Below are 86308 nucleotides of genomic sequence, written 5' to 3'. Positions count from 1 at the left end.
GCGATGAAGCCCTGGATCCCCGCCTTCGCGGGGATGACGGTAGGTAGGGGCGCGCATCTCGGGAGGTTTCATTCCCACATCGATGCCGACGCTTGGTTGTCGTCGCGTCGAGACTGGCGCTTGCGGTTTCAGCGGCTGGGGGCTGTGTCGCGATGAGGCCCTGGATCCCCGCGTTCGCGGGGATGACGGTGGGCTGTGGCGTGCATCTCGGGCGGTTTCTATTCCCACGCCGATTCGCCGCCGCGCGGCGCCAGCCGGGCGGCGACGAAATCCAGGAAGCAGGCGATGCGCGAGGCCAGCTGGGTGTTGCGGTAGTAGACCGCGTTGATCGGCTGGCGTACGTCCAGGGTGCGCTCGGCGAACAACTGCACCAGCGCGCCGTCGCGGCGGTCGCGGCGGGTCATGAAGTCGGACAGGCAGACGATGCCTTCGCCGGCCAGGGCGAGTTGGCGCAGGGTTTCGCCGCTGGAGGCGTGCAGGTCGGCGGTAATGTCGAGTTCGTTGCCGTGGGCGTCGCGCAGCGGCCAGCGGTTGAGGGTCTGGGTCGGGGCGAAGCCGAGCAGGGTGTGGCCGGCCAGTTCGGCGACCTCGCGCGGGGTGCCGCGCGCGGCCAGGTAGGCGGGGCTGGCGAGCACGCGCAGGCGGCTGCCCGGCAGCGGCCGCGCATGCAGGGTCGAATCGGTGAGCTGGCCGATGCGGATCGCCACGTCGGTGCGCTGTTCGAGCAGGTCGATGATCTGGTCGTTGGTGTTGAGTTCGAGTTCGACCTGCGGATAGGCGCGGCGGAAGTCGCCGACCAGGGGCACGATCGCATGCAGCATGAAAGGGGACGCGGCATTGACCCGCAGCCGCCCGGCGGGCTGCTGGCGGCGCAGCGCCAGCGATTCCTCGGCGTCCTCGACGCTGGCCAGGATCGCCCGCGCCCGCGCCAGCATCGCCTCGCCTTCCTCGGTCAGCTCCAGCCGGCGCGTGGTTCGGCGCAGCAGGGTGGTATCGAGTTTTTCTTCCAGCCGGCTCAGCGCGCGGCTCACGCCGGAGACGGTCTGGTCCAGCGCCTGCGCGGCGGCGGTGATCGAGCCGGTGTCGACCACGCTGACGAAGGCGAGCAGTTCGTCGAGGGTGAGTTTCATCGCCGCATTCTAGGCCCGCCGCGCGCGGGTTTCGGAATCCCGCTGCGCGTGGCGCATCGAGCCGCAATCTCCCACGCCGCCGCGCCCCCACCTATCGTCATCCCCGCGAACGCGGGGATCCAGGGCTTCATCGCGACGAGCCGCAATCTCCCACGCGGCCGCACCCCCTCCTACCGTCATCCCCGCGAAGGCGGGGATCCAGGGCTCCATCGCGACGAAGCTCCAACGTTTGTGGCCCCACGCACACGCCGGCCGCCCGCACATGCGCGACGCCAATCGCATTGCGACTGCGACCGCCACGTTACCGCCGCGACAACATCCCCCACGCGCCCCTTCTCGCGTGCTTAATCGCCGCACCGGCATTCTCCCGAAGCCCTATCGACGAGCCCCCGACATGAGCGCTGCGTCCCGTTCCGAACGTCTGCGCTGGATCGCCCTGGCGCCGCTGGCCTTAGCCTTGGCTGCTTGCGGCGAGCGCGCCAAGCTGCAGGTCGCCGACGGCACCGGCCCGGCGCCGCAGCTGCCGGCGCCCAATCCGACGATGATCCCCACCGTCGACATCGCCACCGCAGTCGGCTGGCCCGCCGGCGCCAAGCCCACGCCCGCGCCGGGCCTGGCGGTCAACGCCTTCGCCCAGGGCCTGGACCATCCGCGCTGGCTGTACGTGCTGCCCAACGGCGATGTGCTGGTGGCCGAGAGCAACGCGCCGCAAAGCGAGCACAAGCCGTCCGGGATCAAGGCCTGGTTCGCCGCGCGCTTCATGAAAAAGGCCGGCGCCGCGGTGCCCAGCGCCGACCGCATCAGCCTGCTGCGCGACGCCGACGGCGACGGCGTCGCCGAGACCCGCACGATCTTCCTGCAAGGCCTGCATTCGCCGTTCGGCATGGCGCTGATCGGTGACCGCCTCTACGTCGCCAACGCCGACGCGGTGTGGCGCTTTGCGTATCGCCCCGGCGAAACCGCGATCGCCGGTGCGGGCGAGAAGGTGACCGACCTGCCGGCCGGCATCAATCATCACTGGACCAAGAACCTCATCGCCGACGCGAGCGGCAGCAAGCTCTACGTCACCGTCGGCTCCAACAGCAACGTCGGCGAAAACGGCATGGCCGCCGAGGAAGGCCGCGCGGCGATCTGGCAGCTCGACCCGGCCAGCGGCGAGAAGCGCCTGTTCGCCACCGGCCTGCGCAATCCCAACGGCCTGGCCTGGGAGCCGGCGACCGGCAAGCTGTGGACCGCGGTCAACGAGCGCGACGAGATCGGCAGCGACCTGGTGCCGGACTACATCACCTCGGTCGAGGACGGCGCGTTCTACGGTTGGCCGTACAGCTATTACGGCCAGCACGTGGACGAGCGCGTGCAGCCGCCGCGGCCGGATCTGGTGGCCAAGGCGCGCGCGCCGGACTACGCGCTCGGCCCGCACACCGCCTCGCTCGGCATCGCCTTCGCCCAGGGCGCGAAATTGCCGGCGCAGTACGCGCAAGGCCTGTTCGTCGGCCAGCACGGCTCGTGGAACCGCAAGCCCAAGAGCGGCTACAAGGTGATCTTCGTGCCGTTCGCCGACGGCAAGCCGGCGGGGGCGCCGCAGGACGTGCTGAGCGGCTTCCTGGATGCGCGCGAGCAGGCGCAGGGCCGTCCGGTCGATGTGCGCATCGATGCGCGCGGCGCGCTGTTGGTCAGCGACGATGTCGGCAATACGGTGTGGCGGGTGACGGCGGCGGGCGGGTGAGTGCGGCGCGTGCGGCCGGACCGCCTGCGTTGTGGGAGGTCCGTCAGGGCGCTGCGGTTCGAGGGCGTTCGTTCGGTCGTATGCGGTGGGTCGCAACCGGTCGGGCCCGTTGATCGCATTCGCGCGATCGGGCTCTCCCGATCGCGCGCGCTCAACGACGCTCTCTCAATCACGCTTGCACAGCCGCCCGGTTCAATGGTTCTGGTTCAATCGCGTCGCTTCAATCGCACCCGTCGCGGCGGCCGTCGAACAGGGTCAGGTCGCGCGCTTGGCCGCTGCCCGCGAGCAGGGTCAGCGTCAGCCGCTCCGGCGAGGCCTGCACGCGCAGCCGGCGGGTGCCGCTGGTCGCGGCGCCGGCGACGTAGTCGGCGTTGAACGCATCGGCCGGCCAATCCGCGGTTAACGCAGTCACCGTCGGCACGCGCACGAATTCGATCCGCGGCTGCGGCATCAGCACCAGCGATTGCGACGAGCCCGGCGCGCGGCCGGGCGGATAGGTTTTCGCCAAGGGGCGGATCTGCGTCTCGGGCTTGCCGCCGGCCGGCGCTCGGGCCGGGTCGGCGAGCAGCTGGCTGGCGAGCACCGCGGTGCGGCCGTCGCGCGCGAACCACAGTTGCAGGCGCCGGTCCGGGTCGTCGCCTTCGGGGCGCGAAATCTGGCCGTTGAGCCAGCCGGGATGCTCGGGCGGCGGCAGCAACCGCAGCAGCGCAGTGGCGCGGCCGTCGCGTTCTTCGCGGCGGATCCAGCAGCCGCGGATGTGATCGAAGGCGACGTCCTGCGCCTGTGTCGGGCTTGCGGACGGCGGTTGCGGGGCGGACGAAGCGGGCGGCTGCGGCGTGGCGGCGCCCGCAGTCCCGGCCAGGGCCGCGAGCGCGAAGCAGGCGATGATCGGACGGAGCATGGTGTGATCTCGCGCGAAGGTACGGCCACCGTAAACCTTCGGAGCGAAAGCGGGATGAATACCGGCTGGGTGGCTGCGGCGATCGCTCGCCTCCCGTCGTTCCGGCGCAAGCCCGAACCCAGCCACCGTCATTGCAGCGAAAGCGGGAACCGCCCCGCCGTTGTTCCAGTAAGCCGGAACCCGCCCACCGTCGTTCCGGCGAAGCCGGAATCCACGCACCGTCATTCCGGCGAAAGCCGGAATCCATTTTGATCTTGCCGTTGCGCTATGTTTCGCGGAGCGAGAGCAACAGCAAAATGGATTCCGGCTTTCGCCGGAATGACGGCGGACGGGAGCGACGGTAGTAATGGCGGGTGCGAGCGGCGGTAACGATGGCGCCTCACTGCACCACCGCCACCTCGATCTCGCGCTGATCGCTGCGCCCGTGATCGTCCACCACCGACAAGCGGAATTGCCCGGTGCGGTCCGGCGCCCACGCCAGCGCCTTGCCGGCTTCGGCGCTGCCGATGAAGGTGTTGCCGACGAACCAGTACAGCCGCGACACGTCGGCGTCCACGGTCGCGGCCAGGCTCAGCGACAACTGCTCCGGATGCGACAGGCGCATGGTGTAGCGGGTGGCGCGGAACGGCGAGGTGATGCTCGGCGCGCTGCCGAGCCAGTCCTGGGCGCCGCCGCAGTCGTGGCCGGCGGGCGGGCGGCGGCGCGGGATGCCGGCCTGGGCGAACACCTGGGCCAGATCGGACGGCCAGAATTCGTAGACCTCCTGGCGCATCGTCGCCGGATCGAAACGCCCGCACACCGGCTTGCCGCTGGCGCTGTCGACGATCACCGCGCGATGCACGGTGCTGATTCGGATCGGCGACTTGCCCGGGATGAACCAGGTGACGCCGCGCTGCGGGCACCAGGCGTTGGGCAGGTCGCCGCTGGCGCGGCAGATCTCCACCCGCTTGAGGTTGAGCGGCCATTGCCGCACCGGCTCGGCCAGATCCACGCGCGCGGCCTGCAAGCCGTCGACGATGTCGAAGAACAGCGGCGCGGCCGCTTCCACGCCGATCAGCGCCGGATTGCTGGAGCCGTCGAAGTTGCCCAGCCACACCACCAGCACGTAGGGGCCGACCAGACCGGCGCTCCAGGCATCGCGGAACGCCCACGAGGTGCCGGTCTTCCACGCCACCGGCAAGGGTCGCGAGGACGACTGCGAGCCGGCGTCGGGCCGCGGATTCTGCCGCAGCATGTCGCGGGTGATGAACGCGGCTTCGGCACTGAGCAGGCGCGCGCCGTCCTCGGCCGGGTCGCTGTCGCGCCAGCGCAGCGCGCGCAGGCGGCCGTCGTTGCCGAGCATGGCGTACATGCGCGCCAACTCTTCCATCGTCACCTCGCCGCCGCCGAGCACCAGGGCGAGGCCGTAATGGTCGCGGCTGGCCATGCGGCTGACCCCGGCCTGGCGCAGGAAATCGTAGAAACTGGGCTGCTTGAGTTGCGAGGCGACGTAGACCGCGGGAATGTTGCGGCTGCGCACCAGCGCATCGGTCGCGGTGACCGGGCCCATGAAGCGGCCGTCGAAGTTTTCCGGCGTGTACGGCCCGAACGCGCTGGGCACGTCGCGCAGCACAGTCTGCGGATGCAGCACGCCCTGGTCGAGCGCGAGCGCGTAGATGAAAGGCTTCAGGGTGGAGCCGGGCGAGCGCTTGGCGGCGCTGCCGTTGACTTGGCCCTGGATCGACGCGTCGAAGTAATCGGCCGAGCCGACCAGCGCGCGCACGCCCATGTCGCGGGTGTCGATCAGCATCGCGCTGGCGTTGCGCAGGCCGCGCTCGCGGCCGCGGCGCAGGTAGTTGCCGACCCGTTCTTCGAGCAGGCGCTGCAGGCGCAGGTCCAAGGTGGTGGTCAGTTCCGGCCCGGACTGCGGATGCCAGGCGCGTTCGGACAGCACCCGGTCGACCAGATGCGGTGCGCGGTAGGGCAGTTCGCGCGCGCTGTGCAGGCGCAGCGGCAGGCGCAGCAGCGCGTCCTGGGCGGCGTCGCGCGGATGGCGCTCGCGCCAGCGCGCGTACAGGCGCGCGCGCGCCGCTTCCAGGCCGGCGCCGATGTAGTAGGCGTCGTCGTCGCGCGCGGCGAGTTTGCCGCGCCGCGACGGCGCCTGCGGCAGCACCGCCAGCGCCAGCGATTCGGGCAGGGTCAGCTCGCCGGCGGGCTTGCGGTAATAGATCAGGCTGGCCGCGCCGACGCCTTCGATGTTGCCGCCGTAGGGCGCCAGATTCAGATAAGCCTCGAGGATCTCGCGCTTGGAGTAGCACAGCTCCAACTGCGCGGCGCGCGCGATCTGCACCAGCTTGCCGCGGATGTCGCGGGTCTGCAGGCGCCAGCGCAACCGCGCCAGCTGCATGGTCAGGGTCGAGCCACCCACGCGCGCCTCGCCGCTGCCGTAGGTCGACCACGCGCCGCGCACCAGGCTGATCGGGTTGAAGCCGGGATGCCAGTAGAACCAGGCATCCTCCTGCAGCATCACCGACTCGACCAGTTGCGGCGAGATGTTTTCCAGCGGCACCCACAGGCGGTAGCGCTGGTCGCTGGCCAAAGCCAGCCGCAGCAGCCGGCCTTCGCGATCGCGCACCACGGTCGACAACGGGATCGCGTCGGCCAGGCCGGGGCGCGGGTAGAAACGGATAGCGGTCAGCGCCGCGGCGAGGGCGATGAGCACGATCAGTGCCCACCGCCATCGCTTCAGTCCCCGGCGCAGGGACGACAACACCTTCATGGCTTCGGGCTCACGGCGTCGGCGCGGTCACCTGCAGCGTCCCGGCCGGGCCGCCTTGCGCGTACACCGAGCGTTCGTACATCGACTCGGCATAGGCCGGCGGCACCACGAAGTTGCCGCTGTTGTTGGCGCGCACTTTGTAGCGGAACTCGCTGGCCTGGCCGCCGATGCTGCCGTACAGGATCACCCGGTCCTCGCGCTGTTCCACGTGCTGGGGCTGGAAGCTCGAGCCGGGCAGGGCCAGGGTCTGCGTCGGCGCCGCGTTCGGGTCGGGGCCGTCGCGCGAGGGTTGTCCGTCGCCGTCGCCTTCCTCGCCTTCGCCGCATTCCTCGCCGCACTCGTCTTCCGACGCGCTGCTCTGGCTGGCGGCGGCCGCGGGCGCGGCGTACTGCATCACCGTCTCGAAGCCGCCCGGCAGCAGATCGACCACCGCGATGTTGTCGCGCATCGGCGCGCCGAGCGCGCGCACCCGCAGGCGCACGGTCACTTCCTGGCCCTGCTTGATCGAGGTCACCGGCTTGCCGGCGTCGTCGAGGTAGTCGCGCACCACTTCCAGGCCCTTGTCCTGCACCGCCTTGGGCACGACGCGGTCGTAGCCGCTCTGGTTGATCAGGTACCACGCCGGCGCGTCGCCGCCCGGCGCCACCCACAGCCGCACGTCGCCGCCGGCGAAGTCGCCGCGGCTGATGAGGCCGGCGGCCGCGCCGATCCGGCGCGACTTGCCGTCCTTGCCGGCCGCTTCCAGCACCGGCAGCGGCTGCTGCGGCTGGGCCGAAGCGTAGGCGTCCAGGGCCAGCACGGTCAGCGCCGAAGACAGCGTGTTGTAGCTGTCGTGGCGAAGCGGATCGAGCAGCCGCTCCAGCGCGGTCTGCTTGAGCTGGTCGCGGCTGATCGCGCCGAAGTGGCGGTTGAGCAGGTACACGGTCCAGGCCTGGTCGATGCCGCCGTCGTAGTAGGACGCATACGCCGTGCGCACCGTGGTTGCGGCCGCATTGGCCCGGCGCAGCGCCACCGTGGCCAGCGCGCGCGCCGGCTTGTCCTGCTGCAGCAACTGATAGCTCGACGCGATCAGCAGGCCGGCGACGTCGTTCTCCCAGGTCTTGGGCTGGTCGCGCTTGATCTGCTCGTGCACCGCGCTGAGCAGGTTGCTCGCGGTACGGCCCTGGCGCACCAGCAGGTACACGGCGAGCGCGCGGTGGCGCAGCGCCGGCAGGTCGTTGCCGGAGCGGTCGGCGGCGCGCTGCTCCAGATAGCCGTTGAGCGACTTGAGCAGATCGTCGGGCACCGCCTGGCCGCGCTCGCGCGCTTCGATCAGGTACAGCGCGGCGTAGCCGGTGACGAAGTCGTCGGCGTCGGGCGTGGCGGTCCACAGGCCGATGCCGCCTTCGCTGTTCTGGCGCGCGCGCAGCAGGTCGATCACGGCCTGGCGCGGATCGCCCTTGCCAGCCGCGACCACCTTGCCCAGTTCCGGATGCGCGCCCAGCACCAGCGCCGGGAACGCGCCGCTGAGCACCTGCTCGCTGCACTGATACGGGTAATCGGCGAGGTAGGCGCTGAGCCCGTCCACCGCGACCAGCGGCGACACCGAGGCCGAGACCCGGCGCGTGGCCTGCTGGTCGAACATCGCGCGCAGCGGCTGGATCACCGTGCGCTTGTCGGCGCGGCCGGCGATCAGGTCCTGGCGCGCGACGATGGCCGGGCGCAGCGACAGTTCGATCCGGCGCTTGGCGTTGTACGTGCCCGACACCGCCTGGATGGCGACCGGCAGCGCGCCCAGCGCGTTGCCGGCGCGGACCCGGAAGCGCACCGTGGTTTCGCTGCGCGGGGCGATCGACACCGGCGCCGGCGCGGCGCCGGCCAGGCTCAGACCCGGCGGCAGTTGCAGGCTCACCGTCACCTTCGACGCCTGCTTGGCGCCTTCGATGGTGTTGGCCACGCCGACCGGCAGGTCGAACTCGTCGCCCGGCGCCACATGCGTGGGCAGGGTCGGGGTAAGCACGAAGTCGCCGCGGATGATCGCCTCGTCCTGGACGATGCCGATGCGCTGCGGCGTCACCGCTACCGCCACCACCCGCACCTTGCCGTTGAAGTGGTCGGGCAGCACGAACGGGAACTCGCGGCGGCCGTCGACATCGACGATGCCCGACCACCACACCGCCGGCTTCTCGGTCTTGCGCTTGAACGGATTGAGGTGCTTGGCCATGCCGCCTTCGCCGTCGCCGCCCGGCGCGGCGCCGGCGACGATGCGGCTGAACTCCGGCAGCAGCAGGTCGAGGATCTGCGCGGTGTCGACCTGCAGCATCTTCTTGCGGAAGAAGTGGTCCAGCGGTTCGCCGACGCGGTAGCGCGCGACCTGCAGGATGCCTTCGTCGACCGCGAACAGCACCACCCGGGCCTTGCCTTCGGTGGTGATGGACGCGTTGACCGTCTGCCCCGGCTTGGTCACCTTCGGCAGCGACACGCTCAGCGGCTGGGTGCGCGCGCTGCGGTCGACCGCGAACGGCGCCACGCCGAACGACAACGGGCTCATGTAGATCTCGTCGGAGTTCGGATCGCGCAGGAACTGCACGTTGACGTAGCCGTTGCCCTCGAAATCGGCCGGCAGCACGATCTTCTGCACGCTGGCGGTGCTGTCGGCGCGGAACCAGGCGTGGGCGTAGACCTTGTCGCGCTCGATCGTGATCAGGCCGGCGCCGGGGTAGGGCGCGCGGATGCTGACCTCGATGGTCTCGCCGGGCTTGTAGCTGGGCTTGGACAGGGTCAGGCCGAGTTCGGCGTTGCGTTCCAGCGAGCGCGACAGGTTGGCCGCGCCGGCCACGCGGTAGCCGATCTGATTGAGCACCTTGCCGTCGCTGCCGCGCACTTCGACCACGAAGTCGCCGGGCTGGTCGGTCTGCAGGGCCACGCTCTGGCGGCCGCCGGCCAGGGCCAGCGGCTGCTCGCGCAGGTCGTAGCGGCGCTCGTGCGAGACGTAGCGGTACAGGCCCGAATCCTGCTTGGTCAGCACCGAGACGTAGCGCTTTTCCACCACCACCGCGCGCAGGCCCGGCACCGGCTTGGGCTCGCCGTCCTGGCCGATGCTGAGCAGTTGCAGCGAGCGCTTGGCGCCGCGCTGGATGTAGTCGAGCGAATCGGCCGCCTTGATCCCGACCAGGAAGTCGTTGTTGGACACCAGCGCGCTGGTCTGCGCGGCGACGTTGCGGCCGCTGCCGGGTTCGAACGCGCGCGCCAGGAAGCTGAGCTGGTAGGTCGCGCGCTCGTACTTGGTCAGGTCGAGCTTGAAGGTGGCCTGGCCCTGGGCGTCGGTGGTCTGATCGCTGAGCGCCTCGTCGTAGCCTTCGCGCGCGGCCTGCGGGTCGGAGAACTGATAGCCCGGGTACTGGGCGAAGCGCGGCAGGTACGGGCGCAGCACCATCGTGCCTTCGACCTTGCGCTGCTGCGCCGGGGTGCCGAACAGGTTCTCGGCGCTGACCACGGCCGAGAGCTGGTCGGGCTTGATCCAGCCGCGCGGGTTGTCGGCCGACAGCTTGACCGCGACCTTCATCGTGTCCGGCGCGAACTCGCGCACCTGCACCGAGGTCGAGCCGATGCTGGTGCGCTGGTCGTCGCGGCCGAGCAGGAACAACTGCACCTGCCAGGTGCCGCTGGGCGCGCTCTCGCTGGGCGCGAAGCTGGCGCTTTCGAAGCCCTGTTCGCTGAGCTTGAGCTTCTGTCGCTTGGCCACGTTGCCGCGCGGGTCGGTGAACTCCCATTCCAGCGGCAGGCCGGCGAGCGGGCGCTTCCAGTCGGCGGCGCGCACGATCATGCCGATGTTGACGGTGTCGCCCGGACGGTAGAGGCCGCGGTCGGAGAACAGGAACGCGTTGAGCGCGCCGGCTTCGATGTCGTTGGGTTCGCCGCCGATGTCGAAGCGCGAGTAGTCGAGCTTGCGCTGGTAGTCGTCGATCGGCAGGAACGAATAGTCCTCGCCCTGGCTGACGGTCAGCATGGCCGGCTGCTTCTCGCGCTTGAAGCCCTTCAGCGACGGCAACTGGGCGCGGCCGCTGGCGTCGGTGTCGGCTTCGACCAGGGTCTCGCCGTTGCGCGCCACCGCGCGCACCCGCGCGCCGGCCACCGGCGTGCCGTTGGACAGCGATTGCACGAACACGTCGCGGCGGCCGTCCAGGCCTTGCTTGACCGCGATGCCCAGGTCGGTGAGCACGACCAGGCGGCTGTCCTCTTCGCTGCCGGCGTCGTCGGCGAGGGTTTCCTCGCTCGGGCGTTCGGCGTCGCTGTCGCTCATCGTGCGCAGGCTCAGCAGGAACACGCCGCGGCGGTTGGGCTTGAGGTAGGCGCCCAGGTCCACGCCTTCGTAATGGGCTTTGGCCGGATCCTCGGCCGGCAGGGTCAGGCGGCGCTCCTCGCGCTCGACCAGGCTGTCGGCATCGATGTTGTACATGCGCGGGGTGGCGTAGCCGCCGCGGTTGTCGACCACCAGGTGCTGGATCTGCTCCGGCAGGATCCGCGCGATCTCCAGCCGCGCCCGCGGCACGTTGCGCGAGACCACGCTGATCCGGCGTTCGCCGCGCAGCGACAGCAGCGCGCCTTCGCCGACGAAGCGCAGCAGCTTGGGGTATTCGGGCACGCGCAGGGCGACGGCGTGGTCGCGGCCGAGCAGGAAGCCGCCGAACGCCTTCAGGCCCTTGTTGACGCGCACGTAGACATAACGATCCGGCGGCGCCTGGAACTTGAAGCTGTGCACCGCGGTGTATTCGCGTTCGGCCGGGATCGGGCTCAGCGGCAGCGGCGCGGCGGCCTTGAGCACGGCCTCGTCGACATCGCCGGTGGACCAGGAGCGGTTGCCGCTTTGTTCCTTGGCCGGGCGGCGCGGGTCCTTGGCCGGCAGCAGCCAGGCGCGGGTCGCGCCGGCCACGTCGGTGTCGCGCATGGCGTTGTTGAAGCTCAGCACCAGCGCCTGCTCGGGTTCGAAGCGCTCGTTCTCGACCAAGGTGGTGGTTACATCGTCGATATTGACGCTGTACAGCGACGGCAGCTTGACCTGCGCCGAGAGTTTTTCCGGGCTGCCTTCGCCGCCCAGCGCGCTGACCACGCCGGCGGCGACGTCGAGGGTGAGGGTGCCGCCGTTCTCCGGCAGCTTCAGCGGTTCGGAGTGGACCCAGGCCTTGAGCCGGCTGTCGTCGTAGGTGAGGGTGTACTTGGGTGCGGCCTGGGCGCTGCCGCCGCCGTCGACCAGGGCCAGGACGACGCGGCGCTGCAACTGCGCCTCATCGACCGGGTGGGAGAACTTCAGTTCGAACACGCCCTTCTTGAGCGCCGGATCCTGCGGGTCTTGATAGAACTCGCTGTTGGACAGCTCGGCCTTGAACGGCGCGGTCTCGAATTCGAATTCGTGTTCCTGCAGCGCCACCTTGGGCGCCACGCTGGTCTGCGGATCGATCTCGACCTTGTATTTGGTCTTGACCGGCCAGTCGGTGGCGGGGACGAACACCAGGGTCTTGTCGTCTTCCCAGGTCCACGCGCCCTTGAGCTCGGGCGACAGGCTCACCCCGACCGGCGCGTTGCCGATCTGCTTGAGCGGGGCGGCCGAGTCGGAGAAGGTCAGGCTCAGCCGTTGCACGGTCGGCGGCTTGCGCTCGTAGTCGGTGAGTTCGGGCGCGTGCAGCTCGACGCTGAGCGCGCCGGGGATCACCGGCTTGGGCCGGGTGATCAGCCAGTGCGCGAGCCAGGCCGCGACGAGCAGGCCGAGCAGGCTGCCCAGGTAAAGGCCGGGGCGCTGCCGGATGCGCGCGATCAGCGCGGCCAACCACGGCGGCGGCGTCCACGCCATCTGGCCGAACACGGCCTGGGTGGCGCGGGTCCAGGCGTTGGCGCGGCCGGACGCGCCGGCCTCCGCGGGGGGAGCCGGTTGCGACGGCGAGGGCGTGGTTTGCATTGCGATGTTCCGATCCGTGGTGCGGTGGCCAGTGCCGGGCCGGGCGTTCCTTGACCCGGCCGGTCCCCGATGAGTTTTGCGCCGACTGCGGCGGCGTCGTGCGTTGTGGCGCGCGGCGCGGCGGTGTCGGAACCAGTAGACCCAAATGTTAGGAAATTGTTCCTGCCGTTCGTCGGCTTGTCGAGATTTTTTTATTGCTGGCCGCGGTGCGCTTGAGTGCATCGCGGTGCGGACGCGGCGACACGGGAGCAATGGCAGGGGGCGGGCGCGTCGCCGGCGGGGTAAGCTCGGGGCCGTTTTGCGCTGGAGCATGCATGGACATCGTCGCCTTGTTGGTGGTCGTCGCGGCCTTGTGGCTGGCGTTCAAGCTGGTCGGGTTCGCGTTGCGCTCGGCGATGTGGCTGCTGGTGCTCGGCGGGCTCTACTGGCTGATCGCGCCGCTGGCCGGTTGGCCGATGCCGTTCTAGTCCGGCGCCTTAGTCCCGGCGCCGTCCCCGCCCATCCCGTTCCGACAGGAGTTCGCCGCCATGCCCGATTCGCCGTCCGCCGCCGTTCCCGCGCACTGGATCGCCGACACCCAGGACATCGGCCGCCTGGTGCGGGCGGTGTACGAATGCATCTCCGGTCCGGCCGGCGCGGCGCGCGACTGGGCGCGCTTTCGCTACCTGATGCACCCGCGCGCGTTGAGCCTGCGCACCGTGGTCGAGGCCGACGGTTCGACCCGCGCGGTGGTGTTCGACGTGGAGCAGTACATCGCCGATGTCGAGCCCTTGTTCGCCCAGACCGATTTCTTCGAAGTCGAGACCGATCAGCGGATCGAGCGTTTCGGCCAGATCGCGCACGTGTGGAGCAAGTACGACGCGCGGCCGGCGCCGGGTTCGCCGGTGCTGCTCAAGCGCGGGGCCAACAGCATCCAGGTCTGCCATGAGCACGGGCGCTGGTGGGTGGTGTGCACGGTGTGGGACAACGAGCGTGAGGGGTTGGTGTTCGAGTTGTTTTGAGGGGCGCGGCCCTCACCCCAACCCCTCTCCCGCAAGCGGGAGAGGGGCTTTAGGCGACGTAGCCACGTGCTGTTCCTTCTCCCGCGTGCGGGAGAAGGTGCCCCGAAGGGGCGGATGAGGGCCACGCAGCCAAGCCCATGCGGCAACACACTCGCGCCCATCCTTCCCCAATCCCACGCTGGATTCCCCCGCCGCCCGGCCCCAGATCGTAACGATCCCCTCCGGAGCGCCGACCCCCGCATGCTGCCGTACTCCGTCCTCGACCTCGCCCCCGTCACCGAGGGCAGCGACACCCGCCAGGCCTTCGCCAACAGCCTCGACCTCGCCCGCCACGCCGAAGCGCTCGGCTACACCCGCTATTGGCTGGCCGAACACCACAACATGCCCGGCATCGCCAGCGCCGCCACCGCGGTGCTGATCGGCCATCTCGCCGGCGGCACCTCGACCATCCGCGTCGGCGCCGGCGGCATCATGCTGCCCAACCACGCGCCGCTGCAGGTGGCCGAACAGTTCGGCACCCTGGCTTCGCTGTATCCCGGCCGCATCGACCTGGGCCTGGGCCGCGCGCCCGGCACCGACCACGCCACCGCGCGCGCGCTGCGCCGCTACTACGACGGCGCCGACAGCTTCCCGCAGGACGTGGCCGAACTGCTGCACTACTTCGAACCGGCGCAGCCGCAGCAGGCGGTGCGCGCGGTGCCCGGCGCCGGGCTGGAGGTGCCGGTGTGGCTGCTGGGCTCGAGTCTGTTCAGCGCGCGCCTGGCCGCGCAACTGGGCCTGCCGTTCGCGTTCGCCTCGCACTTCGCGCCGGACGCGATGGACCAGGCGCTGAGCCTGTATCGGCGCGATTTCCAGCCGTCCGCGCGCTTGCAGGCGCCGCACGCGATGCTGGCCTTGAACGTGGTCGCGGCGTCGTCTTCGGGCGAGGCGCGGCGCTTGTTCACCACCCAGCAGCAGGCCTTCGTCAATCTGCGCCGCGGCCGGCCCGGGCTGATCCCGCCGCCGATCGACGACATCGAAAGTTTCTGGACGCCGCTGGAGAAGGCCGGCGTGGCCCAGGCGCTGGCCTGCGCAGTGGTCGGCGACCCGGGCGAAGTCGCCGCCGGCATCGCCGCGTTCGTGGAGCGGCACCTGCCCGACGAACTGATGGTCACGGCCAACATCTTCGAGCACGGCGCGCGGCTGCGTTCGTTCGAACTGGCCGCGCAGGCGTTGCGTTCGCTGGCTTGAGCCGCAGCGTGCGGAGCTGAAAACGACGACGGCGCGCGGGATCCGCGCGCCGTCGTCGTTTGCGTTGAGCCAAAGCGCGGCCTGCGCCGCGCTGCGACGCGCGCTCAGCGCGCCTCGATCCCGATCAACTCCACTTCGAACACCAGCGAGGCATCCGGCGGAATCGCACCGCCGCCGGCGCCGTCCTTGCCGTAGGCGAGGTCGGAGGGAATCATCAGCACCCGCTTGCCGCCCACGCGCATGCCGGCCACGCCGTCGTCCCAGCCGCGGATCACCCGGCCGGCGCCGAGCAGGAAGCTGAAAGGCCGGCCGTTGCGGTCGTAGGAACTGTCGAACTTGCTGCCGCGCTTGTTCGCGGCGGTTTCGTCAAAGAACCAGCCGGTGTACTGCACGATCACTTCCTGCCCGGACTGGGCGACCGCGCCGGTGCCGACGCGCTCGTCGATGGCCTGGAACTGGTCGATGCGGCCGTGCAGAACCTTGGGCGCGGCCGCCGCCTGTTCTTCCTGCGCGGACGGGCGCTGGCAGCCGGCCAGGGTCAGCGCGGCGCCGGCCAGCAACGCGGCCAGCGCCGGTGCGCGCAGAGCGGTGAAAACGATGGAACGCGACGCTGCTGCCACGGACGACCTCGGAACGCTGTGCGATAGGACGCACAGCTTAGCCCGAGCCGCTCAGGCCTGCGGGATGCGCCGTTCGTACTCGGCGTCCAGGCGGCCGTGGGTGCGCCAGAATCCTTCCGGTTCGCGCTGCGCCAGCACGTCGATCAGCAGGCCCAGATGCGCGTGCCAGCCGCCGGACACGCTGACCAGGCCGCTGCGGTTGGACAGATGGCGATGTTCGACCACCAACTGCACCTGATCGCCTTGCTCGCTCAACAGGAAGGTCACTTCCGACTTGCTGCCGGATTCTTCGTTCCAGGTGTAGCTGAGCCGGTGCGGCGGTTCGATCGCGGTGATCCGGCCGCGCATGGTGTTGACGCAGTCGTTCGCGTACTTGGCCGGCGGCGGATCGTCGTTGCGGGTGAGGCGGGCGTTGTCGAAGTTGAGTTCGACCGCGCCGCCGACGCGCAGGTCCATATCGCCGGCGGCGAGCCAGCGGCGGCGCTTGTCGGATTCGGTGAGATAGGCCCAGACGCGTTCGATCGGGCCGGGCAGGACGCGCTCGATGCGCACCGAGTCGGGAGCGGTAAGGACGCCGAAGGCGTCGTTGACGGACAGGTTCATGGCGATCTCCAGGGAGGCGGGCGGGTCAGGGGCGCGGCTTGCGCCGTTTGGGTCCGGGGGAGGGCGGTGGCGTTTGTTGGGGCGCGGCATCCGCCGGCGTGGCGGGAACGGCTTGGTCTTCGGCGCGCAGCAGCGCTTCGAGATCGTCGAGGCGCTGGTTCCAGAAGCGCTCGTAATGGCGCAGCCATTCGAAACCGCCGTGCAGCGGTTCGGCGTCGAGCCGGCACACATGGATGCGCCCGCGCACCTCGCGCCGGACCAGACCGGCGCGTTCGAGCGCCTTGATGTGCTTGGACGCAGCGGCCAGGGTCATGTCGAACGGACCGGCCAACTCACCGACATTGCGCTCGCCTTCGGCGAGCCGGCGCAGCATCGCCCGGCGGGTGGGATCGGCGAGGGCCTGGAACAGGGCGTCGAGGCGTTCGGAGTGATAGTCAACCATGGAGTTGAATATCCGCTCAGGCAGGACGACTGTCAACCAGTTGGTAAAATATTTGCCCGCGAGCCGACGAGCGGCGGCGGCCTGGCCAAGCCGATTTGTTGCCAGCTGCCGCCGTTGCTCATTCGCTCTTGCTTTCAGCTCCCCCCGCCGCCCCGAACTCGCCACAGGCAAATAGAGACCCAAAGGGCGGCGCGCAGGACGCGCGCCGTGCGTCACCCAGGCCATGGATGGCCTGTGTGGCGCATCCCCGCGTCAGCTCCGAACCTTAGTGGCTCTTGATTCGAAAACAGGGAAAGCGCCTTTCTTTGGTTACTTTCTTTGGCAAGACAAAGAAAGTGACCCGGCCGCTTGCGGACGGAAGCTTTTGATCTTGGCTTGTCTTCACTCGTTGTCACGAGAAAAGCACAAGCAACATCAAAATGGGTTCCGGCTTTCGCCGGAATGACGGGGTGGGAGTTTCGGGTCTTCGGGCGAGTTCGGCGGAGCTACGTCGCTGCGGTTGGATTCCGGCTTTCGCCGGAATGACGGCGTGGGAGTTCGGGTCTTCGGGCGAATTCGGCGGAGCTAAGTCGCTGCGGTTGGTCGCGACTTGCGTCGCTCCTACAGGGAGATACGAAACTTGCCGAAGCGCTTGTAGGAGCGGCGCAAGCCGCGACCGCGAACCCCACGAGCCATGCAAGCCTCAACGCGGCGCGACTTGCACCAGCGCACCTCAGCCAGCCGCAGCCGAAGGCGCCAAACTCGTCCCGAACTCCCGCATCGCCTGCGCAGTAACCGCATCCGCCGGAAAAAACGACTCGATCGCCAACTCAGCCAGCGTCACATCCATCGGCGTACCGAACACCGTAGTGGTGCTGATGAAAGACAAATCCCCGAACGGCGTACGCATCCGACACGGCACCGCCACATGCGCAGCGCCGGTCAGCTCCGCCGGATCGAAATCGGCAGGCGCCGGATAGGCCTCCAGCTCAGCGTAAAGCGCCTCCAGCACCGGATCGCGACTGGTCTGGATCTGATGACGCAACCGATGCAGGATGTGCGCGCGCCATTCGCCCAGGTTGAGGATGCTCGACGCCATGCCTTCGGGATGCAGCGCCGCGCGCAACACATTGGCCGGGCCCGCCAGCAAATGCTCGGCGACGCCGGCCAGCATCGGCGCCAGCGCGCGGTTGTGCTGGATCAGGTTCCAGTGCCGGTCCACCGCCAGCGCCGGATGCGGCTCGTGCGCGTACAGCACCAGTTCGACCGCGGCGTAAGCCTCGCGCATCGCCGGATGGTCGAGCGCGCGCTCGGCATAGATCGGCGCCAGCCCGGCCGCGGTCATCAGCGCGTTGCGTTCGCGCAGCGGCACGTCCAGGCGGTCGGCCAGGCGCAGCAGCATCGCCCGGCTCGGCAGCGAGCGGCCGGTTTCGATGAAGCTGACGTGGCGGGTCGAAATCTCGGCCATCTCGGCCAGATCGAATTGAGTCAGACGGCGGCGCTGGCGCCATTGGCGCAGCAGCTCGCCCACGGGGGCGGAATCGTTCATGCGGCCACCTTAGCCCAGCCGCGCCGGCGCCGGCATTACCTGCGAGGTAATCGACCGGACGCACGCGCCGCGGTGTGATGGCCCGGTCCAAAACGAACCCACACTCGACAGGAGAACGCATCATGGCCATCGCCGCTCACCGCACTCATCCCGCCTTGTTCCTGCGCCGCGTGGTCCAGGCCGACCTCGCGGTGTCCGCCGCCGCCGGCGCGCTGCAACTGGCCGCGGCCGAACCGCTGGCGCGACTGACCGCGATCGACGCCGGATTCCTGCGCGGCTCGGGCCTGGTGCTGATGGCCTGGGTCGCCTTCCTCGGCTGGACCCTGAGCCGCCGTACGATCGCCGCGCCGCTGGCGTGGACGCTGATCGCGGTCAACCTGGCCTGGGTCGCCGCGTCGGTGCTGGTGTGGCTGGAAGGAGCGATCGCGCCGAACACGCTGGGCACGGTGTATGTGTTGGCGCAGGCGGCGGTGGTGGCGGTGTTCGCCGATCTGCAGTACTTCGGCCTGCGCCGGCAGCAGCGCGGCTGAGGCGGCGATGGACGCCGCTCGCGCGATCGAGCCGCCGTCAGCGCCGCCGCCGCCCGCGGCGGCGCAACCGGCGGCGCGAAGCGCACCGCCGCGCAACCTGCCGCCGCGTTGCGCCTGGTGCCCGCAACTGCTCGGTTGTCGCGTGCCGGCGCCGTTCGCCGGGTCGCCCGCCGACCGCGTCAGCCGGCCGCTCGCCCTGTAGGAGCGGCGCAAGCCGCGACCAACCGAAGAGGTGCACGCGAGCGCAATCACCCGAAAAGGCCGGCAATCGGAAAGCTCCAATGCAGCGCTACAAAATCCAGGCTTCACACAGAACGCTCGCGCACGCCGCTTCGGTTGATCGCGACTCGCGCCGCTCCTACAGCCGACAACGCAACCGCGCGAGGCCTCGAGCGGCGCTTCAGCCGGCCGGCGGCGCGTACGAAACCTCGACGATCGCGAACCGCGCCGGCCCGCCCGGCAGCACCGCCTCGAACTCGTCGTCGACGCGGCGCTTGAGCATGGCCCGCGCCAGCGGCGAATCGATGCTGATGTGGCCGAGCCGGGCGTCGGTTTCGTCCGGGCCGACGATGCGATAGCGCGCCAGCTCGCCGCTGGCGACGTCCTCGACCTCGACCCAGGCGCCGAAGAACACCGACTGCGGATCGCTGGGCGTGGACTCGATCACCCGCAGCAGCGGCAGGCGCTTGCTGAGATAGCGCACGCGCCGGTCGATCTCGGCCAGCTGCTTCTTGCGGTAGGTGTATTCCGCGTTCTCGGAGCGGTCGCCCTCGGCCGCGGCCGCGGCCAGCGCCTTGACCACCTCGGGACGGCGCAGCCGCCACAGCTCGTCGAGCTCGTGCTTCAGGCGCGCGTGGCCCTCGCGGGTGATCAGCGCGGTGCTGTGTTCGGCGGGCGGGCGCCAACGGCCCATGGCGGCGGTACTCGCAACAGCGGGGCCGACGTTATCGCAGAGCGCGCGGCGCGGTTCAAGCGAATCGACGCGAAAACCGGTTTACCCCCTGTAGGAGCGGCGCGAGCCGCGACCGCGACACCTCACTTGCGTCGTAACTGCGGTGTCGCGGTCGCGGCTCGCGCCGCTCCTACAGGGGCGATACGAACCGGCGCGATTACTGCCCAGCGGCGCGCTTGAGGCTGTAATCGAGCTGCGAGTCGATCTTCTTGCCTTCGGTGTCGAGCATGCGGATCTCGTCCTTGGAGACGATCTCGAACAGGCGGTCGTCATCGCTCTTGCTGTTCGGGTCCAGGCGCACGCGCTTGCCGTTGTCTTCCGCGGTCCAGGTGCCGTCGCCCTTGAACTGGCCGTCCTTCTTGCCCTGGTAGCTCTCGTCGATGGCGTAGCTGCCGTCGGCCTTGAGCGCGAGCTTGGTGTCGATGCCGCTGCAATCGGCGCAGGGCAGGGTGCCGCTGAAGGTGCCGGCGAAGGCGGCGGCGTCGAACGCGGCGGGCGCGGCTTCGGCGGCGGGCGCCGGGGCGGGTTCGGGAGCTGGGGCGGTTTCCGGCGCCGGGGTGGTTTCGGCGGGGGCTTTCGACGCTTCGGTTGGTTTATTGCAAGCGCTCAACGCGAGCGTGGCGAGACAGGCGAGGGCGAGCAGTTTGCGATTCACATGCGGCTCCTGATGCGGATTCGGGATTTTGCAGCGAGCGGTGAGCGTAGTGGAGCGGGAGGCGGGCGAAAGCGAGCGGTTTCTCAGTCTTCGCGTTCTCGCTGTTCGCGTCCGCCGCCCGTCGCTTCGTCGGTCAGCGCTTGCCGCCGAAGATGCCGCCGAGCAGGCCGCGCAGGATCTGCCGGCCGACCTGGGTGCCGACCGTGCGCGCGGTCTGCTTGGCCATGGTCTCGACCATGCCCTGGCGGCGTTTGGTGCCGAACACCGCGTCCTTGACCGCCTGGCCGAAGCCGCCTTCTTCCTGGTCGTCCTGCTCGCGGGTCTTGGCCGGCGGCGCCTGGGCCTGTTCGGCCGCGGTGTCGGCGCGCTTGGCCAGCATTTCGGCGGCCGATTCGCGGTTGACCTCGGTGTCGTACTTGCCGCCGATCGGGCTGCCGGCGCGGACCTGGACGCGTTCGGCCTCGGTGATCGCGCCCATGCGGCAGCGCGGCGGCGCCACCAGGGTGCGTTCGACCGGCATCGGCACGCCCTTGTCCTGCAGGGTCGAGACCAGGGCTTCGCCGGTGCCGAGCTTGGAAATCGCTTCGGCCACGTTCAAGGCCGGATTCGGCACGAAGGTTTCCGCGGCGGTGCGCACGGCCTTCTGGTCGCGCGGGGTGAACGCGCGCAGCGCGTGCTGCACGCGGTTGCCGAGCTGGCCGAGGATGTTGTCGGGGATGTCGTCGGGGAACTGCGAGCAGAAGTACACGCCCACGCCCTTGGAGCGGATGATCCGCACCACTTGCTCGACGCGCTGCTGCAGCGCGGCCGGGGCGTCGTCGAACAGCAGGTGCGCTTCGTCGAACACGAACACCAGCTTGGGCCGGTCGAGGTCGCCGACTTCGGGCAGTTGTTCGAACAGCTCCGACAGCAGCCACAGCAGGAAGCTGGAGTACAGGCGCGGCTTGAGGATCAGCGAATCGGCGGCGAGCACGTTGACCACGCCGTGGCCGTTGGGGGTGGTGCGCATCAGGTCGGCCAGTTCCAGCGCCGGCTCGCCGAAGAAATGGTCGCCGCCGTCCTGCTCCAGGCGCAGCAGCGAGCGCTGGATCGCGCCGATCGACTGCGCGCTGACCAGGCCGTAGCTGGTGGAGATGTCCTTGCGCTCGTCGGCGACCAGGCCGAGCAGGGCGCGCAGGTCTTCCAGGTCGAGCAGCAGCAGGCCGCGGTCGTCGGCGAGCTTGAACACGATGTCGAGCACGCCGGACTGGGTGTCGTTGAGTTCGAGGATGCGCGCCAGCAGGGTCGGGCCCATTTCGCTGACGGTGGTGCGCACCGGATGGCCGAGCTTGCCGAACAGGTCCCAGAACACCACCGGGTTGGCTTGCGGGGCCCAGTCGGCGACGCCGATCTCCTTCAGGCGCTCCTGCAGTTTGTCGTTGGCGGCGCCGGCGACGGCGAGGCCGGCGACGTCGCCTTTCACGTCGGCCAGGAACACCGGCACGCCCTGGCGCGAGAAGCCTTCGGCCAAGGTCATCAGGGTGACCGTCTTGCCGGTGCCGGTGGCGCCGGCGACCAGGCCGTGGCGGTTGCCGAGCTTGGTGTGCAGGAACACTTGTCCGCTGTCGGGGGTGGTCACGGCCTTGCCGATCAGGATGTCGTTCTGGGTGTCGCCGGGGGTCGGGGCCATGTCCGTTTCCGTGGTTCGGTGGGGTGGTGCGTGGGGTGTTTCGTTGGGTGGTTCGTTGGGTGTTTCGGGGGAACTTGCGCGGGGTCGATTCTAGCGGGAGGCGTGTCGGGTTCGTGAAGCGGGGTGGGGTGGGTGGTCTTGGGGTTCGTTCGAGTGGTGTTCGGTATGGGTGTTGATTGTGGTGGCGGTGTTTCGTTTGGGTGGTGTTTGCGTCGTTGGTGAGTTGTCGCGGTCGCGGCTTGCGCCGCTCCTACACGGAGATACGAAACTTGCCGGAGACCCTGTAGGAGCGGCGCAAGCCGCGACCGCGACAATTCATCTACGACAAACTCCACCTAAGCCCGTTGGCTGCGTTTGACGACAAGCGAACATCAAGAGCTTCCGTCCGCAAGCGGTCGGGTTACTTTCTTTGTCTTGCCAAAGAAAGTAACCAAAGAAAGGCGCTTTCCCTGTTTTCGAATCAAGAGCCACTATGGTTCGGTGCTTTCGCGGGGATGCGCCACACAGGCCATCCATGGCCTGGGTGGCGCACGGCGCGCATCGTGCGCGCCGCCCTTCGGGTCTCTCATTGCCTGTGGCGAGTTCGGGGCGGCGGGGGGAGCGAAGAGCAACGGCCACGGCAATAACAACCGCAACGGCAATATGGATTCCGGCTTTTGCCGGAATGGCGGGCGTTGGTTTGCTTCGAGATTGGAGGGAGGGGTGGGGCGGTTTGGGGGCGGTGCGGTGGGGCGCCCCCGCTTGCGCCGATCGACCGCGAAAAACCGGGCATCGGCCTGAACTTCGCTGGCGCGGCTCAGTCGAACTTTGCTCATCCGCTCGGGCGAGCGCCCGCCACCCGCCGGGAAGGGCCGGAAAACCCGCGTCAGGTCACGGTCCTTGCCGGGGCTGGACCCGCGCCGTTACCCTGGCCCCCCGCAAAAAGGACCTGCCGCACGCCTCATGCCTGCATATTCACGTTCCGCCCGCGCCGCGCGCGCCCTGGTCGGCTTCCGTGCGGCGGTCGCGCCGCTCGCTGCCGCGCTCGCGCTGTGCAGCCTCTCGCCGCAAGCCTCGGCCCTGTCCAAGCGCGATCAGGCCGCGGTCGACGCGCTGAGCCAGCGCATGCAGTCGGCCGAAGCCCGCTATCAGTCGGCCCTGGTCAAGATCCGCAACGCCGACCCGACCGGCCGCCAGGACAGCGACGCCGCGCTGGAGGACATGGAGGACGTGATCGCCGCCTGCCTCAAGCAGAAGGGCTGCGCGCCGAGCACCATGCTGGCCGGCTACAAGCGCCTGCTCAAGGCCAACGCCGACTCGGTCGCCAACACCGACGAGGACGCCGAGGACGCCGGCCAGCTCGACAGCGACGGCCTCGCCGCCGATGTGCCCGAGGCCGCGCGCGCCGCCGCGCTGCTCAGCGACGACGGCCAGCGCTTCGTCAAGATGGTCCAATACAACCCGGCCGTGCAGGCCGGCATCCGCCGCTGGCTGACCGACCTGCGCGGTCCGCTGATGCAGAGCTACGACAACTATCAGTACATGCGCCAGCTGATGTGGCCGGAGTTCCAGCGCGCCGGCCTGCCCGAGGCGCTGCTGTTCGGGATCATGGCCAAGGAATCCAACGGCCGCGTGCATTCGACCTCGCGCGTCGGCGCCGCCGGCCCGCTGCAGTTCATGTTCGCCACCGGCAAGCGCTTCGGCCTGGGCGACGACGGTTCGGGCTTCGATACCCGCTACGACCCCAAGCAGTCCGCGCAGGCCGCGGCCGAGTACTTGAACGAGCGCCTGGGCCAGCTCAACAACTCCATCGAGATGTCGCTGGCCGCCTACAACGGCGGCGAGGGCCGCGCGCTGCGGATCAACAACGCTTCGGGCGGACGCAATTTCTGGGACGAGTCGGTCTACAACCAGTTCCCGGCCGAAACCCGCGACTACGTGCCGATGGTGGTCGCCGCGGCGTGGCTGTTCCTGCACCCGCGCGAGTACGGGCTGAACTTCCCCAAGGTCGACAGCAAGCTGGCCCAGTTGCGCCTGAACCGGCCCAGCTCGATCTATGAACTGACCATCTGCATGGGCGGCAGCGGCAGCCGCGACGGCTACATGCGCGCGCTGCGCAACCTCAACCCGCGCTACCAGGCCGACAGCTACCTCTCCGCCGGCACCACGCTCAACGCCACCACCCGCATGGTGAGCCTGTACAACCGCTGGTGCGTGCAGGGCAAGCGCGCCGATCTGGCGCGCACCCTGGTGGCCAGCGACGCGAACAGCGCGATCGTGCGCACCGGCCCGCTGACCGTGCTGCCGGCGTCCAGCGCCGGCGAAGACGGCACGGTGGCCTATGCCGGCACCAGCGCCGCCGCGGTGCCGACCACGGTCGCCACCGGCCGCCCGGCGCCGGCGCCGGCGCCGGCGCCCAAGCCCGAGCCGAAGAAGAAGGCGACGCCGAAGGACTACAAGATCCAGCGCGGCGACACCCTGACCGACGTGGCGCGCAAGTTCTCCTGCGACACCCGCGCGCTGGCCAAGGCCAACGGGCTGAAGGCGCCGCGTTATGCGGTCAAGCCGGGGCAGCGGATCAAGCTGAGCGGTTGCGGCGACTGAACCCGCAGCACGGCGGCGCGCCCGGCGTTCGGGTAGCGTCGCCGTCGTCGTGGTCGGCCAGCGCGCGGGCCGCGCCGATAGCGCATCGATGGGCCGCGCGTTACATCACTGAGGATCCGGCATGAGCCAGCCCGCAGCGACCTACACCCGCTATGTCCTGTCCACGCGCGGGTGGGGCGCGGCGGTCGCGTTGTCGGCGGCATTGGCCATCGCCGGCGCCTACGCCCCCGGCGCGATCTGGCTGCACTACCTGTTCAAGCCCGCGACCACGCTGCTGATCGCGGCGATGGTGCTGCGCGAGGGCGCCGGCGCCGATCCGCGCTATCGCCGCGCGATCTTCGTCGGGCTGCTGCTGTCGACCGCCGGCGACGCGTTCCTGATGCTGCCCGGCGACTGGTTCGTGTTCGGCCTGGGCTCGTTCCTGTGCGCGCACCTGGCCTATCTGGTCGGGCTGTGCCGGCGCGCACGGCCGTTCGCGGCGATCTGGCCGTTCCTGGCCTACGCCGCCGTCGCCGCGGCGGTGATGAGCGTGCTGTGGCCGCATCTGCCGAACGAATTGCGCATCCCGGTGATCGTCTACGTCGCGGTGTTGGCGGCGATGGCGGCGCAGGCCGCGGCGGTGTGGCGCAAGCGCGCGGGCGCGGCCGGGGCGGCTGCGGCGATCGGCGGCGCTTGTTTCGTGTTGTCCGATGCGACCCTGGCCATCGACCGCTTCGCTGCGCCGTTCGCCGCGGCGCAGGCGCTGGTGCTGGTGAGCTACTGGGCCGCGCAGTGGTGGATCGGGCGGTCGGCGACGCTGGCGCGGGATTGAGCGTCGGCGGTCTGGTCGCGTCGCGTTCGGCGCGCAGATAGCCGGCGTTTCCCGCTAACTGCGCGGCGTGGCCGGCTCACCCTGCCGGCGCGGCTTTCCCGTCGGCCGGCGCCTCCGGCGCAGGCGACGAAGACACCGCCTCGCGCAGCTTGCGCCACCAGCCGCCGGCGGCTTCGCTGGCTTGGCCCACGCCCTTCTGCAGCGATTCGCCGACCGGCTTGAGCGCTTGTTCGTCGGCGAAGCGGGTCGCCGCGCGCATTGCCTCGGGGCCGTGCGCCTGCACCGCGTCCCAGGCCAGCGAGGTCGCCAGCCGCGGCATGAAGGCGAACGAGTCGACGTCGCCGCCCTTGGCTTCGACTTGCGCGATGAACCCGGCCAGTTCCTTGCGCAGCTCGGGCGGCACGCTGGGGTCCGCGCTCAGGCGCTTGAGCGAGATCAGCGCATCGCGGGGGCGGCCTTCCTGCACCGCCACGCCGGCCTCGGCGATCTTGCCCAGCCACGGCGCGCGCAGCATCTGGCCGAGCGCGTCGGCGTGGATCTGGGCGCGGTCCCAGCGTTTCTCGCTGACCGCCAGATAGCCCAGGCCCAGGTGCAGGGCGAGCATCTGCCCGGCCGGGCCTTTCTGGAAATCGCCGTCGCCCTGCGCGGCCCAGACGCGCTCGCTCTCGGCCTGCGCCAGTTGCGGCCACTGCAGGCGCTGGAACGCGACCGAGCGCAGCGACGCGGCGGCGAGGTTGTCGAACGCGGCGCAATCCTGCGCTTCGACGATGTCGGTTTCGGCCAGCGCGATGGTGGTCTTGTCGGCGCCGAGCGCGCCGTAGGCCAGCAGCAGATGGGCGATGCACAGGTCGGCCGGGCCGAGTTCGGGCAGGTCGGACCGGGCGATGCCGGCCTTGTCGCTGAACTGCGCGCCGAAGCGGTAGGTCTCCAGCGCCGCCGGCAGGCCGTTCTCGGAGACGCGGCGGTATTGGGTATAGGTCAGGCCGTCGCGCAGGTCGGCGAGTTGCTCGGATTCGCTCTTGGCGCCGCAGGCGGCGAGGGCCACGGCGAGCGCGGCGAGAGCGAAAAGGCGTCCGTTGCGGGTCATGCGGTCCCCTCCGTGGGGTTTCGTGATCTACCTGTAGGAGCGGCGCGAGCCGCGACCGCGACACCGCGCATACGTCGCAAGCGAGCTATCGCGGTCGCGGCTCGCGCCGCTCCTACAGGAGAGGCTTTCAGCGGGTGCGGCGGGCCAGCGGCTGGCCCAGGCGCACGGCGGTTTCGGCGGACAGGCCGGCGTCCAGCGTCGCCGCGCCCGGCGGCAGCAGCACGATCACGGTCGAGCCGTAATTGAACCGCGCCATTTCCTCGAACCGCTTGAGGGTGATGCCCTTGCCGCGGTAGTCCTTGGTGGTGACGCGGTCGCCGTAGGCGGGGATCTCGATCCCGCTCCACACCGTTTCCACGCCCGAGACCAGCAGCGCGCCGACCATCACCAGCGCCATCGGCCCGAAGTCGGTGTCGAAGTGGCAGACCAGGCGTTCGTTGCGCGCGAACAGGCGCGGCACGTTGCGCACCGCGTCGGGGCCGACGCTGAAGAGGCGGCCGGGCACGTGCACGGTTTCGCGCAGGGTGCCGGTCCAGGGCATGTGCACGCGGTGGTAGTCGCGCGGCGACAGGTACACGGTGGCGTAGTCGCCGTCGCGGAACGGCGCGGCCGCGGCTTCGTCGCCGCCGAGCAGCTCCAGCGCGGTGAACGAGCGGCCCTTGGCCTGGAAGATCTCGCCGGCGCGGATCGGCCCGCACTGGCTGATGCGGCCGTCGGCCGGCATCAGCAGGGTGCGCGCGTCGCCTTGCGCGCGGCGCGCGCCGGGCTTGAGCGCGCGGGTGAAGAAGGCGTTGAAGGTCGGGTAGGCGCGCGGGTCCGGATTGGCGGCTTCGTCGAGATCGACGCCGAACTTTTCGGTCACCGTGTCGATCAGCCAGCGGCTCACCCGCGGGTCGTCGGAATAGGCCAGCATCCGCGCCAGGCCCGACAGGAAACGGTGCGGCAGCACGTAGGTGAGGGTGGTGACCAGGCTCACGGCGAGGCCTCCGTCAGCGCGGCCATGTCGCGCGCGATCACGTTCGGCTCGAACGGCGGCCGCACCAGGCCGGCCATGCGCCCCTGCGGGTCGAGCACGGCCATGCTGGCGCTGTGGTCCATCGAATACTGGTTTTCCGGCGCGCCCGCCGGCGCGGGCACCTTGGCGAACACCATGCTCAGCGACTTGGCGAAGTTCTCCAGCGCCGGCACGTCGGCGGTCGCGGCCAGGGTGTCCTTGTGGAAGCCGTGGGCGTACTCGCCGATCTTGTCCGGGCTGTCGCGCTCGGGATCGACCGAGACGAACAGCACCCGCGGGCGGGTCGATTCGGGGATCGATTCCCAGGCCTTCTGCGCCACCGACATCTGCGCCAGCGTGGTCGGGCACACGTCCGGGCAATGGGTGAAGCCGAGGAAGATCAGGGTCCAGTGGCCCTTGAGTTCGCCCGGGATCAGTTGGGTGCCGTCGGACTGGCGCAGCGAAAAGGCGGGCAGGGTGCGCGGCGGGTCGAACAGGCGCACCGCCTGGGTCTGCGGCAGGTGCGAGCGCTTGGCGCTGCCGAAGTATTTCTGCGAGGCCCACAGGCCCAGCGCGGCGGCCAGCGCGGCCACCAGAATGATGGCGGTAGTGCGGTTGAACATGGCGGTTCCAGCTTGAATGCCCGGCCATGATAGGGGATTCGCGCTGGGGGATCGGCAAAGCGGCCGGGCCCGATCCCGATTCCCCATTGCCGACCCAAGCTATACTGCGCCCCCGCTTCGCTCCGTATCCCGTCCTGGACCCGCCGTGCCCGCTTCCGTTTCCTTCGAACCGCTGACCCTCGTCGACCTGATCCGCTACGGGGCCAGCCGCTTCAACGCGGCCGGGCTGAGCTTCGGCCACAGCTACGACAACGCCCTGGACGAGGCGACCCAGCTGGTCCTGCACGCCCTGCACCTGCCGCACGACCTGAGCCCGGTCTACGGCCAGGGCCGGGTCACCACCGAAGAGAAGGACGCCGTGCTGGCGCTGTTCCAGCGCCGCGTCGACGAGCGCATCCCGGCCGCCTACCTGACCGGCGAGGCCTGGTTCGCCGGCCTGAGCTTCAAGAGCGACGCGCGCGCCCTGGTGCCGCGCTCGCCGATCGCCGAACTGATCGAAGCCGGCTTCGAGCCCTGGCTCGGCGGCCGCGAAGTGCGCCGCGCCCTGGACCTGTGCACCGGCTCGGGCTGCATCGCCATCGCCACCGGCCATTACCACCCCGATTGGGACGTGATCGGCGCCGACATCAACGACGCTGCGCTGTCGCTGGCCGCGGAAAACAAGGAACGCCTGCTCGCCGGCAACGTCGAGCTGCGCAAGTCCGACCTGTTCCAGGGCCTGCAGGGCGAGGTGTTCGACCTGATCGTCACCAACCCGCCCTACGTCACCGACGACGAGACCGACGCGCTGCCGCGCGAATACTCGTTCGAGCCGGAACTGGGGCTGCGCGCCGGCTTTGATGGCCTGGACCTGGCGCTGAAGATCCTGCGCGACGCGCCGCAGCACCTGAGCGAAGACGGCCTGCTGATCTGCGAAGTCGGCGAAGCCGAGCGCGCGCTGGGCGAACTACTGCCGCAGCTGCCGCTGGCCTGGGTCGAGTTCAAGGTCGGCCAGATGGGCATTTTCGTGGTCGAGCGCCACGACCTGGTCGAGCACCACGACGCGATCAAACGGCTCGCCGACGCGCGAGCCTGATCGAGCCTCGAACGATCACGCGCGTCGGCGGCTGGTGGCGCGAGGTTCCCGCCTCGCGCAGCGCCGCACGCGACGCTGACTGCACAGCATCGCCGGCGCCGACCGGCCGGAACTCGCAAGCGCCCCGCGGCGTCTGCGCTCCCTGATCGCTTACGCCTGCGGACTCGTTGAGAGATCGCCGCAGGCTTGCGCCTGCCTTCGTTACAGCGGAAACCGGACGGGTCGGCTATGGTGGCCGGCGGCGTACGCGGATGGCTGGCGTTGCGGCGACTCGCGCTTTTGGCGCTTCTTGCCCTCACCCCAGCCCTCTCCCGCAAGCGGGAGAGGGAGCGGTGCGGCCTCGTCGGCGATATCGGACCGATTGCGCAAATTCGCGTTGTAGGCGCGATCAATGCAGGCGGTGCAGCCATAAGGCCTGTGCGCCGCTGCCGGAAAGACTCCCTCTCCCGCTTGCGGGAGAGGGCTGGGGTGAGGGCGCCGCGTTCTACCCCACCGCAATCCGATCATTTCCGCCCGATCCAGCCCCGCCGTACCATCGAGCAGCCCCCTGTAGGAGCGACGCAAGCCGCGACCACGAAGCCGCAACCACGACGAACCCGCTTCATCCCCACCACACCCACCCCCGCGATCATCGCCAACGCTCCACCCGGCACCCACCAGGATCCCCCGCAGTGGCCAGCAACAGCTTCGGAACCCTCCTCACCGTCACCACCTTCGGCGAAAGCCACGGCCCGGCCATCGGCTGCGTCGTCGACGGCTGCCCGCCGGGCCTGGAACTGGCGCCGGAAGAGTTCCGCCACGACCTCGAGCGCCGCGCCACCGGCCGCAGCCGCCACACCTCGCAGCGGCGCGAGACCGACGAGATCGAAATCCTCAGCGGCGTCTACCAGGGCCGCACCACCGGCACCCCGATCGCCCTGCTGATCCGCAACACCGACGCGCGCAGCAAGGACTACGGCAACATCGCCGAGCAGTTCCGCCCCGGCCACGCCGACTACAGCTATTGGCAGAAGTACGGCCATCGCGATCCGCGCGGCGGCGGCCGCTCTTCGGCGCGCGAGACCACCATGCGCGTGGCCGCCGGCGTGATCGCCAAGAAGTGGCTGGCGCAGCGCTACGGCGTCAGCGTGCGCGGCTACATGGCGCAGATCGGCGAGATCGTGCCGGCCGGCTTCGACCTCGACGCGGTCGAGGGCAATCCGTTCTTCTGGCCGCACGCGGCCCAGCTCGACGAGCTGGAGCGCTACATGGACGCGCTGCGCAAGTCCGGCGATTCGGTCGGCGCGCGCGTGGAAGTGATCGCCGACGGCGTGCCGCCGGGCTGGGGCGAGCCGATCTACGGCAAGCTCGACGGCGAACTGGCCGCGGCACTGATGAGCATCAACGCGGTCAAGGGCGTGGAGATCGGCGACGGCTTCGCCAGCGTGGCGCAAAAGGGCACCCAGCACCGCGACGAGCTGTTGCCGCAGGGTTTCGCCAGCAACCACGCCGGCGGCATCCTCGGCGGCATCAGCACCGGCCAGCGCCTGCGCTGCGCGGCCGCGTTCAAGCCGACCTCGAGCCTGCGCCTGCCCGGCCGCAGCCTGGACGTGCACGGCAACGAAGTCGAAGTGGTCACCGTCGGCCGCCACGACCCCTGCGTGGGCGTGCGCGCCACGCCGATCTGCGAGGCGATGGTGGCGCTGGTGCTGATGGACCAGGCGCTGCGCCATCGCGCGCAATGCGGCGATGTCGGCACGGTGACGCCGCGGGTGCCGGCGCAGGCCGGCGATGCGGGCGCGGGCGATGTCTGAGCGCCCGCGCGTGTGGGTCTCGCAGCCGCTGTTCGACGATATCGTCGCGCGGCTGGGCGAGCATTTCGAGGTCGAAACCACGGCCGAGGTCACCCAGCACGCGCCGGATGCGGTCAACGCGATCCTGCGGCGCATGGACGGTGCGCTGGTGACCCTCAACGATCCCATCGGCGCGGCCCAGATCGAAGGCGCATCGCGCCTGCGCGCGATCGCCAACGTCGGAGTGGGCTACAACAATCTCGATGTCGCCGCGCTCAGCGCCGCCGGCATCCTCGCCAGCAACACGCCCGACGTGCTGACCGAAACCACCGCCGATTTCGGCTTCGCCCTGATGATGGCGGCCGCGCGCCGCATCGGCGAGGCCGAGCGCTGGCTGCGCGAGGGGCATTGGCAGCGCTGGAGCTTCGACAGCCTGCTCGGCGCCGACGTGCACGGCGCGACCCTGGGCATCCTCGGCATGGGCCGGATCGGCCAAGCCATCGCCCGGCGCGCCACCGGTTTCGGCATGCGCACGCTGTACCACAACCGCAGCCGCCTGCCTGAGGCGGTGGAGGCCGACTGCAAGGCGAGCTACGTCGGCTTCGACGAACTGCTGGCGCGCGCCGATCATCTGATCCTGGTGCTGCCGTATTCGCCGCAGGCGCATCACCTGATCGACGCCGCCGCGCTGGCCAAGATGCAGCCGCACGCGACTTTGACCAACATCGCCCGCGGCGGCATCGTCGACGAGGACGCGCTGTGCGACGCGCTCGAACGAGGCCGCCTCGGCGCCGCCGGCCTGGACGTGTACGAGGGCGAGCCGCGGCTCAACCCGCGCCTGCTCGCGCAGCGCCGGGTGGTGCTGACCCCGCACATCGCCAGCGGCAGCCTGGCCACGCGCCGGGCGATGGTGGCGCTGGCGGTCGACAACCTGATCGCCGCGCTGGGCTGCGGCCCGCGCGCCGGCGATCCGCCGAGCGCGCTCAACGCCGCCGAAGCCGCCGCGGCGAGGGCGGGGCGATGAACGTTCGACGGTGCCGCTGTTGTGGGAGGGACTTCAGTCCCGATGCTTTTGTGCCAGGCCGCCGCGATCTGAAAGAAAAGCATCGGGCCTGAAGGCCCTCCCACAAAGCCTCCGCCGCAACCCTCACGATTTCGCAACACCCGCCGGAAATGGGTCCGGCGGTCCCCACAAGTCAGGTAACTCAGAACAGATGAACGCCAAGACGTCCTGCAATGTCGCCGTCGTCGGTGCCACCGGCGCGGTCGGTGAAACCATGTTGAAGGTGCTGGCCGAGCGCAAATTCCCGATCGGCAAACTGCACGTGCTGGCGAGCGAGCGTTCGGCGGGCGAGAAAATCGAGTTCGAAGGCCAGACCCTGGTCGTGCGGGACCTGGCTACGTTCGACCCTGCGGGCGTGGACATCGCCCTGTTCTCGGCGGGCGGCTCGGTGTCGAAGGAGTACGCGCCCAGGTTCGCCGCCGCCGGCGCGGTGGTGATCGACAACTCCTCGGCCTTCCGCTACCAGGACGACGTGCCGCTGGTGGTCAGCGAGGTCAATCCCGAGGCGCTCAAGAACCGCCCGCTCGGCATCGTCGCCAATCCGAACTGCTCGACCATGCAGCTGATGGTCGCGCTGGCGCCGATCCACCGCCAAGCCAAGCTCGAGCGCATCAACATCGCCACCTACCAGTCGGTCTCGGGCACCGGCAAGCGGGCGATGGAAGAGCTGGGCCGGCAGACCGCGGCGCTGCTGAATTTCCAGGAAGCGCAAGCCGAGGTCTACCCGGTGCAGATCGCCTTCAACGTGATCCCGCACGGCGGCGACTTCACCGACAACGGCTACACCACCGAAGAGATGAAGCTGGTCTGGGAGACCCGCAAGATCCTCGGCGACGACAGCATCGGCGTGAACGCGACGGTGGTGCGGGTGCCGGTGTTCTACGGGCATTCCGAAGCGGTGCACATCGAGACCCGCGACAAGCTCTCGGCCGCGGACGCGCGCGCGCTGCTGGAGAAGGCGCCGGGCCTGGTGGTGGTGGACGAGGCCAAGGGCGGCGGCTATCCGACCCCGGTGACCCACGCCTCGGGCGAGGATCCGGTGTTCGTCGGCCGCATCCGCGAGGACATCTCGCACCCGCGCGGGCTGTCGCTGTGGGTGGTGGCCGACAACATCCGCAAGGGCGCGGCGACCAACGCGGTGCAGCTGGCCGAGCTGGTGTGGAACGAGCGCTGAGGTTCTTCGCTCAGCCATGAAATCGGGCCCTGCGGGGCCCGATTTCGTTTTGGGGCCTTCGGCGTTCGGGCTTCGGCTTTTGTGGGAGGGCTTTCAGGCCCGATGCTTTCCGCTCAGATCGCGGCGATCGGAAACGAAAGCATCGGGCCTGAAGGCCCTCCCACAAAAGCCGCGCATCCGGCCTGCTTCCTCACCGCCAGTCAACGGCTTAGGATGAAAACTTAACGAACGCGTTGCGCATTAAGCCCGTACACCTTTAGAGTCGCCGCCTGACTTCGGATTGGGATACCTCGTGAGATCAGGTTTCGCACGCACCGCTCTGGGCCTGGCGCTGGCATTGGCCAGCTCGGCGGCCTGCGCGCTGGGTCTGGGCCAGATCGAGGTCAAATCGCGCGCCGGCCAGCCGTTGCTGGCGGAAATCCCGGTCATCGCCAGCGGCCCGGAGGAACTGGCGCAGTTGCGCGCCGGCCTGGCCTCGCCGGAAACCTTCCAGCGCATCGGCCTGGAGCCGCCGCAGGGCATCGTCACCGACCTGCGCTTCACCCTGGCGGTGGACGCCAACGGCAAGCCGATCATCCGCGTCACCAGCACCCAGCCGGTGCAGCAGCCGCTGCTGACCTTCCTGATCGAAGTGGACTGGGGCCAGGGCCGCCTGACCCGCGAATACTCGGCCCTGCTCGACGCGCCGCGCACCGCGTCCGCGCCGATGCAGCCGCCGATCCAGGCCGCCGCCGGCGCCGCGCCGAACACCATCGAACGTCCGCTGCAGGCGCCGCTGCCGTTCGGCGCGCAGCCGCAGCAGACCGACCCGCTGGCGGTGGAGAACGCGCCGCCGGGCTACGACCCGGGCAACCTGGGCCAGGCCCCGGCGCTGCCGCCGGACGCCATCGCCGGCCAGGGCGAACCATTGCCGCAGGCGCGGCCGTTGCCCGAAGCCGCGCCGCCGGCTCCGGCGCCGCGCCCCAACGCCGGCCGCATCGCCCGCGAACCGCGGCCGCAGCCGGCCGCCGCGCCGGCGATCCCCGGCGACGGCGAGATCACCGTCGCCCAGGGCCAGACCCTGTCCGGCATCGCCGCGCAGATGGGCGGCGCGCAGAGCCTCAACCAGACCATGATCGCGCTGCTGCGGGCCAATCCCGAGGCCTTCGTCGGCGGCAACATCAACCGCCTGCGCGCCGGCGCCGTGTTGCGCCGGCCGGCTGGCGGCGAGATGGCGACCATCGACCCGCGCGAAGCCAACGAACTGGTGCGCGCGCAGATCCAGCAATGGCGCCAGGCGCCGCAACGCGCGGTGCCGCAGCCGCTGACCGTCGACGCCGACCGCGTCGCCAAGGCGCCGGTCGCGCCGGCCGCGCGCGCGCCCGGCGCGGCCAGCGACGCGCGTCTGGAAATCGTCCCGCCCGGCGCCGAGCGCGCGCAGGCCGGGGCACAATCCGGCATCAGCGCCGGAGGCGAGGGCCACATGGTGCGAGAACAAGTGCAACAGGCCAACGAAACCATCGCCGTGCGCGAGCAGGAACTGGCGGACCTCAAGAGCAAGGTCGCCGAACTCGAGAAACTCAGCACCGACCAGCAGAAGCTGATCGCGATGAAGGACAGCGAGCTGGCCGCGACCCAGCAGCGCCTGGCCGAGAACCAGGCGCGCGCCGACAGCGGTTCGCCGCTGCCGTGGCTGTTCGGCGGCCTCGGCCTGCTGGCGCTGTTGGCCGGCGGTTGGGTGCTGAGCCGGCGCGAGCCCAAGCGGCCGAGTTTCCGCGCCGGGTCGCCGGCGCCGGTGCCGGTGCCGTTCGCGGCTCCGGCCGAGCCGGGCCCCGATCCGGTCGAGACGCTGCGGCGCAAGCCCGAGGCCGCGGCGGTGGTCGATCCGGTGGCGCAACTGCTCGGTCAGCGCGACGAGCCGGCGGCGGTCGATCCCGATCCTGATCTCTATCCCGTTCTCGATCCCGGCCAGGGCGCCAGCCAAGACGAGCCCCCGGCCGCAGCGCCCCGACATGCGCTCGACGAGCTCGCTGCCGCCGAACCGCCGGCTTCGCGGCCGCTCGCTGCCGATGCGCCGCCCGCCGCGCCCGAACGCGCCGACCCGGCCGCGGCGCCGCATTGGACCGCGCCGGTCAGCGAGCCCAAGAGCCAGTCGCGCGTGCCGACCTGGCATTCGGCGACCGCGGGCCGTCAGCCGACGCGCGAAGAACAGACGCTGGAACAGCAATTGCGCGAGCCGCCGGCGCTGCCGGCGGGTTCGGCCGCACCGGTCAGTGCGATCCCGGTCGCCCCGGTTCCGGTTGCCCCGGTTGCGGCCGCGCCGGTCGCCGCGCAGGCGCCGAGCGTCGAACCGGTTGCGGTCGCCCAGTCCTCGCCGCAGGCGCGGCCGGCGGCGCCTTCTGCGGCTTCGGTGGGCCTGGAGCGGATCGAACTGGCCCGCGCCTACATCGACCTGGGCGACGAAGGCAGCGCCCGCCAGTTGCTCGGCGAGGTGCTGATCAACGGCGACCACGCCGCGCGCCAGCAGGCCGCGCGCCTGTTGCGCGAGCTGGAAGCCAGCGGCGGAGATCGCGCCGGGGCGTGAGCCGGACCGGACGAGCGCAAGCAGGCAAGGGCAGGGCAAGGCCATGAACGACCTCGATACCGCTTCCGCCGCCGCGCCGCTGCGGCGCTACGCCCTGGGCGTGGAATACGACGGCAGCGAATTCTCCGGCTGGCAGCGCTTGGTGCGGCCGGGCGAACCCGCCCGTCCCGAGCACGCGCCGCGCGGCGAAGCGACCGTGCAGACCACCCTGGAAGAGGCGCTGAGCTTCGTCGCCGGCACCGGCATCGAAGTGGTCTGCGCCGGCCGCACCGACGCCGGCGTGCACGCCTCCTGCCAGGTCGTGCATTTCGACAGCCCGGTCGAGCGCGACCCGCGCGGCTGGACCCTGGGCGCGACCTCGCGCCTGCCTCCATCCGTATGCGTGCGCTGGTGCATCCCGGTGGCGGCGGACTTCCACGCCCGCTTTTCGGCGCGCGCGCGCCGCTACCGCTACCGCATCCTCAACCGCGCGGTGCGGCCGGCGCTGCAGCGCCAGTACCTGAGCTGGGAGCGGCGCCCGCTCGACGCCGACGCCATGCACCGCGCGGCCCAGGCGCTGCTGGGCGAGAACGATTTCTCGGCGTTCCGCACCGTGCATTGCCAGGCCCCGCACGCGCGCCGCGACCTGCAACACATCGCGGTGCGCCGCGACGGCGATATCGTGGAAATGGAAGTGCAGGCCAACGCGTTTCTTCACCATATGGTGCGCAACATTGTCGGAAGCTTGCTGCCGGTCGGCCGCGGCGACCGGCCCGAGGGCTGGATCGCCGAACTGCTGGCCGGGCGCGACCGCACGGTCGCCGGTCCGACCGCTCCGTCGGCGGGACTGGTGTTCGTCGGGCCGCGCTATCCCGCCGAATGCCAGTTGCCTGCCGAGGTCAGCCTTTGAATCCCTCCCGCACTCTGTTCCGCACCCGCATCAAGTTCTGTGGTTTCACCCGCCCGGGCGACGTGCGCCTGGCCTGCGAACTCGGCGCCGACGCGATCGGCTTCGTGTTCGCCGCCGGCAGCAAGCGCCGGGTCGCGCCGGAGGAGGCGCGGGCCATGCGCCAGGCGCTGGCGCCGCTGGTCGACGCGGTCGCCCTGTTCGCCGACAACCCGGTCGAGGAAGTGCGCGAGGTCGTGCGCCAGGTCCGGCCGAGCCTGCTGCAGTTCCACGGCAACGAGGACGACGCCTATTGCCGCGGCTTCGGCGTGCCCTACCTCAAGGCCATCCCGATGGGCGGCGAGCTGGCCACCCAGCACCCCTCGGCGCTGCTGATGCGCTTCCCCGGCGCCGCCGGCTTCCTGTTCGACAGCCACGCCGAGGGCGGCAGCGGCGGCAGCGGCAATACCTTCGACTGGAAACGGATCCCGGTCGGGGTGCAAAAGCCCTTCGTGCTCGCCGGCGGCATCACCCCCGACAACGTGTTCGAAGCGATCCTGGCGACCCTGCCGTGGGGCGTGGACGTCTCCAGCGGCATCGAGAGCGCGCCTGGGCTCAAGGACGGCGACAAGATGCGCCAGTTCGTCGAGGAAGTGCGGCGGGCCGATTGCCACGTGGAGTGAGCGCCGCCGGCGCTCGCTTCGCACTGCCAGCAAACGGATAGACGCAAACGCCGGCCCTGCGGCGCTCGCAGCCGGCGGCGGACCCGCTTTTGCCGCGGCCCGATGCCCCTGCCGGCTTTGCCGACCCCGTCACCCCAGGAACGGACCGCCATTCCGAGGTCGGGCAAACGGTACGGTTGACCCGTCGATGCCCTAAACTCCCAGGTTCCGCCGCGCGTGGCGCGGTGCTCCCGTGTTGATGGCCGCTGCCGATGTCCGCCGAACCCGCCGCTCACCCGCCGATCGATCCTTCGACGATCGACTTCCACGCCTATCCCGACGCCAACGGCCACTTCGGCCGCTTCGGCGGGCGCTTCGTCGCCGAAACCCTGATCGCGCCGATCGAAGAGCTGGCCCGCGCCTACGACGCGGCGCGGGTCGATCCGGCCTTCATCCAGGCCTTCGACAACGACCTGGCCCATTACGTCGGCCGGCCGAGCCCGATCTACCACGCCCAGCGCCTGAGCGACGAAGTCGGCGGCGCGCAGATCCTGCTCAAGCGCGAAGACCTCAACCACACCGGCGCGCACAAGATCAACAACACCATCGGCCAGGCGCTGCTGGCCAGCCGCATGGGCAAGACCCGGATCATCGCCGAGACCGGCGCCGGCCAGCACGGCGTCGCCAGCGCCACCGTGGCCGCGCGCCTGGGCCTGGAGTGCGTGGTCTACATGGGCGCCACCGACATCGAGCGGCAGAAGATCAACGTCTACCGCATGAAGCTGCTCGGCGCGACCGTGGTGCCGGTGACCAGCGGCTCGCAGACGCTCAAGGACGCGCTCAACGAAGCCATGCGCGATTGGGTCACCAACGTGCGCGACACCTTCTACATCATCGGCACCGTGGCCGGCCCGGATCCGTATCCGCGCATGGTCCGCGATTTCAACGCCGTGGTCGGGCGCGAGGCGAGGGCGCAGATGCTGGCCGAATACGGCCGCCTGCCCGACGCGATCACCGCCTGCGTCGGCGGCGGCAGCAACGCCATCGGCCTGTTCCATGCGTTCTTGAACGACGCTTCGGTACGCATCGTCGGCGCCGAAGCCGCCGGCGACGGCATCGACACCGGCCGCCACGCCGCGTCGCTGGCCGCCGGCCGCCCGGGCGTGCTGCACGGCAACCGCACCTATGTGCTGTGCGACGACGACGGCCAGATCGTGGAGACGCACTCGGTCTCCGCCGGCCTGGACTACCCCGGCGTCGGCCCCGAGCACGCCTTCCTCAAGGACACCGGCCGCGCCGAATACGTCGGCATCACCGACACCGAAGCGCTCGACGCCTTCCGCACCCTGGCGCGCACCGAGGGCATCCTGGCCGCGCTCGAATCCAGCCACGCCATCGCCCAGGCGATCAAGCTGGCGCGTTCGATGCCGAAGGACCAGGTCGTGCTGTGCAACCTGTCCGGCCGCGGCGACAAGGACGTGCATACGATCGCCGGGCGCGAAGGCTTGCACTTCTGATCGCCGTCCCTTCTCCCGCGTGCGGGAGAAGGTGCCCGCAGGGCGGATGAGGGCAAGCGCCCGTCCCGCTCCGGCCCTCACCCCAGCCCTCTCCCGCAAGCGGGAGAGGGAGCTAACGCAAAGCCTTTATCCATGAACCGCATCGACGCCAAGTTCCAACACCTGCAAGCCGCCGGCCGCAAGGCGCTGATCCCGTTCCTGACCGCCGGCGATCCCTCGCTGGAGGCGACCGTGCCGGCGATGCACGCGCTGGTCGAGGCCGGCGCCGATGTGATCGAACTCGGCGTGCCGTTCTCCGATCCGATGGCCGACGGGCCGACCATCCAGCGCAGCTCCGAGCGCGCGATCGCGCGCGGCGCCGGGCTGGGCTGGGTGCTCAAGGCGGTGGCGCAGTTCCGCCAGCGCGACGCCGACACGCCGGTGGTGCTGATGGGCTACCTCAACCCGATCGAGATCCGCGGCGCGCAGCGTTTCGCCACCGACGCGGTCGCCGCCGGCGTCGACGGCGTGCTGCTGGTCGACCTGCCGCCGGAAGAAGCCGACGAACTGCGCGCGGCTTTCGCCGCGGCCGGCCTGGCGCTGATCCTGCTGGCCTCGCCGACCACCACCGACGCGCGCCTGGAGGTGCTGTGCGATGGCGCCCAGGGCTATCTCTACTACGTCAGCTTCGCCGGCGTGACCGGTGCCGACCGGCTCGACACCGGCGCGGCCAACGACCGCCTGCACCGGATCCGCCAGCGCGCCAAGGTGCCGGTGGTGGCCGGCTTCGGCATCAAGGACGCGGCCAGCGCCGCGGCCATGGCGCGCGAAGCCGAGGGCGTGGTGGTCGGCAGCGCGCTGGTCGCGGTGCTGGCCGAGGCGGCCTCGGCCGAAGCCGCGGCGCAGGCCGCGCGCGATTTCCTCGCGCCGCTGCGCCGCGCCCTCGACGCCGCCTGAGCGCCACGCCTGAACAGCGGCGGCCGGGCCTCGCGGGCCGCTGCGCTAGACTGGCCCGCCGGGACGGCACCGACGCGGCGCACCCGCGCCACCGCCGATCCGTCCTGCGCCGGCCCAGCGCCTGCAGTCGAAACGTCTAAACATCTTCATTTAAACCAGGAAGATCCCAACGCATGTCGTGGCTCAAGAAACTCATGCCGTCCGGCATCCGCACCGAGACCGGCGCGGCCAAGCGCCGCAGCGTCCCGGAGGGCCTGTGGGAGAAGTGCGAACGCTGCGGCGCCGTGCTCTACCGTCCCGAACTCGAGGAAAACCTCGAGGTCTGCCCCAAGTGCAGCTTCCACATGCCGATCCGCGCGCGCGCGCGCCTGAGCGCGTTCCTCGACGCGGGCAGCGGGCAGGAAATCGCCGCCGAACTGAGCCCGGTGGACGTGCTCAAGTTCAAGGACCAGAAGAAGTATTCCGAGCGCTTCAAGGCCGCGCAGAAAGCCACCGGCGAGCGCGACTCGCTGATCGCGATGGCCGGCACGCTCAAGCAGCGCCCGCTGGTGGCCTGCGCGATGGACTTCGCCTTCATGGGCGGCTCGATGGGCTCGGTCAGCGGCGAGCGCTTCGCCCGCGGCGCCGAGCGCGCCCTGGCCGACCGCGTGCCGATGGTGTGCTTCGCCGCCAGCGGCGGCATGCGCATGCAGGAAAGCCTGTTCTCGCTGATGCAGATGGCCAAGGCCTCCGCGGCGCTGGGGCGCATGCGCGACGCCGGCCTGCCGTTCATTTCGGTCATGACCCATCCGACCTTCGGCGGCACCACCGCCTCGTTCGCGATGCTCGGCGACCTCAACCTGGCCGAGCCCGGTGCGCTGATCGGCTTCGCCGGCCCGCGCGTGATCGAGCAGACCGTGCGCGAGAAGCTGCCCGAAGGCTTCCAGCGCAGCGAGTTCCTGCTCGAGCACGGCACCGTCGACCAGATCTGCGACCGCCGCGAAATGCGCGAGCGCATCTCGCACCTGCTGGCGCTGCTGACCCGGCAGCCGCAGCCCGAGGACGACGTCGAAGCGGCCTGAGCGCCGCTTCGATACGGGCTTCGGGATTTGGCATGGGCGCTCGACAAAAGCGATGCGATCGGCGCGAACGCGCCGGCCGCGTCGCTTTTGCCGTTTTTGCCGGCAGTCGATGCTCGATCGAAGATCCCGGCCGCAGGAACTGTGAGCGCGCAAGCGCAACGCGACGGCGTTCAGCCGCGTGCAGCGCAAGCACACGCGGCTTGCGGCACACTCGCCGCGCGGCGATCCCCCGATGGCGCTGAGCAGGCGCCGAGCCGCGACGTACGCATCCCTCATCCTCAATTCCGAATCTCGAATCCATGACCCGCAAATATTTCGGCACCGACGGCATTCGCGGTCGCGTCGGCGAGGGCGCCATCTCGGCCGACTTCGTCCTGCGCCTGGGCAACGCTTACGGCCACGCGCTGCAGCGCCGCGACTGGCGCAATCCGATGGTCATCATCGGCAAGGACACCCGCATCTCGAACTACATGTTCGAGGCCGCGCTCGAGGCCGGTCTGGTCGCCGCCGGCGTGGACGTGCAACTGATGGGCCCGATGCCGACCCCGGCGGTCGCGCACCTGACCCGCTCGCTGCGCGCCGACGGCGGCATCGTCATCTCCGCCTCGCACAACCCGCACTACGACAACGGCATCAAGTTCTTCTCCGCCGACGGCGAAAAGCTCGACGACGACACCGAGCTGGCGATCGAAGCGGCGCTGGACCAGCCGTTCCGCACGGTCGAATCCGAACGCCTGGGCCGCGCCGTGCGCACCCGCGACGCCATCGGCCGCTATCTGGAAGCGTGCAAGGGCTCGGTCTCGCGCGGCTTCGACCTCAGCGGCCTGCGCATCGCCCTGGACTGCGCCAACGGCGCCACCTATCAGGTCGGCCCGCTGGTGCTGCGCGAACTGGGCGCGCGCGTCGACGCGATCGGCGTGGACCCCAGCGGCCTCAACATCAACGACGGGGTCGGCTCGACCCATCCGCAGACCCTGGTCGACCGGGTCCGCGCCAGCGGCGCGGACCTGGGCATCGCCTTCGACGGCGACGGCGACCGGGTCATGTTCGTCGACAGCGAAGGCCGCATCTGCGACGGCGACGACCTGCTCTACATCCTGGCCACCGACTGGCAGGACAGCGGCCGCCTGCGCGGCCCGGTGGTCGGCACGCTGATGACCAACTACGGCCTGGAGCGCGCGCTGGAGCAGCGCGGCATCGGCTTCATCCGCGCCAAGGTCGGCGACCGCTACGTGCACCAGCAGCTCATCGCCCACGGCGGCATGCTCGGCGGCGAAGCCTCCGGCCATCTGCTGTGCCTGGACCGCACCAGCACCGGCGACGGCATCGTCAGCGCGCTGCAGGTGCTGGAAGTGCTCAGCCGCCGCAAGCTGTCGCTGCGCGACGCGCTGGCCGGGCTGCAGCGGGTGCCGCAGAAGACCGTCAACGTGCGCTTCGAAGGGCAGAGCAAGCCAACCGAAGCTGCGTCGGTCAAAGAGGCGTTGAAACTGGCCGAAGCCGCGGTCGCCGGCCGCGGCCGCGCCTTCCTGCGCCCTTCGGGCACCGAGCCGGTGGTGCGCGTCACCGTCGAGGCCGACGATGCGACGTTGATGCAGAACACGCTCGATGCGCTGTCGGCGGCGGTGAAAGCCGCGGTCTGACCGGTTCCGTCATGCAGTAAAAAACGAAGGCCGCGCGAGCGGCCTTCGTCGTTTCTGTCCGAAGCTGCCTGTAGGAGCGGCGCAAGCCGCGACCAACCGAAGCGACGTAAAACGCGCAGAAGCCGAAATCGAGAATCCCCACGGTTGCGTATCTGCGGATGCTCACGCTTGCGAAACGCGGCTTCGGTTGGTCGCGGCTCGCGCCGCTCCTACAGGGAACGACCCGGCCGCACCCTCAGCGTCAAACGCGCAGAAGCCGAAATCGAGAATCCCCACGGTTGCGTATCTGCGGATGCTCACGCTTGCGAAACGCGGCTTCGGTTGGTCGCGGCTCGCGCCGCTCCTACAGGGAGCGGTTGTGGTTTGCGTTCGCGCCGCTCAGCGCTGCTGGAACCGCGTCAGCATCTCCCACGACTGCGCCACCGCCGCCGGGTCGACCTTCGCGTCCGGCAGCGGCCGGTAGCGCCGGTCGACCACGGTCGCCGCGCCGTAGTTGTCGAACAGGTAGATCCGCTCGCCGTGGCGGATGCCGCGCTGCGACCAGCTTTCCACCAGCAGCGGCCGGTTCGGCGCGCCCGGGCCGAACAGGTCGCGGCCGGTGCTGTAGTCGGCGCTGTCGTTGCGGCAGCCCAGCGCGTGGCGCATCAGGGTCGGCACCATGTCCTCGTGCGAGGTCACGTGGCCGATCTTCTGCGCCGCCTTGCCGGGCCAATACAGCACGAACGGCGTGCGCAGCTGGTAGTCGGAGAAGTTGCCGTTGTGGCCCCAGTAGTTCTGCTTGAGGTCGTTGAACTCCTCGCCGTGATCGCCGGTGACCACCAGCACGGTGTTCTGCGCGAACGGCCCGGACTCCAGCGCGCGCACGAACGGGCCGATCAGCGAGTCGGCGTAGTGCGCGGCGGTGCGGTAGCGGTTGAAGTCCGGCAGCGGGTCGTGGTCGGGGCCGAAGTCGATCGGGTTGATCGACTGCGCCATCGGCTGGAACAGCGGCGGATAGCCCTTGGGCATGTAGTAGGGCTGGTGGGTCGAATCCAGGAACACGAAGCCGAAGAAGCGCTGCTGCGGCGAAGTCGCGGCGATGTCGCGCTGCAGATCGGCCAGGATCGCCTGGTCGCGCTCGGCGCTCTTGCGCTCGCGCGGGCCGTTGACGATGCGCTCGCGCACTTCCGAGAACGCGGTGCGGTCGAACTCGGGGTTGTACAGCGGCGCGCTGCCGTAGATGTGCATCGCATAGCCGTCTTTCTTCATCTGGCCGATGAAGGCCGAGCCGCGCTGCTCGGCCAGCATCGGATGCCAGTAGCCGCCGGGCAGGCCGTAGAGCAGGCCGAACAGGCCGAAGCGGGTGGCGTTGCCGGAGCTGTAGTGGTCGTCGTACCACTGCGAGCGCTGCGCCAGCTGCCAGGTGTTGGGCATCACCCGCGGGTCGAGCGCGTCGTGGCGCAGCGACTCGAGCACGATCACCACGACGTTGAGCTTGAGCGCCGCGTCGCAGTCCAGCGGCTTGCGCGGGTACTTGAGCAGGCCTTCGCCGGCGCTGGGCATGCGCGCGTTCGGGTCGCTCTCCACGCCGAAGCGGCGCAGCGAGTCCTTCAGCGTGATCGGCTGCGCCCACGGGATGTAGGGCAACTGCGACAGGATCAGCCGGTCGCCGCGCGCATCGTAGTAGGCGACCATCGCCTGGCCGAACACCATCACCGCCGCGGCCAGCCACCACGCGCGCAGCACGCCGGTCAGGCCGGGGCGCCGCTGCAGCGCGCGCCACCACAGCCAGGCCACGGCGATTTCCAGCGCCAGCACCAAGGTCACCGCCAGCGCGATCAGCGCCCAGGTCGAGCCCGACAGCACCACCTGGTCCTGCATGGCGCCGCCGAACACCATGTTGGCGACCATCGCGTTGAGGTGGAACCGGTACAGCGCGAACACCTTGGCGTCGGTGGCGATCAGGCAGATCCACGCCGCCTGCAGGATCACCGCGGCGACGGTCATGACGCCGCGGCGCCGGGTCAGCCAGCCCAGCAGCAGCGGCAGCAGGCCGAGCAGGGCGCCGAAGAAGACGAAGTGGCCGGGCAGGGCCAGGGTCAGGAACAGCGCCGCCTTCCAGTGCCCGGCCAGATGGGCGAAGGGAATGTTGAGCGCGGCGATGGCGATCGCCGCGGCGGCGTTGGTCAGGGTGAAGCCGGTCAGCCAGGCCAGGGCGGTGCGCGCCTGGAAGGCGGAACGTGCGGCGGGGACGTCCATTCGGTGCGGCTCTCGGTGCGGCGGGCCTGGCGGGGCGGCGGGACCTGGACGGGGCAGGTCGGGGCGGCGACTTTAGCGTGTAACAAAGCCCTGGAACACCGCCGGATGGCGGGAGGTCGCGGCGCGGCCTAAACGGCGCCGGCGGCCGTTCAGGCGGCATCCGCGGCCGCTCGCGCGGGCTGTGCCGGGCGAGGCGGCCCGGCGTGCCGGCACGGCGCCGATCCGGGATCGATAGCGCGCCCGGAGCGGCTTTGAGCGAAGATAGCGGCTTACCCGGACGATACAGACAGACAGGAACGCACAGTGAGTCAGATTCCTACCCTCGATATCCGCCGCTACGACACCGACCGCGAGGCCTTCGTCGCCGAGCTCGGCGCGGCCTACCGCGAATGGGGCTTCGCCGGCATCCGCGGCCACGGCATCAGCGACGAGCAGATCGACCGCGCCTACGACGTGTTCAAGCGCTTCTTCGCGCTGCCCGACGAGGTCAAGCGCCAGTACCACGTGCCCGGCGGCGGCGGCGCGCGCGGCTACACCCCGTTCGGCGTGGAGACCGCCAAGGACTCCAAGCACTTCGATCTCAAGGAGTTCTGGCACGTCGGCCGCGAGATCGCGCGCGACTCCAAGTACGCCTCCGACATGCCGGCCAACCTGTGGCCGAGCGAGATCGCCGAGTTCAAGGAAGTCGCCTACGGCCTGTACACCACGCTCGACAATCTCGGCTCGCGCGTGCTCAGCGCGCTGGCCCTGCACATCGGCCTGCCGGAGAACTACTTCGCCGACAAGACCGACTCGGGCAACTCGATCCTGCGCCCGATCCACTACCCGCCGATCACCGCCGACGACATCCCCAACGTGCGCGCCGGCGCGCACGAGGACATCAACCTGATCACCCTGCTGGTCGGCGCCAGCGCCGCCGGCCTGGAAGTGAAGTCGCGCAAGGGCGAGTGGGTGCCGTTCACCGCCGACGCCGACACCATCGTGGTCAACATCGGCGACATGCTGCAGCGCCTGACCAACCACGTGTACCCCTCGACCACCCATCGCGTGGTCAACCCGCCGGGCGAGCAGGCGCGCCAGCCGCGCTACTCGACCCCGTTCTTCCTGCACCCGAATCCGGATTTCCTGATCGACGTGCTGCCCTCGACGGTCACCCCGGACAATCCCAAGCGCTATCCGGAGCCGATCACCGCGCAGGGCTATCTGGAAGAGCGTCTGCGCGAGATCAAGCTCAAGTAAGGCCGCGAATCGGGAGCTGGGCGACGCTGTCGCCGCGCTCTTCGCGGCCGTCCGCGCGGGAGCGCCGGCGGATCGAAGCGCTCCCATCGCTTGCAAAGAAAAAGCCGGCTCGCGCCGGCTTTTTCTTGGGCTGGAGGCTGCGCCCCCTGGTTAGTGCGAGCGCGGCGAAACCCGTGGACGTCCTTGTCCCATGCGGCGGCGCGCTTCGGGCTGCGTCGCTTGGCCGGCTTGCCTCCCAAGCCTGAAGCAAAGCTTGTTCCCGCCTTACTTCACACGGAAGACGACTCGCTCAGCACCCGATCGCCGTGCACAACGCGACGATGTTGTCGTCGTTGAAGCGCGCGCCGACCCAGGCGGTGCCGAACGCGCCGATGTGCGGGCCGCTGACCACACTGTTGACCTGATTGCCGGCGTTGGAGTTCGGCGTGTAGTTGATCAGCCACGCGCCGCCGCTGGCGCCGTAGGTCATATCGCACCCTTGCACGACGACGTTGGTGCCTTCCGACGGCGCGTCGTAGGTCTGGCCGGCGCAGATGTTGGTGTACTGCGTGCTCAGGTTGCTGGCGTAGCCGTGCGAGTAGGTGTACAGCGAATACGGCTGGTTCCAGGCGCGGCCGAGCCAGCCGACGTAGTTGATCACCGGGACGCCGGTGGTCTGCTCGCCGGTCAGCTTGATCACCGCCACGTCCCAGCGCCGGGTGCCCTGGCTGATCCAGTTGGTCGGCACCCGCGCGGTGGTCCAGCCGAACCGGCCGTACGGCGCCTCGCCGTAGCGTTCGGCCGGGACGAACACGAAGTTGGAGTTCCAGCCCGAGCCGAAGGTGTAGACGCAATGCGCGGCGGTGGTCAGCACGTTGGTGCCGCTGGACACCTGCGCGGTGCAGTACGAGCTGCCGCCGCCGGGCGTGTTGAAGTACAGCTTGCCGATCTTGTTCCACGGCGAAGCCTTCCACTGGCTGGTGTAGTAATTGCCGGGGAAGCGGGTGTAGGCGTAGTGCGCGCCGTCCTTCTCGCCGCCCAGCGCCGACACCGGCGCGGCGCCCTGGCGCGCGTCCAGCGCGTCGAGCTTGTTCCACACCTGCGGGAAGTGCTGGCGGGCGAGGTAGTTGTTGAACGCCGGGGCGGCGCCGCCGGGCGCGCTGGCGGCCGGGCCGGTCGGCGCGTCCAGCGCCTTGAGCGCGGCCGGGGAGGCGGCTTCGCCGCGGGTTTCCCAGATCAGCGGCTTGACCGCGGCGCGCTGGCGCGCGGTGGCGAACGGCGCGGCCTGGGCGGCCTTGGCCGCGGCGGCGCTGCCGGGCTTGGGCGCGTCGAGAGCGGCGACATCGCCGTGGGCGGTGCGGATGACGGTTTCGCCGGCGCTGGCGGCGCCGGCCAGGCTCAGCAGGGCCAGGCCGGCGACGGCGGCGAGGCGGCGGGGGAGGGATTGCGGGGCGTTGCGATGCGACTTCATGTCCAGACTCCTTGTGATATCGCTCCATGGGCGACGGATGGATCGTCGGTACAGCGCCGCCGCGCGCCTCGATCCGTGCGGCGCGGGCGGTTCCGGGCGAACGTGGGACGGGCGCGTACAGGCGGGCCCGGCCGGTGGCGCGTCGCCGCGGTGGGCGATGCTGCGTTCGTCGGTGCCGCCCAGGGCGGGCGGCCACCCCAGGAAACGCCGGGGTCGCGGCGGGCAGGACAGGGCCGGGCGATGGACAGGTGCGGTGCCGGTGTTGTCGCAGCGTGGTCTGGGATGGCTGCGGCGCAGGCGCGGCAAGGCTTTCGGACGTATGGGCGGGAGCGGGGCGGGTGGAAAATGTTGCGCAGGTGCAACGGCCGCTGCAGGTCGGGGCGGTGAAGGGAACGGTGTTTTGCGGGGAGCTCCGCTGGGGCAGGGCGGCGAAATTCGCCTCCGTCCCGGGGTTTCGTCGTAGTCGCCTTGTCGCGGTCGCAGCTTGCGCAGCTCCTACAGGTAGATCGCGCAGTTACCGAAGCCCCTGTAGGAACTGCGCAAGCTGCGACCGCGGAATTTCAGATCGCGCCGAATGCCCGATCCCCGCGTACCTCACGCCTCCCGCAACCGCACTCCCGCCGCGCCCAAGGCCTCGCGCCACGCCGCCAGCTTCATCGCTGCGCCCTGCGAGGCGTTGGCCGGGCTGGTCGAGGGCAGCCGGATCAGGCTCAGATCCGGCCGCGCCAGGGTCGGGGCGACGAAGCGGCGGAAGGCCTGCTCGGCCTTGGCGCCGTTGAACAGGATCGTGCCGACCTGCCGATGGCGGGCCAGGAAGCCGGGAATATCGTTGGCCACCGCGGTGTCGTCGCGGATCGCCGAATCCAGGCTGCCCTCGCGCTCGCACTGCGCCAGCACGTCCCACAGCGCGATCCCGGCCGCGGCCAGCGCCTCGACCCGCTGCGCAAAGTCCAGCTCCGGGCCCGCGCCGACCAGTTCGCCCATGAACGGCCAGAACCGGTTGTGCGGATGCGCGTAGTAGCGCCCGGCCGCCAGCGACGCGGCGCCCGGCATGCTGCCGAGGATCAGCGCGCGGGCGCCGGGGACTTCCATCGGCGGAAAACTGCGAACGATCATGGGGCTGGGAGATAGCGGATAGGAGTTAGGAGATAGCCTAGATGTGGGTGCTCTGGCTATTTCCTAACTCCTATCCGCTATCTCCTGCAGCCGTTAGACTGCGCCCCGTCTACGCACCGAGGGAGAAGCCATGCGCCGCAGAATCGTCGCCGGAAACTGGAAGCTGCACGGCAGCCGCGAGTTCGCTTTCGCCTTGCTCGACGAAGTCGCCGCGCAGACCCCGCCGGTCGGGGTGGAGCGGGTGATCCTGCCGCCGCTGCCGTACCTGGGCGAGCTGGTCGAGCATTACGGCGAGCGCGGCCTGACCTTCGGCGCGCAGGACGTCAGCAGCAACGTCAAGGGCGCCTACACCGGCGAAGTCTCCGCGGCGATGCTCAAGGAAGTCGGCGCAGTCTACGGTCTGGTCGGCCACTCCGAGCGCCGCCAGTACCACCGCGAGAGCAGCGAGCTGGTCGCGCGCAAGTTCGCCGCCGCCCGCGACGCCGGCCTGGTGCCGATCCTGTGCGTGGGCGAGACCCTGGAAGAACGCGAGGATGGCAAGACCCAGTGGCGCCTGCAGGAACAGCTGGCGCCGGTGCTGGAACTGCTGGGCGTCGCCGCCCTGGACGGCGCGGTCGTCGCCTACGAGCCGGTCTGGGCCATCGGCACCGGCCGGACCGCCACGCCGGAGCAGGCGCAGGAAGTCCACGCATTCATCCGTAGCGAAATCGCATCGCACGATGCTAGAATCGCTGGCTCGCTTCCGATCCTTTACGGCGGAAGCGTGAAAGCCGACAACGCCGCCGCGCTGTTTTCCCAGCCCGACGTCGATGGCGGACTGGTCGGCGGCGCCTCCCTGGTCGCGGCCGATTTCAACGCCATCGCTGCCGCGGCGGCGCCCTGATCGCGACGAGCGGCGAACTCCGCCGCCCGCCGACGGTCGTAACGAGCTGTCACTGAGCGAAGAATCCCAACGATGCTGTTGTTCCTCAACGTCATCTATGTGTTGATCGCGATCGCCATGATCGCCTTGATCCTGATGCAGCGCGGCGCAGGTGCGCAGGCCGGTTCGGGTTTCGGCGGCGGCGCTTCGGCGACCGTGTTCGGCGCCCGCGGTTCCTCGAACTTCCTGTCCAAGTCGACCAAGTGGCTGGCGGTCGCGTTCTTCGCGATCAGCCTGTTCATGGCCTGGCAGGCGAGCCGCACCGCGCCGGCGCAACTGGGCAAGCCGGACCTGGGCCTGATGGGCCAGGTCAAGGAACAGCCCGCGCCGGCTCCGGCCGCCACCCCGGCCGCGGTTCCGCAGGCTCCGGCCAGCGGCGTGCCGCAGGCCCCGTCGGCCGCTCCGGCCGCGGCCCCGGCGGGCGGCGCGCCCGCCGCCACGGTGCCGGCGGCTCCGGCCGCGCAGCCGCCGGCGGCGACCCAGCCGGCAGCCCCGGCAAAACAGCCGGCTAACGGCGGCTGAGATAAACAGGTTAAAATAGAGTTTCAGCCCCGCCTGGACGGCGAGGCAGGTCAGCGATGACCTAGGCGGCGCGGGTTCCCCGCAATGCCCGGCCAGGACGGCGACAGTAGGTTGGCAGTGCCCAGATGGCGGAATTGGTAGACGCACTACCTTGAGGTGGTAGCGACTTAGGTCGTGGGGGTTCGAGTCCCCCTTTGGGCACCACATCCAACCGATGCTTTGATCAGCAATTCGCACCACGGTACGCAGGTGCGGCACGCACGGCGGGCCGCTCCGCGCGTCCGAACGACTGGGCGCTGCGGCGCCAAGCCAAGGAACGCGAACACTCGCGTCCATGTAGCCGAACAAGTAGCCGAGAGAACACCGCGTGCTGGCCGAATACCTGCCGACTCTGTTGTTCCTGATCGTCGCCAGCGGTATCGGCGTCGCCCTGTTGGTGGTAGGCAATGTGCTCGGGCCCAAGCGCCCGACCGCGGAGAAACTGTCTCCGTACGAATGCGGCTTCGAAGCCTTCGAAGACGCGCGCATGCAGTTCGACGTGCGCTACTACCTCATCGCCATCCAGTTCATCATCTTCGATCTGGAAATCATCTTCATCGTGCCCTGGGCCACCGTGTTCCGAGATCTCGGCGTGGTCGGCCTGATCGAGATGGGCATTTTCGCCAGCATGCTCCTGCTCGGCTTCGTTTACGTCTGGAAGAAGGGAGCGCTCGAATGGGAGTGATCCAAACCGTGTCCGGGTTGATGCACAACCCGTTGCCGGAAGGCCGCCTGGACGACATCCTGCGTCCCGAGGGCGAGAACCCGCTGCTGCAGCAGGGCTTCGTCACCACCAATCTCGACACCCTGTGGAACTGGGCGCGCACCGGCTCGATGTGGCCGATGACCTTCGGCCTGGCCTGCTGCGCGGTCGAGATGATGCACGCCGGCGCCGCGCGCCTGGACCTGGACCGCTACGGCGTGGTGTTCCGTCCCTCGCCGCGCCAGTCCGACGTGATGATCGTCGCCGGCACCCTGGTCAACAAGATGGCCCCGGCACTGCGCAAGGTCTACGACCAGATGCCCGACCCGAAGTGGGTCATCTCGATGGGCAGCTGCGCCAACGGCGGCGGCTACTACCACTATTCCTATGCGGTGGTGCGCGGCTGCGACCGCGTGGTGCCGGTCGACGTCTACGTCCCGGGCTGCCCGCCGACCGCCGAAGCGCTGGTCTACGGCATCCTGCAGTTGCAGCGCAAGATCCGCCGCGGCACCAACTTCGGCGACGCCAAGCAGGGTGTGCGCGAATGAGCCCGGCCGACCTCGCCCAGCGCCTGGATGCGCGCTTCCCGCAAGCCACTCTCATCGTCGCGCAACCGCGCGGCGAAATTACTTTGGAAGTCGCCCACGACCAGTTCCTCGAAGCCGCGCGCATCCTGCGCGACGAACTCGGCTTCGAGCAGTGCGTCGACGTCAGCGGCGTGGACTACCTGACCTACGGCAGCGACGAGTGGGACACCGACGTGTCGTCGGAAGGCTTCTCGCGCGGCGTCGAAGGCCAGAGCGCCGGGCGCTTTCGTTGGGGCGAAGAGCCCAACGGCGCCGACGACGCCAAGCCGGCGCGCCGCTTCGCCGCGGTCGCGCACCTGCTGTCGTACCAGCACAACGCGCGCGTGCGCCTGAAGGCGTTCGCGCCCAACGACGACCTGCCGGTGGTGCCGTCGCTGACCTCGGTGCACCCGGGCGTCAACTGGTTCGAGCGCGAGGCCTTCGATCTGTACGGCATCGTGTTCGAGGGCCATCCGGACCTGCGCCGCATCCTCACCGACTACGGTTTCGTCGGCCATCCGTTCCGCAAGGACTTCCCGTTGATCGGCAACGTCGAAGTGCGCTACGACGCCGAAAAGCGCCGCGTGGTGTACGAGCCGGTCTCGATCGAGCCGCGCGTCGGCGTGCCGCGCGTGATCCGCGAGGACGCGCGCTACCAGACCGCGCAGGGCGAATCGGCCCAGCGCGACGCCGCGCAACGCGAGGTGAAGTGAGATGAGCAACCCCGCGACCGAAATGCCCCTGGTGAACCTCAACACCTCCGGCCTCAACAACGCCGAGATCCGCAACTACACCTTCAACTTCGGTCCTCAGCATCCGGCCGCGCACGGCGTGCTGCGCCTGATCCTGGAGATGGACGGCGAAGTGGTGCAGCGCGCCGATCCGCACATCGGCCTGCTCCATCGCGGCACCGAGAAGCTCGCCGAGTCCAAGCCGTTCAACCAGTCGATCGGCTACATGGATCGCCTGGACTACGTGTCGATGATGTGCAACGAGCACGCGTACGTGCGCGCGATCGAGACCCTGCTGGGGATCGAGGCGCCGGTGCGCGCGCAGTACATCCGCACCTTGTTCGACGAAGTCACCCGCATCCTGAACCACCTGATGTGGGTCGGTTCCAACGCGCTCGACCTGGGCGCGATGGCGGTGTTCCTGTACGCCTTCCGCGAACGCGAAGAGCTGATGGACTGCTACGAAGCGGTTTCCGGCGCGCGCATGCACGCGGCCTACTACCGTCCCGGCGGCGTCTACCGCGACCTGCCGGACCGGATGCCGAAGTACAAGGAATCGCCCTGGAAGAAGGGCGCCGGCCTCAAGCGCTTCAACGAGTGGCGCGAAGGCTCGATGCTCGATTACCTGGACGCGTTCGCCGACGACTTCCCCAAGCGCGTCGACGAATACGAAACCCTGCTGACCGAAAACCGCATCTGGAAGCAGCGCACCGTCGGCATCGGCGTGGTCTCGCCCGAACAGGCCCTGGCCTGGGGCATGACCGGCCCGATGATCCGCGGCTCCGGCATCGCCTGGGATCTGCGCAAGAAGCAGCCCTACGCCAAGTACGCGGAAGTCGATTTCGACATCCCGGTCGGCGTCAACGGCGACTGCTACGACCGCTACCTGGTCCGCGTCGCCGAAATGCGCGAATCCACCCGCATCATCAAGCAGTGCGTGAAGTGGCTGCGCGCCAACCCCGGCCCCGTGATCGTCGACAACTTCAAGGTCGCCCCGCCCAAGCGCGAGGAGATGAAGGACGACATGGAAGCGCTGATCCATCACTTCAAGCTGTTCTCGGAAGGCTATTGCGTGCCGGCCGGCGAGACCTACTGCGCCGTCGAAGCCCCGAAGGGCGAATTCGGCTGCTACCTGGTCTCCGACGGCGCCAACAAGCCGTTCCGCGTCAAGCTGCGCGCGCCGGGCTTCGCCCACCTCTCGTCGATGGACGAGGTCGTCAAGGGCCACATGCTGGCCGACGTGGTGGCGATGATCGGCACCTACGACATCGTGTTCGGCGAGATCGATCGCTGATCTTGCCGCACTAAGGGTTTGTCCCAGACCGCGCGCCGGGGGCGCGCGGTCGCAGAGGAAAGAAGAAATGAAGGCGACAGGCAATTTCGAGGCCGCACAGCACGTGGATCCGATGGTGGCGTTGTCGGATGCGACGCGCGCGCACATCGATCACTGGCTGACCAAGTTCCCGCCGGACCGCAAGCGTTCGGCGGTGCTGCAGGGTCTGCACGCGGCGCAAGAGCAGAACGGCGGTTGGCTGACCGACGAACTGGTCGCCGCGGTGGCCAAGTACTTGAGCCTGCCGCCGGTGTGGGCGTACGAGGTGGCGAGCTTCTACTCGATGTTCGAGACGGAAAAGGTCGGCCGCAACAACGTCGCCTTCTGCACCAACATCAGCTGCTGGCTCAACGGCGCCCAGGACCTGGTCGCGCACGCCGAGAAAAAGCTGGGCTGCAAGCTCGGCGAATCCACCGCCGACGGCCGGGTTTTCCTCAAGCGCGAGGAAGAGTGCCTGGCCGCGTGCTGCGGCGCGCCGGTGGTCGTCATCAACGGTCATTACCACGAGAAGCTCGACACCGCGAAGGTGGATGAGCTGCTCGATGGTTTGAAGTGAGGTCGGGCGAGATGGCGCACGGTCACCACGATTATTCCAAGGGCTACGGCCCGGTCGGCCCGGCTCCGCAGGAGCACCAGGTCGTCTACACGACGCTGCATTTCGATACGCCCTGGTCGTACGAGAACTATCTCAAGACCGGCGGCTACAGCGCGCTGCGCAAGATCCTCAGCGAGAAGACGCCGCAGGACGAGATCATCAACGCGGTCAAGGCCTCGGGCCTGCGCGGCCGCGGCGGCGCGGGCTTCCCGACCGGGCTCAAGTGGAGCTTCATGCCCAAGGGCAGCGGCACCCAGAAGTACATCCTGTGCAACTCGGACGAATCCGAGCCGGGCACGGCCAAGGACCGCGACATCCTGCGCTTCAACCCGCACTCGGTGGTGGAGGGCATGGCGATCGCCTGCTACGCCACCGGTTCGACCGTGGCCTACAACTACCTGCGCGGCGAATTCCATCACGAGCCGTTCGAGCATTTCGAGCAGGCGCTGAAGGAAGCCTACGAGCACGGCTGGCTGGGCAAGAACGTGCTCGGCAGCGGCGTGGACATCGACATCTACGGCGCGCTCGGCGCCGGCGCCTACATCTGCGGCGAAGAGACCGCGTTGATGGAGTCGCTGGAAGGCAAGAAGGGCCAGCCGCGCTTCAAGCCGCCGTTCCCGGCCAACTTCGGCCTGTTCGGCAAGCCGACCACGATCAACAACACCGAGACCTACGCCTCGGTGCCGGCGATCCTGCGCAACGGCGCCGAATGGTTCGCCAGCATGGGCAAGCCGAACAACGGCGGCCCGAAGATCTTCTCGGTGTCCGGCCACGTCGCCAACCCGGGCAACTTCGAGATCCGCCTGGGCACGCCGTTCGCAGATCTGCTGCAGCTCGCCGGCGGCATGCGCGGCGGCCGCAAGCTCAAGGCGGTGATCCCGGGCGGCTCCTCGATGAAGGTGCTGCCGGCGGCGACGATCATGGAATGCACGATGGACTACGACTCGCTGCAGAAGGCCGGTTCCGGCCTCGGCTCGGGCGCGGTCATCGTGATGGACGAGACCACCTGCATGGTCCGCGCCTGCCAGCGCATCGCCCGCTTCTATTTCAAGGAAAGCTGCGGCCAGTGCACGCCGTGCCGCGAAGGCACCGGCTGGATGTACCGCATGCTGACCCGCATCGCCGAACAGCAAGCGACCCTGGAAGACCTGCAGATGCTGCGCGCCGCCGCGGGCCAGATCGAAGGCCACACCATCTGCGCGTTCGGCGAAGCCGCAGCGTGGCCGGTGCAGGGCTTCCTGCATCACTTCTGGGACGAGTTCGAGTACGCGATCGTCAACAAGCGCTTCCTGGTCGACGATCAGGCCGCTGGCACCGTGGTTGAGAAGAAGGTGGCGGCATGAGCGCGCAGCCCGTAAATCCGAACCTGCCGCCAGACCATGTCACCGTCTTCATCGACGGCGTCGAGTTGGCCGCGCCGAAGAACTCGATGATCATCCATGCCGCCGACAAGGCCGGCATCCCGATCCCGCGTTTTTGCTATCACGACAAGCTGGCGATCGCCGCCAACTGCCGCATGTGCCTGGTCGACACCGAGGTCGGCGGCCGCGCCGCGCCGAAGCCGTCGCCGGCCTGCGCCACGCCGGTGATGGACGGCCTGAAGGTGTTCACCCGCAACGAGCGCGCGCTGAAGTCGCAGCGCAACGTGATGGAGTTCCTGCTCGCCAACCACCCGCTGGACTGCCCGATCTGCGACCAGGGCGGCGAGTGCGAGCTGCAGGACGTGTCGATGGGCTACGGCCGCTCGGTCAGCCGTTATTCCGAGCGCAAGCGCGTGGTGCCGGACGAGGACATCGGGCCGCTGGTCGCCACCGAGATGACCCGCTGCATCCAGTGCACGCGCTGCGTGCGCTTCACCGCGGAAATCGCCGGCACTTATGAGCTCGGCGGCATGTACCGCGGCGAGAACCTGCAGATCGGCACTTTCGACGGCAAGCCGCTGACCACCGAGCTGTCGGGCAACGTCATCGACGTGTGCCCGGTCGGCGCGCTGACCAACAAGGTGTTCCAGTTCAAGGCTCGCCCGTGGGAACTGACCGCGCGCGAGTCGCTGGGCTATCACGACGCGCTGGGCAGCAACCTGTTCCTGCACGTGCGCCGCGGCGACGTGCTGCGCACCGTGCCGCGCGACAACGAAGCGGTCAACGAGTGCTGGCTGTCGGACCGCGACCGCTATTCGCATCAGGGCCTGTACGCGGAAGACCGCGCCCAGCGTCCGCTGGTCAAGGACGGCGGCGAGTGGCGCGAAGCGTCCTGGGAAGAGGCGCTGAGCCGCGCCGCCAAGATCCTGCGCGACAACGGCGGCGACAACCTCGGCGTGCTCGCGCACCCGGCGACCTCGAACGAAGAGGGCGCGCTGCTGGCGCGTCTGGCCGATGCCCTGGGCACCGGCAACCTCGATCACCGCATCTCGCAGCACGATCTGTCCGACGCCGCCGTGGCCGAAACCTTCGCCATGCCGGTCGCCGAGATCGACCAGGCCGATGTGGTCGTCATCGTCGGCAGCAACCTGCGCCATGAACTGCCGCTGGTGCAGCAGCGCGTGCGCAAGGCCTACACCCGCGGCGCCAAGGTGCATGCGGTGAACCCGGTCGACTTCGACTTCACCTTCGACCTGACCAGCAAGCGCATCGTCGCGCCGTCGCAGCTCGCCGCCGCGCTCGGCGACGAAGCGCTGCGCGAGATCGCCAAGGCCGGCAACCATGTCGCGCTGATCGTTGGCGGCGTGGCCGAAAACGGCCCGTACGCGGCGGCGATCCGCGCCGCGGCCAAGGCCTTCGCCGAAGCCACCGGCGCCAAGCTGTGCCGCATCCCGCAGGGCGCCAACGCGGTCGGTCTGGCCCGTCACGGCGTGCTGCCGAGCGCGCGCGACGCCGGTTCGATGCTGCGCGAAGCGCGCGGCGCCTACATCGTCTACGGCATCGAGCCGGGCCTGGATTTCGCCGACACCGAAAGCGCGCTGCGCGCGCTCGGCGCGGCCCAGGTGGTGGCCTTCAGCCATTACGCCTGCCGCTCGACCAAGGCGGTGGCCGACGTGATCCTGCCGATCGCGCTGCTGCCGGAAATCGACGCGACCCTGACCAACCTCGACGGCCGCGACCAGCACGCCATCGCCGGCGGCAAGCTGCCGGGCCAGGCCCGCGCCGGCTGGCGCGTGCTGCGCGCGCTCGGTGGCGAGCTCGGCGCTGCGGGCTTCGAGTTCACCGACTTCGCCGGCCTGCGCGCGAGCATCGCGCCGCGCGCGACGACGCCGGCCGCGGGCCGCGCGCCCGCCGCGGCGGGCGAGGGCCTGGAGCTCGCGGTGTCCACCGCGATCTACCGCAGCGACGCCACCGTGCGCCGCGCGCCGGCGCTGCAGTCGCACCCGCTCAACCTCGAGCCGCGCGCCGTGCTCAACCCGGCCGACGCCGCCGCGCTGGGCTTCAGCGAAGGCATGGTCGGCAAGTTCGGCGCCGGCGCCGGCACCGCGACCCTGCCGGTCGCGATCAGCGCCAAGGTCGCGCCGAACACGGTGTGGATCGAAAGCGGCCACGGCGCCACCGCGCCGCTGGGCGCGGGCCGCGTGCAGGCGGGGAGGGCATAAGCCATGACGGACGGAATGTTCATGACCCAGCTGGTCGATCCGCTGCACAACTGGTTCCTGTCGCTGGGCATGGTCGGCGCGGTGCTGTGGATCGTGCTGAAGATCCTGCTGATCGCCATGCCGGTGATCATCACCGTGGCCTTCTACGTGGTCTGGGAGCGCAAGCTGATCGGCTGGATGCACGTGCGCCACGGGCCGATGTACGTCGGCATGGGCATCCTGCAGGCCTTCGCCGACGTGTTCAAACTGCTGTTCAAGGAAGTGATCCAGCCGGCCAAGGCCGAGTCCTTCCTGTACAAGCTGGCGCCGCTGCTGACCCTGGCCCCTGCCTTCGCGGCCTGGGCCGTGGTGCCGTTCGACGCCAAGCTGGTGCTGTCCAACGCTAACGCAGGCCTCTTGTACCTGCTGGCGATGACCTCGCTGGGCGTGTACGGCATCATCCTCGCCGGTTGGGCGTCGAACTCGAAGTACGCCTTCCTCGGCGCGATGCGCGCCGCCGCGCAGGTGGTCTCGTACGAGATCGCGATGGGCTTCGCCATGGTCGGCGTGATGGTCGGCGCCGGCAGCCTCAACCTCACCGACATCGTCATGGCCCAGTCGGGCAACGCCGGCGCGCTGGAATGGTTCGCGCTGCCGATGCTGCCGCTGTTCGTGGTGTACTTCATTTCCGGCGTGGCCGAGACCAACCGCGCGCCGTTCGACGTGGTCGAAGGCGAGTCGGAAATCGTCGCCGGCCACATGGTCGAGTATTCGGGTTCGGCGTTCGCGCTGTTCTTCCTGGCCGAATACGCGAACATGATCCTGATCAGCTTCCTGACCTCGCTGTTCTTCCTCGGCGGCTGGCTGAGCCCGTTCCAGGGCCTGGGCATTCCGTTCCTATCGGTCGACGGCTGGTGGTGGTTGCTTGCGAAGGTGTTCTTCTTCGCCAGCTGCTTCATCTGGTTCCGCGCCTCCTTCCCGCGCTATCGCTACGACCAGATCATGCGTCTGGGCTGGAAGGTGTTCATCCCTTTGACCATCGCCTGGATCGTCGTGGTCGCGTTGATGTCGTATTACGGCGTCTTCCTGCCGGGACAGTGAGGCGGAGCAACTCATGAATCGCATCGTTTCCTACTTCAAGAGCCTGCTCCTGATCGAGCTCGCGCAGGGCCTTGGGCTGACGCTCAAGTACCTGTTCAAGCCCAAGTACACGCTGATGTACCCGATGGAGAAGACGCCGCAGTCGCCGCGCTTCCGCGGCGTGCACGCGCTGCGCCGCTATCCCAACGGCGAAGAGCGCTGCATCGCCTGCAAGCTGTGCGAGGCGGTGTGCCCGGCGCTGGCGATCACCATCGATTCGGAAAAGCGCGCCGACGGCACCCGCCGCACGACCCGCTACGACATCGACCTGTTCAAGTGCATCTTCTGCGGATTCTGCGAGGAATCCTGCCCGGTCGACTCGATCGTGGAGACCCACATCCACGAGTACCACTTCGACCAGCGCGGACAGAACATCGTCACCAAGCCGCAGCTGCTTGCGATCGGCGACCGTCTCGAAACCGAGATCGCCGAGCGCCGCGCCGCCGACGCCGCCTTCCGCTGAGTACACGCCATGGATCTCGCCCAGATCGCCTTCTTCGTCTTCGCCGCCATGGCCACGCTTGCGGCCGTGGCCGTGATCAGCGTCAAGAACCCGGTCCATGCCGCGCTCAGCCTGGTGCTGACCTTCTTCTCGGTCGCCTGCGTGTGGATCATCGCCGGCGCCGAGTTCCTCGGCGTGGCCCTGATCCTGGTCTACGTCGGCGCGGTGATGGTGCTGTTCCTGTTCGTGGTGATGATGCTCGACATCGACGTCGCGCCGCTGCGCGAGGGCTATGTCCGCTACTTGCCGGTCGGCCTGCTGGTCGCGGTGGTGATGCTGGTGGAGATGCTGACCCTGATCGGGGTCAAGGCCAGCCTCGCCACGCCGCTGACCGCCGACGCCGCCGGCGCCTCCAACACCAAGTGGCTGGCGACCGCGCTGTTCACCGACTTCCTGCTGCCGTTCGAAATCGCCGCGGTGATCCTGACCGTGGCGGTGATCGCCGCGGTCATGCTGACCCTGCGCCGCCGTCCGGGCGCCAAGCACCAGAACCCGAGCGAGCAGGCGCGCGTGCGCGCCAGCGACCGCATCCGCATGATCAAGATGGACGCCGTGAAGCCGGAGGCGCCCGCGGCGCCGGCCGAGCCTGCGGCGCAGGAGGCCAAGCCGTGAGCGAATTCTTCGGGTCGGGCCTAGCCCTCGGCCACTTCCTCGCCCTGGGCGCGGTGCTGTTCTGCATCAGCGTCGCCGGCATCTTCCTCAACCGCAAGAACGTGATCGTGCTGCTGATGTCGATCGAGCTGATGCTGCTCGCGGTCAACATCAACTTCGTCGCGTTCTCGCGCCAGTTGGCCGATCCGGCCGGTCAGGTGTTCGTGTTCTTCATCCTGACCGTGGCCGCGGCCGAGGCCGCCATCGGCCTGGCCATCCTGGTCACGCTGTTCCGCAACCGGCGCACGATCAACGTCGCCGAAATCGACTCGATGAAGGGCTGATCCGACATGGAACCCGCAATCTCCAAGTCAATCCTGCTCGCCATCGTGCTCGCGCCGCTGCTCGGCGCGATCCTGGCCGGCTTGTTCGGGCGCAAGATCGGTCGCGCCGGTTCGCACACCGTCACCATCCTCGGCGTCGCGGCGAGCTGCGCGATGTCGATGTACGTGCTGTGGCAACTGGTCGGGCAGGGCGCCGCGCCGTTCAACGAGAACGTCTACACCTGGTTCCAGATCGGCGGCTATGAGGCCCACGTCGGCTTCATGATCGACAAGCTGACCGCGATGATGATGGTGGTCGTCACCTTCGTTTCGCTGCTGGTGCACATCTACACCATCGGCTACATGGCCGAGGACGACGGCTACCAGCGCTTCTTCAGCTACATCTCGCTGTTCACCTTCTCCATGCTCATGCTGGTCATGAGCAACAACTTCCTGCAGCTGTTCTTCGGCTGGGAAGCGGTGGGCCTGGTGTCGTACCTGCTGATCGGCTTCTGGTTCAAGAAGCCGACCGCGGTGTTCGCCAACATGAAGGCCTTCCTGGTCAACCGCGTCGGCGACTTCGGCTTCCTGCTCGGCATCGGCGCGGTGCTGTGGGCGACCGGTTCGCTGGATTACGGCACCGTGTTCGCCAACGCCCCGACCCTGGCCGAGCGCACCATCACCATCTGGAACAGCGCCGACCCGATCGTGTGGTCGCTGCCGACGGTGATCTGCGTGTGCCTGTTCATCGGCGCCATGGGCAAGTCGGCGCAGGTGCCGCTGCACGTGTGGCTGCCGGACTCGATGGAGGGCCCGACCCCGATCTCGGCGCTGATCCACGCCGCGACGATGGTGACCGCCGGCATCTTCATGGTCGCGCGCATGTCGCCGCTGTTCGAGCTGTCGCAGACCGCGCTCAACTTCGTGCTGTTCATCGGCGCCACCACCGCGTTCTGGACCGGCCTGATCGGCATCGTGCAGAACGACATCAAGCGCGTGGTCGCGTACTCGACCCTGTCGCAGCTGGGCTACATGACCGTCGCGCTGGGCGTGTCGGCGTACTCGGCGGCGGTGTACCACCTGATGACCCACGCCTTCTTCAAGGCGCTGCTGTTCCTGGCGGCCGGCTCGGTCATCATCGGCATGCACCACGAGCAGGACATGCGCAAGATGGGCGGCCTGCGCAAGTACATGCCGATCACCTACTGGACCAGCCTGCTCGGCACCCTGGCCCTGGTCGGCACGCCGTTCTTCGCCGGTTTCTATTCGAAGGACACCATCATCGAAGCGGCCGCGCACGTGGCCCACGGCGAGCACGCGACCTGGGTGTCGCAGTACGCCTACTGGGCGGTGCTGCTGGGCGCGTTCGTGACCTCGTTCTACAGCTTCCGCCTGCTGTACATGACCTTCCACGGCAAGGAGCGTTTCCGCGACGCGCATGCCGATCACGGCCATGGCGACGGCCACGCGCACGGCCACGACGATCATGCGGCGCACGCCCACGACGATCACGGCCACGCCAAGAAGCACGACGACCACGCGCACGACGACCATGGCCACCACGGCGCGCACGAGCCGCACGAGTCGCCGTGGGTGGTGACCGTGCCGCTGATCCTGCTGGCGATCCCGTCGGTGCTGATCGGCTTCTTCACCGCCGGCCCGATGCTGTTCGGCACCGACTGGTCCGGCCACGTCAAGCAGCTGCCGTACTTCCTCGGCGCGATCGACCTGCTGCCCGAGCGCGACACCGTCGCCGAGATGGCCAAGGAAGCCTGGCACGGCCCGGTCGCCTTCGCCCTGCACGGCTTCATGGCGCCGGCGTTCTGGCTGGCCTTCGGCGGCTTCGCCCTGGCCACGGTCATGTACCTGTGGAAGCCGGAACTGCCGGCCAAGGCGGCCAGGCTGTTCGCGCTGCCGATCCGCATCCTGGAAAACAAGTACGGCATGGACAACCTCTGGATCGACGGCTTCGCCGGCGGCGGCGTCAAGCTCGGCAAGGCTTCGCGCGCGCTCGACAGCAAGCTGATCGACGGAGCGGTGGTCAACGGCAGCGCCGGCCTGGTCGGCTTCATCGCCAACCTGGCCCGCCACGTCCAGTCCGGCTATCTCTACCACTACGCCTTCGCGATGATTGTCGGCCTGATCGCTCTGCTCGCCGTCGTCATCAAGTTCTGGCACTAATCGACAAGGACACCCGACGTGATCCCCGTGCCCTTGCTTAGCCTCCTGATCTGGCTGCCGATCCTCGGCGGCTTCGCCACCCTGGCTTTCGGCCAACGCGCCAACGCGGCGCGCTGGTTCGCGTTGATCGTGGCCATCGCCACGCTCGGCCTGAGCCTGTTGATGTTCACCCATGGCGACTTCGCCAGCGCGAGCATGCAACTGGTCGAACAAAAAGCCTGGATTCCGGCCTACGACATCCGCTACCACCTCGGCGTCGACGGCATCTCGGCGGCGCTGATCGCGCTGACCACGCTGACCTCGATGCTGGTGCTGATCAGCGCCTGGACCTCGATCGACAAGCGCGTCAGCCAGTACTACGCGGCGTTCCTGATCCTGGAAGGCCTGATGGTCGGCGTGTTCGCCGCTCTCGACGCGATGCTGTTCTACGTGTTCTTCGAGGGCATGCTGATCCCGATGTTCATCATCATCGGCGTGTGGGGCGGCCCGCGCCGCGTCTACGCCTCGGTGAAGTTCTTCCTGTACACCTTCCTCGGCTCGGTGTTCATGCTGGTCGGGCTGATCTACCTGTACCTGAAGGGCGGCAGCTGGCAGATCGCCGACATGTACGGCGTCCAGCTCAGCGCCACCGAGCAGATGTGGATCTTCTTCGCCTTCCTGATCGCCTTCGCGGTCAAGGTGCCGATGTTCCCGGTCCACACCTGGTTGCCGGACGCGCACGTGGAAGCGCCGACCGCCGGCTCGGTGATCCTGGCCGCGATCATGCTGAAGATCGGCGGCTACGGCTTCCTGCGCTTCGTCCTGCCGATCGTGCCCGACGCCGGCCACGAGTGGGCCTGGCTGGTGATCGCGCTGAGCCTGATCGCAGTGATCTACGTCGGCCTGGTCGCGCTGGTCCAGGAGGACATGAAGAAGCTGATCGCGTATTCGTCGGTCTCGCACATGGGCTTCGTCACCCTGGGCACCTTCATCGCCTTCGGCCTGGTCCACAGCGGCGACGCGCACGGCGCCGACGCCGCGCGCCTGGGCCTGCAGGGCGCGATGGTGCAGATGATCAGCCACGGCTTCGTGTCGGGCGCGATGTTCACCTGCGTCGGCGTGCTGTACGACCGCATGCACAGCCGCATGATCAAGGACTACGGCGGCGTCGCCAACGTGATGCCCTGGTTCGCCGCGTTCGTGGTGCTGTTCGCGATGGCCAACTCGGGCCTGCCGGGCACTTCGGGCTTCGTCGGCGAGTTCATGGTCATCCTGGCCTCGTTCCAGCACCACCCGCTGATCGCCTTCGGCGCGGCCACCACCCTGATCGTCGGCGCGGGCTACACCCTGTGGCTGGTCAAGCGCGTGATCTGGGGCGAGGTGGGCAACGCCCACGTCGCCGAGATGGAAGACATCAACCCGCGCGAAGCGCTGGTGCTGGGCGTGTTCGCGGCCGGCGTGCTGATCCTGGGCGTGTGGCCCAAGCCGCTGACCGACCTGATGGAGCCGGCGATCGCCAATCTGGCCAGCCAGATCGTCGCCAGCAAGTTGTAAGGCGGCGCGGGTTCGCCCGCGCCACCGCAAGAACAGAAGTGAGTAGAAGCGAGGAGTTGAGGAACGAGAGAACAGCGCGGTAGCCCGCCGCTCGCTTCTCGCTCCTCTCCGCTGGCTTCTAAAACAAGGCTCGCACCCGGGCCGGATCCGCTATGAGATGCACTTAATGAACATGCCCGTACGCTCTCTTGCCGACATCATGCCCCTGCTGCCCGAACTGGTGGTCGTCGTCGGCGCGTTCGCGCTGCTGATGCTCGACCTGTTCGTGGAGGAGCGAAACCGCATCGTCTCCCACGTCTTCTCGATCCTGGTGGTCGCCGCGGCGACCGCGCTGATCGCCTTCGACGTGGGCGGGCACGGCAGCGTGCTCAGCGGCATGTTCGTGCGCGACACCGCCGCCGACGTGCTCAAGCTCGGCATCGGCGTGGTCGGCATCCTGTCGCTGATCTACACCTGGCCCTACCTGCGCGCGCGCGGCCTGTACAAGGGCGAAGTCTCGGTGCTGATGCTGTTCGCCATCGCCGGCATGATGTTCCTGGTCTCCGCCGGCAGCCTGACCATGGTCTACGTCGGGCTGGAAATGCTGGCGCTGTGCTCGTACGCGCTGGTCGCGGTCGATCGCGACAGCCCGCTGGCCTCGGAAGCGGCGATCAAGTACTTCGTGCTCGGCGCGCTGGCTTCGGGTCTGCTGCTGTACGGCCTGTCGCTGATCTACGGCGCCACCGGCAGCCTGATGCTCGACCAGATCGCGGTCGCCGCCTCGGTCGGCCCGCGCTCGATGCTGCTGATCACCGGCGTGGTGTTCGTGGTCGCCGGCATCGCCTTCAAGTTCGGCGCCGCGCCGTTCCATATGTGGCTGCCGGACGTCTACCAGGGCGCGCCGACCCCGATCACGCTGTTCATCGGCGCCGCGCCCAAGCTGGCCGCGTTCGGCATGACCTACCGCTTGCTCGAAGTCGGCGCAGGCGGCCTGGACGACCACTGGCGCCTGCTGCTGGCCGGCCTGGCGGTGCTGTCGCTGGCGATCGGCAACCTCAGCGCGCTGCTGCAGACCAACCTCAAGCGCCTGCTCGCGTACTCGACCGTCTCGCACGTCGGCTTCCTGTTCGTCGGCATGGCCGGCGGCGGCGCGCAGGGCTTCGCCGCGGCGATGTTCTACGCGATCAGCTATGCGGTCATGACCTCGGCCGCGTTCGGCGCGATCATCGTCATGTCCAGCCGCGGCTTCGAGGCCGACAAGATCGACGACTACAAGGGCCTGAACACGCGCAATCCGTGGCTGGCCGGCATGATCCTGTGCGTGATGGCCTCGCTGGCCGGCCTGCCGCCGTTCCTGGGCTTCTGGGCCAAACTGGCGGTGCTCAAGGCCGCGCTGCAGGGCGACATGCTGTGGCTGGCCATCGTCGGCATCGTGTTCGCGGTGATCGGCGCGTTCTACTACCTGCGCGTGATCAAGGCGATGTACTTCGACGAGCCCGAAGGCAAGCTGCCGGCGCCGAGCGAAGACCGTCCGCTGCGCGTGGTGTTCGGCGTCAACGCGCTGGCGCTGCTGGCGCTGGGCATCGCCTGGAACCCGATCATGGAGTGGTGCCAGCGCGCGTTCGCGGCCTGAGGCGCGACGTCCGCTGCAAGCGAAGGGCCGCCGTTGTGCGGCCCTTTTCTTTTGTGCGGGTTCTTTTGTGCGGGCCTGCAGGGTGCGAGCCGGTATGGGAGGGCCTTCAGGCCCGACGCGCTTGTTCCAGGTCGCTGCGACCCGAGCGAGCAGCGCCGGGCCTGAAGGCCCTCCCACAAGCGTCGGGCGGGCCTGAACCGAGGTTCATCGAGGCGGTGCAGGGAAGCGGACTCGAACCCGCCCGAAACCGTGCTCAATCGGTCGTGAGAAAAATAATCGCAACGAAACTGTCTCAGGGGCTTGAATTATTTTTCACACAGCATAAGATGCCGGCCTGCGAACGCGATACGGATTTCGCCAGTCACCGGGAAACACCGGCAGCGTTCGAAGCGGCAAGCGGCAATCATGAAAATCTGATTGCAGGCTTGCAGAAAGTTAAGCCGATCGTTACACTAGTCGGCCTGATGCGGGGTGGAGCAGTCTGGCAGCTCGTCGGGCTCATAACCCGAAGGTCGTAGGTTCAAATCCTACCCCCGCTACCACTTTTGGCTGTAACGGCCGCGCCCTTGGCGGCGGCCGTTTCGATCGAAAGTCGGGCTTTGTATCGACGCTCTGCTCGCGCCGATACGCCGAAATCCAGTTGTACGGACAAGGGGCCCGATGGGCCCTTTGTCGTTTTCGGCTTTCTGCGATCCGGGGTTTGCGCGAATGCGGCGACGGCGGCGAAACATCGGCCGCCGCTGCCGAGCGCGGCTCGCGGTCGCATCGTGTCCGATGATTGGTTTCAGCCGGTCGCACCCTTCAGGAGTTCAGGCGCGTGACGGACAAAGCAACGCAAATCGCCGAATTGCTGGCGCCCACGGTGGCGTCGCTGGGCGTGGAACTGCTCGGCATCGAATACCTGCCCGCGCCGGGCAGCGCGACGCTGCGCGTGTACATCGACGTGCCGGCCGCCGAGGCCGACGCGACGCCGGAAGGCGAGCAGCCGCGTTCGGTGAGCATCGAAGACTGCGAGGCGGTCAGCCGCGAAATTTCGGCCCAGCTCGACGTCGAAGATCCGATCAGCGGCAACTACACCCTGGAAGTGTCCTCGCCGGGCATCGACCGTCCGCTGTTCACGCTGGAGCATTACCGCCGTTTCGCCGGCGAGAGCGCCAAGGTCGGCCTGAAGCTGCCGCACGAAGGCCGCCGCCGCCTGCAGGGCGAGATCGTCGGCGTGGAAGGCGAGCAGGTCGTGTTCGCGATCGAGGGCGTGCGCTTCGAAGTGCCGTTCTCGAACATCGACAAGGGCCGGATCGTGCCGGACTGGGCTGCGCTGGGCTTCGCCCCGAGCAAGCCCGGCAAGAGCAAGCCCGGCGCCAAGGACAAGGCCGGCAAGCGGGACGCTTCCGGCAAGTAAGCATCGAAACCTTCAATTACCAACCCGAGAGCCGGCGGCCCACGCCGATCCGTGCGGAGTGACGAGATGAGCAAGGAACTGTTGCTGGTGGTGGACGCGGTCGCCAACGAAAAGGGCGTGCCGCGCGAAGTCATCTTCGAGGCCATCGAGGCCGCGCTGGCGTCGGCCGCGAAGAAGCGCTACCACGACGAGGACGTGCTGGTGCGCGTGTCCATCGATCAGAAGGACGGCAGCTACGAAACCTTCCGCCGCATGGAAGTGGTGGCCGACGACGTGGTCATGGAGTCGGTGGACCGGCAGATCCGCCTGATGGACGCCGTCGACGAAGTCGAAGGCGTGGAAGTCGGCGACTACATCGAAGAGCAGATCGAAAACCCCGAATTCGGCCGCATCGCCGCGCAGGCGGCCAAGCAGGTGATCGTGCAGCGCGTGCGCGAGGCCGAGCGCGCCCAGGTCGTGGACGCGTGGAAGGATCGCGTCGGCGAGCTGGTCACCGGCATCGTCAAGCGCGTGGAGCGCGGCAACATCTACGTCGACCTGGGCGGCAACTCCGAGGCGATCATCCCCAAGGACAAGGGCATCCCGCGCGACGTGCTGCGCGCCGGCGACCGCGTGCGCGGCTATCTGTTCGACGTGCGCACCGAGCCGCGCGGCCCGCAGCTGTTCATCAGCCGCGCCGCGCCGGAATTCATGATGGAGCTGTTCAAGCTGGAAGTGCCGGAAGTCGGCCAGGGCCTGGTCTCGATCAAGGCCTGCGCGCGCGACCCGGGCGACCGCGCCAAGATCGCGGTGCTGGCGCACGACAACCGCACCGATCCGATCGGCGCCTGCATCGGCATGCGCGGTTCGCGCGTGCAGGCGGTGTCGAACGAACTCAACGGCGAGCGCGTGGACATCGTGCTGTGGTCGGACAATCCGGCCCAGTTCGTCATCAACGCGATGGCGCCGGCGGAAGTGCAGTCGATCATCGTCGACGAAGAGAAGCACTCGATGGACCTGGCCGTGGCCGAGGACCGGCTGGCCCAGGCGATCGGCAAGGGCGGGCAGAACGTGCGCCTGGCCAGCCGCCTGTCGGGCTGGCAGCTCAACGTCATGACCCAGGACCAGGTCACCGCCAAGTCCGAGGCCGAGCAGAACGCCGCGCGCCAGCTGTTCCAGGACAAGCTGGAAGTCGACGAGGAAATCGCCGGCATCCTGGTGTCGGAAGGCTTCAGCACGGTCGAGGAAATCGCCTACGTGCCGGTCGGCGAGCTGCTGGCGGTGGAGGGCTTCGACGAGGACATCGTCGAGGAACTGCGCGCCCGCGCCCGCGACGCGCTGCTCAACGAGGCGCTGGCGGCCGAGGAAGAGCTCGACGAACACCAGCCGGCGGCCGACCTGCTGGAACTGGCGGGGATGGACGAAGGCTTGGCCTTCACCCTGGCCGCCCGGGGCGTCGTCACCCGGGACGACCTGGCCGATCTGGCCTCCGACGAGTTGACCGACATCGAAGGCGTGGACGAGGAACGTGCCGCCGCCCTGATCATGGAAGCGCGCAAGCACTGGTTCGAATGAGGTGAGGAGAGCCGCAAGAGGTCCAAAGGGGCGTCTTGCGGCAAGCCGGCCACGGCCCTAGGGGCCCGGCCGGATTCGCAGGACCGGGCATCGGCCCGGTCCGCGAGCAGGCCGCGAAGGCCTGCGCGGGCCGGACCTTGGGCGCGCGCGGAGCTAGAATGGCGCCATCACGCGTGGGATGCGTCCCGCGCCAAGAGGACACGGAAAACCGAATGTCGCAGCAAACCACCATCCGCAAGCTGGCCGAACTGGTGAACACGCCGGTCGAGAAGTTGCTGGAACAGCTGGCCGAGGCCGGCATGAAGTTCAGCGGCCCCGACCAGGTCGTGACCAGCATCGAGAAAGTCAAGCTGCTCGGCTTCCTCAAGCGTTCGCACGGCAAGGCCGACAAGCCGCTCGACGGCGACGAGGCTGCCAAGAAGATCACCCTCAACCGCAGCCGCAAGCAGGAAATCACCGTCGGCGGCGGCAAGAACCGCACCACGGTGGACGTGGTGGTGCGCAAGAAGGTGACCCTGGTCAAGCCGAACGACTCCGGTGCGCCGGTGAGCGAGGACGACGAGCGCGCCGAGATCCTGCGCAAGCTGGAGGAATCCAAGCAGCGCAACCTCGCCGAGCAGCAGCGTCTGGCCGCCGACGACAAGCGCCGAGCCGATGCCGCCGACGCGGTGCGCCGCGCCGCCGAGGACGCCGTGCGCGCCAAGGCCGAGGAAGAGGCCAGCGCGCGCCGCGCCAGCGAAGCCGCCAACGCTCCGGCCGATGCGGCTCCGGCGAAGGCCGCTGCCGGCACCGGCGCCGCCGCGGCCGCCGATCCGGCGCGCAAGCCGGCTCCGGCCCACGGTCACGGCCATCCCAAGCCGGCCCGGGTCGAGCCCGCGCGTCCCGCCGACGACCGCAACGCCGCCGCCGCGCGCCACAAGACCCGCGGCTCGCACGCGATGGTCGCCGGCGTCGAGGACGACGATGCGGCCAACCGCTTCGCCGGCCAGTTGCACCTGTCGCCGTCCGACCGCGCCCGCCGCAGCAACAGCAACACCCGCGGCAAGGGCGGCCGGATGCAGCAGAACCGACGCCAGAACGAGCAGTCGCGTTCCGGCGGCGGCCAGCACGGCTTCTCGCGTCCGACCGCGCCGATCGTGCGCGAAGTCGCCATCGGCGAGACCATCACCGTGGCCGACCTGGCGCAGAAGCTCGCGCTCAAGGGCGGCGACGTGGTCAAGGCGATGTTCAAGATGGGCGTCATGGCGACCATCAACCAGAGCATCGACCACGACACCGCCGCGCTGGTGACCGAAGAACTCGGCCACATCGTGGTCAAGGCGCTGGGCAACGACGCCGAAGACGCGCTGCTGGCCCACGCCGAGGAAGTGCAGGGCGACAAGGCCCCGCGTCCGCCGGTGGTCACCATCATGGGCCACGTCGACCACGGCAAGACCTCGCTGCTGGACTACATCCGCCGCACCAAGGTCGCCTCCGGCGAAGCCGGCGGGATCACCCAGCACATCGGCGCGTACCACGTGGAAACGCCCAAGGGCGTGATCAGCTTCCTCGACACCCCGGGCCACGCCGCCTTCACCTCGATGCGCGCGCGCGGCGCCAAGCTGACCGACATCGTGGTGCTGGTGGTGGCCGCCGACGACGGCGTCATGCCGCAGACCAAGGAAGCCGTGCAGCACGCCAAGGCTGCCGGCGTCCCGCTGATCGTGGCGATCAACAAGATCGACAAGTCCGACGCCGATCCGCTGCGGGTCAAGAACGAACTGCTCAGCGAAGATGTGGTCGCCGAAGATTTCGGCGGCGACACCCAGATGGTCGAACTCTCGGCCAAGACCGGCGCGGGCGTGGACAATCTGCTCGACGCGATCTCGCTGCAGGCCGAAGTGCTCGAACTGCGCGCCGCTCCGGTCGGCCGCGCCACCGGCACGGTGATCGAATCCGCGCTCGACAAGGGCCGCGGCCCGGTCGCCACGGTGCTGGTCCAGCAGGGCCAGCTCAAGAAGGGCGACTACCTGGTGTGCGGCGTGCATTACGGCCGCGTGCGCGCGCTGTTCGACGAAACCGGCAAGCAGGTCGAACAGGCCGGCCCGTCGATTCCGGTGCAGGTGCTCGGCCTGTCGGGCGTGCCCGACGCCGGCGACGACTTCGTCGTGGTCGAGGACGAGCGTCTGGCCAAGGACGTGGCCCAGCAGCGCGACGCCAAGCGCCGCGAGTCGCGCCTGGTCGCCGCTGCCGGCAACCGCATGGAAGACATCATGGCCCAGATGGGCAAGGGCGAGGGCCAGCTGAGCCTCAACCTCGTCGTCAAGGCCGACGTGCAGGGTTCGGTGGAAGCGTTGCGCCAGGCCCTGGTCGCGCTGTCCAACGACCAGATCCGCATCAACGTGATCAGCTCCGGCGTGGGCGGCATCACCGAGTCCGACGCCAACGCCGCGGCCACCGCCAAGGCCACGGTGATCGGCTTCAACGTCCGCGCCGACGCCTCCGCGCGCCGCATCATCGAGGCCAACGGCGTCGATCTGCGTTACTTCTCGATCATCTATGACGTGATCGATCAGGTGAAGCAGGTCGCATCGGGCATCCTCGGCATGGAGATCCGCGAAGAGATCATCGGCACCGCCCAGGTCCGCGACGTGTTCCGCAGCTCCAAGTTCGGCGCGGTCGCCGGCTGCATGGTGATCGAGGGCGTGGTCAAGCGCTCCAAGCCGATCCGCGTGCTGCGCGACAACGCGGTGATCTTCGAAGGCGAACTCGAATCGCTGCGCCGCTTCAAGGAAAACGTGGACGAAGTGCGCAACGGCACCGAGTGCGGCATCGGCGTGAAGGCGTACAACGACGTCAAGCCGGGCGACCAGATCGAGTGCTTCGAGCGCATCGAGGTCCAGCGCACGCTGTAAGGCCGCAGTGGGGAATCGGAGTCGGCGACCGCCACCGCGGTTTACGGCGACCGATTCCCCGTTCGGCCTACCGATTCTCAGCAATACCGGGAGTCGGGAATCGTCGCCAGGCGCACGGCTCTTCGGCCCGGCTTTCGCCGATTCCCCATTCTCCATTCGCGATTTCCGTCCAAATGCCCAGTAAATCGTTCCACCGCACCGACCGCGTTTCCGCCCAGCTCCGCCGCGAGTTGGGCACGCTGGTGCACGAGGCCGTGCGCGAGCACAACCTGCCGTCGGTCAGCGTGTCCGACGTCGAAGTCACCCGCGACCTGGCCCACGCCAAGGTGTTCGTCACCGCGCTGCAGGCCGAGCGTTCGGTCGAAGCGGTCAAGGCGCTGAAGGAACTCTCGCGCGAGCTGCGCTTCCAGCTCGGCCGGGCGATGAAGCTGCGGCACGTGCCGGAGCTGCATTTCCATTACGACGATTCGGTCGACCGCGGCGAGCGCATCGAGCACCTGCTGCGCGATGCGGCGTCGGCCGAGGCCGGCGACGACAGTGCGCCAGCCGCGGACGAGGACGGGCAGGGCAAGGACACGCCCTGAGCCGCGCCGCTCGCGACGGCCGCCGCTGCGTAGCCGCCGTCGCGTTGCGAATCCATCGAATCTTTCCCGCTGCGGCTCCGCCCGTCGGCTGCGGCGCGCTTCACGCGCCCGTTCCGGCGCACTGTGCGAGCATCGCCAGACGTTGACCCGCGCGCCGGCATCCGGCCGCCATCCTGGGGCGAAGGTCCTGCTTGAACACGACGCGCTTTACTTCGACGCGTAAACGCACCTGGCGCAACGTCGACGGCCTGCTGCTGCTCGACAAGCCGCAAGGGCTGAGCTCCAACCAGGCCTTGCAACAGGCGCGGCATCTGTTCCGCGCCGAGAAGGGCGGCCACACCGGCAGCCTCGACCCGCTCGCCACCGGCCTGCTGCCGCTGTGCTTCGGCGAGGCGACCAAGATCGCCGGTCTGCTGCTGGGCGCGCGCAAGGCTTACGTGACTACCGCCGTGCTCGGCCTGACCACCGACAGCGACGACGCCGACGGCGCGCCGCTGCGCGAACGGCCGGTGCCCGAATTCGGCGACGCCCAGATCGAAGCGGCGCTGGCGCCGCTGCGCGGGACCATCCTCCAGCGCGCGCCGATCTATTCCGCGCTCAAGCAGGGCGGCGAACCGCTGTACGCCAAGGCCCGCCGCGGCGAGGCCATCGAGGCGCCCGAACGCGAGGTGAGCGTGCACGGGCTGACCCTGACCGGCCGCGACGGGCCGCGCCTGCAACTGCACATCGAATGCGGCTCGGGCACCTACGTGCGCAGCCTGGTCCGCGACCTCGGCGAAACGCTGGGCTGCGGCGCCCACGTGGCGACGCTGCGGCGGCTGTGGGTCGAGCCGTTCCTGGCGCCGGCGATGGTGACCCTGGAGCAACTGCGCGAACTGAACGAAGGCGGCGACGAGCGCGCCCTCGATGCCTTGCTGCTGCCGATCGAGGCCGGCCTGAACGGGTTCGAGCAGGTCGCCCTGGACGCCGCCGCCGCCCAGCGCCTGGGCCACGGCCAAGCCGTGGCCTGCGCCGAGGGCGAGCCGGGCCTGGTCGCGATCTACGGCGAGAGCGGGCGTTGCCTGGGCCTGGGCTTGCGTCAGGCCGGCGGCCGCCTGCAGCCGCAGCGCCTATTCCGCTGGGCCGCGCAGGGCGGCTGAGCGGCGGGATTCGCTGCAATGGAAGCTTCGACGCGACAGTTCGAAAGGAATCAGGGGGAAACGATATGAATTCGAGAACCATCGCGATCGCCGCGGCGCTGGCGCTGTCGCCTTTGAGCTTGCGCGCGGCCGCACCCGCGGTCGACCGCAACCGGCCCGAGGCGGTGGTCGCGGCCGGCGCCGAGTGCTCGCGGCGCCAGGACTGGCGGTGCCTGGCCGGGCTGATGGATCCGACGGCGCTGCGCGACCTGCGCGAGCTGATGAGCGCCACCGGCGGGGCCGGCATGCTCGGCGTGGACGCCGCGCAGTTGCAGGCGATGAGCGACGCCGACACCTTCGCCGCCTTCATGGGCGCGGTGATGCAGCGCGCCGGCGGCATGCGCATCGAAAGCGTGCAGGTGCTCGGCGGCGTGCCCGAAGGGGCCGACCAGTACCACGCCATTACCCGCACCACGGTCCGGCTGAACAGCGCCGACGCGGTATTCAGCGGGATCGAGGCGACCAGCCTGAACAAGGTCGGCGGTCAGTGGCGGATGCAGCTCAACGGCGACGCCAAGAAGCTGTTGCAGATGTTCAAGCGGCTCGGTCGGCGGCCCGCGGCGGCGGGGACGGCCTCGTCCGGGCCGGCCGTGGTCGGGCAGGAACCGCTGAAGCGGCCGCGGCTGAACGAGGTCCGGGAAAGACTCGCCCGCGAGGCCGCCGCCTCCGAAGCTGAACGCAGCGCGCCGAAGCCGCCGCCGCAAGACTAAAACCGGCCGGGCAATGTTGCCGGACCGGACGGCGCCGCCGCCTGGGCGCGCGGAAGACATACTTTCGCCCCGCCCAAAGGTCGCAATCGTCTCAGCGGGCTGTTACAATCTCGCCGCTTTTCAAGCACTTCCAGCCGGGCGTCGAACATCGGCGCCGGCGCGGAAGCGGTTTGCGAGCGATCCCCAACCCAAGCAAGCGGCGGGCCAGGCGGTGCGTCGGAGCGGCAATGCCCGCGCCGATTCGCTTCTGCGGGCCGCGCATCTAGATAGAGAAGACACCATGTCGATCGACACCCAGAAAGTCATTGAAGACAACAAGCGCGGCGCCAACGACACCGGTTCGCCGGAAGTCCAGGTCGCCCTGCTGACCGCCCGCATCGAGCAGCTGACCGGCCACTTCAAGCAGCACAAGCAGGATCACCACAGCCGCCGCGGCCTGCTGATGATGGTCAACCGCCGTCGCAGCCTGCTGGACTACCTCAAGCGCAAAGACAACGAGCGCTACAAGGCCCTGATCGAGAAGCTCGGTCTGCGCCGTTAATCGGACACCCAACCGCGGCGCAGCGATGCGCCGCGGTTTGTTTTGGCGGAGACGAAAACTCCGTCTGGCGATGCAGGACGCAGCGCCGCCAGCGACGAAACGCGAGCGCGATCGTCGAACTGGGCCGGCCCTCGGGCCACGTGCGACGCGGCGCGGAGCGCGCGCGCGACACAACCATCCTCAGGTCGCTGGCGCCGGCGGCCGACCGGAGCGGGGCACGGGCCCCGACCGGAACGCATAGATACCGAAGGAACCCACCGTGGCAAAAATTACCAAGACCTTCCAGTACGGCAACCATCAGGTGACCCTGGAGACCGGCGAAATCGCCCGTCAGGCCGGCGGCGCAGTGATCGTCAAGTTCGAAGACACCGTACTGCTGGTGACGGCCGTGGCAGCCAAGAGCGCGCGCGAGGGGCAGGACTTCTTCCCGCTCACCGTCGATTACCAGGAGAAGTTCTACGCCGGTGGCCGTATCCCGGGCGGCTTCTTCAAGCGTGAGGGCCGCGCGACCGAGAAGGAAACCCTGATCTCGCGTCTGATCGACCGCCCGATCCGTCCGCTGTTCCCGGAAGACTACAAGAACGAAGTCCAGATCATCGCGACCGTCATGTCGTTGAATCCGGAAATCGACGGCGACATCCCGGCCCTGATCGGCGCTTCGGCGGCGATGGCGCTGGCCGGCACCCCGTTCCAGGGTCCGATCGGCGCTGCCAAGGTCGGCTACAAGAACGGCCAGTACCTGCTGAACCCGACCGCGACCGAACTGGCCGACTCCGAGCTCGAGCTCGTCGTCGCCGGCACCTCGAACGCGGTGCTGATGGTCGAATCCGAAGCCAAGATGCTGTCTGAGGACGTCATGCTCGGCGCGGTGATGTTCGGCCATCGCGAAATGCAGAAGGTCATCAACATCATCAACGAGCTCGTCGTCGAAGCCGGCACCAAGCCGTCGACGTGGGAAGCTCCGGCCAAGAACGACGCGCTGATCGGCGCGCTCAAGGAAGCCGTCGGCGGCCAGCTGGCGCAGGCGTTCCAGGTGCGCGACAAGCTGCAGCGCCGCGACGCCATCTCGGCGATCAAGAAGGACGTGCTGCAGTCGCTGGCCGGCCGCGCCGAAGCCGACGGCTGGCACACCGCCGAGCTGTCGAAGGAATTCGGTGAGCTCGAGTACCAGACCATGCGCAACTCGGTGCTCGACACCAAGATCCGCATCGACGGCCGCGCCCTCGACACCGTGCGCCCGATCGCTTCCAAGGTCGGCGTGCTGCCGCGCACCCACGGCTCCTCGCTGTTCACCCGCGGCGAGACCCAGGCGATCGTGGTCGCCACCCTGGGCACCGCGCGCGACGGCCAGATCATCGACGCCGTGTCGGGCGAGTACAAAGAGCACTTCCTGTTCCATTACAACTTCCCGCCCTACTCGGTCGGCGAGTGCGGCCGCATGATGGGCCCGAAGCGTCGCGAAATCGGCCACGGCCGCCTCGCCAAGCGCGGCGTGCTCGCGGTGATGCCGACGATGGAAGCGTTCCCGTACACCATCCGCATCGTCTCGGAAATCACCGAGTCGAACGGTTCGTCCTCGATGGCTTCGGTCTGCGGCAGCTCGCTGGCGCTGATGGACGCCGGCGTGCCGATCAAGGCGCCGGTCGCCGGCATCGCGATGGGCCTGGTCAAGGAAGGCGACAACTTCGTCGTCCTGTCGGACATCCTGGGCGATGAAGATCACCTGGGCGACATGGACTTCAAGGTCGCCGGCACCTCGGAAGGCATCTCCGCGCTGCAGATGGACATCAAGATCCAGGGCATCACCGAAGAGATCATGAAGGTCGCGCTGCAGCAGGCCAAGGCCGGCCGTCTGCACATCCTGGGCGAGATGGCCCACGCCATCACCCAGTCGCGCTCGGAGCTGTCCGAGTTCGCGCCGCGCCTGCTGACGATGAAGATCCACCCGGACAAGATCCGCGAAGTGATCGGCAAGGGCGGCTCGACCATCCAGGCGATCACCAAGGAAACCGGCACCCAGATCGACATCCAGGACGACGGCACCATCGTCATCGCCTCGGTCAACGCCGCCGCCGCGCAGGCCGCCAAGGCGCGCATCGACCAGATCGTCTCCGACGTCGAGCCGGGCCGCATCTACGAAGGCAAGGTCGCCAAGATCATGGACTTCGGCGCGTTCGTGACCATCCTGCCGGGCAAGGACGGCCTGGTGCACGTCTCGCAGATCTCCAACGAGCGCGTCGAGAAGGTTTCCGACAAGCTCAAGGAAGGCGACGTGGTCAAGGTCAAGGTGCTGGAAGTCGACAAGCAGGGCCGCATCCGCCTGTCGATGAAGGCCGTGGAAGAAGGCGAGGGCGTCGCGGCCGAGTAATCGCCGCGGCTCATCGCCGATCCCATCGCGGGATCATGAAAAAGCGGGCTTCGGCCCGCTTTTTCTTTGCCTGCGTTTCAGGCGCCGGAGGATCTCGAGTCGACTTTCCTACGCTCTCGTCGAGGAGCGTGCGTGCGCTGCAGGAGCGAAGCGAGGCAAGGCTCAACGGACGGATACCGTCCCCTCGCGGAACAGGCGCATGTCCTGATCGAGCAGGGCTGAGCGATGGGAGCACTAGATCACAATAAAGTTGCGCCTAGGGGATGAGGATGAACGATCTGTCCGGTGGATTGCGGCTGGCTCGCTCGGTGGCTTCGATGCCTGTCGGAATGCCACACCTGGCATCCAGGGGCGCAGCCGCGACGCTGCGAAGCAATGGCCAGCGTTGGTTGCCCTCCTTGTTGCTGCTGGCCTGCGCGGCGCTGCCATGGGAAGCGGCGCAAGCCCAGTTCGCAACCGGCGGCAGCGGGCGTTTCCGCAACAATATCGTCTGGTTCAGTTGGGGCGACCATAACACCGCCATCCCCCAAGCAGGCCTCACCCAGACGAACTCGACCACCATCGACGGGCAGTTCCTGCGGGTGACCTGCACCCTGAGCAATATCGCGGGCAGCAGGGCCGACCCGGATCTGAGGGCATACCGTCCCGGCAACTGGATGGGCGATGGCCTGGACGATCTGTACAACATCGGCGGCACCGGTACCAGCAACACGCTTGTGGTCGGATTGGCCAACCGGAATATTCTTTCGCCGCCTAATTCGACCACAGCGTCGGGCACGTTGAGCTGTGCTGCGACTTTGGGTCCGAACAACAACGCCACCGATCCTCTTTACCCGCTGCAAGGGCTGGTGTTCGCCGACGCGGAGCAATCCGGCAATTCGGCTGCGAACGGATTCGAATTCGTTGAGGCGCAGATCGCAGGCACGGGCACTTGGCGGCTCATCGACCGATTTCGTACCGCCGGATGCACCAGCAACGGCACCGTAACTGCGCAGACGGGCGCCACGGATCGGTTGCGTTTCAATGGCACTCAGCTTCTTTGCGGCTCGGGCCCCATGGGCGTGGCTTTCATGGAAGGAGTGACGACGGCCGATTTCAACTTCGTCGGCGGCGGCACATCGGCCATCGCCCTGGGCGTGATGGTGTTCACCGCGGACCAGGGCGATGCGCCCGCCAGCTACGGCAATGCCCTGCATCTGCCCGGATTCACTTGGGCGGGCGGGGCACCGCCCGAAAGCGCCGCCGGCACTACGACCGGTTATTTCGACACCTTCCAATTGGCGAATCTGGCGTCGCCGGCCGTTCGCCTGGGGGCGGCGGTGGATATCGAACAAGTGGATGTCTCCAACGCCACCGCCACCGGCGACGACCTTCTCGGCACGCCGGACGACGAAGACAGCGTCGCTACGATTCCAGACGTTGCGCTCGGTGCCGGCGGCAATTACACGCTCAGCGGCGTGACCTGCGGCACCGCCGGCACCGTGTACGGCTACATCGACTTCAATCGCGACGGCGACTTCGCCGATGCCGGCGAGCGCTCCGCATCGGCGACGTGCGCCGGCGGGGCCGTTGGCAACCTGGTGTGGACGATGCCCGCGGCGGCCAACCTGCGCGCCGGCGCCAGCTTCCTGCGCCTGCGCATCGGCACCAATGATGCGCAGGTGAATGTCCCGACGGGTTTGTCCAACGACGGCGAGGTGGAGGATCACCAGGTCACCTTGAATGCGCCAGTGGTGCGAGTGCAAAAAACCACCGTCGGCCAGGCCGGCGGGCCGTTCTCGTTCACCGCCACCAACCTCACCGGCAGCATCGCCGCGATCACCACCACGGCGGCCGACACCGCGCAGCCGGCCGCCCCCGTTGGCTTGCCGGTGACCGCGATGGGCACGCAGGTGGTCCTGACCGAGACGCTCCCGGCCGGCTGGAACCAGCAGTCGGCGACCTGCACCGACGCCAATGCCGCCGCGACCGGCAACACCAATCCGGTGGCCACCGCGACCACCGGGCCAGTCACCATTCCCGCTGCGGTCACCGCGACAGCGGCAGACATCACCTGCGTGTTCCGCAATGCGCCGCGGTCGACGCTGCAACTGACCAAGGCCTGGGCGGCGGGCAGCATCGCGGGGCACCAGGTGACCATCGGCGCGACCACCGGCGGCCTCAACAACACCGCTTCGTTCGACGTCACCGCGCCGAATGCCGCCAACAGCGGCGCCGCAGTCGTGGTGAGCGTGGGCGACACGATCGCACTGCCGGCGGAGACCGGCGCCAACGTGGCCGACTACACCACGACGCTCGCCTGCAGCGGCGGCCATACGCTGTCGGGCGGCGACGGCCAGCTGGCCAATACCTTGACCATTACCAGCACTACTGCGGCGGTGTGCACGTACACGAATGCCTTACGCACGACCGACCTGTCGATCACCAAGACCAACACGCCCGGCAACGGCCCGAGCGATCAGGCCGGCGATGTCGTGGTGGCCGGCGCGGCGACTACCTATCGCGTAGTCGTGACCAATAGCGGTGCCAACGAAGTAACCGGTGCAGTGGTGCGCGATACGCCGCAGGCCGGACTGAACTGCCCGGCGGGCAATGCAGTGACCTGCACCGGGACGGCGTGTCCGAGCGGCGCGATCACGATCGGTAGTTTGGCCAGCGGCGTGACTTTGGGGGCATTGGCTGCCGGCGCCAACGTGAGCTTCGATTTTAGCTGCGCGGTGCAATGACATGAGCGCTGCCTAGCCTGCGCTGAGCGAGGCTGGGGCAAGAACGCGAAGAGCGAGCTGCGGCTCGCTCTTCGCGTTTTCAGTCTTGTGCTGGATCGCGGACCGAACCGGTCCAGCCGCCGCGTCGCCGGCGGTGGCGCGGCACTGCGCGGACGAGTGCGCGGCGCCATGCTCTGCGCCGCATGCAGCGGGTGTTTCGGTATCGATGCGGTGCCATTAAACCGCCGCGCCTATCTGCGATAAGCGCACACGCAGCTCGCGCCGCAACAGCCACAGCACCGTCAGCGCCTGCAGCACGGTGGTGGCGACCGACAGCAGCCACAGCTGGCGCAGTTCGAACCCCGGGTGCTGCGACAGCCAGATCGCCGGCAACGCGAACGTCAGCAGCCGCGACGCGCTGGCGTACAGCGCCGGCCGGGTGTTGCCCAGCGCCTGGAACATGCCCGAGCAGGTGAAGATCAGGCCCGAGGCGACGAAGTTCCACGACACGATGCGCAGGAAACCGGTGGCGACTTCGGCGGCCTGGGCGTTGTCGGCGAACGGCCGCATGAACCACTGCGGCTGCCATTGGCACAGCAGGGTGAGCGCGAACATCGCCGCGCTGCCGATCAGCGCCGCGCTGCGTAAGGTGGCGAGCACGCGGTCGCCGCGGCCGGCGCCGACGTTCTGCCCGGCCACCGGCGCGACCGCGAAGGCGATGGCCATGATCGGCAGGAAGATCGCCTGCATCACCCGCATGCCGATGCCGTAGCCGGCCTGGGCGTCGGTGCCCAGGCCGCGCAGGCACCAGTAGGTGACGCCCATGAACACGAACATCAGCGCGAACTCGCCGCCCGGCGGCAGGCCGATGGCGAGGATGCGCCGCCACACCGGCGGCTGCGGCCGCAGCTCGCGCGCATCGACGCCGACGAAGTGCTCCAGGCGCGCGAAGTACAGCAGCATCAGCGCCACGCCCACCGCGATGGAGATCGAACTGGCCCAGCCGGCGCCGGCCACGCCGAACGCGCGGCCGGTGAGCCAGCCGGCGATCAGCACCGGCGCCAGGATCGCATTGAGCACGACGGTGACGATCTGCACCAGCATGGTCGGCTTGGAGATGCCGGTGCCGCGCAGCGCCGCGCCGAGCGTGGCCAGGGCGAACTGCAGCGCCAGCCCGGGCAGGAACGCGTGCAGGTAGGCGACGCCGGCCGCGGCGCTGGCCGCGTCGGCGGCGATCGTGCGCATGTAGGCGCCGCTGAAGGCGTAGCCGGCGATCAGCGTGACCAGCGCGGCCAGCACGGCCAGCAGCAGGCTCTGGTTGAACACGCGGTTGGCATCGCCGGCGTCCTTGCGGCCGCAGGCCTGGGCGATCAGGGCCATGCCGCCGACCGCGAGCACCTGGCTCATGGCCATGACCAGGAACTGCAGATTGCCGGCCGCGCCGACGCCGGCGATGGCGGCATCGCCCAGGCGCGAGACGAAGTAGAGATCGATCAGCACGTACAGCATCTGGAACAGCATGCCGATGCCGATGGGCACGGCGAGCGAGATCAGGTGTTTGGGAATCGAGCCTTGGGTGAGGTCGCGCATGCGGTGGCCTGTGGAGTTGGGCGCGGGGAGCGGGGGACGACGGATTTGGGAAGAACGCAGCGGTGGATACTGCGACGTGAGATGGATTGCGGAATCGTTCGCCGCCGCGTGGATCGCGGTGAGCGGGGAGTGGTACTGATCGGGCGAATCGCTGTTAGAGCAGATCGTTGGTTGGATCTGTGTTCCGGCAGGTCGCCGGTCGTTTGGATCTCTGATCGGACAGGTCGTTGGTCGGATGGATCACTGATCGGACCGATCGGTTTCGCGACGCCTCCCTCCGGCCGTCATTCCCGCGAAAGCGGGAATCCAGAGACTTCAGCGCGTCGTATCAGAAAATTTCCTGTGTGCCGCTTCATTCGGATACAGCAGACCGCGCGTCGGCGATTGCTTTTACCGCGACTCCTTCAAGCCTTCGCTCCCGCGCAAGCGCTGACCAAGAGAACTTCAGCCTCATGCGCGGGCGAAGCATCGACGCTGCGTTCGCACCGCAGAAAAACCAAGCCAATTGCGAGACTGGCGACCGGTGCGACCCGCGCGACGGTTACGCCGCCGTCGCCCCGGATTCGGATTCGTCATCGGCCCCGGAGAACGCCCCATCGGCGAGCGCGAGCAAGTAATCGCGCACATCCGCCGGCCAGGCATCGATGCGGTCGGCGAAACCGTCGCGGTCGCCGGCGAACAGCGCGCGCGTCGCTTCCTCGGCGCCCGCGGCGTTGCCGGCCAATGCGTTGAGGCAGCGGTAAGCCGCTTCGCGCGCCAAGCGCTGGCGCGTGCCGGCTTCGCCGCGCTTGCGCGCCTGATCGATGAGCTTGCGCAGGGTCACCGAAGCGCCGCCGGGCTGGGCGGCGAGCCAGTCCCACTGCCGCGGCAGCAGGGTGACCTCGCGCGCGGTCACGCCCAGGCGCGGCCGGCCGCGTCCGCGCGGGGCTTCGTTTTCGGGCGGCGCGTCGTCCGCCGCGTCTGCCGCGGATTGGTCCACCGACTCGCGATAACGCTCGGCCACCGCGTCGGCATCGCCGCCCAGGTGCAGGTCGACCTGCTGGCCGGTGCGGTCGTCGAACACCAGCAGTTCGGCGTCGCCGCCGCGCGCGGCGGCCGCGTGCACCGCGACCGCAACCTCGGCCAGACGGCCGCGGGCGAGCAGGCGTTGGCCGGCGAAGGCGGTGTAGGCGAGGGCAGGCGCGGGATTCATGGGCAGGGCGCGGTGGGGCGAGGCGCCAATTATTACCCGGGTATAATTTGGATGACAAGCCCCGGGCAACAACGAAGGCGCCGGCCCGCGTCGAGCGATGCCCGCCCGCGACGGCCGGCGCCATTGCCGTGGCGCTTCCGGCCCGCGCGCGCCAGCGATCCGGCCCGTGCGACGCGCTAAGTCCCGGACTCGCCCGCGCCTTCGCAGTCCTGGCGCTGCACGTCCGGCACGAAGCCGCCCTGCATCAGGAACATCGACGGCAGGTTGGCCCCCGGCGTGCCGCCGCTGGCGCCGGCCGGCGCTGCCGCCGGTGCGGTCGGACGCGACCAGCCCTGCGCGCGCTCGGCCGCGCGCGCACGCGCCTGGCTGGCCTGTTCGGGCGACAGGTCGCGGGTCAGCGTGCGGATCTGCGAGTCGATCATCTCGCGCGGATTGAACTCGGCCCGGCCGCCGCGCGGACCGCGCAGGCCCGGGCCCGGGCCGACCGGCGCGGCGGCGTTGGCGGCGGCGTCCTGCGGCGGCAGCGAATCGCGCAACTGCAGGAACATCGCCAGCGACTCCACCGGATTGGTCTGCACCGCCTGGCCGAGGAAGTTGCGGCGCATGCCGTCGCGCTGCGGCGAATACGCGAACGCCAGCGACGCCAGCATGCGCGCGTCGCCGCGTTCGGCGGCGGCGCGGGCGATGGATTCGGCTTCGCTGCGGTAGGTGGCTAGGCCCGGCAGGTTGTCGAGCACGTCCTGATAGCGGAACGCATTGCCGCTGGCGTAATGGCGCATCGCCGCCGGCACCCCGGCCAGCGCGGCGCGGCGCCAGTAGGCGGCGCGCTGTTCCGGGCTGATCGGCGGCACCTGCGCGCAGTGCTCGGACTGGGTGAGCAGGCGCTCGGTCATGCTCTGGTAGCTCTCGGCCATGCGCTGGCGTTGATCGCGCTGCTGCTGGGTCTCCTGCGGCATGCGTTCGAGCTGGCGTTCGAAGCTGTCCAGATTGTTCTCGGCGCCGGCCAGGCGCATGCGCAGGTTGTCGCAGTACTCCATCTCGGCGGCGAGGCGGCAGGCCGCGGCCGGTTCGTTGGCGGCGCGGCGCTGCAGCTCGGGCAGGATCAGCCGCAACGGCGAGTCCAGCGAAGGCAGCGGCCGGGCGCTGCCGGCGTCGTAGCGCGGGATCGCGGCGGCGGCGCGGGGTGCGCCAGTGGTCGTGGGCATCGGCGCGGCCGCAGAGGTCGCGGCGAGCGCGGGCGGCGGCAGCGGGTCGCCGCTGCGCCGTCCCCAGTAGTACATGCCTGCCGCGGTGGCGCCCAGCGCCAGCAGCCAGATCCAGGTCCGTCCTTGTTTGCGCACTGTCGTCCTCGGAGTGGTTCGGTGGCGAGGGAGTCGACGAATCATAAGCGCGAAGCGGCGCGGCTGCGGGGCGCGCTCCGCAGCCGTCGCCTGTGCGGCCTGCCGCCGTGTGCAGTGACGGCGCGCGCGGATTCATACCGGTCCCATATCGAGGCGACGGCGATTGGCCGATGTTGGCGATCCCTTCCCCACGAGCCCGCTGGCATGCGCAAATCTCCGCTTCTCGTCTGCACCGCCCTGACCGTCGTCGTTGCCGCGGTACTGACCCTTTCGGCCGCAGCATCGGCCGAGACCTACCGCGCCGGCCGGAATTACCAAGGCGGTTCGATCGTCGAATTCGAAGGCCAGCGCTACCGCGCCAAGTGGTACGCCAACGGCGACCAGTCGCCGGCCGCGCTCGCCACCGCCGCCCATGCCTGGGACACGCCGTGGGAACGAGTGGACGCGTCCGCGCCTGCGCCGACCCCGTCCGCGCCGCCCGCGTCGACGCCGACGCCGACGCCGACGGCCACCGCGGCCGGCGACAGCTACGACGCCGGCCGCGCCTATCCGGCCGCCTGCGTGGTCGCCTACGGCGGCGAGCGCTACCGCAGCAAGTGGTATGCGAACCCGGGGCAATCGCCGGCCGAGGTCGCCACCGCGGCCAATCCCTGGGACACGCCGTGGGAGCGCGTCGACGCCTCGGTCGCGCTGGGTTGCGCCGACGGCAGCGGGCCGGGCACCGAGCCCAACCCCGGCACCCAGCCCAATCCCGGCACCCAGCCGCCCGGCGAACACCGCATCGCGCGCAGCCAACTGCAAGCGCGCGAAGCGCAGCTGACCGATTCGGCGCTGATGCGCGAGGTCAAGCAGTCGATCCGCACCCTCGCCAACGCTGAGGTCGAGCAGGTCCAGGCCGGGCGCGCGGCCAATCCCGAGAACGTGCGCCGGGTCGAATCGATCCTCGACGCGCAACGCTTCGAGCACGTCTTCGCCACCCGCAACGCGGCCTATACCTATCGCGGCTTCCTGCAGGCCATCGCCAAGTTCCCGGCGATCTGCGCCCGCTATAACGACGGCCGCGATTCCGACGCGATCTGCCGCAAGACCCTGGCGACGATGATCGCCCACTTCGGCCAGGAAACCGGCGGCCACGACGCCCACAGCCCGATCGCCGAATGGCGCCAGGCGCTGGTGCACGTGCGCGAGATGGGCTGGAGCGAAAGCATGCGCAACGGCTACAACGGCGAATGCAATCCGGCCACCTGGCAGGGCCAGGCCTGGCCGTGCGGCAAGTTCGCCGACGGCCAGTTCAAGAGCTACTTCGGCCGCGGCGCCAAACAGCTGTCGTACAACTACAACTACGGCCCGTTCTCCGAGGCGATGTTCGGCGATGTGCGGGTGCTGCTCGACCGGCCGGAACTGGTCGCCGACACCTGGCTCAATTTCGCCAGCGCGACGTTCTTCTTCTCCTATCCGCAGCCGCCCAAGCCGTCGATGCTGCACGTGATCGACGGCACCTGGAAGCCGAACGCGCGCGATCTCGGCAACGGCCTGACGCCCGGGTTCGGCGTGACCACCCAGATCATCAACGGCGGCGTCGAGTGCGGCGGCAGCGGCGAGGTCCAGCAATCGCTCAACCGCATCGCCTACTACCGCCAGGCCGCGGCCTATCTGGAAGTGCCGGTGCCGGGCAACGAGACGCTGGGCTGCAAGGGCATGAAGCAGTTCGACGAACAGGGCGCCGGCGCGCTGCCGATCTACTGGGAGCGCGACGACAGTTGGGTCGCGGCCAATCCCGGCGGGCTCAGCTATGCGTGCAAGCTGGTCGGTTACCAGACCGCGCATACCGCGTTCCGCGGCGGCGATTACGAGCGCTGCGTGACGGCGAACTTCAAGAACGCGGTGGTGACGGCGGACTGAGCGGCCGCGGCCGCCATCGCGGCCGGCGACCGTTATTTCTGACAGGTCTTATTGGCGGCGGCGCTGCATGCTGCCACTGTGCAGCGCAGACCTCCCTCCGCCGACGGCCGCCAGGACGGCCGCCGCCGGCGCAACGAGACGGCGCACGGGCCGGGGCGACAGCTCCGGCCCGTGCGTTTTTGGGGCGTCGGCGTTTGCGGGTTGCGTGGTGGTTGCGGTGTCGCGGTCGCGGCTTGCGCCGCTCCTACAGGGGCCTTCGGCCGATCAGGCGAGGCGTGGGGTCAGCAGGTCGGCGAGGTCGTTGCGGCGCAGGAATTCGGCGCGGATGCGGTCGGCGACGGCGCTGACGGTTTCCGAGCCGTCGTCGGCGGGGTCGATGTGGACGCGGAACGGCCGCCGGCCGTAGGGGCGTTCGAGGATCGCGACCATCGCCTCGGCGACGCTGGCCGGGTCGGCGTCGGCGGGAACGCCGGTGGCGAGTTTGCGCAGGATTTCCTCGCCGAATCCGGCGGTCGGGCCGCTTTCGTATTCGGCCGCGCGCGCGCTGTCGGACGGGGCGCCGGCGTGGGCGAAGTGGTTGGTGCCGGAGGTGAAGGCGCCGGGCACCAGGATCGAGGTCTCGATGCCCCAGCGCGCCAGTTCGCCGGCGTAGCTGACCGCGAGCGAATCCATCGCCGCCTTGGCCGCGAAATACGGCGCGAGGTACGGCGGCGTGCCGCCGCGCGCGCTGCTGCTGGACACCCACAGCAACAGGCCGCGGCGCTGTTCGCGCAGATGCGGCAGCGCGGCGCGGTTGACCCGCTGCGCGCCGAGCACGTTGCTGTCGTAGAGCTGGGCGAATTGCTCCGGCGCGAACGCTTCGGCCGGGCCGAAGGCCATGTGGCCGGCGTTGTGCACGAGCACGTCGAGGCGGCCGTGCGCGGCGATCACCGCGGCCACGGCGGCGTCGGCGGAGGCTTGCGAGGCGATGTCGAGTTCGAGCGTGCGCAGGTCCACGCGGTGTTCGCGCGCGTAGTCGGCTGCGGCGGCGACTTGCGCGGCGTTGCGGCCGGCGGTCTGTCGCATGCTGGCGTAGACGGTGTGGCCGGCGCGGGCCAGCGCACGCGCGGCGAGCGCGCCGAAACCGCTGGAGGCGCCGGTGATTAGGACGATTTGCTGGGACATGGCGAAGCTCCGCTGGCGGGCGCGGGGCGCCCGGGATGGAAGAATCGGGAGGGTGATTTCCGAGCTTTCTGGGTTGCTCGCAGCGATCCGAAACGAGAGCGTCGGGACTGAAGTCCCTCCCACAACAACCGTTACTCCTGTGGGAGGGCCTTCCAGGCCCGACGCTTTGCGCTCAGGTCGCGACGC

68 protein-coding genes, 2 tRNA genes and 3 pseudogenes are annotated in these 86308 nt (G+C 69.2%); 51 read left to right on the top strand and 22 right to left on the bottom strand.

The features are described from left to right. Positions 1 to 218 precede the first annotated feature (218 nt). Complete coding sequence (locus BLU84_RS11635) at positions 219 to 1130, bottom strand: LysR family transcriptional regulator (RefSeq protein ID WP_074866979.1); 912 nt, start codon at positions 1128 to 1130, stop codon at positions 219 to 221. A gap of 394 nt (positions 1131 to 1524) precedes the next feature. Between BLU84_RS11635 and BLU84_RS11630 the strand changes: the two genes are divergently transcribed. Beyond that, positions 1525 to 2856, top strand: a complete 1332-nt coding sequence (locus BLU84_RS11630) for a PQQ-dependent sugar dehydrogenase (RefSeq protein WP_074866978.1) — start codon at positions 1525 to 1527, stop codon at positions 2854 to 2856. A gap of 220 nt (positions 2857 to 3076) precedes the next feature. On the opposite strand, the gene BLU84_RS11625 is transcribed toward BLU84_RS11630, so the two are convergent. From BLU84_RS11625 to BLU84_RS11615, 3 genes are all read right to left on the bottom strand, one after another. After that, positions 3077 to 3982 carry a hypothetical protein gene (locus BLU84_RS11625; protein ID WP_170849152.1) on the bottom strand — a complete coding sequence of 302 codons (906 nt, stop codon included), beginning with the start codon at positions 3980 to 3982 and terminating at the stop codon, positions 3077 to 3079. 154 nt (positions 3983 to 4136) lie between these two features. Continuing rightward, a complete protein-coding gene (pbpC, locus tag BLU84_RS11620) occupies positions 4137 to 6458 on the bottom strand; it encodes a penicillin-binding protein 1C (RefSeq protein WP_233431122.1) in 2322 nt (773 codons plus the stop codon). A 67-nt stretch (positions 6459 to 6525) separates the two neighbouring features. Continuing rightward, a complete protein-coding gene (locus BLU84_RS11615; protein WP_074866972.1) occupies positions 6526 to 12447 on the bottom strand; it encodes an alpha-2-macroglobulin in 5922 nt (1973 codons plus the stop codon). 314 nt (positions 12448 to 12761) lie between these two features. Between BLU84_RS11615 and BLU84_RS27170 the strand changes: the two genes are divergently transcribed. From BLU84_RS27170 to BLU84_RS11605, 3 genes are all read left to right on the top strand, one after another. Then, positions 12762 to 12914 (top strand): hypothetical protein, encoded by a 153-nt coding sequence (locus BLU84_RS27170; RefSeq protein WP_170849151.1) that lies wholly within the window; start codon positions 12762 to 12764, stop codon positions 12912 to 12914. Positions 12915 to 12974: 60 nt separating this feature from the next. Beyond that, positions 12975 to 13448 carry a hypothetical protein gene (locus BLU84_RS27165; RefSeq protein ID WP_074866970.1) on the top strand — a complete coding sequence of 158 codons (474 nt, stop codon included), beginning with the start codon at positions 12975 to 12977 and terminating at the stop codon, positions 13446 to 13448. A 240-nt stretch (positions 13449 to 13688) separates the two neighbouring features. Further along, positions 13689 to 14678, top strand: a complete 990-nt coding sequence (locus tag BLU84_RS11605; RefSeq protein WP_074866968.1) for an LLM class flavin-dependent oxidoreductase — start codon at positions 13689 to 13691, stop codon at positions 14676 to 14678. 104 nt (positions 14679 to 14782) lie between these two features. Here the strand turns inward: BLU84_RS11605 and BLU84_RS11600 are convergent, their stop codons facing one another. The 4 genes from BLU84_RS11600 to BLU84_RS11585 all read right to left on the bottom strand — a co-directional run bounded on the left by BLU84_RS11600 (position 14783) and on the right by BLU84_RS11585 (position 17871). After that, complete coding sequence (locus tag BLU84_RS11600; RefSeq protein ID WP_425479378.1) at positions 14783 to 15262, bottom strand: FKBP-type peptidyl-prolyl cis-trans isomerase; 480 nt, start codon at positions 15260 to 15262, stop codon at positions 14783 to 14785. Between the two features lie 87 nt (positions 15263 to 15349). Further along, complete coding sequence (locus tag BLU84_RS11595; RefSeq protein WP_074866966.1) at positions 15350 to 15901, bottom strand: SRPBCC family protein; 552 nt, start codon at positions 15899 to 15901, stop codon at positions 15350 to 15352. A 25-nt stretch (positions 15902 to 15926) separates the two neighbouring features. Beyond that, entirely contained in the window at positions 15927 to 16568 is a 642-nt protein-coding gene (locus tag BLU84_RS27760; RefSeq protein ID WP_233431121.1) for an ArsR/SmtB family transcription factor, read from the bottom strand. A gap of 487 nt (positions 16569 to 17055) precedes the next feature. Beyond that, the gene (locus BLU84_RS11585) at positions 17056 to 17871 is read right to left on the bottom strand and encodes an MmyB family transcriptional regulator (RefSeq protein WP_074866963.1); all 816 of its coding nucleotides are present in this window, start codon (positions 17869 to 17871) and stop codon (positions 17056 to 17058) included. 122 nt (positions 17872 to 17993) lie between these two features. On the opposite strand from BLU84_RS11585, the gene BLU84_RS11580 reads away from it, so the two are divergent. Continuing rightward, complete coding sequence (locus BLU84_RS11580) at positions 17994 to 18401, top strand: hypothetical protein (protein WP_074866961.1); 408 nt, start codon at positions 17994 to 17996, stop codon at positions 18399 to 18401. A 400-nt stretch (positions 18402 to 18801) separates the two neighbouring features. On the opposite strand, the gene greB is transcribed toward BLU84_RS11580, so the two are convergent. The 3 genes from greB to BLU84_RS11560 all read right to left on the bottom strand — a co-directional run bounded on the left by greB (position 18802) and on the right by BLU84_RS11560 (position 21677). Next, a complete protein-coding gene (greB, locus tag BLU84_RS11570; protein WP_074866957.1) occupies positions 18802 to 19314 on the bottom strand; it encodes a transcription elongation factor GreB in 513 nt (170 codons plus the stop codon). 196 nt (positions 19315 to 19510) lie between these two features. Further along, positions 19511 to 20008 (bottom strand): copper resistance protein NlpE, encoded by a 498-nt coding sequence (locus BLU84_RS11565; protein ID WP_170849150.1) that lies wholly within the window; start codon positions 20006 to 20008, stop codon positions 19511 to 19513. 133 nt (positions 20009 to 20141) lie between these two features. Next, a complete protein-coding gene (locus BLU84_RS11560; protein ID WP_074866955.1) occupies positions 20142 to 21677 on the bottom strand; it encodes a helicase HerA-like domain-containing protein in 1536 nt (511 codons plus the stop codon). A 942-nt stretch (positions 21678 to 22619) separates the two neighbouring features. On the opposite strand from BLU84_RS11560, the gene BLU84_RS11555 reads away from it, so the two are divergent. Both BLU84_RS11555 and BLU84_RS11550 read left to right on the top strand, forming a co-directional pair. After that, a complete protein-coding gene (locus tag BLU84_RS11555; protein ID WP_083382511.1) occupies positions 22620 to 24260 on the top strand; it encodes a transglycosylase SLT domain-containing protein in 1641 nt (546 codons plus the stop codon). A 121-nt stretch (positions 24261 to 24381) separates the two neighbouring features. Then, positions 24382 to 25071 carry a lysoplasmalogenase gene (locus BLU84_RS11550; protein ID WP_083382510.1) on the top strand — a complete coding sequence of 230 codons (690 nt, stop codon included), beginning with the start codon at positions 24382 to 24384 and terminating at the stop codon, positions 25069 to 25071. A 76-nt stretch (positions 25072 to 25147) separates the two neighbouring features. On the opposite strand, the gene BLU84_RS11545 is transcribed toward BLU84_RS11550, so the two are convergent. The 3 genes from BLU84_RS11545 to BLU84_RS11535 all read right to left on the bottom strand — a co-directional run bounded on the left by BLU84_RS11545 (position 25148) and on the right by BLU84_RS11535 (position 27775). Beyond that, positions 25148 to 26158, bottom strand: coding sequence for a hypothetical protein (locus BLU84_RS11545; protein WP_074866954.1), 1011 nt, complete (start codon positions 26156 to 26158; stop codon positions 25148 to 25150). A gap of 127 nt (positions 26159 to 26285) precedes the next feature. After that, the gene (gene asd, locus BLU84_RS11540; RefSeq protein ID WP_074866952.1) at positions 26286 to 27134 is read right to left on the bottom strand and encodes an archaetidylserine decarboxylase; all 849 of its coding nucleotides are present in this window, start codon (positions 27132 to 27134) and stop codon (positions 26286 to 26288) included. Continuing rightward, positions 27131 to 27775, bottom strand: coding sequence for an SCO family protein (locus BLU84_RS11535; RefSeq protein ID WP_074866950.1), 645 nt, complete (start codon positions 27773 to 27775; stop codon positions 27131 to 27133). The genes asd and BLU84_RS11535 overlap by 4 nt, the downstream gene beginning before the upstream one ends. Positions 27776 to 27920: 145 nt before the next feature. Between BLU84_RS11535 and prmB the strand changes: the two genes are divergently transcribed. The 3 genes from prmB (at position 27921) to BLU84_RS11520 (ending at position 31646) form a co-directional block, all read left to right on the top strand. Then, positions 27921 to 28850, top strand: a complete 930-nt coding sequence (gene prmB / locus BLU84_RS11530) for a 50S ribosomal protein L3 N(5)-glutamine methyltransferase (protein WP_074866948.1) — start codon at positions 27921 to 27923, stop codon at positions 28848 to 28850. Between the two features lie 671 nt (positions 28851 to 29521). Further along, positions 29522 to 30643, top strand: coding sequence for a chorismate synthase (aroC, locus tag BLU84_RS11525; protein ID WP_074866947.1), 1122 nt, complete (start codon positions 29522 to 29524; stop codon positions 30641 to 30643). Then, positions 30636 to 31646, top strand: coding sequence for a 2-hydroxyacid dehydrogenase (locus BLU84_RS11520; RefSeq protein ID WP_074867822.1), 1011 nt, complete (start codon positions 30636 to 30638; stop codon positions 31644 to 31646). The genes aroC and BLU84_RS11520 overlap by 8 nt, the downstream gene beginning before the upstream one ends. Positions 31647 to 31669: 23 nt before the next feature. On the opposite strand, the pseudogene BLU84_RS28585 reads toward BLU84_RS11520, so the two are convergent. Further along, positions 31670 to 31750, bottom strand: a pseudogene (locus tag BLU84_RS28585) (DUF6053 domain-containing protein); the annotation flags it as partial. A gap of 86 nt (positions 31751 to 31836) precedes the next feature. Between BLU84_RS28585 and BLU84_RS11515 the strand changes: the two are divergent. From BLU84_RS11515 to glmM, 9 genes are all read left to right on the top strand, one after another. Beyond that, entirely contained in the window at positions 31837 to 32859 is a 1023-nt protein-coding gene (locus BLU84_RS11515) for an aspartate-semialdehyde dehydrogenase (protein WP_074866943.1), read from the top strand. 81 nt (positions 32860 to 32940) lie between these two features. Beyond that, complete coding sequence (locus BLU84_RS28580) at positions 32941 to 33084, top strand: DUF6053 domain-containing protein (protein ID WP_425479361.1); 144 nt, start codon at positions 32941 to 32943, stop codon at positions 33082 to 33084. A gap of 67 nt (positions 33085 to 33151) precedes the next feature. Further along, positions 33152 to 35422, top strand: a complete 2271-nt coding sequence (locus BLU84_RS11510; protein WP_139174936.1) for a motility hub landmark protein FimV — start codon at positions 33152 to 33154, stop codon at positions 35420 to 35422. A gap of 43 nt (positions 35423 to 35465) precedes the next feature. After that, complete coding sequence (gene truA / locus BLU84_RS11505) at positions 35466 to 36311, top strand: tRNA pseudouridine(38-40) synthase TruA (protein WP_074866941.1); 846 nt, start codon at positions 35466 to 35468, stop codon at positions 36309 to 36311. Then, positions 36308 to 36970, top strand: a complete 663-nt coding sequence (locus BLU84_RS11500) for a phosphoribosylanthranilate isomerase (protein ID WP_232518302.1) — start codon at positions 36308 to 36310, stop codon at positions 36968 to 36970. Before truA ends, BLU84_RS11500 begins: the two co-directional genes overlap by 4 nt. A 251-nt stretch (positions 36971 to 37221) precedes the next feature. After that, positions 37222 to 38466 carry a tryptophan synthase subunit beta gene (gene trpB, locus BLU84_RS11495; RefSeq protein WP_074866937.1) on the top strand — a complete coding sequence of 415 codons (1245 nt, stop codon included), beginning with the start codon at positions 37222 to 37224 and terminating at the stop codon, positions 38464 to 38466. A 132-nt stretch (positions 38467 to 38598) separates the two neighbouring features. After that, positions 38599 to 39402 carry a tryptophan synthase subunit alpha gene (trpA, locus tag BLU84_RS11490; RefSeq protein WP_074866934.1) on the top strand — a complete coding sequence of 268 codons (804 nt, stop codon included), beginning with the start codon at positions 38599 to 38601 and terminating at the stop codon, positions 39400 to 39402. A 173-nt stretch (positions 39403 to 39575) separates the two neighbouring features. Next, positions 39576 to 40463 (top strand): acetyl-CoA carboxylase, carboxyltransferase subunit beta, encoded by an 888-nt coding sequence (accD, locus tag BLU84_RS11485; RefSeq protein ID WP_074866931.1) that lies wholly within the window; start codon positions 39576 to 39578, stop codon positions 40461 to 40463. Positions 40464 to 40762: 299 nt separating this feature from the next. Continuing rightward, a complete protein-coding gene (gene glmM / locus BLU84_RS11480) occupies positions 40763 to 42103 on the top strand; it encodes a phosphoglucosamine mutase (RefSeq protein ID WP_074866929.1) in 1341 nt (446 codons plus the stop codon). A 378-nt stretch (positions 42104 to 42481) separates the two neighbouring features. On the opposite strand, the gene BLU84_RS11475 is transcribed toward glmM, so the two are convergent. Then, positions 42482 to 44341, bottom strand: coding sequence for a DUF3413 domain-containing protein (locus BLU84_RS11475; RefSeq protein ID WP_074866926.1), 1860 nt, complete (start codon positions 44339 to 44341; stop codon positions 42482 to 42484). A 303-nt stretch (positions 44342 to 44644) separates the two neighbouring features. On the opposite strand from BLU84_RS11475, the gene BLU84_RS11470 reads away from it, so the two are divergent. After that, positions 44645 to 45580, top strand: a complete 936-nt coding sequence (locus BLU84_RS11470) for an isopenicillin N synthase family dioxygenase (protein ID WP_074866925.1) — start codon at positions 44645 to 44647, stop codon at positions 45578 to 45580. Between the two features lie 289 nt (positions 45581 to 45869). Here the strand turns inward: BLU84_RS11470 and BLU84_RS11465 are convergent, their stop codons facing one another. Together BLU84_RS11465 and BLU84_RS11460 are read right to left on the bottom strand one after the other, a co-directional pair. Next, the gene (locus tag BLU84_RS11465; protein ID WP_074866922.1) at positions 45870 to 47030 is read right to left on the bottom strand and encodes a trypsin-like serine peptidase; all 1161 of its coding nucleotides are present in this window, start codon (positions 47028 to 47030) and stop codon (positions 45870 to 45872) included. 594 nt (positions 47031 to 47624) lie between these two features. Continuing rightward, positions 47625 to 48122 carry a DNA-deoxyinosine glycosylase gene (locus BLU84_RS11460; RefSeq protein WP_083382553.1) on the bottom strand — a complete coding sequence of 166 codons (498 nt, stop codon included), beginning with the start codon at positions 48120 to 48122 and terminating at the stop codon, positions 47625 to 47627. 154 nt (positions 48123 to 48276) lie between these two features. On the opposite strand from BLU84_RS11460, the gene tpiA reads away from it, so the two are divergent. From tpiA to BLU84_RS11325, 29 genes and pseudogenes are all read left to right on the top strand, one after another. After that, positions 48277 to 49029 carry a triose-phosphate isomerase gene (gene tpiA, locus BLU84_RS11455; RefSeq protein ID WP_074866918.1) on the top strand — a complete coding sequence of 251 codons (753 nt, stop codon included), beginning with the start codon at positions 48277 to 48279 and terminating at the stop codon, positions 49027 to 49029. Between the two features lie 72 nt (positions 49030 to 49101). Continuing rightward, positions 49102 to 49590, top strand: a complete 489-nt coding sequence (secG, locus tag BLU84_RS11450; RefSeq protein WP_074866916.1) for a preprotein translocase subunit SecG — start codon at positions 49102 to 49104, stop codon at positions 49588 to 49590. A gap of 119 nt (positions 49591 to 49709) precedes the next feature. Continuing rightward, positions 49710 to 49794, top strand: a tRNA-Leu gene (locus BLU84_RS11445). Between the two features lie 163 nt (positions 49795 to 49957). Beyond that, the gene (locus BLU84_RS11440) at positions 49958 to 50314 is read left to right on the top strand and encodes an NADH-quinone oxidoreductase subunit A (RefSeq protein WP_057947326.1); all 357 of its coding nucleotides are present in this window, start codon (positions 49958 to 49960) and stop codon (positions 50312 to 50314) included. Next, on the top strand, positions 50305 to 50880 hold the full coding sequence (locus tag BLU84_RS11435) for a NuoB/complex I 20 kDa subunit family protein (RefSeq protein ID WP_057947327.1): 576 nt from the start codon (positions 50305 to 50307) through the stop codon (positions 50878 to 50880). Before BLU84_RS11440 ends, BLU84_RS11435 begins: the two co-directional genes overlap by 10 nt. Continuing rightward, on the top strand, positions 50877 to 51611 hold the full coding sequence (locus BLU84_RS11430; protein ID WP_074866914.1) for an NADH-quinone oxidoreductase subunit C: 735 nt from the start codon (positions 50877 to 50879) through the stop codon (positions 51609 to 51611). Before BLU84_RS11435 ends, BLU84_RS11430 begins: the two co-directional genes overlap by 4 nt. A gap of 22 nt (positions 51612 to 51633) precedes the next feature. After that, positions 51634 to 52923, top strand: a complete 1290-nt coding sequence (locus BLU84_RS11425) for an NADH-quinone oxidoreductase subunit D (RefSeq protein ID WP_074867817.1) — start codon at positions 51634 to 51636, stop codon at positions 52921 to 52923. Between the two features lie 67 nt (positions 52924 to 52990). Next, positions 52991 to 53518, top strand: a complete 528-nt coding sequence (gene nuoE / locus BLU84_RS11420; RefSeq protein WP_074866912.1) for an NADH-quinone oxidoreductase subunit NuoE — start codon at positions 52991 to 52993, stop codon at positions 53516 to 53518. 11 nt (positions 53519 to 53529) lie between these two features. Then, complete coding sequence (nuoF, locus tag BLU84_RS11415) at positions 53530 to 54900, top strand: NADH-quinone oxidoreductase subunit NuoF (RefSeq protein ID WP_074866910.1); 1371 nt, start codon at positions 53530 to 53532, stop codon at positions 54898 to 54900. Then, on the top strand, positions 54897 to 57140 hold the full coding sequence (gene nuoG, locus BLU84_RS11410) for an NADH-quinone oxidoreductase subunit NuoG (RefSeq protein ID WP_074866907.1): 2244 nt from the start codon (positions 54897 to 54899) through the stop codon (positions 57138 to 57140). Before nuoF ends, nuoG begins: the two co-directional genes overlap by 4 nt. Positions 57141 to 57161: 21 nt before the next feature. After that, positions 57162 to 58220: an NADH-quinone oxidoreductase subunit NuoH gene (gene nuoH, locus BLU84_RS11405; RefSeq protein ID WP_074867814.1), complete on the top strand. Its 1059-nt coding sequence runs from the start codon at positions 57162 to 57164 to the stop codon at positions 58218 to 58220. 13 nt (positions 58221 to 58233) lie between these two features. Continuing rightward, a complete protein-coding gene (gene nuoI / locus BLU84_RS11400; RefSeq protein ID WP_057947332.1) occupies positions 58234 to 58722 on the top strand; it encodes an NADH-quinone oxidoreductase subunit NuoI in 489 nt (162 codons plus the stop codon). Between the two features lie 9 nt (positions 58723 to 58731). Then, positions 58732 to 59373 carry an NADH-quinone oxidoreductase subunit J gene (locus BLU84_RS11395; RefSeq protein WP_074866904.1) on the top strand — a complete coding sequence of 214 codons (642 nt, stop codon included), beginning with the start codon at positions 58732 to 58734 and terminating at the stop codon, positions 59371 to 59373. Continuing rightward, positions 59370 to 59696, top strand: a complete 327-nt coding sequence (gene nuoK, locus BLU84_RS11390; protein WP_057947334.1) for an NADH-quinone oxidoreductase subunit NuoK — start codon at positions 59370 to 59372, stop codon at positions 59694 to 59696. The genes BLU84_RS11395 and nuoK overlap by 4 nt, the downstream gene beginning before the upstream one ends. Positions 59697 to 59702: 6 nt before the next feature. Further along, positions 59703 to 61856, top strand: a complete 2154-nt coding sequence (gene nuoL, locus BLU84_RS11385) for an NADH-quinone oxidoreductase subunit L (protein ID WP_074866901.1) — start codon at positions 59703 to 59705, stop codon at positions 61854 to 61856. A gap of 18 nt (positions 61857 to 61874) precedes the next feature. Further along, positions 61875 to 63389, top strand: a complete 1515-nt coding sequence (locus BLU84_RS11380) for an NADH-quinone oxidoreductase subunit M (RefSeq protein ID WP_096378837.1) — start codon at positions 61875 to 61877, stop codon at positions 63387 to 63389. Positions 63390 to 63555: 166 nt separating this feature from the next. Further along, positions 63556 to 65001, top strand: a complete 1446-nt coding sequence (gene nuoN / locus BLU84_RS11375) for an NADH-quinone oxidoreductase subunit NuoN (RefSeq protein ID WP_233431120.1) — start codon at positions 63556 to 63558, stop codon at positions 64999 to 65001. Between the two features lie 94 nt (positions 65002 to 65095). Continuing rightward, positions 65096 to 65197 (top strand): DUF6053 domain-containing protein, encoded by a 102-nt coding sequence (locus BLU84_RS28575; protein WP_425479360.1) that lies wholly within the window; start codon positions 65096 to 65098, stop codon positions 65195 to 65197. A gap of 269 nt (positions 65198 to 65466) precedes the next feature. Next, a tRNA-Met gene (locus BLU84_RS11370) sits at positions 65467 to 65543 on the top strand. Between the two features lie 275 nt (positions 65544 to 65818). Next, on the top strand, positions 65819 to 66400 hold the full coding sequence (gene rimP / locus BLU84_RS11365) for a ribosome maturation factor RimP (protein WP_074866893.1): 582 nt from the start codon (positions 65819 to 65821) through the stop codon (positions 66398 to 66400). 66 nt (positions 66401 to 66466) lie between these two features. Next, positions 66467 to 67954: a transcription termination factor NusA gene (gene nusA, locus BLU84_RS11360; protein ID WP_074866890.1), complete on the top strand. Its 1488-nt coding sequence runs from the start codon at positions 66467 to 66469 to the stop codon at positions 67952 to 67954. 212 nt (positions 67955 to 68166) lie between these two features. Continuing rightward, positions 68167 to 68982, top strand: a pseudogene (locus tag BLU84_RS28570) (translation initiation factor IF-2); the annotation flags it as partial. A gap of 69 nt (positions 68983 to 69051) precedes the next feature. After that, positions 69052 to 70848 (top strand): annotated as a pseudogene (infB, locus tag BLU84_RS11355) (translation initiation factor IF-2); the annotation flags it as partial. A gap of 173 nt (positions 70849 to 71021) precedes the next feature. Continuing rightward, a complete protein-coding gene (gene rbfA, locus BLU84_RS11350) occupies positions 71022 to 71432 on the top strand; it encodes a 30S ribosome-binding factor RbfA (protein ID WP_074866886.1) in 411 nt (136 codons plus the stop codon). Between the two features lie 191 nt (positions 71433 to 71623). After that, on the top strand, positions 71624 to 72571 hold the full coding sequence (truB, locus tag BLU84_RS11345) for a tRNA pseudouridine(55) synthase TruB (RefSeq protein ID WP_074866882.1): 948 nt from the start codon (positions 71624 to 71626) through the stop codon (positions 72569 to 72571). Between the two features lie 119 nt (positions 72572 to 72690). Then, positions 72691 to 73320: a hypothetical protein gene (locus BLU84_RS11340; RefSeq protein ID WP_139174935.1), complete on the top strand. Its 630-nt coding sequence runs from the start codon at positions 72691 to 72693 to the stop codon at positions 73318 to 73320. Positions 73321 to 73600: 280 nt separating this feature from the next. Next, positions 73601 to 73861 carry a 30S ribosomal protein S15 gene (gene rpsO / locus BLU84_RS11335; RefSeq protein WP_074866877.1) on the top strand — a complete coding sequence of 87 codons (261 nt, stop codon included), beginning with the start codon at positions 73601 to 73603 and terminating at the stop codon, positions 73859 to 73861. 259 nt (positions 73862 to 74120) lie between these two features. Beyond that, positions 74121 to 76229, top strand: a complete 2109-nt coding sequence (gene pnp, locus BLU84_RS11330) for a polyribonucleotide nucleotidyltransferase (protein ID WP_074866874.1) — start codon at positions 74121 to 74123, stop codon at positions 76227 to 76229. Positions 76230 to 76498: 269 nt separating this feature from the next. Continuing rightward, positions 76499 to 78955 (top strand): CshA/CshB family fibrillar adhesin-related protein, encoded by a 2457-nt coding sequence (locus BLU84_RS11325; protein ID WP_170849149.1) that lies wholly within the window; start codon positions 76499 to 76501, stop codon positions 78953 to 78955. A 216-nt stretch (positions 78956 to 79171) separates the two neighbouring features. Here BLU84_RS11325 and BLU84_RS11320 read toward each other — a convergent pair whose 3' ends face one another. From BLU84_RS11320 to BLU84_RS11310, 3 genes are all read right to left on the bottom strand, one after another. Then, complete coding sequence (locus BLU84_RS11320) at positions 79172 to 80524, bottom strand: MATE family efflux transporter (protein ID WP_074866868.1); 1353 nt, start codon at positions 80522 to 80524, stop codon at positions 79172 to 79174. A 541-nt stretch (positions 80525 to 81065) separates the two neighbouring features. Further along, positions 81066 to 81716 carry a DUF2239 family protein gene (locus tag BLU84_RS11315; protein ID WP_074866865.1) on the bottom strand — a complete coding sequence of 217 codons (651 nt, stop codon included), beginning with the start codon at positions 81714 to 81716 and terminating at the stop codon, positions 81066 to 81068. 176 nt (positions 81717 to 81892) lie between these two features. Continuing rightward, positions 81893 to 83056, bottom strand: a complete 1164-nt coding sequence (locus tag BLU84_RS11310) for a hypothetical protein (RefSeq protein WP_074866862.1) — start codon at positions 83054 to 83056, stop codon at positions 81893 to 81895. A 204-nt stretch (positions 83057 to 83260) separates the two neighbouring features. Here BLU84_RS11310 and BLU84_RS11305 point away from each other — a divergent pair, with 204 nt between their 5' ends. After that, positions 83261 to 84958 (top strand): glycoside hydrolase family 19 protein, encoded by a 1698-nt coding sequence (locus tag BLU84_RS11305; protein ID WP_074866859.1) that lies wholly within the window; start codon positions 83261 to 83263, stop codon positions 84956 to 84958. 264 nt (positions 84959 to 85222) lie between these two features. Here the strand turns inward: BLU84_RS11305 and BLU84_RS11300 are convergent, their stop codons facing one another. Continuing rightward, positions 85223 to 86122 (bottom strand): SDR family NAD(P)-dependent oxidoreductase, encoded by a 900-nt coding sequence (locus BLU84_RS11300; RefSeq protein WP_074866855.1) that lies wholly within the window; start codon positions 86120 to 86122, stop codon positions 85223 to 85225. Between BLU84_RS11300 and BLU84_RS28565 the strand changes: the two genes are divergently transcribed. Next, a partial coding sequence (locus BLU84_RS28565; protein WP_425479377.1) for a DUF6053 domain-containing protein occupies positions 86121 to 86308 on the top strand: 188 nt, incomplete at its 3' end. The genes BLU84_RS11300 and BLU84_RS28565 overlap by 2 nt on opposite strands.

This window comes from Lysobacter enzymogenes (genome assembly GCF_900106525.1).
Classification (GTDB): domain Bacteria; phylum Pseudomonadota; class Gammaproteobacteria; order Xanthomonadales; family Xanthomonadaceae; genus Lysobacter; species Lysobacter enzymogenes.
Note: the sequence above shows the minus strand (reverse complement) of the source record. Positions and strands in the feature narration are given on the sequence as shown.

Bases quoted from the DNA above. Each gene is read 5' to 3' on its own strand.
- BLU84_RS11635 (WP_074866979.1), bottom strand. From the start codon at position 1,130: ATGAAACTCACCCTCGACGAACTGCTCGCCTTCGTCAGCGTGGTCGAC.
- BLU84_RS11630 (WP_074866978.1), top strand. From the start codon at position 1,525: ATGAGCGCTGCGTCCCGTTCCGAACGTCTGCGCTGGATCGCCCTGGCG.
- BLU84_RS11625 (WP_170849152.1), bottom strand. From the start codon at position 3,982: ATGACGGTGCGTGGATTCCGGCTTCGCCGGAACGACGGTGGGCGGGTT.
- BLU84_RS11615 (WP_074866972.1), bottom strand. From the start codon at position 12,447: ATGCAAACCACGCCCTCGCCGTCGCAACCGGCTCCCCCCGCGGAGGCC.
- BLU84_RS27170 (WP_170849151.1), top strand. From the start codon at position 12,762: ATGGACATCGTCGCCTTGTTGGTGGTCGTCGCGGCCTTGTGGCTGGCG.
- BLU84_RS27165 (WP_074866970.1), top strand. From the start codon at position 12,975: ATGCCCGATTCGCCGTCCGCCGCCGTTCCCGCGCACTGGATCGCCGAC.
- BLU84_RS11605 (WP_074866968.1), top strand. From the start codon at position 13,689: ATGCTGCCGTACTCCGTCCTCGACCTCGCCCCCGTCACCGAGGGCAGC.
- BLU84_RS11595 (WP_074866966.1), bottom strand. From the start codon at position 15,901: ATGAACCTGTCCGTCAACGACGCCTTCGGCGTCCTTACCGCTCCCGAC.
- BLU84_RS27760 (WP_233431121.1), bottom strand. From the start codon at position 16,568: ATGGCCTGGGTGACGCACGGCGCGCGTCCTGCGCGCCGCCCTTTGGGT.
- BLU84_RS11585 (WP_074866963.1), bottom strand. From the start codon at position 17,871: ATGAACGATTCCGCCCCCGTGGGCGAGCTGCTGCGCCAATGGCGCCAG.
- BLU84_RS11580 (WP_074866961.1), top strand. From the start codon at position 17,994: ATGGCCATCGCCGCTCACCGCACTCATCCCGCCTTGTTCCTGCGCCGC.
- greB (WP_074866957.1), bottom strand. From the start codon at position 19,314: ATGGGCCGTTGGCGCCCGCCCGCCGAACACAGCACCGCGCTGATCACC.
- BLU84_RS11560 (WP_074866955.1), bottom strand. From the start codon at position 21,677: ATGGCCCCGACCCCCGGCGACACCCAGAACGACATCCTGATCGGCAAG.
- BLU84_RS11555 (WP_083382511.1), top strand. From the start codon at position 22,620: ATGCCTGCATATTCACGTTCCGCCCGCGCCGCGCGCGCCCTGGTCGGC.
- BLU84_RS11550 (WP_083382510.1), top strand. From the start codon at position 24,382: ATGAGCCAGCCCGCAGCGACCTACACCCGCTATGTCCTGTCCACGCGC.
- BLU84_RS11545 (WP_074866954.1), bottom strand. From the start codon at position 26,158: ATGACCCGCAACGGACGCCTTTTCGCTCTCGCCGCGCTCGCCGTGGCC.
- BLU84_RS11535 (WP_074866950.1), bottom strand. From the start codon at position 27,775: ATGTTCAACCGCACTACCGCCATCATTCTGGTGGCCGCGCTGGCCGCC.
- BLU84_RS11520 (WP_074867822.1), top strand. From the start codon at position 30,636: ATGTCTGAGCGCCCGCGCGTGTGGGTCTCGCAGCCGCTGTTCGACGAT.
- BLU84_RS11515 (WP_074866943.1), top strand. From the start codon at position 31,837: ATGAACGCCAAGACGTCCTGCAATGTCGCCGTCGTCGGTGCCACCGGC.
- truA (WP_074866941.1), top strand. From the start codon at position 35,466: ATGAACGACCTCGATACCGCTTCCGCCGCCGCGCCGCTGCGGCGCTAC.
- trpB (WP_074866937.1), top strand. From the start codon at position 37,222: ATGTCCGCCGAACCCGCCGCTCACCCGCCGATCGATCCTTCGACGATC.
- trpA (WP_074866934.1), top strand. From the start codon at position 38,599: ATGAACCGCATCGACGCCAAGTTCCAACACCTGCAAGCCGCCGGCCGC.
- accD (WP_074866931.1), top strand. From the start codon at position 39,576: ATGTCGTGGCTCAAGAAACTCATGCCGTCCGGCATCCGCACCGAGACC.
- glmM (WP_074866929.1), top strand. From the start codon at position 40,763: ATGACCCGCAAATATTTCGGCACCGACGGCATTCGCGGTCGCGTCGGC.
- BLU84_RS11475 (WP_074866926.1), bottom strand. From the start codon at position 44,341: ATGGACGTCCCCGCCGCACGTTCCGCCTTCCAGGCGCGCACCGCCCTG.
- BLU84_RS11465 (WP_074866922.1), bottom strand. From the start codon at position 47,030: ATGAAGTCGCATCGCAACGCCCCGCAATCCCTCCCCCGCCGCCTCGCC.
- BLU84_RS11460 (WP_083382553.1), bottom strand. From the start codon at position 48,122: ATGGAAGTCCCCGGCGCCCGCGCGCTGATCCTCGGCAGCATGCCGGGC.
- tpiA (WP_074866918.1), top strand. From the start codon at position 48,277: ATGCGCCGCAGAATCGTCGCCGGAAACTGGAAGCTGCACGGCAGCCGC.
- secG (WP_074866916.1), top strand. From the start codon at position 49,102: ATGCTGTTGTTCCTCAACGTCATCTATGTGTTGATCGCGATCGCCATG.
- BLU84_RS11435 (WP_057947327.1), top strand. From the start codon at position 50,305: ATGGGAGTGATCCAAACCGTGTCCGGGTTGATGCACAACCCGTTGCCG.
- BLU84_RS11430 (WP_074866914.1), top strand. From the start codon at position 50,877: ATGAGCCCGGCCGACCTCGCCCAGCGCCTGGATGCGCGCTTCCCGCAA.
- BLU84_RS11425 (WP_074867817.1), top strand. From the start codon at position 51,634: ATGCCCCTGGTGAACCTCAACACCTCCGGCCTCAACAACGCCGAGATC.
- nuoE (WP_074866912.1), top strand. From the start codon at position 52,991: ATGAAGGCGACAGGCAATTTCGAGGCCGCACAGCACGTGGATCCGATG.
- nuoF (WP_074866910.1), top strand. From the start codon at position 53,530: ATGGCGCACGGTCACCACGATTATTCCAAGGGCTACGGCCCGGTCGGC.
- nuoG (WP_074866907.1), top strand. From the start codon at position 54,897: ATGAGCGCGCAGCCCGTAAATCCGAACCTGCCGCCAGACCATGTCACC.
- nuoH (WP_074867814.1), top strand. From the start codon at position 57,162: ATGACCCAGCTGGTCGATCCGCTGCACAACTGGTTCCTGTCGCTGGGC.
- nuoI (WP_057947332.1), top strand. From the start codon at position 58,234: ATGAATCGCATCGTTTCCTACTTCAAGAGCCTGCTCCTGATCGAGCTC.
- BLU84_RS11395 (WP_074866904.1), top strand. From the start codon at position 58,732: ATGGATCTCGCCCAGATCGCCTTCTTCGTCTTCGCCGCCATGGCCACG.
- nuoL (WP_074866901.1), top strand. From the start codon at position 59,703: ATGGAACCCGCAATCTCCAAGTCAATCCTGCTCGCCATCGTGCTCGCG.
- nuoN (WP_233431120.1), top strand. From the start codon at position 63,556: ATGAACATGCCCGTACGCTCTCTTGCCGACATCATGCCCCTGCTGCCC.
- BLU84_RS28575 (WP_425479360.1), top strand. From the start codon at position 65,096: ATGGGAGGGCCTTCAGGCCCGACGCGCTTGTTCCAGGTCGCTGCGACC.
- nusA (WP_074866890.1), top strand. From the start codon at position 66,467: ATGAGCAAGGAACTGTTGCTGGTGGTGGACGCGGTCGCCAACGAAAAG.
- rbfA (WP_074866886.1), top strand. From the start codon at position 71,022: ATGCCCAGTAAATCGTTCCACCGCACCGACCGCGTTTCCGCCCAGCTC.
- rpsO (WP_074866877.1), top strand. From the start codon at position 73,601: ATGTCGATCGACACCCAGAAAGTCATTGAAGACAACAAGCGCGGCGCC.
- BLU84_RS11325 (WP_170849149.1), top strand. From the start codon at position 76,499: ATGAACGATCTGTCCGGTGGATTGCGGCTGGCTCGCTCGGTGGCTTCG.
- BLU84_RS11320 (WP_074866868.1), bottom strand. From the start codon at position 80,524: ATGCGCGACCTCACCCAAGGCTCGATTCCCAAACACCTGATCTCGCTC.
- BLU84_RS11315 (WP_074866865.1), bottom strand. From the start codon at position 81,716: ATGAATCCCGCGCCTGCCCTCGCCTACACCGCCTTCGCCGGCCAACGC.
- BLU84_RS11305 (WP_074866859.1), top strand. From the start codon at position 83,261: ATGCGCAAATCTCCGCTTCTCGTCTGCACCGCCCTGACCGTCGTCGTT.
- BLU84_RS11300 (WP_074866855.1), bottom strand. From the start codon at position 86,122: ATGTCCCAGCAAATCGTCCTAATCACCGGCGCCTCCAGCGGTTTCGGC.